This is a genomic window from Aeromonas sp. RU39B (assembly GCF_900156095.1).
Taxonomy (GTDB): Bacteria; Pseudomonadota; Gammaproteobacteria; order Enterobacterales; family Aeromonadaceae; genus Aeromonas.
In genome coordinates this window covers 1-111418 of the sequence record NZ_FTMJ01000011.1, presented here as the reverse complement: position 1 = coordinate 111418, position 111418 = coordinate 1, and the positions used below count along the sequence as shown (strand labels likewise).

Annotated in this window: 121 protein-coding genes and 1 pseudogene (1 of these 122 cut by a window edge); 37 read left to right on the top strand and 85 right to left on the bottom strand. The window is 58.4% G+C overall.

Annotated elements, in window-relative coordinates; genetic code table 11:
• The 6 genes from hutU to rpoH all read right to left on the bottom strand — a co-directional run.
• A protein-coding gene (hutU, locus tag BW958_RS15010; protein WP_076576566.1) for a urocanate hydratase crosses the window boundary here: on the bottom strand, nt 1-801 show its 5' end (the start). Its footprint begins 900 nt before the window's first position; 801 of the gene's 1701 nt are visible here — the first part of the coding sequence; its start codon is at nt 799-801; the stop codon falls past the left edge of the window.
• 34 nt (nt 802-835) lie between these two features.
• Nucleotides 836-1759 carry a formimidoylglutamase gene (gene hutG, locus BW958_RS15005; protein ID WP_076576565.1) on the bottom strand — a complete coding sequence of 308 codons (924 nt, stop codon included), beginning with the start codon at nt 1757-1759 and terminating at the stop codon, nt 836-838.
• Nucleotides 1756-2988 carry an imidazolonepropionase gene (hutI, locus tag BW958_RS15000; protein WP_076576610.1) on the bottom strand — a complete coding sequence of 411 codons (1233 nt, stop codon included), beginning with the start codon at nt 2986-2988 and terminating at the stop codon, nt 1756-1758. Before hutI ends, hutG begins: the two co-directional genes overlap by 4 nt.
• A 150-nt stretch (nt 2989-3138) precedes the next feature.
• Nucleotides 3139-3843, bottom strand: a complete 705-nt coding sequence (gene hutC, locus BW958_RS14995) for a histidine utilization transcriptional repressor HutC (RefSeq protein ID WP_076576564.1) — start codon at nt 3841-3843, stop codon at nt 3139-3141.
• The gene (gene can, locus BW958_RS14990) at nt 3840-4496 is read right to left on the bottom strand and encodes a carbonate dehydratase (protein ID WP_076576563.1); all 657 of its coding nucleotides are present in this window, start codon (nt 4494-4496) and stop codon (nt 3840-3842) included. The genes hutC and can overlap by 4 nt, the downstream gene beginning before the upstream one ends.
• Before the next feature lie 140 nt (nt 4497-4636).
• Nucleotides 4637-5485, bottom strand: a complete 849-nt coding sequence (gene rpoH / locus BW958_RS14985; RefSeq protein ID WP_076576562.1) for an RNA polymerase sigma factor RpoH — start codon at nt 5483-5485, stop codon at nt 4637-4639.
• Here rpoH and BW958_RS20800 point away from each other — a divergent pair.
• A pseudogene (locus BW958_RS20800) lies at nt 5470-5520 on the top strand (hypothetical protein); the annotation flags it as partial. The gene rpoH and the pseudogene BW958_RS20800 overlap by 16 nt on opposite strands.
• Before the next feature lie 214 nt (nt 5521-5734).
• Here BW958_RS20800 and ftsX read toward each other — a convergent pair.
• Genes ftsX through ftsY form a run of 3 tightly spaced genes read right to left on the bottom strand, consistent with a single transcriptional unit; the run spans nt 5735 to nt 9036 of the window.
• Nucleotides 5735-6688 (bottom strand): permease-like cell division protein FtsX, encoded by a 954-nt coding sequence (ftsX, locus tag BW958_RS14980; RefSeq protein ID WP_076576561.1) that lies wholly within the window; start codon nt 6686-6688, stop codon nt 5735-5737.
• A complete protein-coding gene (gene ftsE, locus BW958_RS14975; protein WP_076576560.1) occupies nt 6688-7356 on the bottom strand; it encodes a cell division ATP-binding protein FtsE in 669 nt (222 codons plus the stop codon). The genes ftsX and ftsE overlap by 1 nt, the downstream gene beginning before the upstream one ends.
• A 45-nt stretch (nt 7357-7401) precedes the next feature.
• Complete coding sequence (gene ftsY, locus BW958_RS14970; protein WP_076576559.1) at nt 7402-9036, bottom strand: signal recognition particle-docking protein FtsY; 1635 nt, start codon at nt 9034-9036, stop codon at nt 7402-7404.
• A 111-nt stretch (nt 9037-9147) separates the two neighbouring features.
• Here ftsY and rsmD point away from each other — a divergent pair, with 111 nt between their 5' ends.
• On the top strand, nt 9148-9765 hold the full coding sequence (rsmD, locus tag BW958_RS14965) for a 16S rRNA (guanine(966)-N(2))-methyltransferase RsmD (RefSeq protein WP_076576558.1): 618 nt from the start codon (nt 9148-9150) through the stop codon (nt 9763-9765).
• Nucleotides 9749-10039, top strand: coding sequence for a DUF1145 domain-containing protein (locus BW958_RS14960; RefSeq protein WP_076576557.1), 291 nt, complete (start codon nt 9749-9751; stop codon nt 10037-10039). Before rsmD ends, BW958_RS14960 begins: the two co-directional genes overlap by 17 nt.
• A 31-nt stretch (nt 10040-10070) precedes the next feature.
• Here the strand turns inward: BW958_RS14960 and BW958_RS14955 are convergent, their stop codons facing one another.
• From BW958_RS14955 to BW958_RS14920, 8 genes are all read right to left on the bottom strand, one after another.
• The gene (locus BW958_RS14955; protein ID WP_076576556.1) at nt 10071-10430 is read right to left on the bottom strand and encodes a YijD family membrane protein; all 360 of its coding nucleotides are present in this window, start codon (nt 10428-10430) and stop codon (nt 10071-10073) included.
• Nucleotides 10423-11058 carry an HTH-type transcriptional repressor FabR gene (gene fabR / locus BW958_RS14950; protein ID WP_076576609.1) on the bottom strand — a complete coding sequence of 212 codons (636 nt, stop codon included), beginning with the start codon at nt 11056-11058 and terminating at the stop codon, nt 10423-10425. The genes BW958_RS14955 and fabR overlap by 8 nt, the downstream gene beginning before the upstream one ends.
• A gap of 522 nt (nt 11059-11580) precedes the next feature.
• Nucleotides 11581-12816 (bottom strand): phospholipase D-like domain-containing protein, encoded by a 1236-nt coding sequence (locus tag BW958_RS14945; protein WP_076576608.1) that lies wholly within the window; start codon nt 12814-12816, stop codon nt 11581-11583.
• Nucleotides 12817-12969: 153 nt separating this feature from the next.
• Nucleotides 12970-14394 carry an MltF family protein gene (locus BW958_RS14940; RefSeq protein ID WP_076576555.1) on the bottom strand — a complete coding sequence of 475 codons (1425 nt, stop codon included), beginning with the start codon at nt 14392-14394 and terminating at the stop codon, nt 12970-12972.
• Nucleotides 14395-14513: 119 nt separating this feature from the next.
• Nucleotides 14514-14813, bottom strand: coding sequence for a DUF406 family protein (locus BW958_RS14935; RefSeq protein ID WP_076576554.1), 300 nt, complete (start codon nt 14811-14813; stop codon nt 14514-14516).
• Between the two features lie 14 nt (nt 14814-14827).
• Nucleotides 14828-14986 (bottom strand): twin-arginine translocase TatA/TatE family subunit, encoded by a 159-nt coding sequence (gene tatA / locus BW958_RS14930; RefSeq protein ID WP_076576553.1) that lies wholly within the window; start codon nt 14984-14986, stop codon nt 14828-14830.
• A gap of 263 nt (nt 14987-15249) precedes the next feature.
• Nucleotides 15250-15846, bottom strand: coding sequence for a YhgN family NAAT transporter (locus tag BW958_RS14925; RefSeq protein WP_076576552.1), 597 nt, complete (start codon nt 15844-15846; stop codon nt 15250-15252).
• 91 nt (nt 15847-15937) lie between these two features.
• On the bottom strand, nt 15938-16183 hold the full coding sequence (locus BW958_RS14920) for a YecH family metal-binding protein (protein ID WP_076576551.1): 246 nt from the start codon (nt 16181-16183) through the stop codon (nt 15938-15940).
• 203 nt (nt 16184-16386) lie between these two features.
• On the opposite strand from BW958_RS14920, the gene BW958_RS14915 reads away from it, so the two are divergent.
• Nucleotides 16387-17673, top strand: coding sequence for a dicarboxylate/amino acid:cation symporter (locus BW958_RS14915; RefSeq protein WP_076576550.1), 1287 nt, complete (start codon nt 16387-16389; stop codon nt 17671-17673).
• Nucleotides 17674-17676: 3 nt separating this feature from the next.
• Here the strand turns inward: BW958_RS14915 and BW958_RS14910 are convergent, their stop codons facing one another.
• From BW958_RS14910 to rpsJ, 29 genes are all read right to left on the bottom strand, one after another.
• Complete coding sequence (locus BW958_RS14910; RefSeq protein WP_076576549.1) at nt 17677-17991, bottom strand: putative signal transducing protein; 315 nt, start codon at nt 17989-17991, stop codon at nt 17677-17679.
• A 275-nt stretch (nt 17992-18266) separates the two neighbouring features.
• Nucleotides 18267-18650, bottom strand: coding sequence for a 50S ribosomal protein L17 (rplQ, locus tag BW958_RS14905; protein ID WP_005350112.1), 384 nt, complete (start codon nt 18648-18650; stop codon nt 18267-18269).
• Between the two features lie 43 nt (nt 18651-18693).
• Complete coding sequence (gene rpoA / locus BW958_RS14900) at nt 18694-19683, bottom strand: DNA-directed RNA polymerase subunit alpha (RefSeq protein ID WP_076576548.1); 990 nt, start codon at nt 19681-19683, stop codon at nt 18694-18696.
• A gap of 24 nt (nt 19684-19707) precedes the next feature.
• Entirely contained in the window at nt 19708-20328 is a 621-nt protein-coding gene (gene rpsD / locus BW958_RS14895) for a 30S ribosomal protein S4 (protein ID WP_076576547.1), read from the bottom strand.
• 39 nt (nt 20329-20367) lie between these two features.
• Nucleotides 20368-20757, bottom strand: a complete 390-nt coding sequence (rpsK, locus tag BW958_RS14890; RefSeq protein WP_076576546.1) for a 30S ribosomal protein S11 — start codon at nt 20755-20757, stop codon at nt 20368-20370.
• 14 nt (nt 20758-20771) lie between these two features.
• Nucleotides 20772-21128, bottom strand: coding sequence for a 30S ribosomal protein S13 (gene rpsM / locus BW958_RS14885; protein ID WP_005350121.1), 357 nt, complete (start codon nt 21126-21128; stop codon nt 20772-20774).
• Nucleotides 21129-21268: 140 nt separating this feature from the next.
• Complete coding sequence (rpmJ, locus tag BW958_RS14880) at nt 21269-21382, bottom strand: 50S ribosomal protein L36 (RefSeq protein WP_005319705.1); 114 nt, start codon at nt 21380-21382, stop codon at nt 21269-21271.
• Nucleotides 21383-21409: 27 nt separating this feature from the next.
• Nucleotides 21410-22738: a preprotein translocase subunit SecY gene (secY, locus tag BW958_RS14875; RefSeq protein WP_076576545.1), complete on the bottom strand. Its 1329-nt coding sequence runs from the start codon at nt 22736-22738 to the stop codon at nt 21410-21412.
• Nucleotides 22739-22746: 8 nt separating this feature from the next.
• A complete protein-coding gene (rplO, locus tag BW958_RS14870) occupies nt 22747-23184 on the bottom strand; it encodes a 50S ribosomal protein L15 (protein ID WP_076576544.1) in 438 nt (145 codons plus the stop codon).
• A gap of 2 nt (nt 23185-23186) precedes the next feature.
• Nucleotides 23187-23369 (bottom strand): 50S ribosomal protein L30, encoded by a 183-nt coding sequence (rpmD, locus tag BW958_RS14865; RefSeq protein ID WP_005350132.1) that lies wholly within the window; start codon nt 23367-23369, stop codon nt 23187-23189.
• 6 nt (nt 23370-23375) lie between these two features.
• Nucleotides 23376-23876, bottom strand: coding sequence for a 30S ribosomal protein S5 (rpsE, locus tag BW958_RS14860; protein WP_076576543.1), 501 nt, complete (start codon nt 23874-23876; stop codon nt 23376-23378).
• Nucleotides 23877-23890: 14 nt separating this feature from the next.
• Nucleotides 23891-24244: a 50S ribosomal protein L18 gene (gene rplR, locus BW958_RS14855; protein ID WP_076576542.1), complete on the bottom strand. Its 354-nt coding sequence runs from the start codon at nt 24242-24244 to the stop codon at nt 23891-23893.
• 9 nt (nt 24245-24253) lie between these two features.
• Complete coding sequence (gene rplF, locus BW958_RS14850; protein ID WP_076576541.1) at nt 24254-24787, bottom strand: 50S ribosomal protein L6; 534 nt, start codon at nt 24785-24787, stop codon at nt 24254-24256.
• 11 nt (nt 24788-24798) lie between these two features.
• Nucleotides 24799-25191, bottom strand: coding sequence for a 30S ribosomal protein S8 (gene rpsH / locus BW958_RS14845; RefSeq protein ID WP_076576540.1), 393 nt, complete (start codon nt 25189-25191; stop codon nt 24799-24801).
• Nucleotides 25192-25212: 21 nt separating this feature from the next.
• Nucleotides 25213-25518: a 30S ribosomal protein S14 gene (rpsN, locus tag BW958_RS14840; RefSeq protein WP_076576539.1), complete on the bottom strand. Its 306-nt coding sequence runs from the start codon at nt 25516-25518 to the stop codon at nt 25213-25215.
• Between the two features lie 11 nt (nt 25519-25529).
• The gene (gene rplE, locus BW958_RS14835; protein ID WP_076576538.1) at nt 25530-26069 is read right to left on the bottom strand and encodes a 50S ribosomal protein L5; all 540 of its coding nucleotides are present in this window, start codon (nt 26067-26069) and stop codon (nt 25530-25532) included.
• A gap of 13 nt (nt 26070-26082) precedes the next feature.
• On the bottom strand, nt 26083-26400 hold the full coding sequence (gene rplX, locus BW958_RS14830; protein ID WP_076576537.1) for a 50S ribosomal protein L24: 318 nt from the start codon (nt 26398-26400) through the stop codon (nt 26083-26085).
• 11 nt (nt 26401-26411) lie between these two features.
• Nucleotides 26412-26780, bottom strand: coding sequence for a 50S ribosomal protein L14 (gene rplN / locus BW958_RS14825; RefSeq protein WP_076576536.1), 369 nt, complete (start codon nt 26778-26780; stop codon nt 26412-26414).
• A 149-nt stretch (nt 26781-26929) separates the two neighbouring features.
• Nucleotides 26930-27178, bottom strand: a complete 249-nt coding sequence (gene rpsQ / locus BW958_RS14820) for a 30S ribosomal protein S17 (RefSeq protein ID WP_076576535.1) — start codon at nt 27176-27178, stop codon at nt 26930-26932.
• A complete protein-coding gene (gene rpmC, locus BW958_RS14815; RefSeq protein ID WP_076576534.1) occupies nt 27178-27369 on the bottom strand; it encodes a 50S ribosomal protein L29 in 192 nt (63 codons plus the stop codon). The genes rpsQ and rpmC overlap by 1 nt, the downstream gene beginning before the upstream one ends.
• Nucleotides 27369-27782 (bottom strand): 50S ribosomal protein L16, encoded by a 414-nt coding sequence (gene rplP / locus BW958_RS14810; RefSeq protein ID WP_076576533.1) that lies wholly within the window; start codon nt 27780-27782, stop codon nt 27369-27371. Before rplP ends, rpmC begins: the two co-directional genes overlap by 1 nt.
• Before the next feature lie 13 nt (nt 27783-27795).
• Complete coding sequence (gene rpsC / locus BW958_RS14805) at nt 27796-28509, bottom strand: 30S ribosomal protein S3 (RefSeq protein ID WP_076576532.1); 714 nt, start codon at nt 28507-28509, stop codon at nt 27796-27798.
• Nucleotides 28510-28512: 3 nt separating this feature from the next.
• Nucleotides 28513-28857, bottom strand: a complete 345-nt coding sequence (gene rplV / locus BW958_RS14800; protein ID WP_076576531.1) for a 50S ribosomal protein L22 — start codon at nt 28855-28857, stop codon at nt 28513-28515.
• Between the two features lie 10 nt (nt 28858-28867).
• Nucleotides 28868-29146: a 30S ribosomal protein S19 gene (gene rpsS / locus BW958_RS14795; protein ID WP_005307960.1), complete on the bottom strand. Its 279-nt coding sequence runs from the start codon at nt 29144-29146 to the stop codon at nt 28868-28870.
• A 21-nt stretch (nt 29147-29167) separates the two neighbouring features.
• Nucleotides 29168-29989 carry a 50S ribosomal protein L2 gene (gene rplB, locus BW958_RS14790; RefSeq protein WP_076576530.1) on the bottom strand — a complete coding sequence of 274 codons (822 nt, stop codon included), beginning with the start codon at nt 29987-29989 and terminating at the stop codon, nt 29168-29170.
• Nucleotides 29990-30004: 15 nt separating this feature from the next.
• On the bottom strand, nt 30005-30307 hold the full coding sequence (gene rplW / locus BW958_RS14785) for a 50S ribosomal protein L23 (protein WP_076576529.1): 303 nt from the start codon (nt 30305-30307) through the stop codon (nt 30005-30007).
• A complete protein-coding gene (gene rplD / locus BW958_RS14780; protein WP_042046230.1) occupies nt 30304-30909 on the bottom strand; it encodes a 50S ribosomal protein L4 in 606 nt (201 codons plus the stop codon). Before rplD ends, rplW begins: the two co-directional genes overlap by 4 nt.
• 17 nt (nt 30910-30926) lie before the next feature.
• Entirely contained in the window at nt 30927-31559 is a 633-nt protein-coding gene (gene rplC, locus BW958_RS14775) for a 50S ribosomal protein L3 (RefSeq protein ID WP_076576528.1), read from the bottom strand.
• A 22-nt stretch (nt 31560-31581) separates the two neighbouring features.
• Nucleotides 31582-31893 (bottom strand): 30S ribosomal protein S10, encoded by a 312-nt coding sequence (gene rpsJ / locus BW958_RS14770; protein WP_005307944.1) that lies wholly within the window; start codon nt 31891-31893, stop codon nt 31582-31584.
• Nucleotides 31894-32194: 301 nt separating this feature from the next.
• Between rpsJ and BW958_RS14765 the strand changes: the two genes are divergently transcribed.
• The 3 genes from BW958_RS14765 to BW958_RS14755 all read left to right on the top strand — a co-directional run bounded on the left by BW958_RS14765 (nt 32195) and on the right by BW958_RS14755 (nt 35250).
• Nucleotides 32195-33112, top strand: coding sequence for a DMT family transporter (locus BW958_RS14765; RefSeq protein WP_076576527.1), 918 nt, complete (start codon nt 32195-32197; stop codon nt 33110-33112).
• The gene (locus BW958_RS14760; RefSeq protein WP_076576526.1) at nt 33096-34703 is read left to right on the top strand and encodes a VRR-NUC domain-containing protein; all 1608 of its coding nucleotides are present in this window, start codon (nt 33096-33098) and stop codon (nt 34701-34703) included. Before BW958_RS14765 ends, BW958_RS14760 begins: the two co-directional genes overlap by 17 nt.
• 94 nt (nt 34704-34797) lie before the next feature.
• Complete coding sequence (locus tag BW958_RS14755) at nt 34798-35250, top strand: hypothetical protein (RefSeq protein WP_143233103.1); 453 nt, start codon at nt 34798-34800, stop codon at nt 35248-35250.
• Nucleotides 35251-35307: 57 nt separating this feature from the next.
• On the opposite strand, the gene argH is transcribed toward BW958_RS14755, so the two are convergent.
• The 5 genes from argH to argC form a co-directional block, all read right to left on the bottom strand.
• A complete protein-coding gene (argH, locus tag BW958_RS14750) occupies nt 35308-36690 on the bottom strand; it encodes an argininosuccinate lyase (protein WP_076576525.1) in 1383 nt (460 codons plus the stop codon).
• A gap of 76 nt (nt 36691-36766) precedes the next feature.
• Nucleotides 36767-38002, bottom strand: a complete 1236-nt coding sequence (locus tag BW958_RS14745; RefSeq protein ID WP_076576524.1) for an argininosuccinate synthase — start codon at nt 38000-38002, stop codon at nt 36767-36769.
• Nucleotides 38003-38034: 32 nt separating this feature from the next.
• The gene (locus BW958_RS14740; protein ID WP_076576523.1) at nt 38035-38946 is read right to left on the bottom strand and encodes an ornithine carbamoyltransferase; all 912 of its coding nucleotides are present in this window, start codon (nt 38944-38946) and stop codon (nt 38035-38037) included.
• Between the two features lie 19 nt (nt 38947-38965).
• Nucleotides 38966-39745, bottom strand: coding sequence for an acetylglutamate kinase (gene argB / locus BW958_RS14735; RefSeq protein ID WP_076576522.1), 780 nt, complete (start codon nt 39743-39745; stop codon nt 38966-38968).
• Between the two features lie 11 nt (nt 39746-39756).
• Nucleotides 39757-40764, bottom strand: coding sequence for an N-acetyl-gamma-glutamyl-phosphate reductase (argC, locus tag BW958_RS14730; RefSeq protein ID WP_076576521.1), 1008 nt, complete (start codon nt 40762-40764; stop codon nt 39757-39759).
• A gap of 246 nt (nt 40765-41010) precedes the next feature.
• Between argC and argE the strand changes: the two genes are divergently transcribed.
• A complete protein-coding gene (gene argE / locus BW958_RS14725; protein WP_076576520.1) occupies nt 41011-42156 on the top strand; it encodes an acetylornithine deacetylase in 1146 nt (381 codons plus the stop codon).
• Nucleotides 42157-42352: 196 nt separating this feature from the next.
• Nucleotides 42353-44986 (top strand): phosphoenolpyruvate carboxylase, encoded by a 2634-nt coding sequence (gene ppc, locus BW958_RS14720; protein WP_076576519.1) that lies wholly within the window; start codon nt 42353-42355, stop codon nt 44984-44986.
• Nucleotides 44987-45094: 108 nt separating this feature from the next.
• On the opposite strand, the gene BW958_RS14715 is transcribed toward ppc, so the two are convergent.
• On the bottom strand, nt 45095-46060 hold the full coding sequence (locus BW958_RS14715) for a GGDEF domain-containing protein (protein ID WP_179078862.1): 966 nt from the start codon (nt 46058-46060) through the stop codon (nt 45095-45097).
• A 271-nt stretch (nt 46061-46331) separates the two neighbouring features.
• On the opposite strand from BW958_RS14715, the gene BW958_RS14710 reads away from it, so the two are divergent.
• The 3 genes from BW958_RS14710 (at nt 46332) to BW958_RS14700 (ending at nt 49986) form a co-directional block, all read left to right on the top strand.
• Nucleotides 46332-47252 (top strand): DMT family transporter, encoded by a 921-nt coding sequence (locus tag BW958_RS14710; protein WP_076576517.1) that lies wholly within the window; start codon nt 46332-46334, stop codon nt 47250-47252.
• A gap of 105 nt (nt 47253-47357) precedes the next feature.
• The gene (gene ybaK, locus BW958_RS14705; protein WP_076576516.1) at nt 47358-47819 is read left to right on the top strand and encodes a Cys-tRNA(Pro) deacylase; all 462 of its coding nucleotides are present in this window, start codon (nt 47358-47360) and stop codon (nt 47817-47819) included.
• Nucleotides 47820-47976: 157 nt separating this feature from the next.
• Nucleotides 47977-49986: a methyl-accepting chemotaxis protein gene (locus BW958_RS14700; protein WP_076576515.1), complete on the top strand. Its 2010-nt coding sequence runs from the start codon at nt 47977-47979 to the stop codon at nt 49984-49986.
• Here BW958_RS14700 and BW958_RS14695 read toward each other — a convergent pair.
• A complete protein-coding gene (locus BW958_RS14695) occupies nt 49972-50697 on the bottom strand; it encodes a GNAT family N-acetyltransferase (protein ID WP_076576514.1) in 726 nt (241 codons plus the stop codon). The genes BW958_RS14700 and BW958_RS14695 overlap by 15 nt on opposite strands.
• The gene (locus BW958_RS14690) at nt 50687-51124 is read right to left on the bottom strand and encodes a rhodanese-like domain-containing protein (protein WP_076576513.1); all 438 of its coding nucleotides are present in this window, start codon (nt 51122-51124) and stop codon (nt 50687-50689) included. The genes BW958_RS14695 and BW958_RS14690 overlap by 11 nt, the downstream gene beginning before the upstream one ends.
• A gap of 90 nt (nt 51125-51214) precedes the next feature.
• On the opposite strand from BW958_RS14690, the gene BW958_RS14685 reads away from it, so the two are divergent.
• The 3 genes from BW958_RS14685 to BW958_RS14675 all read left to right on the top strand — a co-directional run bounded on the left by BW958_RS14685 (nt 51215) and on the right by BW958_RS14675 (nt 53838).
• The gene (locus tag BW958_RS14685; protein WP_076576512.1) at nt 51215-52648 is read left to right on the top strand and encodes a MocR-like pyridoxine biosynthesis transcription factor PdxR; all 1434 of its coding nucleotides are present in this window, start codon (nt 51215-51217) and stop codon (nt 52646-52648) included.
• Nucleotides 52649-52757: 109 nt separating this feature from the next.
• Complete coding sequence (locus BW958_RS14680; protein ID WP_076576511.1) at nt 52758-53156, top strand: CidA/LrgA family protein; 399 nt, start codon at nt 52758-52760, stop codon at nt 53154-53156.
• Nucleotides 53149-53838 carry an LrgB family protein gene (locus BW958_RS14675; protein WP_076576510.1) on the top strand — a complete coding sequence of 230 codons (690 nt, stop codon included), beginning with the start codon at nt 53149-53151 and terminating at the stop codon, nt 53836-53838. Before BW958_RS14680 ends, BW958_RS14675 begins: the two co-directional genes overlap by 8 nt.
• Here the strand turns inward: BW958_RS14675 and BW958_RS14670 are convergent, their stop codons facing one another.
• The 3 genes from BW958_RS14670 to metB are packed head-to-tail and all read right to left on the bottom strand — an operon-like array spanning nt 53839 to nt 58394.
• On the bottom strand, nt 53839-54717 hold the full coding sequence (locus tag BW958_RS14670) for a LysR family transcriptional regulator (protein WP_076576509.1): 879 nt from the start codon (nt 54715-54717) through the stop codon (nt 53839-53841).
• Between the two features lie 60 nt (nt 54718-54777).
• The gene (locus tag BW958_RS14665; protein ID WP_076576508.1) at nt 54778-57231 is read right to left on the bottom strand and encodes a bifunctional aspartate kinase/homoserine dehydrogenase II; all 2454 of its coding nucleotides are present in this window, start codon (nt 57229-57231) and stop codon (nt 54778-54780) included.
• Between the two features lie 2 nt (nt 57232-57233).
• On the bottom strand, nt 57234-58394 hold the full coding sequence (metB, locus tag BW958_RS14660; RefSeq protein ID WP_076576507.1) for a cystathionine gamma-synthase: 1161 nt from the start codon (nt 58392-58394) through the stop codon (nt 57234-57236).
• A 179-nt stretch (nt 58395-58573) separates the two neighbouring features.
• Here metB and metJ point away from each other — a divergent pair, with 179 nt between their 5' ends.
• A complete protein-coding gene (gene metJ, locus BW958_RS14655; protein WP_076576506.1) occupies nt 58574-58897 on the top strand; it encodes a met regulon transcriptional regulator MetJ in 324 nt (107 codons plus the stop codon).
• Nucleotides 58898-58962: 65 nt separating this feature from the next.
• Here metJ and BW958_RS14650 read toward each other — a convergent pair whose 3' ends face one another.
• The 3 genes from BW958_RS14650 to BW958_RS14640 form a co-directional block, all read right to left on the bottom strand.
• Nucleotides 58963-61533, bottom strand: coding sequence for a TRAP transporter permease (locus BW958_RS14650; RefSeq protein ID WP_076576505.1), 2571 nt, complete (start codon nt 61531-61533; stop codon nt 58963-58965).
• Between the two features lie 88 nt (nt 61534-61621).
• Entirely contained in the window at nt 61622-62590 is a 969-nt protein-coding gene (locus tag BW958_RS14645; protein ID WP_076576504.1) for a TAXI family TRAP transporter solute-binding subunit, read from the bottom strand.
• Between the two features lie 315 nt (nt 62591-62905).
• On the bottom strand, nt 62906-63559 hold the full coding sequence (locus tag BW958_RS14640) for an OmpA family lipoprotein (protein ID WP_076576606.1): 654 nt from the start codon (nt 63557-63559) through the stop codon (nt 62906-62908).
• 186 nt (nt 63560-63745) lie between these two features.
• On the opposite strand from BW958_RS14640, the gene BW958_RS14635 reads away from it, so the two are divergent.
• Entirely contained in the window at nt 63746-65782 is a 2037-nt protein-coding gene (locus tag BW958_RS14635; RefSeq protein ID WP_076576503.1) for a bacteriohemerythrin, read from the top strand.
• 56 nt (nt 65783-65838) lie between these two features.
• Here the strand turns inward: BW958_RS14635 and BW958_RS14630 are convergent, their stop codons facing one another.
• Nucleotides 65839-66426 (bottom strand): DNA-3-methyladenine glycosylase I, encoded by a 588-nt coding sequence (locus BW958_RS14630; protein ID WP_076576502.1) that lies wholly within the window; start codon nt 66424-66426, stop codon nt 65839-65841.
• An 81-nt stretch (nt 66427-66507) separates the two neighbouring features.
• Here BW958_RS14630 and glyQ point away from each other — a divergent pair, with 81 nt between their 5' ends.
• The 3 genes from glyQ to BW958_RS14615 all read left to right on the top strand — a co-directional run bounded on the left by glyQ (nt 66508) and on the right by BW958_RS14615 (nt 70281).
• Entirely contained in the window at nt 66508-67431 is a 924-nt protein-coding gene (glyQ, locus tag BW958_RS14625; protein WP_076576501.1) for a glycine--tRNA ligase subunit alpha, read from the top strand.
• 9 nt (nt 67432-67440) lie between these two features.
• Entirely contained in the window at nt 67441-69510 is a 2070-nt protein-coding gene (glyS, locus tag BW958_RS14620; protein WP_076576500.1) for a glycine--tRNA ligase subunit beta, read from the top strand.
• Between the two features lie 111 nt (nt 69511-69621).
• Nucleotides 69622-70281, top strand: a complete 660-nt coding sequence (locus BW958_RS14615) for a hypothetical protein (protein ID WP_076576499.1) — start codon at nt 69622-69624, stop codon at nt 70279-70281.
• Nucleotides 70282-71292: 1011 nt separating this feature from the next.
• Here BW958_RS14615 and BW958_RS14605 read toward each other — a convergent pair.
• Nucleotides 71293-72243, bottom strand: coding sequence for a transposase (locus tag BW958_RS14605; RefSeq protein ID WP_083687363.1), 951 nt, complete (start codon nt 72241-72243; stop codon nt 71293-71295).
• Between the two features lie 180 nt (nt 72244-72423).
• Between BW958_RS14605 and BW958_RS14595 the strand changes: the two genes are divergently transcribed.
• Nucleotides 72424-73188 (top strand): EAL domain-containing protein, encoded by a 765-nt coding sequence (locus tag BW958_RS14595; RefSeq protein ID WP_076576495.1) that lies wholly within the window; start codon nt 72424-72426, stop codon nt 73186-73188.
• A 74-nt stretch (nt 73189-73262) separates the two neighbouring features.
• Here BW958_RS14595 and BW958_RS14590 read toward each other — a convergent pair whose 3' ends face one another.
• The 8 genes from BW958_RS14590 to norV form a co-directional block, all read right to left on the bottom strand.
• Nucleotides 73263-73736, bottom strand: coding sequence for a DUF2846 domain-containing protein (locus BW958_RS14590; RefSeq protein WP_076576494.1), 474 nt, complete (start codon nt 73734-73736; stop codon nt 73263-73265).
• A 215-nt stretch (nt 73737-73951) separates the two neighbouring features.
• The gene (locus BW958_RS14585) at nt 73952-75985 is read right to left on the bottom strand and encodes a methyl-accepting chemotaxis protein (RefSeq protein ID WP_083687362.1); all 2034 of its coding nucleotides are present in this window, start codon (nt 75983-75985) and stop codon (nt 73952-73954) included.
• 167 nt (nt 75986-76152) lie between these two features.
• A complete protein-coding gene (locus BW958_RS14580; protein WP_076576493.1) occupies nt 76153-76488 on the bottom strand; it encodes a hypothetical protein in 336 nt (111 codons plus the stop codon).
• 506 nt (nt 76489-76994) lie between these two features.
• On the bottom strand, nt 76995-78206 hold the full coding sequence (locus BW958_RS14575; RefSeq protein ID WP_076576492.1) for a 4Fe-4S binding protein: 1212 nt from the start codon (nt 78204-78206) through the stop codon (nt 76995-76997).
• Between the two features lie 69 nt (nt 78207-78275).
• Complete coding sequence (locus BW958_RS14570) at nt 78276-78827, bottom strand: class I SAM-dependent methyltransferase (RefSeq protein ID WP_076576491.1); 552 nt, start codon at nt 78825-78827, stop codon at nt 78276-78278.
• A 10-nt stretch (nt 78828-78837) separates the two neighbouring features.
• Nucleotides 78838-79176 carry a TehB family protein gene (locus BW958_RS14565; RefSeq protein WP_076576490.1) on the bottom strand — a complete coding sequence of 113 codons (339 nt, stop codon included), beginning with the start codon at nt 79174-79176 and terminating at the stop codon, nt 78838-78840.
• 45 nt (nt 79177-79221) lie between these two features.
• On the bottom strand, nt 79222-80355 hold the full coding sequence (gene norW, locus BW958_RS14560; protein WP_076576489.1) for an NADH:flavorubredoxin reductase NorW: 1134 nt from the start codon (nt 80353-80355) through the stop codon (nt 79222-79224).
• On the bottom strand, nt 80352-81806 hold the full coding sequence (gene norV, locus BW958_RS14555) for an anaerobic nitric oxide reductase flavorubredoxin (protein WP_076576488.1): 1455 nt from the start codon (nt 81804-81806) through the stop codon (nt 80352-80354). Before norV ends, norW begins: the two co-directional genes overlap by 4 nt.
• A gap of 160 nt (nt 81807-81966) precedes the next feature.
• On the opposite strand from norV, the gene norR reads away from it, so the two are divergent.
• Complete coding sequence (gene norR, locus BW958_RS14550) at nt 81967-83484, top strand: nitric oxide reductase transcriptional regulator NorR (RefSeq protein ID WP_076576487.1); 1518 nt, start codon at nt 81967-81969, stop codon at nt 83482-83484.
• 8 nt (nt 83485-83492) lie between these two features.
• Here the strand turns inward: norR and BW958_RS14545 are convergent, their stop codons facing one another.
• From BW958_RS14545 to trmA, 7 genes are all read right to left on the bottom strand, one after another.
• Nucleotides 83493-84215 (bottom strand): amino acid ABC transporter ATP-binding protein, encoded by a 723-nt coding sequence (locus BW958_RS14545; RefSeq protein WP_076576486.1) that lies wholly within the window; start codon nt 84213-84215, stop codon nt 83493-83495.
• Complete coding sequence (locus BW958_RS14540) at nt 84202-84966, bottom strand: amino acid ABC transporter permease (RefSeq protein WP_076576485.1); 765 nt, start codon at nt 84964-84966, stop codon at nt 84202-84204. The genes BW958_RS14545 and BW958_RS14540 overlap by 14 nt, the downstream gene beginning before the upstream one ends.
• Before the next feature lie 74 nt (nt 84967-85040).
• Complete coding sequence (locus BW958_RS14535) at nt 85041-85808, bottom strand: basic amino acid ABC transporter substrate-binding protein (RefSeq protein WP_076576484.1); 768 nt, start codon at nt 85806-85808, stop codon at nt 85041-85043.
• 239 nt (nt 85809-86047) lie between these two features.
• Nucleotides 86048-87259, bottom strand: coding sequence for an aromatic amino acid transporter (locus BW958_RS14530; protein ID WP_076576604.1), 1212 nt, complete (start codon nt 87257-87259; stop codon nt 86048-86050).
• Between the two features lie 78 nt (nt 87260-87337).
• Complete coding sequence (gene tnaA, locus BW958_RS14525) at nt 87338-88795, bottom strand: tryptophanase (RefSeq protein ID WP_076576483.1); 1458 nt, start codon at nt 88793-88795, stop codon at nt 87338-87340.
• Between the two features lie 188 nt (nt 88796-88983).
• Nucleotides 88984-89058: a tryptophanase leader peptide gene (gene tnaC / locus BW958_RS20795; protein ID WP_076576603.1), complete on the bottom strand. Its 75-nt coding sequence runs from the start codon at nt 89056-89058 to the stop codon at nt 88984-88986.
• A gap of 240 nt (nt 89059-89298) precedes the next feature.
• Nucleotides 89299-90393 carry a tRNA (uridine(54)-C5)-methyltransferase TrmA gene (gene trmA / locus BW958_RS14515; RefSeq protein ID WP_076576482.1) on the bottom strand — a complete coding sequence of 365 codons (1095 nt, stop codon included), beginning with the start codon at nt 90391-90393 and terminating at the stop codon, nt 89299-89301.
• Between the two features lie 151 nt (nt 90394-90544).
• On the opposite strand from trmA, the gene BW958_RS14510 reads away from it, so the two are divergent.
• Together BW958_RS14510 and BW958_RS14505 are read left to right on the top strand one after the other, a co-directional pair.
• Nucleotides 90545-91657 carry a DUF5610 domain-containing protein gene (locus BW958_RS14510; protein WP_076576481.1) on the top strand — a complete coding sequence of 371 codons (1113 nt, stop codon included), beginning with the start codon at nt 90545-90547 and terminating at the stop codon, nt 91655-91657.
• A 70-nt stretch (nt 91658-91727) separates the two neighbouring features.
• Nucleotides 91728-92255 (top strand): ATP--cob(I)alamin adenosyltransferase, encoded by a 528-nt coding sequence (locus BW958_RS14505; protein WP_076576480.1) that lies wholly within the window; start codon nt 91728-91730, stop codon nt 92253-92255.
• On the opposite strand, the gene BW958_RS20375 is transcribed toward BW958_RS14505, so the two are convergent.
• Nucleotides 92249-92431, bottom strand: a complete 183-nt coding sequence (locus BW958_RS20375) for a hypothetical protein (RefSeq protein WP_143233101.1) — start codon at nt 92429-92431, stop codon at nt 92249-92251. The genes BW958_RS14505 and BW958_RS20375 overlap by 7 nt on opposite strands.
• Here BW958_RS20375 and BW958_RS14500 point away from each other — a divergent pair.
• From BW958_RS14500 to BW958_RS14490, 3 genes are all read left to right on the top strand, one after another.
• Entirely contained in the window at nt 92430-93440 is a 1011-nt protein-coding gene (locus BW958_RS14500; RefSeq protein WP_076576479.1) for an AraC family transcriptional regulator, read from the top strand. The genes BW958_RS20375 and BW958_RS14500 overlap by 2 nt on opposite strands.
• A 131-nt stretch (nt 93441-93571) precedes the next feature.
• The gene (locus BW958_RS14495; RefSeq protein WP_076576478.1) at nt 93572-94600 is read left to right on the top strand and encodes a histone deacetylase family protein; all 1029 of its coding nucleotides are present in this window, start codon (nt 93572-93574) and stop codon (nt 94598-94600) included.
• 35 nt (nt 94601-94635) lie between these two features.
• Nucleotides 94636-95736 (top strand): polyamine ABC transporter substrate-binding protein, encoded by a 1101-nt coding sequence (locus tag BW958_RS14490; protein ID WP_076576477.1) that lies wholly within the window; start codon nt 94636-94638, stop codon nt 95734-95736.
• A 59-nt stretch (nt 95737-95795) separates the two neighbouring features.
• Here the strand turns inward: BW958_RS14490 and BW958_RS14485 are convergent, their stop codons facing one another.
• Nucleotides 95796-96800, bottom strand: a complete 1005-nt coding sequence (locus BW958_RS14485) for a substrate-binding domain-containing protein (RefSeq protein ID WP_076576476.1) — start codon at nt 96798-96800, stop codon at nt 95796-95798.
• 415 nt (nt 96801-97215) lie between these two features.
• Here BW958_RS14485 and BW958_RS14480 point away from each other — a divergent pair, with 415 nt between their 5' ends.
• The 7 genes from BW958_RS14480 (at nt 97216) to glpG (ending at nt 103360) form a co-directional block, all read left to right on the top strand.
• The gene (locus BW958_RS14480) at nt 97216-98334 is read left to right on the top strand and encodes a branched-chain amino acid ABC transporter substrate-binding protein (protein WP_076576475.1); all 1119 of its coding nucleotides are present in this window, start codon (nt 97216-97218) and stop codon (nt 98332-98334) included.
• 120 nt (nt 98335-98454) lie between these two features.
• Nucleotides 98455-99366, top strand: a complete 912-nt coding sequence (livH, locus tag BW958_RS14475; protein WP_076576474.1) for a high-affinity branched-chain amino acid ABC transporter permease LivH — start codon at nt 98455-98457, stop codon at nt 99364-99366.
• Nucleotides 99363-100613: a high-affinity branched-chain amino acid ABC transporter permease LivM gene (locus tag BW958_RS14470; RefSeq protein WP_076576473.1), complete on the top strand. Its 1251-nt coding sequence runs from the start codon at nt 99363-99365 to the stop codon at nt 100611-100613. Before livH ends, BW958_RS14470 begins: the two co-directional genes overlap by 4 nt.
• Nucleotides 100610-101377: a high-affinity branched-chain amino acid ABC transporter ATP-binding protein LivG gene (gene livG, locus BW958_RS14465; protein WP_076576472.1), complete on the top strand. Its 768-nt coding sequence runs from the start codon at nt 100610-100612 to the stop codon at nt 101375-101377. Before BW958_RS14470 ends, livG begins: the two co-directional genes overlap by 4 nt.
• 10 nt (nt 101378-101387) lie before the next feature.
• Nucleotides 101388-102089, top strand: coding sequence for an ABC transporter ATP-binding protein (locus BW958_RS14460; protein WP_076576471.1), 702 nt, complete (start codon nt 101388-101390; stop codon nt 102087-102089).
• A 120-nt stretch (nt 102090-102209) separates the two neighbouring features.
• Nucleotides 102210-102527: a thiosulfate sulfurtransferase GlpE gene (glpE, locus tag BW958_RS14455; RefSeq protein WP_076576470.1), complete on the top strand. Its 318-nt coding sequence runs from the start codon at nt 102210-102212 to the stop codon at nt 102525-102527.
• A gap of 2 nt (nt 102528-102529) precedes the next feature.
• Nucleotides 102530-103360: a rhomboid family intramembrane serine protease GlpG gene (gene glpG, locus BW958_RS14450; RefSeq protein WP_076576469.1), complete on the top strand. Its 831-nt coding sequence runs from the start codon at nt 102530-102532 to the stop codon at nt 103358-103360.
• A gap of 55 nt (nt 103361-103415) precedes the next feature.
• Here glpG and ubiA read toward each other — a convergent pair whose 3' ends face one another.
• Both ubiA and BW958_RS14440 read right to left on the bottom strand, forming a co-directional pair.
• Entirely contained in the window at nt 103416-104285 is an 870-nt protein-coding gene (ubiA, locus tag BW958_RS14445) for a 4-hydroxybenzoate octaprenyltransferase (RefSeq protein ID WP_143233100.1), read from the bottom strand.
• On the bottom strand, nt 104282-104812 hold the full coding sequence (locus tag BW958_RS14440) for a chorismate--pyruvate lyase family protein (protein WP_076576602.1): 531 nt from the start codon (nt 104810-104812) through the stop codon (nt 104282-104284). The genes ubiA and BW958_RS14440 overlap by 4 nt, the downstream gene beginning before the upstream one ends.
• Nucleotides 104813-104956: 144 nt before the next feature.
• Between BW958_RS14440 and BW958_RS14435 the strand changes: the two genes are divergently transcribed.
• On the top strand, nt 104957-105403 hold the full coding sequence (locus BW958_RS14435) for a flagellar basal body-associated FliL family protein (RefSeq protein WP_076576468.1): 447 nt from the start codon (nt 104957-104959) through the stop codon (nt 105401-105403).
• Nucleotides 105404-105447: 44 nt separating this feature from the next.
• Nucleotides 105448-105612: a hypothetical protein gene (locus tag BW958_RS20370; protein WP_143233099.1), complete on the top strand. Its 165-nt coding sequence runs from the start codon at nt 105448-105450 to the stop codon at nt 105610-105612.
• Between the two features lie 9 nt (nt 105613-105621).
• Here BW958_RS20370 and BW958_RS20530 read toward each other — a convergent pair whose 3' ends face one another.
• The 4 genes from BW958_RS20530 to waaF all read right to left on the bottom strand — a co-directional run bounded on the left by BW958_RS20530 (nt 105622) and on the right by waaF (nt 108565).
• Nucleotides 105622-105939 carry a DUF2799 domain-containing protein gene (locus tag BW958_RS20530; RefSeq protein ID WP_076576467.1) on the bottom strand — a complete coding sequence of 106 codons (318 nt, stop codon included), beginning with the start codon at nt 105937-105939 and terminating at the stop codon, nt 105622-105624.
• Between the two features lie 97 nt (nt 105940-106036).
• Entirely contained in the window at nt 106037-106162 is a 126-nt protein-coding gene (locus tag BW958_RS20680) for a hypothetical protein (protein ID WP_256702031.1), read from the bottom strand.
• A gap of 82 nt (nt 106163-106244) precedes the next feature.
• On the bottom strand, nt 106245-107513 hold the full coding sequence (waaA, locus tag BW958_RS14425; protein WP_076576466.1) for a lipid IV(A) 3-deoxy-D-manno-octulosonic acid transferase: 1269 nt from the start codon (nt 107511-107513) through the stop codon (nt 106245-106247).
• Nucleotides 107510-108565 (bottom strand): lipopolysaccharide heptosyltransferase II, encoded by a 1056-nt coding sequence (waaF, locus tag BW958_RS14420; RefSeq protein ID WP_076576465.1) that lies wholly within the window; start codon nt 108563-108565, stop codon nt 107510-107512. Before waaF ends, waaA begins: the two co-directional genes overlap by 4 nt.
• A gap of 148 nt (nt 108566-108713) precedes the next feature.
• Here waaF and BW958_RS14415 point away from each other — a divergent pair, with 148 nt between their 5' ends.
• The gene (locus BW958_RS14415) at nt 108714-111272 is read left to right on the top strand and encodes a bifunctional acetate--CoA ligase family protein/GNAT family N-acetyltransferase (RefSeq protein ID WP_076576464.1); all 2559 of its coding nucleotides are present in this window, start codon (nt 108714-108716) and stop codon (nt 111270-111272) included.
• Nucleotides 111273-111418: the final 146 nt, after the last annotated feature.

Genomic DNA, 111418 nt, shown 5'->3' with positions numbered 1-111418 from the left:
GTCGGTCACCACATTCGGCGTAATGCCACGCGCCACCAGCTCGGCAAACACATCGGCCGCATTACCCAGCAGGCCGATAGACACCGCCGTGCCGCTGGCCTTGGCCTCGTCCACCAGCGCCAGCGCTTCGTCCAGGCTGTGAGCCTTCTTGTCGAGATAGCGGGTCTTGAGGCGGAAATCGATGCGGCTCTCGTCGCACTCTACGGCAATCATCGAGAAACCGGCCATGGTGGCTGCCAGTGGCTGGGCGCCGCCCATACCACCCAGACCACCAGTCAGGATCCAGCGTCCCTTCGGCTCGCCGCCAAAGTGCTGATTGGCCACCGCAAAGAAGGTTTCATAGGTGCCCTGCACGATCCCTTGGGTACCGATATAGATCCAGGAGCCGGCCGTCATCTGGCCGTACATCATCAACCCTTTGCGATCCAGCTCGTTAAAGTGCTCCCAGTTGGCCCAGTGCGGCACCAGGTTGGAGTTGGCGATCAGCACCCGCGGGGCATCCTTGTGGGTCGGGAACACACCGACCGGCTTGCCCGATTGCACCAGCAGGGTTTCGTCGTCGCCGAGGCGGGTCAGCACCTCGACAATCTTGTCAAAGCAGGCCCAGTTGCGGGCAGCGCGGCCGATGCCGCCATACACCACCAGCGATTCCGGGTGCTCGGCCACTTCCGGGTCGAGGTTGTTCATCAGCATCCGCAGCGGCGCTTCGGTCAGCCAGCTTCGCGCCGTCAGGCCGGTACCGCGCGGCGCACGGATGACACGGCTCGGATCATGACGCGGATCCTGGTGTTGCTTGGACATACACACTCCTTGTTACTTCAACGATGGTGACAGATCACCGGGTTAACAGGTGCACCAGCCGGGCAGCCACACGGGCACCATGCTGGTCGATATCAAATGTCGGGTTGTATTCGGCCAGATCGGCCAGCCGCAGCTTGCCGCTGGCGCGGATATGGGCAATCAGCGCCTCAATGACGCACAGATCCACGCCACGCGCCGCCGGCGCACTGACGCCCGGCATCACGGCAGCAGGCAACACATCGAGATCGATAGTGAGATAGAGGTGGTCGCACTGAGCGATAAAGCGATCCAGCCCGCTGCGCAGGGCCGGCAGGTCGGCCGCGGTCATCGCCTCGTCCAGCACATGCCAGACACCGAGCTCACGAGCGCGGGCAAACAGGGCTGCGGTATTACCGGTTTCGGCGACGCCAAGGCAGGCATAGCGAAAGTCACTGCCTTGTGCGGCGCACTGTTCGGCAATCTGAAAGAAGGGGGTGCCGGAGCTTGCCAGCTCCTGCTTGCGGCGCAGATCGAAGTGGGCATCAAGATTGATGATGCCTACCCGTCCCTGACCAGCAAGATGACGATTCAGGCCGCTCCAACTGCCAAACGCCACTTCGTGACCACCGCCTAGGATCAGTGCAAAGTGCCCCTCATCCAGCGCTGTGGCGACATGGTTGGCCAAGCGATCATGCGCGGCATCCAGATCGCCGTCGTCGCACAGCACATCACCGCCATCGAACACAGCGCGGCTCAGATGCCAGGCGCTGTTGGCCAGCAGTTTGCGAATGGCAACCGGCGCCGCAGCGGCGCCCACCCGCCCCTTGTTACGGCGTACCCCTTCATCGCAGGCAAAGCCGAGCAGCACCACACCGGGCTCACTCCCCGGTTGCCATGCCAACACCTTGTCGTGCCAGCGCAGCGCCAACTCGCCATCTTCCGGGTCACGTCGGCCTTGCCAAATGGACATATCAATCATGCCAGCCCTCCCAGCGTGTCACGCCCATCCACCACCCGCGCCACCAGCTGATCGACGCCCACCTGATAGGCCAGCTCGGCCGGATGGTGGCACTCCCAGATCAGAAAATCGGCCACCATGCCGACAGCCAGCTGACCGCACGTCTCGCCCAGCCCAAGCGCCTGCGCCCCATGGCGGGTCACGCCGAGGAATGCCTCTTGCGGGGTGAGGCGAAACAGAGTGCACGCCATGTTCATGGCCAGACGCAGTGATACCAGCGGCGAGGTACCGGGGTTAATGTCGGAGGCCACGGCGATGGCTACACCGGCATCGCGCAAGGCCTGCACCGGCGGCAATACCGTTTCGCGTAGAAAATAGAAGGCCCCCGGCAGCAGCACGGCGACGGTGCCGGCCTGTGCCAACGCAGCAATACCGGCAGCATCCAGATGCTCGAGGTGATCGACCGAAAGCGCCTGATAACGAGCGGCCAGCTCGCTGCCACCGAGGCTGGAGAGTTGCTCCATGTGGCCTTTGACCGGCAGACCGTGCGCACGGGCGGCGGCAAAGATCCGCTCGCACTGGGCCAGATTGAAGGCAATCCCTTCGCAAAAGACATCCACCGCATCGGCCAACTGCTCGGCAGCAACCTGCGGGATCAGGTCGCGGCAGATCACCTCGACCCAGCCATCGGCATCGCCGGTATATTCGGGCGGCACCGCATGGGCGGCCAGCAGCGTGGTGCGCACCCGCACCGGCAGAGCCTTGCCGAGACGGCGCGCTACCCGCAGCATCTTGAGCTCGCTGGCACAGGTCAGGCCGTAGCCAGATTTGATCTCGACCGTGGTCACCCCTTCGCGCAGCAAGGCGCGCAAACGCGGCAGGGCGAGCGCAAACAGCTCATCCTCGCTAGCCTCACGGGTCGCCTTGACGGTGCTGAGGATACCGCCGCCCTGACGGGCGATCTCGCTATAGGGAACACCGTGCAGCCGCTGCTCAAACTCGGTGGCGCGGCTTCCGGCATAGATAAGATGGGTGTGGCAATCGACCAGCCCCGGCGTGGTGAGTCGCCCGCCCATATCGCGCCAATCGGACGGGAAGGGGCCGGTGAGCTGCGCCATCGGGATCAGGGCGTGGATCCGCCCACCTTTGACGCCAAGCGCATGCAGAGGCAGCAGACCATAGCCGCACTGGGCGGTGGCCGGTTGTACATTGAGCCAGACCTGATCGCAGGCCAACAGTTCCTTGTTCATGGCAAACCCCAAATGTATATACATTAATATATACCGTATACCGATTTACCTGACCACTCTCCTTTTGGCTATTTGAGTGATGTAATACAACTATTTTGCGATAAAAAAGGCCTGTCATATGACAGGCCTGAATTTTAAATGTATATACAATTAGGCAATGCGGGTCTGAGAGCGCAGTTTGTAACGCCCGCCGGGCGACAACAACCGGGCATAGGAGACCAGCCGCCCCTCTGACCAGGTGCGTCGGTGCAGCAGCAGACACGGCGTATCACCACGCACCTGCAGCAGCGCCGCTTCGCTGGCGCTTGGCAACACAGCTTCCACCACATGCTCCATCTCCGACAGGGGGCACTCGCGCATCAAATAGGTGTGCGGCGTCTCCTGACTAAAATCCTGCTCGCCATACTCCGGCAGGCGCTCGGCATCGACAAAGCGCTCCTCCAGCTGCAGCGGCTCTTCATCGGCCTGATGCACGATCAGGCTGTGAAAGATGGGCGCCCCCACCCGCAGCCCAAGCTGAACCGCGACCTGCTCATCAGCAGGCAGACGCTGCAAGCGGATCACCCGGGCCCCATAACGGCTGCCACGCTCGGCAATCTCGTCAGCAATATTGCGAATGGCCAACAGCGGCGACTCGGTGCGCCGATCCGCCACAAAGGTACCGGCCCCGGCGCTACGCACCAGCCAGCCCTCGGCGGTGAGCTCACGCAGCGCCTTGTTAACGGTCATCCGGCTGACCGCAAACTGCTCACACAGCACGGCCTCGGTGGGCAGGCGATCGCCGGCGCGCCACTGTCCCTGACCAATGGCATCAAGGACATGCTGCTTGATCTGCTGGTAGCGGGGGGCGCTCATCGATGGGTACGCGGCTTGCGTTCGATCCAGGTGCGGTAGACGTTCGGGATCTGATCCGGGCTGCTGATGCAGAGATCAAGATCCTGCAGCAGGCCATCCTTGATCCCGTAGATCCAGCCGTGCACGGCCAGCTCCTGACCACGGCGCCAGGCATTCTGAATGATGGTGGTGTGGCAGACATTGGAAACCTGTTCGGCCACGTTGATTTCACACAGGTAATCAAAGCGCTCGTGCTCGTCTTCGACGGCCTCCAGCTCGCTCTGATACTTGAAGTAGACATCCTTGATGTTGCGTAGCCAATTGTCGATCAGGCCCAGCTCCTGATTCTGCATCGCGGCTTTGACACCGCCGCAGCCATAGTGGCCACAGACGATAATGTGCTTCACCTTGAGCACTTCCACGGCGTATTGCAGCACAGACAGGCAGTTAAAGTCGGTGTGGACGACCAGGTTGGCCACGTTGCGGTGCACAAACACGTCACCCGGCAGCAACCCCATCAGCTGGTTGGCCGGGACCCGGCTATCAGAGCAGCCGATCCAGAGGTATTCGGGGGCCTGCTGGGCTGAAAGCTGGGTGAAGAAGTCAGGATCTTCCGCCTTGATCTGCTCAGCCCATTCACGGTTGTTGACGAAAAGTTGATTCAACAGTTTCACGACATTCTCCTTCTCACGCTCTGCTGCGCACCTTATCACAGGAGGACAAGGGCAAAACAACCCTGCATTTTGCAGGTGCGACCTGTTGGCGCCAGATACAAAAACAGGGCCGACCGGCCCTGTTTCTTTGCCTTAACGCCTTATGCGTCCATGGCATCCTTGAGTTTTTTCAGCGCATTCTTCTCGAGCTGACGGACCCGTTCGGCCGACACGCCATAGGCATCAGCCAACTCTTGCAGTGTCGCCTTGTTCTCTTCATCCAGCCAGCGGGCACGGATGATGTGCTGACTGCGCTCATCGAGGGTGGCCAGCGCCGACGACAGGCGCACGGTGGCGTGATCGTCCCAGTTGTCGTTCTCGATGTTGCTGGCAAGATCCGAGGATTTGTCTTCCAGAAAGTGAACCGGAGCGAAACCGTCTTCGTCATCATCCAGCAGATCAAAGGCCTGATCCTGACCGCTCATACGGGCTTCCATCTCGACCACCTCTTCGGGGGAGACGCCGAGATCATCGGCTACCGCACGAACCTCGTCATGGCTGAACCAGCCCAGATGCTTTTTAGCCTTGCGCAGGTTGAAGAAGAGCTTGCGCTGGGCCTTGGTGGTTGCCACCTTGACCATGCGCCAGTTGCGCAGGACATATTCGTGAATTTCGGCCTTGATCCAGTGCACGGCGAAGGAGACCAAGCGGACACCCACCGACGGGTCGAAGCGCTTGACCGCTTTCATCAGACCGATGTTGCCTTCCTGAATCAGGTCAGCCTGAGGCAGACCGTAACCGGCATAGCTCTTGGCAACGTGAACGACAAAACGCAGGTGCGACATAACCAGCTGACGAGCAGCCTCAAGATCGCCATCCTGCTGCAGACGCTCAGCCAGAGCACGCTCTTCCTCTGCGCTCAGCACAGGAATAGTGTTCACCGCCTGGATATAGCTCTCCAGACTGCCTTGCGGAATCAAGGCCATGGTGCGCTGCAATGAAGTTCCCATCGAATACCTCTTTCAATTCAATCCGACCAGTGTAACACCGGACATCGGGGTGTCCACCGACAAGGACCCGTTTTGCGGGCCTGCTCATGCTAGCCAAAGCCGCCACGGGTCGCAAGACAGCTTATTTTGGCGGCATGCCATGAATAATGGATGAATGGGTTGTTGAACAGACCGATGCGGCGCTTTTAAGCGACCCCGCGCCTTGCCAACAGGTTGGACGCTGCGCAGGGTCGAAAAGTTCCCTGCTGATCAGGAAGGTTCGATATCGCGAATATGGCGGTGTACCGAGAACCAGGAGGCAATCAGGCCAAGCAGCGCCCCCAGCAGGATCAGGTTCACCCCATCCACCAGCCCGAGTCCAACCAGCTGGAACTGGCTGTCATACAAGCCGGCCAGTTCACTGACCACCCCTTCACTCCACAGCACCATCACTTCGGTCAGCCACCAGGCGAGCATGCCGCCGATAACCCCAAACCAGATACCGGTGTAAAGGAACGGGCGATGGATAAACGCATCGGTCGCTCCCACCAGCTTGAGCACTTCAATCTCGGAGCGCTGGTTGAGGATGTTCAGCCGCAAGGTGTTGCCGACAATCAACAGCACCGCCGCCAGCAGCAATACCGCGATCCCGGTGATGGTGTGGCGCAGCAGCTTGATGATGCCTTGCAGACGGCCGAGCCACTGCAAGTCGAGCTTGCCCTGTTCAACCCCGTTTTCGGCGTTGAGCTTGCCGAGCAGTTCGCTGGCCGCCTCCGGATTGCGCCACTGGGCATCCGGCACAATGATCAGCACCGCCGGCAGCGGGTTGCCATCGAGATAATCGAGCGCCTCGCCAAAGCCGGATTGTTCGCGAAACTCGCTCAGCGCCTGATCACGGCTGACATAATCGACGCTATCGATCTCGGGATAGAGCTCGATACGCTTGCGCAGCGCGGCGATGCTCTCCTCCGGCAGGTCTTTGCGCAGATAGAGGGTTATTTGGGAGCTATCCTGCCAACCACTCTCCACCTTCTCGGCGTTTTTCAGCAGCACATGGAAGCAGGAAGGCAGCGCCAGACTCACCCCCAGCACCGCCAGCGTCATCATGCTGGCCAGTGGATAACGCCACAGCTCACCGAGGCTGGCCATAGCCTGCCGGGCGTGATCGACCCAATACATGACGAAGCGGCGCAGCGGCGGCTGCTTGTGACGAACCAGTCCCATCAAGCCTCCCGCTCTTGCGAATACATGCGGCCACCCTTGAGGGTCAGGGTGCGATAGCGCATCCGGGCGATCAGTCCGATGTCGTGAGTGGCAATCAGCACCGACACCCCGACCCGGTTGAACTCTTCAAACAGGCGCAGGATATCCATCGACAGTTGCGGATCGAGGTTGCCGGTCGGTTCATCCGCCAGCAACAAGGGCGGCTTGTTGACGATGGCACGCGCGATGCCGACCCGCTGCTGCTCACCGCCGGAGAGCATACGCGGCTGATAGCGCTCTTTGCCGAGCAGGCCGACCTTGTCGAGCGCGGCGGCAACCCGTTTGACCACATCGCTGTGGGGATAACCTTCAATCACCAGAGGCAGGGCCACGTTGTCAAACACGGTACGGTCCATCAGCAGACGGTGATCCTGGAATATCATGCCGATCTGGCGCCGAACATAGGGGATATAGCGCCGTTCCAGACGCGTGACGTCATCGCCATGAAAGAAGATGCGCCCGTCGCTCGGCCGCTCCATGACGCTGATCAGCTTGAGCAGGGTACTCTTGCCGGCACCGGAGTGGCCGGTGAGGAATGCCATCTCCCCCTTGCGCAGGTGAAAGCTCACTTTCTGCAGGGCCTGATGGCCCCCACTGTAAACTTTACTGACCTGGTCAAAACGAATCATGCTGGTGTCCGATAGCTGGACGGGCCCGATGTGGGCCCGTACTGGTTATTCGTCGCGGCTAAAGAGCGCTTCGATGAAGTCGTTGGCCACAAAGGGGCGCAAGTCATCGATCCCTTCGCCGACCCCGATATAGCGGATCGGTATGCGAAACTTGTCGGCCACCGCAAAGATGACACCGCCCTTGGCCGTGCCATCCAGCTTGGTCAGGGTGATACCCGTCAAACCGACCGCATCGTTGAACAGCTTGGCCTGGCTCAGGGCATTCTGGCCGGTGCCGGCATCGACGGTAAGCATGATCTCGTGAGGTGCGGCGTCATCGAGCTTCTTCATCACCCGCACGATCTTCTTCAGCTCTTCCATCAGGTTATTCTTGTTTTGCAGACGGCCGGCCGTGTCAGCAAGCAGCACATCCACACCACGGGCTCGCGCCGCCTCGATGGCATCGAAGATAACCGAAGCCGAGTCGGCGCCGGTGTGCTGGGCAATAACCGGGATCTGGTTACGCTGGCCCCACACCTGCAGCTGTTCAACCGCTGCGGCCCGGAAGGTATCCCCTGCAGCCAGCATCACGCTTTTGCCTTCTGCCTGGAACTGCTTGGCCAGTTTGCCGATGGTGGTGGTCTTGCCCACCCCGTTAACCCCGACCATCAGAATCACATACGGCTTCTTGCTGGTATCGATCACCAGCGGCTGCTCAACCGCGTGGAGCATCTCGCCCATGTCCTGCTTGAGCAGACCATAGAGGGTTTCGGCATCTTTCAGCTGACGACGGCTGGCGTGCTCGGTCAGCCCTTCGATAATGCGGGAGGTGGTCTCAACCCCGAGATCGGCGCTCAGCAGCTGGGTTTCCAGCTCTTCAAACAGCTCATCGTCGATCTTCTTGCCACGGAACAAACCAAAGAAACCGGAGCCGATATTTTCACGAGTGCGCACCAGACTGCGCTTGAGGCGGGCAAAGAAGCCTTCGCGCTGGGGCTTTTCCTGAGTTTCGCTGGCAAGACCGGCTTCTTCAGCAATACGCGCCTCTTCGACCACGCGGGCTTCTTCGGCAATACGCGCCTCTTCGGCCAAACGGGCCGCTTCGGCAACGCGAGCTTCTTCAGCCAAGCGGGCGACTTCGGCAACGCGCGCCTCTTCGGCCAAGCGTGTCGCTTCGGCAACGCGAGCTTCTTCAGCCAGGCGGGCTTCTTCGGCAATACGAGCCTCTTCGGCCAGGCGAGCCGCTTCGGCAACGCGAGCCTCTTCAGCCAGGCGGGCTTCTTCGGCAACACGAGCCTCTTCGGCCAGGCGTGCGGCTTCGGCAACACGCGCCTCTTCGGCCAGACGGGCTTCTTCGGCAATACGAGCCTCTTCAGCCAAGCGCGCGGCTTCGGCAACGCGCGCCTCTTCGGCCAGGCGGGCAGCTTCGGCGTCATCTTCTACCAGCGCATTGACGATAACCGGTTCAATTTCGGAGGCGCACTCCTCCAGGACCAGTGGGCCATCAGCGGAATCGGCCTGCTCAACAGGCGCACTCTCGGGCTCGACCACAACAGCCGTATCGGCGGTGGGAGCAGGTTGGGAAACAGATTCCGGTTCGGCAGAGACTGGCTGGTGTTGTGGTTGCTCGGTGGGGAGTTCGGCCTGCGCCTCATCCTTCTTGCGGCCTAAACCCAGCCAGGAAAAGAAACCTTTTGCCATCTAATCGTTACTCACTTGATCGGCGGACTGCTAAAATGGCCGTTCCCCGGAGGTTCGGCACAAAAATGAACCGCCCTATACTATCACTTTATTTTCTGACGACGAAACGCGATGCCGAGAGCGAAAACCAGCCGCAACAGCCCGTCCCCGCAGGGAAAAAACGGGTTTGTCAGGATCATCAGCGGCCAGTGGCGCGGACGCAAACTGCCGGTACGTGACGTGGAAGGGCTGCGCCCCACCACCGATCGCGTAAAGGAAACCATCTTCAACTGGCTTGCCCCCCACATTCGCGACACCCGTTGTCTCGATCTGTTTGCCGGCAGCGGCGGCCTGGGGCTGGAGGCGCTTTCTCGCTATGCCAGCCAGGTCACCCTGGTCGAGCGCGACCGCGGCGCTGCCGATCAGCTACGCAAGAATCTGGCTCTGCTCGGTTCCCAAGCGGCCGACGTGGTGGAAGCCGATGCAACACTGTGGCTGCAGGGCGCTGCCCGCCCGTATGATCTGGTGTTTCTGGATCCGCCATTTCGCCAGGAGCTGCTGCCCACCGTTTGTCATCTGCTGGAACAAAATGGCTGGTTGGCAGATGGCGCCCTGATCTATCTTGAGCGCGAGAAAGAGGCTGCGCCCCCAGCGCTGCCGGCCAGCTGGCAGCTCATCAAGGACAAGCAGGCCGGTCAGGTCTGCTATCAACTCTACCTACGCGAGGTGATCGATGAAAAAGACGCTTAACCTGATTGCCCGAGGGGTCATGATTATCTTCTGGCTGGGCGTACTGGCGGCCCTGTTCGGCTTGCTGCCGGGCAAACTGCATGCGGTGCTGCCGCCATTTGGCATGATCGTGCTCTTGATGCACTGGGCACAGGTCACCATGATCCGCAAAGGCAGCATGGGCCATTTTGAGGTGACCCGTCAGGAGTTCTGGCAAATCATTATCTTCGGCGTGTTTGCCGCAGACAGCCTGCGCGAGCGGCTCAAAGAGATCACCAACAAACCCCGCGAATAACATCAGGCCCGGTATTGCCGGGCCTGATTGTTTAAGGTTGGCGACCGATCATCCGGCCCAGCTTTATCGATAGCCAGGCGGCCAGCAGCAGCGTCAGGATTAAGGGGATGAAGTTGCTGCCCATCTCCGGGTACTGCACCCGCAAAAAAGCCGAATGGGCGAAGACGCCGATAAAAAAGCTGATCACGGTGCAAGCCGGGATATCACCGGTCATCGGCTCGCTGGCATAGTGGCGATAGAGCTGCTTGGCAGCCAGTACCAGCGCAATGATGGGAAACAGGGAGAACGGCACCCCCGAGTAGGTCAGAACGGCGACACTGGCATGTCCGCACAACCCGACCAGCAGAGCCAGGATCAGAGGCGTTCGGGGGATCAGACTCGTTTCACTCATGCAACTCTCCTAGGGCTGCGTGGCGATGTCGCTTTTGGTAAAGCTCGGCGCCAGCGGCAATGATGCGTAACTGCTGGATGGTGCGTTCACACAAGAGCCGACACTCCTCACGCGTCAAATCGAGAGCATCCGCCCCGGCATTGAATACGATGGTGACCATGGCTTCCGCCTGAATGGAAGCATCGTCCCGACTGCCGTGCGAGGTGGCCTCCAGATAGTCGGTCAGCTCGGCAATGAAGTGCTGAATTTCACGAACGACCGCCTGACGAAAGGCTGGCGAGGTGCCGGAGCGTTCACGCAGCAGCAGGCGAAAGACGTTGGGATTGTTCTCGACAAACTCCATGAAGGTCTGCACAGAGGTACGAATAACGCTGCCACCACCGGCGATACGCTGGCGCGCTTGCCGCATCAGTTGCCGCAGGGTAAGACCACCTTCGTCCACCAGGGTCAGGCCCAGCTCTTCCATGTCGCGAAAGTGGCGATAAAAGGAGGTCGGAGCAATGCCAGCCTCACGGGCCACTTCGCGCAGGCTCAGGTTGGAGAAACTCTGTTCGCTGCTCAGCTGATTGAAAGCTGCCTCGATCAGGCTGCGGCGGGTCTTCTCTTTTTGTTGTGCGCGGATTCCCACAGGCATTCCACCTCATGCTGTTGTGCGGGAATCATAACCCGTCGGGAGCGCAAACTGCATCCTCGGCTACGCAGATTTCCACTGTGACCCGATTTTTGCAGACAAAAAAACGGGGTGATTGCTCATCACCCCTTCGCAAAAGGCATATTCTATTTGATACATAGTCTGCTGCCTCTCCCTGAATGATGACCGGGCAAATCCGCTATTCACCCTGCCACCCGCATCTATCCCTGATGCCCAGTTCCCGGCCAAGCCGTGCTGCAACTCAACTATGCATCACACGCTCCAAAAGGAGACGTGTAGTCCTTGCAATCCCCATCTTAGGGGCTCGATGTGTATAAAAAACCGCTATTAGAGCCTTTTTATGCTGATTAGGTGCATAACAGCCGGAATGTATTTAGATAATTCTTTATAAAACATAGTGATACCACTTATGTGGATAATCCACGCAATGGCTGTCACGGGTCATCGCCTACAATCGTTTGCGAGATCTCGCACAATCGCCTTCTCCGAATGTCCCGCTCACAACCAACGCTGGATCGGCAGACGACCGGAGAGCCAGCGCCAACCGCGCCGCCACAGTGAAACCGGCGACTCATCCGGCATAGCCAGCGGCCAACTCAGCTGCAAACACTCCCCCAGCCAAGCGGACAGCGCATCATGCACGGCGGAGCTGTCTACCTGTAGTGCAATCTCGGTATTGAGATAGAGCGAGCGGGGATCGAGGTTAAAACTCCCCAGCAGCACACCCTGATCGCCAAACAGCACCACCTTGGCGTGCAGGCTGCGCAGCTCATCGGGCTTAAGCTCAAACACCCGCACTGCGTGGCGCCGCAGGGTAGTACGCTGTCGCTCGTAGGTCCCCTGCACCAGCGGCACATCGGTGGTGGCTAACGAGTTAGTCAGCACCGTGATGCGAATACGGCGCCGGGACAGACGCAGCAGACGGCGCATAAAGCGCGGCGGCAATACCAGATAAGGCGATACCAGCACCAGACGCGGAGCGGCCTGCTGCAGAATGTTGCTGATCAGGGCGGCGATACGACTGCCACGGCGCAGCCCTTTACCCGGCTCATCGAACAGGGCGCGCCCATTACCGGGCAAGAAACTGAGTGGCGCCGCCACCAGTGGCGATGGTAACCCGAACAGGATCCGCAACTCCGGCTGCAGATAATCGAGCAAAAACTCGCAGCGGCCACCGTGATTGGCAGGAGTCGGCCAAACCTGACTCCAGCGACTCTGCCAGAAGCGTTGAAAGCCGCGTTCCAGCTGGCGACAAATCTCGCCACGGCAGAGCAGATCGAGATCGACAAAGCGACACTCGTCGCTCAGTCCGAAATAGCGATCCCCGATATTGCGCCCGCCCATGATGGCCACTCGTCCATCAATCAGCAGCAGCTTGTTGTGCATGCGGTGATTGAGACGTCGAAAGCGCAGCAACACCTCAAGCAGCAGGGCCAGCGGCCGCCACACGGTGGAGCGGAATGGATTAAAGCGACGCACCGAGATATTGGGTTCGGCACCCAGCGCAGGGAGAAAACGGGCATCGCCGCTGTGCAGATCATCAACCAATAGCCGCACCTGCACACCCCGGCGGGCCGCAGCCAGCAACTCAGCCAGCAGCAGTTTGCCGCTACTGTCTTCATCCCAGCTGTAATATTGCGCATCGATGGCATGGCGCGCCTCGCGGATCAGCTGGCAACGCCAAGCCAATGCCTGCAGGGGGTCATCCAGTAGAGCAAACTCTCCGGGAGCCATCTCTCTGTCATCTTGCGAGCGCATCATCATCCGGCCATCACACGGGTATGGGAGAGATCATGATGTATCAGCCCGCAGAGCAGCGCCAGCCGCATACCACTGCCGCTAACCTGCCTCTGACCCCTGCATTTCGTCATCCTGACCTACCACCGGCTAGCGACGCAGCGGAGCCGGTAATGCCGCCTGCTTGCCCTCTATCTGCTGCAAGCTATAGCGATAGGCTACGTAATATTTGTAGATGGTCCCCACATAGTTGACCGGCACCTGGCCCACTTCATTGCCAACCAGTTGATCGAGGTTACCAAACCACTGCCTGGTATCGAGTCCCAGGTCACGGGCCTTGTCGCGTAGCCGCTGAATACGATTGGGGCCAGCATTGTAGGCGGCAAACACCAGCAGGTGGCGGTTAAGACGGTCGAGCGTCGGGTCATGCAGATAGTTATCAAGGATCCAGCGTAGATAGCGGCAGGCTGCCTCTACATTCCCTTCCAGCGACGCCAGCCGCTCGCCACGAATATTCACTGCCGCGCCGGTATCGGGCAGCAGTTGCAGCAAGCCGACGGCGCCGCGCTCCGAGCGGGCGGAGGGATCGAGCCCCGACTCCTTGTAGGCCATGGCCGCCAACATCAGCCAGTCGAGGTCGTAGCGGGCAGCGTATTTCTGCAGCACGCGGCGAATCTGGTTGAGCCGGACGACCCGGTGCGGTGCCAGAATATTGCTGAGCGTATCGCCCTGGCGGATATATTGGCGCAGCGCCTGATCGTCATAGAGCAGCCGCTCTGGCGCTTGAGCCAGAAAGCGGTTCACCGCCCCCTGCAATTGCGGTGAATCACTGCGCATGGCCCAGGCAGAGCGACCATCATCACGCAGCGGAATCATTCTGTGCGCCCGCAAGCCATCCAGTGTCTGCAACCAGGGGCGGCCCTTGAAGCTGTCGGTGACGGTGAGCGGAATCATGCCGGCAGCCACCATCTCTAGCAGATCGCCATCTTGTAGAAATTCCGGCGCCGTCTCGATATAGACCGGCGGCAGTCCCAATTCGGCCAGCAAGCGATTGAGGCGTAGCAAACTCTCGTGGTAACTGGAGCTGGCGCGCACCCAGATGCGCCGCCCGGAGAGTTGGGTAATGCGGGTCAGTTCCGGCAACGAATCGGCACTGACCACCCACTCCTCAACCGGCGCAATCACCGGCTGGGAAAACAGCACCCTCTCGGCACGTGCCGGCGTGACCGTCAGATTGGCAACCACCAGATCGCCGTAACCCTGCGCCAGATAATCGAGCAGACGATCGCGCCGCACCGGAATGGTAACAATATGCAGAGGATTTTTGGCGTGAGGCAGATAGGTGCGGTTAAGCCAGCGCTCCAACCCTTTGAGCTGATTAACCAGAATGCCTTTCTGCTGGCCGTGGTCGAGGAAAAAGAAGCCGCGCTCATACACCACAAGTGCCCGCAGGACACGGTGCTTGAGTAAGGCATCGAGATCGCCCTGCTGCTGTGGCAGCGCCGGTGCAAAGGTGTTGGCCAGAGCAGAGCAGGAGAAGAGAAGGAGCCAGCAGGCCCAGACCCATCGTCGCATGTCGTCACCTCGTGTTATCCAGTCGGGACAGGAATCGGCTCCTATCCTTCCTCTTGCCACTCGGTCCCACTGCTGACGGGACGAAGCGGCGGGAGAACCCCGCCGCCGCAGAGAGTGCCTTACGCCAGAGAGCGGGCACGCATTTCAAAGATCAGCTTTTCAGCCGTGCAGCTGAACTGAAGGCTGACATTCAAGGAGACGCCATCGGCGCTCTTGGTCAGGGTCTCACCGATCTGTACGTCGGAATAGACCTCTTTTGCCAAGGCCTGATACTCGGCCAGCTTGGCGCGGGCAGCGGCCTCGTCAACGGCAGCAATATCAAGAGTCAGGACATCGTCGCCCTCGCCAATGATGGTGCCAATCTCGGCAAAGCAACCACAGGCTTCGCAGGTTTCCTGAACTTTTTCTTCAACCGACATGATGTCCACTCCTGTTATTTGGATGCATCGTCATCACGCATTGCTTTACGAAAATCGCGGATCGCAGTACCGAGATCCTCACCGGCACCCGCCAGACGCTTGCTACCAAAAACCAGCACAACAACCAGCAGCAAAATCAGCATGTGCCAAATATGAATACCACCGAGTCCCATGACTCCCCTCCCAACATTGACGAAGTCAGCTCGTTTTACCAGAACGCCATGGCCGGATTGTTGGGCCAAATCAAGCGAAACGTAAATCGGCAACCCGAATACGGTTTATCACGACGACGTGACAGCCTGATGGCAAGTGCCTGCTGCCGGCGTCCACCTTGCGGTGCAACGCACCTTCTCACTCCTTGGCACTGCCGGGCAGTGTAATGCGCACAACCCGGCGATGCAGCACAATCGCTCACAACCTGCCCATCCGGGCGGTGTTATGGCTGTGCCACATCCAGATAGTGGTGCACGCCATCGAGCAGCATCTGCACCGAGATCATCACCAGCAACATACCCATCAACCGCTCCATAGCGGTAAGGCCGCGCTCACCCAGCAGCTTGTGGAACAGCTCATAGAACATCAGGATCACCGAACTGGCCAACCAGGCCAGGAACAGTGCCAGTGACCAGTCCAGCATACGCCCCGGCGCCTGATTAGCCAGCAGCAACAGGGAGGCCAGAATCGACGGGCCGGCAATCATCGGGATCGCCATCGGCACCAGGAAGGGCTCTTCACCTGCCGCCAGTCCGGTCACCCCACCCGGTCCCGGGAAGATCATCTTGATAGCGATCAAAAACAGGATGATACCGCCGGCAATGCTCACCGCTTCCTGACGCAAATTGAGGAAGGTGAGGATCTGCTGACCGGCAAACAGGAACGCCATCATGATGCCCAGCGAGAACAACAGCTCGCGCATCATCACCTTGCGCCGCCGCTTCGGGTCGATATGACGCAGGATGGAGAGGAAGACCGGCAGGTTGCCCAACGGGTCCATGATCAGAAACAGCATGACTGCTGCAGAGAAGGTATCCATGACGGAACTCGCCACTTGAAACAGAGGCGTGGAATATAGCAGAAGCGGGCTGTAGCGGCGAGGGCCGCCCGAAAGCAGCCCCCTGAATCACTCACCCGTGATTACAAATTCGGTCGGCACGGGTCTGGAATCCGTCGGATTCGTCGACAAACTTGCCTTTACGCTCCAGAAACGCGATCAGTTGATCGGCATCCATCCCTTCGGCGCTGCAGGTATGGAAACGAGCCTCGACACCGAATGTGTCGTGGATGGCCTGGCGCAGTCTGTCACGGGTAAAGCTGCCGCCACGGGTAAGCATCATCTGCATCACTTCATGACCATGAATCGAGGTCGACATGGTGAACTCCAAAACAACATATGAGATGACAATTAAACTGTACCTTGGTTGCAGACTCCTTGATGCAGGCCAAGTTTTTGCCCTATTTCGGCACGGGCCACTGGCAGCGAAACCCGCTTTGTCGATAATGTGGTAACCCGCTTGGCAGGCCGCTACACTGGCGACCGTTTGCACTTGCTCACCACATCAAGGACCCCGCGTTGATGCAGTTCCAAGGATTGGCAATGGCCCCGTGGCGGATCTGGACCCGCCGCCCGCTCTGGCTGAAAACCCTGATCGGCATGCTGGCCGGCATTACCCTCGGACTGGGGATGCCAGAGTACGCCCTGCTGCTAAAACCCTTCGGAACCCTGTTCGTCAACACCATCAAGATGTTGATGGTGCCACTTATCTTCTGCTCGGTGATTACCGGGATCTGTAATCTGGGTCGCCGCAACCTGGGTCCGACCGGTATCAAGGCGATCTTCTTCTATCTCGCCTCCACCACGCTGGCTATCTGTATTGGTCTGGTGATGGGTTGGCTGCTGCAGCCGGGCACCGGAGTGACACTGCAACACGCCCTGCCCTTTGCTCCACTGCCGCCGCCATCGCTGGAGCAGTTACTCGGTAATCTGGTGCCTTCCAATCCGCTGCAAGCCATGTCTGATGGCAAGGTGGTGCAGGTGCTGGTGTTTGCGGTGGCGCTCGGTCTGGCCATCAATGCCATCGGCGTTCAGGGTGAGCCAGCGATGCGTCTGTTTGGCTCCCTCGCCGAGGCCATGAACAAGTTGAGTCAGGTGCTGATGATTCTGGCGCCCTACGGGGTATGCGCCCTGATGTCATGGTTGGCCGCGCAATATGGCCTCGACCTGCTACTGCCGCTGCTCAAGGTGATCGGGGTAGTCTATCTGGGCTGCCTGCTACATGTGCTCGGCGCATACAGCAGCCTGCTATTGATCGTGGCCAGGCTGAACCCGTGGCACTACTTTCGCAGTATTCTCGATGCCCAGGCAGTCGCCTTTACCAGCAGCTCCAGTACCGTCACCCAGCCCATCAGCATGGCCTGTGCCCGCCGCCGGCTCGGGGTCTCACAACGCATCACCGATAGCGTGCTGCCGATTGGCGCCACCATCAATATGGACGGTACCGCCCTCTATCAAGGCGTGACCGCTCTGTTCGTGGCGCAAGCGTTCGGGGTCGATCTGCATCTGCTCGACTACCTGACCATCATCATGATCTCGGTGCTGGCCAGTATCGGTACCGCCGGGGTGCCGGGAACCGGCCTGATGACGTTGACGCTGGTTTTGACGTCGGTCGGCCTGCCCATTGAAGGGGTGGCACTGATTGCAGGCATCGACCGCATTCTCGATATGGCGAGAACTGCGGTCAACGTATCGGGCGATATTCTGATCTCTGTGTTGATAGCTCGTCATGAGGACGAACTGGATTTGGCGGTCTTCCATGACCCTGATGCCGGTGACGATCTCGATGTCACCCAGCTGAAAAACTGACAGTCACTCCTCTTCCGGATCGTGCCCACAGCGCCAGCAAATATCAAAGCTGGCGCTGTTCTCTTCACCACAACGACCACACATCCAGCCATTGCCCTGCCGCTTCTGATAACGCTCGATCACTCGTGAAGCGCGACTACGCTCCTCGACGGGGACCATCAGGGTCACCTGCAGCAAATCGACCGGCAGCTCGCCAATCAGGCTCTGCAGCCCTTCTCCATTAAGGCGAACCGCAATCCCTTCCACTTCCAGCGCGCCTTTGATGGCATGGGCTTCCAGCACATGCGAGGCGCGATACAGATTGAACCATTGATCCATTGTCACTCCTTTTGGGGTTCCACAAGTCAGTGATCTGGTGAAGGTGTCACTCCATGAATGCATGCGATCGGAGTGTCGAACAGTGAATCTCACCACCAAGTAGGGAATACCGTCACTGTAAACAAAGGGTCCCCATAGTATTGACCAAAATCGGCAAAGGGGTTCAACCAGCACTGATTTAATCATTGCTGTGATCTGGGCAGGGAAAGCGTGGAGAAATCTTGGGAAGGGATAACCAGAAAAAGAAAAGCCGGGCAAGCCCGGCTTTTTCTATCTTACTCAGCAGCTGCTTCAGCAGCGGCCGGGCGGTCTACCAGCTCGATGTAAGCCATCGGAGCGTTGTCACCGGCACGGAACCCGCACTTCAGAATGCGAGTATAACCACCGGCGCGCTCTTGGTAGCGCTTGCCCAGTTCGTTGAACAGTTTTGCCACGACTTCGTTGTCACGAGTACGGGCGAATGCCAGACGACGGTTAGCAACGCTATCAGTCTTGGCAAGGGTGATCAGCGGTTCAACTACACGACGCAGCTCTTTTGCCTTCGGCAGAGTCGTCTTGATGATCTCATGACGAACCAGGGAGCTGGCCATGTTACGGAACATAGCCTGACGATGGCTGCTGTTCCGGTTCAGTTGACGACCACTCAAACGATGGCGCATGACCTTATCCTTCTAACTAAATCTGTGAAACCCGTAATCTGGATTACTCGTCAGCGATGCTGGCGGGCGGCCAGTTCTCAAGGCGCATGCCCAGAGACAGACCACGGGAGGCCAACACGTCCTTGATCTCAGTCAGGGACTTCTTACCGAGGTTCGGAGTCTTAAGCAACTCGACTTCGGTACGCTGTACCAGATCACCAATATAGTGGATAGCTTCTGCCTTCAGACAGTTCGCAGAACGAACTGTCAGCTCCAAATCATCGACAGGACGCAGCAGAATCGGATCGAACTCGGGCTTCTCTTCCTTCTTCTCGGGCACGCTCACGTCACGCAGATCTACGAAGGCTTCCAGTTGTTCAGCCAGAATAGTGGCAGAACGACGGATAGCTTCTTCCGGATCCAGGGTGCCGTTGGTCTCCATTTCGATGACCAGCTTGTCCAAGTCGGTACGCTGTTCCACACGAGCCGCTTCTACATTGTAGGCGATACGAACGATCGGGCTGAACGCAGCGTCCAGCAGCAGGCGACCAATCGGGCGCTCTTCATCGTCGTTGTGAACACGAGCGGAAGCAGGCACGTAACCACGACCGCGCTGAACCTTCAGGCGCATGCTGATTTCAGCATTAGCATTGGTCAGGTGGCAGATTACGTGCTCCGGGTTTACGATCTCAACTTCATCACCGTGAGTGATATCACCAGCGGTAACGGGGCCTGTTCCAGACTTGGTCAGGGACAGAGTTACCTCGTCCTTGCCTTCCAGCTTCACAGCGATGCCTTTCAGGTTCAGCAGGATTTCAAGAACATCCTCCTGCACCCCTTCCTTGCTGCTGTACTCATGCAGTACGCCATCAATTTCGACTTCGGTAACTGCACAACCGGGCATAGAAGAAAGCAAAATACGACGCAGGGCGTTACCCAGCGTGTGACCAAAACCACGCTCCAGCGGCTCAAGAGTCACCTTTGCGTGAGTCGGGCTAACTTGCTCGATGTCAACTAGCCGCGGCTTGAGAAAATCTGTTACAGAACCCAGCATTGTGTCCTCTCTTAGAAGCTAGCTTTACTTGGAGTAAAGCTCGACGATCAGCTGTTCGTTAATATCGGCAGACAGGTCGGAACGCTCCGGCAGGCGCTTGAAGGCACCTTCCATCTTGGAAGCGTCAACCTCAACCCAAGTCGGCTTTTCGCGCTGAGCAGCGATTTCAAGAGCAGCCTTGATACGGGCTTGCTTCTTGGCCTTCTCACGAACAGAGACCACGTCCTCAGGGGAAACCTGGAAAGAAGGAATGTTCACAACGCGGCCGTTGACCATGATGGACTTGTGGCTAACCAGCTGACGTGCTTCAGCACGAGTGGCGCCGAAGCCCATGCGGTATACGACGTTGTCCAGACGACCTTCCAGCAGCTGCAACAGGTTTTCGCCGGTGTTACCCTTTTGACGGGCAGCGTGACGGTAGTAGTTGCGGAACTGTTTTTCCAAAATGCCGTAAATACGGCGAACTTTTTGCTTCTCGCGCAGTTGCACACCGTAGTCGGACAGACGCGGCTTACGAGCGCCATGCTGACCGGGCGGGGTGTCAATCTTGCACTTAGAATCAATCGCACGAACACCGGACTTCAGGAAGAGGTCGGTGCCCTCACGACGGCTAAGCTTAAGCTTAGGACCGATATATCTTGCCATCTTCTTTCTCCAACAATCCTAGACCAAGTAGCAACTGCGTTACACGCGGCGCTTCTTGGGAGGACGACAACCGTTGTGCGGGATCGGAGTCACATCAGTGATATTCGTGATGCGGAAACCAGCCGCGTTCAGAGCGCGGATGGAAGACTCACGACCGGGACCCGGACCCTTGACCATGACTTCCAGATTCTTCACGCCATATTCTTTGGCGATTTCGCCAGCACGCTCTGCAGCTACCTGGGCAGCAAACGGAGTGGACTTGCGCGAACCACGGAAACCAGAACCACCTGCGGTGGCCCAAGACAGAGCGTTGCCCTGACGGTCAGTGATAGTCACGATTGTGTTGTTGAAAGAGGCATGTACGTGTGCGATACCGTCGCTCACTTGCTTTTTAACGCGCTTGCGAGCACGAGTCGGAGTTTTAGCCATTTTCTACCTTCCCGTTACTTCTTGATAGCCTTGCGCGGACCCTTACGGGTGCGAGCGTTGGTCTTGGTGCGCTGACCACGAACAGGCAGGCTACGACGGTGACGCAAACCACGGTAGCAACCCAGGTCCATCAAACGCTTGATGTTCATAGAAATCTGACGGCGCAGGTCACCTTCAACGGTGTACTTACCTACTTGTTCACGCAGAGATTCTACCTGAGCTTCATCCAGGTCTTTGATTTTTACATTCTCAGCGATACCGGCTGCGGCACAGATGGCCTTGGAGCGGGTACGACCGACGCCATAAATCGCAGTCAAAGCGATGACTGCATGCTTATGGTCAGGAATGTTAATGCCAGCTATACGGGCCACTATTCACTCCTACAAAAGTAGATTACGACCACCACAAAGCCCGTGAGCGGATACGTGGCGGTCAACCAATGCACAACAAAAGTTGGCTGGCTATGATAGCCAGCTCAACTATTTGTTGCAAGTACTAACCGTAACTTAAATTAGCCTTGGCGTTGCTTATGCTTAGGCTCGCTGCAAATCACACGCACCACACCGTGACGCTTGATGATTTTGCAGTTACGGCAGATTGCCTTAACGGAAGCACGAACTTTCATTGCTTAACTCCGTAACTACGCCGACCTTTAGCGGCCGTAGCCCTTCAGGTTGGCCTTCCTCAGGACGTCACCATATTGATGAGACATCATATGGGTCTGAACCTGAGCCATGAAGTCCATGATAACAACCACAATAATCAGCAGCGAGGTGCCGCCGAAGTAGAACTGTACGTTCCAGGCAGTCATCAGGAACTGTGGTACCAGACAGATAAAGGTTATATAGAGCGCGCCAGCCAGAGTCAGGCGGGTCATAACCTTATCGATGTAACGTGCTGTCTGCTCGCCCGGACGAATCCCCGGGATAAAGGCTCCACTCTTCTTCAGGTTATCTGCTGTCTCACGCGGGTTGAACACCAACGCAGTGTAGAAGAAACAGAAGAAGATAATGGCTGCTGCATACAACATCTCATACAGCGGCTGACCCGGCTGCAGGACCATAGAGACCTGCTGCAGGATATCGGCCACTTTCCCTTCCCCTTGACCAAACCAAGAGGTAATGGTCCCCGGGAACAGGATGATGCTGGATGCGAAAATCGCAGGAATCACACCGGCCATGTTGACCTTCAACGGCAGGTGCGTGCTTTGCGCTGCGAATACCTGGCGGCCTTGTTGACGCTTTGCGTAGTTCACGACGATACGACGCTGACCACGCTCCACGAAAACCACAAAGTAAGTCACGGCGAAAACAATCAAGCCCAGCAACAGCAACAGCAGGATGTGCAATTCCCCTTGACGTGCCTGTTCGGCCGTAGCGCCAATGGCATGAGGCAGACCAGCAACGATACCCGAGAAAATAATCAACGAGATACCGTTACCGATCCCACGCTCGGTAATCTGCTCACCCAACCACATCAAAAACATGGTTCCGGTGACCAGACTGACAACCGCTGTGAAATAGAAGCCAAACCCTATGTTAGTCACAAGGCCGTGCATCATGTTCGGCAGACCGGTTGCAATACCAATGGCCTGGAACGTTCCCAAAACCAGCGTGCCCCAGCGAGTATACTGGCTGATCTTGCGGCGACCGGCTTCACCCTCTTTCTTGAGTTCAGCAAGAGCGGGGTGAACCACAGTCAGCAGCTGGATAATGATCGATGCCGAAATGTACGGCATGATCCCCAGCGCAAAGATCGAAGCACGGGCAAGTGCACCACCACTGAACATGTTAAACATCTCAATGATGGTGCCCTTCTGTTGCTGGAACAATTCGGCCAGTACGGCGGCGTCAATACCAGGAATCGGCACATAAGAGCCTGCGCGGAATACGATAATCGCTCCGAGAACGAAGAGCAGACGGCTCTTCAGTTCACTCAGACCACCCTGTGCTTTTGCATCCAACCCTGGTTTCTTAGCCATTGTACTGATTATTCCTCGATTTTACCGCCAGCGGCCTCGATGGCTGCACGTGCACCCTTGGTGACGGGCAGACCACGAACGGTCAGAGCGCGGTCGATGTTGCCAGACAGAACAACCTTTACAAACTCGATGTTCTTAGTAACAACACCGGCTTGCTTCAGGGTGCTCAGATCGACCACATCACCTTCTACCTTGGCGATTTCGTTCAGGCGAACCTCGGCCGAAACCAGAGACTTGCGAGAAGTGAAACCGAACTTCGGCAGACGGATCTTCAGCGGCATCTGGCCACCTTCGTAACCGCGACGGACTTTACCGCCACCGGAACGAGAGGTTTGGCCTTTAACACCGCGACCACCAGTCTTACCCAGACCGGAGCCGATACCACGACCGCGACGAGCCTTTTCAGGCTTGGAGCCAGCAGCCGGAGACAGAGTGTTCAGACGCATGCTTAGCCCTCCACCTTAACCATGTAATATACCTGGTTGATCATACCGCGAACGCAAGGGGTATCCTCGAGCTCAACAGTGTGACCAATGCGACGCAGACCCAGGCCACGCAGAGTCGCCTTGTGCTTGGGCAGGCGGCCGATAGAGCTGCGGGTTTGAGTTACTTTTACAGTCTTGTTAGCCATGTCGCATTACCCCAGAATTTCTTCAACGCGCAGACCACGCTTGGCAGCGATCTGTTCCGGAGATTGACCGTGAACCAGAGCGTCTACAGTAGCGCGAACCACGTTGATCGGGTTGGTGGAACCGTAGGTCTTGGCCAGCACGTTGTGAACACCTGCGACTTCCAGTACCGCACGCATCGCACCACCGGCGATGATACCAGTACCTTCGGAGGCCGGCTTCATGAATACGGTAGAACCAGAGTGGATACCCTTCACCGGGTGGTGCAGAGTGCCATTCTTCAGTTCAACCTTGTTCAGGTTACGCTTAGCCTGTTCCATTGCCTTTTGAATGGCAGCCGGAACTTCACGAGCCTTACCGTAGCCGTAACCTACACGGCCGTTGCCATCACCCACTACAGTCAGTGCGGTGAAGGACATGATACGACCACCCTTTACAGTCTTCGAAACACGGTTTACCGCAATGAGCTTTTCGTGCAGTTCACCGGCTTGAGATTCGATTTTAGCCATCTTCGACTCCTAGCTTAGAACTGCAGACCAGCTTCACGAGCAGCAGTAGCCAGAGCGGCTACACGACCGTGATACTTGAAACCGGAACGGTCAAACGACACGTTCTGTACACCCTTGGCAATGGCACGTTCGGCGATAGCCTTACCTACAACGGCAGCCGCTTCGGCGTTACCGGTGTATTTGATGCTTTCGCTGATTGCCTTCTCTACTGTAGAAGCAGAGGCCAGGACTTCGGAACCGTTGGCTGCGATGATCTGCGCGTAGATGTGACGCGGAGTACGGTGAACAACCAGACGAGTCGAACCCAGTTCCTGCATCTTCTTACGTGCGCGAGTAGCACGACGGAGACGAGCTGCTTTCTTGTCCATAGTGTTACCTTACTTCTTCTTAGCTTCTTTAGTACGCACAACCTCATCGGAGTAGCGTACACCCTTGCCCTTATAGGGCTCCGGAGCGCGGTAAGCACGGATATCAGCGGCGACTTGGCCAACCACTTGCTTGTCAGCGCCACGCAGAACGATTTCGGTCTGGGACGGACATTCAGCAGTTACACCAGCCGGCAGCTCGTGCTCAACCGGGTGGGAGAAACCCAGGGCCAGTGCGACAGCGTTGCCCTTGATGGAGGCACGATAACCTACACCAACCAGTTGCAGCTTGCGCTCAAAGCCTTTGGTAACACCGATGACCATGTTGTTGACCAATGCACGGGCAGTACCCGCTTGCGCATCGGCGCCGGCAAAACCAGCACGCGGAGCGAAAGTCAGTGCATTGTCTTCTTTGGTCACTTCCACACCAGCATTGATGTTACGAACCAGAGTGCCTTTCGCGCCTTTAACGCTCAGCTCTTGGCCGTTCAGAGTCACCTCTACGCCAGCAGGAATCGCGACGGGTGCCTTAGCAACACGAGACATTTCCTACCTCCTTAAGCGACGTAGCAGATGATCTCACCGCCCATGCCAGCCTTACGGGCAGCACGGTCAGTCATCACACCTTTGGAAGTGGACACAACAGCGATACCCAGACCGCCCATAACCTTCGGCAGATCGGTGGTACGCTTGTAAATACGCAGGCCGGGACGGCTCACGCGCTGGATCAGTTCAACTACCGGCTTGCCTTGGAAATACTTCAGTTCGATTTCCAGTTCCGGTTTCACGTCGCCACCTACGGTGTAGCCAGCGATGTAGCCTTCATCCTTCAGCACTTGGGCAATAGCCACTTTCAGCTTGGAGGAGGGCATGGAAACCGCAACCTTGCTAGCCGCCTGACCGTTACGGATGCGGGTCAGCATATCCGCGATCGGATCTTGCATGCTCATAAGTCTAACTCCCGAGATTCTTTACCAAGAGGCCTTTTTCAGGCCCGGAATTTCACCCTTCATGGCATGTTCACGCACCTTGATGCGGCACAGGCCAAACTTGCGCAGGAAACCGTGGGGACGGCCAGTGATGGCACAACGGTTACGCTGACGAATCGGGCTGGAATCACGGGGCAGCTGTTGCAACTTCAGAACAGCATCCCAACGCGCTTCTTCGGAAGCGTTCATGTCAACGATCAGAGCTTTCAGCTCGGCACGCTTGGTGGCGTACTTGGCTGCCAGCTTGGCACGCTTGACTTCACGTGCTTTCATGGAAAGTTTTGCCATAACCCTACACCTTACTTGCGGAACGGGAAGTTAAAGGCAGCCAGCAGAGCACGGCCTTCATCATCGGTTTGCGCGGAAGTGGTGATGGTGATATCCAGACCACGAACGCGATCGACCTTGTCATAGTCGATTTCCGGGAAGATGATCTGCTCGCGCACGCCCATGGAGTAGTTACCACGGCCATCGAACGACTTAGCGTTCAGACCACGGAAGTCACGTACACGGGGTACGGCGATAGAGATCAGGCGCTCCAGGAACTCCCACATACGCTCGCCACGCAGGGTTACTTTGCAACCAATCGGGTAGCCTTCACGAATCTTGAAGCCCGCAACGGATTTACGAGCTTTGGTGATCAGCGGCTTCTGACCGGAAATGGCAGCCAGATCGGCAGCAGCATTTTCGAGCAGTTTTTTATCAGCAATCGCTTCACCAACACCCATGTTCAGGGTGATTTTCTCGATCCGAGGGACTTGCATGATAGTCTTGTAACCGAACTGCGTTGTCAGTTCATTTACTACATTTGCTTTGTAGTAATCATGCAGTTTCGCCATCGTTAAACTCCAATTACTTCACAAGTTCGCCGGTGGATTTGAAGACACGAACTTTCTTGCCGTCTTCAATCCGGAAACCTACGCGGTCAGCTTTGCCAGAGGCAGAGTTGAACAGCGCTACATTAGATACATCGATCGGGGCTTCTTTGGTTACGATGCCACCGGCCTGACCCAGAGCGGGTTGCGGCTTTTGGTGTTTCTTAACCAGATTGATGCCTTCGACTACGACCTTACCTTCATCAGCAAGAACTTGAGTGACTTTGCCACGCTTGCCCTTGTCTTTACCGGTGAGGACGATTACTTCGTCTTCGCGACGGATTTTAGCTGCCATCGTTCGACTCCTTACAGTACTTCGGGTGCCAGGGACACGATCTTCATGAACTTCTCATTACGCAGTTCACGGGTGACCGGCCCAAAAATACGAGTACCGATCGGCTGGTGGTTGTTGTTCAGCAACACAGCCGCGTTGTTGTCGAAACGGATGACAGAGCCGTCCTGACGACGAACGCCTTTACGGGTGCGTACGACCACCGCGTTATACACATCACCTTTCTTCACTTTACCGCGAGGAATGGCTTCTTTAATAGAAACCTTGATGATGTCGCCGATGCCGGCGTAACGGCGGTGCGAACCACCCAGAACCTTAATACACATTACGCTGCGTGCGCCGGAGTTATCGGCAACATCCAGCATACTTTGCATCTGGATCATCTTAGTGCTCCGCTTTGTTTACTTCTTTTATCCCTCTCGGGATCTGGCTGCCTTAGAAAGGCGCGAAACTATAACACAGCTATTTTCGAAAAGGTAGCCTAAAAAACAAACGGCCCCCGCAGGGGCCGTTTGGGCTCAAAGTGCCTGACTTAGGCCTTTTCTACGATAGCAACCAGGGTCCAGGACTTGGTCTTGGACAGCGGACGGCATTCGCGGATTTCCACGAGATCGCCGGCCTTGCACTCGTTGTTCTCGTCGTGCACGTGCAGCTTGGTAGTACGCTTGATGATCTTACCGTAGATCGGGTGCTTTACCTTGCGCTCGATAGCAACAGTGATGGACTTGTCCATCTTGTCACTGATAACACGACCTTGCAGAGTACGGATATTATCGGTCATTACGCACCTGCCTTCTCAGTCAGTACAGTCTTGATACGCGCGATGTCGCGACGCACTTGTTTCAGAGTGTGAGTCTGAGCCAGTTGACCGGTGGAAGCTTGCATGCGCAGGTTGAATTGCTCACGCAGCTTGGCCAGCAGTTCCTGGTTCAGTTCGTCAACGCTCTTTTGACGCAGATCTTGGGCTTTCATCACATCACCGTCTTAATTACGAAAGTGGTCTGAACAGACAGCTTGGCTGCGGCCAGGGCAAACGCTTCGCGTGCCAGAGCCTCAGGAACACCGTCCATCTCGTACAGGACTTTACCCGGCTGGATCTGAGCGACCCAGTATTCCACGTTACCCTTACCTTTACCCATCCGCACTTCGAGGGGCTTTTCAGTGATGGGCTTGTCCGGGAACACACGGATCCAGATCTTACCTTGACGCTTGACGTGACGAGTCATGGCACGACGGGCTGCTTCGATTTGACGAGCAGTCAGTTGACCACGAGTAGTCGCCTTCAGGCCAAAGGTACCGAAGGATACTTCGTTACCAGAGTTGGCCAGACCGCGGTTGCGACCCTTATGGATCTTGCGGAATTTAGTACGCTTAGGTTGCAGCATTTACCGAGTCTCCTTACTTACCGCGGCCTTTGCGCTTCGGCTTGGACGGAGCAGGCTCTTGAGCAGCAGCAGCGGCAGCAGCGTTAACTGCAGCCAGGCCACCCAGAACTTCGCCCTTGAAAATCCAAACCTTAACGCCGATCACACCGTAGGTGGTGTGGGCTTCAGAAGTTGCGTAGTCGATGTCGGCACGCAGGGTGTGCAACGGCACACGACCTTCGCGGTACCATTCGGTACGAGCGATTTCAGCGCCGCCCAGACGACCGGATACTTCCACCTTGATGCCCTTGGCACCCAGACGCATGGCGTTTTGCACGGCGCGCTTCATGGCGCGACGGAACATAACGCGACGTTCCAGTTGGGAAGTGATGCTGTCAGCAACGAGTTTGCCATCCAGCTCCGGCTTGCGGACTTCGGAAATGTTGATCTGAGCAGGGACGCCAGCAATCTTGGCAACGGCCTTGCGCAGTTTTTCAACGTCTTCACCCTTCTTGCCGATCACGACACCCGGACGAGCGGTGTGAATGGTCACACGGATGCTCTTGGCCGGACGTTCGATGGTGATCCGCGACAGAGAGGCGTTCTTCAGCTCCTTGGTCAGGAACTGGCGTACTTGGAAATCGCCGTACAGGTTGTCAGCGAAATCTTTGGTATTCGCGTACCAGGTAGAGTTCCAGGGCTTGGTAATACCCAGGCGAATGCCATTAGGATGAACTTTCTGACCCATTGCTTATCTCCCAGCCTTAGCGTCGGATACCACTACAGTGATGTGAGAGGTACGCTTGAGGATACGATCCGCGCGACCTTTAGCACGAGGACGGATGCGCTTCATGGACGGACCTTCGTCGACCATGATAGTTGCAACACGCAGTGCATCGATGTCGGCACCTTCGTTGTGCTCGGCGTTAGCAATGGCAGATTCCAGCACCTTCTTCACCAGCACAGCAGCCTTTTTCGGGCTGAAAGCCAGGATGTTCAGAGCCTTGTCTACCGGCAGACCACGTACTTGATCAGCGACCAGGCGAGCCTTCTGTGCAGAAGTACGGGCGAAACGGTGTTTAGCGATAGCTTCCATCATTTTCCCCTTAGCGCTTCTTGGCCTTCTTATCAGCGGCATGACCGCGATAAGTACGAGTCGGTGCGAATTCACCCAGCTTGTGACCGATCATTTCTTCGGTAACAAACACAGGTACGTGCTGACGACCATTATGGACAGCGATGGTCAAACCGATCATGTTCGGGATGATCATTGAACGACGGGACCAGGTCTTAACCGGTTTTTTATCCCCGCTTTCCACCGCTTTCTCTACCTTCTTCAGCAAGTGCAGGTCGATAAACGGACCCTTCTTGAGAGAACGTGGCATGGTAATTCCTCTATATAGCGATTACTTGTTGCGACGGCGTACGATGTACTTGTCGGTGCGCTTGTTCTTGCGGGTCTTGAAGCCCTTGGACTTCTGGCCCCACGGGGATACCGGCTGGATACCCTTGTTACGGCCTTCACCACCACCGTGCGGGTGGTCTACCGGGTTCATCGCCATACCGCGAACGGTCGGACGAATACCACGCCAGCGGCTAGCACCAGCTTTACCCAGTTGACGCAGCATGTGCTCGGCATTGCCTACTTCGCCGATGGTGGCGCGGCAGTCAGCCAGAACCTTGCGAACTTCGCCGGAGCGCAGACGCAGAGTCACATAGTTGCCTTCACGAGCCAGAATCTGAACGAAAGCACCAGCAGAACGAGCCAGCTGAGCACCCTTGCCCGGCTTCATCTCAACGGCGTGTACAGTAGTACCAACCGGGATGTTGCGCATCGGCAGAGTGTTGCCCACCTTGATGGCTGCATCAGCGCCGGAGGCGATGGCGTCACCCGCCTTCATGCCCTTCGGAGCCAGGATGTAGCGACGTTCACCGTCTGCGTACAGAACCAGAGCGATGTTAGCGGTACGGTTCGGATCGTATTCCAGACGCTCAACCTTGGCCGGGATCCCGTCCTTGTTGCGCTTGAAGTCAACGATACGATAGTGCTGCTTGTGACCACCACCGATGTGACGAGTGGTGATGCGACCGTTGTTGTTACGACCACCGGTCTTTTCTTTCTTGTCGAGCAGGGCTGCGAAGGGCTTACCCTTGTACAGATCCTGGTTGACGACCTTGACGACGTGGCGGCGGCCCGGAGAAGTAGGCTTGCACTTAACGATTGCCATTTTTCAGAACTCCTCTTACTCGGCTGCGCCCATGAAGTCGATGTCCTGACCAGCTTTCAGGGTCACATAAGCCTTTTTCCAATCGGAACGACGGCCTACGCGTGCACCAGTACGCTTGGTCTTACCCTTCATGTTCAGGGTACGGACGGTCTCAACTTCGACCTCGAACAGTTTCGCAACTGCGGCTTTGATTTCCGCCTTGGTAGCGTCAGAAGCTACTTTGAACACGATAGTGTTCAGCTTCTCGGCAACCATGGTGCTCTTTTCAGAGATGTGCGGAGCCTTCAGAACTTTCAGCAGACGCTCTTCACGGATCATGCCAGCATCTCCTCGATTTGCTTCACTGCGTCAGCAGTCATCAGAACCTTGTCGAAAGCGATCAGGCTAACCGGGTCGATACCGGCAACATCACGCACGTCGACCTTGTACAGGTTGCGAGCAGCCAGGAACAGGTTCTCATCGACTTCAGCAGTCACGATCAGAACGTCAGACAGTTCCATTTCTTTCAGCTTGGCGGTCAGAGCCTTGGTCTTCGGTGCGTCGATAGCGAACTTCTCGACCACGATCAGACGATCCTGACGGACCAGCTCGGAGAGGATGCTGCGGATGGCACCGCGGTACATCTTCTTGTTAACCTTTTGGCTGTGATCTTGCGGCTTGGCTGCGAAGGTCACGCCACCGGAACGCCAAATCGGCGAACGGATAGAGCCAGCACGGGCACGACCAGTACCCTTCTGACGCCACGGCTTCTTGCCGCCACCAGACACTTCGGAGCGAGTCAGCTGCGCACGGGTACCCTGACGAGCACCAGCGGCATAAGCAACGACGACCTGGTGAACCAGGGCTTCGTTGAATTCACGCCCGAAGGTAGTTTCGGAAACTTGAAGAGCGCTCTGGGCGTCTTTCATTACCAATTCCATTACTATCTCCTCAGACGTTACGCTTTGACGGCGGGTTTAACGATCACGTCGCCGTTGGTCGCGCCAGGAACTGCGCCTTTAACCAGCAGCAGGTTGCGCTCAACGTCAACGCGGACCAGTTCCAGGTTCTGAGTGGTTACACGCTCATTACCCAGATGGCCAGCCATCTTCTTGCCCTTGAATACACGGCCCGGGGTCTGGTTTTGACCGATGGAGCCCGGTACACGGTGGGACAGGGAGTTACCGTGGGTCATGTCCTGGGTGCGGAAGTTCCAGCGCTTAACAGTACCGGCGAAGCCCTTACCCTTGGAAGTACCAGTAACGTCTACCAGCTTAACTTCGGAGAAGATATCAACCTTCAGCTCGTTGCCAACAGTGAAAGTCTCACCGTTGTTCAGACGGAATTCCCACAGACCGCGGCCGGCTTCAACGCCTGCTTTGGCAAAGTGGCCAGCTTCCGGCTTGGTCACACGGCTGGCCTTTTTGGCGCCAGTGGTAACCTGGATAGCATTGTAGCCGTCGGTTTCTACAGACTTGACCTGAGTTACACGGTTAGCTTCAACTTCGATAACGGTCACCGGGATAGAAACGCCATCTTCAGTGAAGACGCGGGTCATACCCACTTTGCGACCTACAAGACCGATTGTCATTGTTATCAACCTCTTTCCGTAATTAACCCAGGCTGATCTGCACGTCGACACCAGCTGCCAGATCCAGACGCATCAGAGCGTCAACGGTCTTGTCAGTCGGTTCAACGATATCAACCAGACGCTTGTGAGTACGGATTTCGTACTGGTCACGGGCGTCCTTGTTGACGTGCGGAGAGATCAGCACGGTGAAGCGCTCTTTGCGAGTCGGCAGCGGGATCGGACCGCGTACTTGTGCGCCAGTGCGCTTGGCAGTTTCAACGATTTCCGCAGTGGATTGATCGATCAGACGATGATCAAAAGCCTTCAGGCGGATACGGATTCTTTGGTTCTGCATGGACCAGAGCTCCAATGGATAAAGAACATAAATCAACACCGCCCGACAGAGAGTACTCCCGCCAGAGGTGCGATTTTCAACGTTTCCCCCACAGATCGGGGGGACTGTATGGCCGACAATTGCGGCAACGGACAGATTGTCCGGCTTGCCTCAAGGACAAGCGGACGGAATTATACAGAAATTTGCCCGTCGCGCAACGGTCCGGGACAGATATTGTTCAATTTTCATACCCACTGCGGAGGGCAGTGCAAAGCTGGTAGACTCGCCTGATTCGGCTCCGTTTCCCCGGTTTGCGTTATCCATGAAAGATCAGAAAAAAGCCTATCTGTTTGCCCTCTGCACCGTGGCGATGTGGTCCACGGTGGCGACCGCCTTCAAACTCTCACTGCAGTACTTTCAACCGGTGCAATTGCTGCTGGTTGCCGCCTGCACCTCCGCCCTCACCTTGCTCGCCATCGTCGCTTGGCAAGGCAAGCTGGCACTGCTCGGGCAATATATGAAGGCGCGCCCTTTCTACTATGTGACGCTGGGCACCCTCAACCCCTTCCTTTATTACCTACTGCTGTTCAAAGCTTATGATCTGCTGCCCGCCCAGCAGGCGCAGACCCTCAACTACACCTGGGCCATCACCCTGTCACTGCTGGCGGTGCCGTTTCTGGGCCAGAAGCTGCGTAAGCGTGACGGTGTGGCTATCGTGCTGGGTTACTTTGGGGCACTGGTGATCGCCACCAAGGGGGACGTGCTGGGGCTGCATTTCGACAACCCCCTCGGCGTCGCGCTAGCACTCGCATCGACCCTGATCTGGGCCGGCTCCTGGATTCTCAACACCCGTCATCAGGGCGATCCGGTGGTGAGCCTGCTGCTCGGCTTTCTAATCAGCATTCCGTGGATTGTGGTCGCGACCGCTCTGCTCGCTGACTTCCAGTTAACCGCTTGGCAGGGCTGGGTCGGCGCCATCTATGTCGGTCTGTTCGAGATGGGTTTTGCCTTCGTGCTCTGGCTGCTGGCCCTGCGCCACGCAACCAACACCGCCCCCATCAGTAACCTGATCTTTATCTCGCCATTTGCCTCGCTACTGCTGCTGCGCTTTCTGGTGGGTGAACAGATCCACCCCGCCACCCCGGTGGGTCTGGCACTGATTATCGCGGCGCTGCTGATTCAGCAGCTCAAATACGGCAAACGCTATCGCAAGGTGACGGGCGATGGTCACACCGGTTGAGCTGGCGCCCGACTACTACCTGCACAACTTCCGGCTACTGCTGGCAGATATTGCCAAGCGGCATGCCGATCTGCTGCTCTGCGACGAGCACGCCTGGCTAACCCGCTTTGCGGCTCTCTCCCACCCTGCCGCCTGCCTGCTGGTGCGCCTGCTATCGCGCAAAGGGGAGTGGTTTCGCGCCGACAAGCTGCACTATCCGGAAATTGGTGCGCTGCCACTGGATGAATTGGCACAGACCGGTTTTATCCGGCTGGCGCAGCCTGACTGGCCTGAGCTGGGTGCCCTGCTGACCCGCCCCGAGATTCTGAGTCTGGCACCGCACCTGCCGCGCAGCGCCCGCAAGGAAGCACTGCTCGATGAGCTGGCCAACACGCCGCTTCCCGCGCTTCCCTTTGTATGCCTGCAGGTGCTGGACAAGGCGTTGCTGGCGCGCTTTCTGCTGCTGTTTTTTGGCAATCGCGAGCAGGATTTGACCGAGTTTGTACTGCTCGATCTGGGTCACTATCGCTATGAAAGCTATCCGCTCGATCCGGCCAGCCGACTGTTCCAGAGCCGGCAGCAGCTCGATGCTCGCTGGGCACTCGATGAGTGGCAAACGCAGTGGCTCGTCGAGCGTGCCAATACCGGCCCCGAGGTCGCCGCCAACTGGTGGCCGACATTGCCTGCCCGCTCTGACTGGCCACCTCTGGCGCGGCGCCGTGAGCGGCTGCAACTGGCGCTGGCTCGCGATCTGGAGCGCTGCGGTGATGATGAGCTGGCGCTGCATCTCTACGCCGATTGCCAGATGCCTCCGGCGCGGGAGCGCCAGGTTCGCCTCTGGCTCAAACGCGATGAGCACGCCCAAGCAGCCGCCATGCTGGCCGGGATGACCGCCGCGCCACGCGATGAAGAGGAGCGGGCCGTACTGCGCACGTTGCAAGAAAAGCTGGCCAGAGCGCTGGGCCACAGAGTGCCACGCCATCGTCGCCCGGAATTTCCGGCTCTGGATTTAACCCTTTCCCCCTGGCCCGGTCGGGTGGAAGAGGCCGCACTGACCGCCCTCGCCCAACAGGGTTGGCACGGTGGCTGGTGTGAGAACGCCCTGCTCGGTGGCATCTTTGGCCTACTGTTCTGGGATGCCCTGTTTGCGCCATTGCCGGGCGCCTTCTTTAACCGCTACCAACGCGGGCCGGCTGATCTCTATTCATCGACCTTTGCCGAGCGGCGTCGCCCGCAGATTGCCGCTGCCTGGGCACAATTGGCTGCACCGGATTACCGCGAGCAGCTGTTGCTGCGCTATGAGCGTAAACAGGGGATCGCCAACGACTGGGTGGTGTGGGATCGCCTGCCCCGCTCACTGCTCGAACAAGCACTGGGCGTGATCCCGCGCCATCACTGGCAAGCCATGCTGACCCGACTGCTGTTTGACGTGCGCAGTAACCGCAGCGGGCTGCCCGACTTGGTGCTGTTTCGTGACGGGGAGTATTGCCTGGTCGAGGTCAAAGGCCCCGGCGACGATTTGCAGCCCCACCAGATCCGCTGGCTGCAATTCTTTGCCGCCGAGGGTATCCCCCATGCAGTTTGCCGGGTACGGGTCGCCAGTGATGATTAAGCAAAACAACAGGTTGCAAAAAAGTTAACAACAGCACAAAAAATGGCCCGAAGGATGCAAGTTCTCATTATCTGTTGATGCAAGGATGATGATCATGTCGATTGGCGCGCTGTTACCCCTGGCCTCACTGGCCTTCAATATCGGCAGCAAGATTTTCAGCAGCTCCTCGCAACCGGCGCCAGCCGCCTCGTCTGCGACCACGGCGCAGCCCAACTTGTCGCCCACACTACAAAGCCTCTTCTCCGGGCTCGGAGCCAACAACCCGTCTGGTGATACCGAAAGCTCGGCCATCAATCACTTTATGAGTGACCTGATGCAGGAGCTCAAACGCTCTTCGTCCGGCCAGTCGTTGCCTGATGCGCTGGCCAGCCTGCAACAAAAGCTGTCGAGCGGCACAGCGGGCAGCAGCGGTGATAACTTGCAGCGCTCCCTCTCGGCACTGGAAGAGCAACTTGGCATGCCGCAAGCTGATCTCGGCTCGTTTATCAGCCGTTTTCGCGACAGCCTGCAGCAAGGCAGCGGCCAGCTGCTCAGTGCCCGCGCCTGACGTAGAAACGAAAAACGGCAACCCGAGGGTTGCCGTTACTATTCAATATGTTGCCAATCAGCTGCGCGCAGCCAGCAGGGCTTCGGCGGCAGTCAGGGCCGCATCGATCTGCTGCGGTGCCACACCGCCCTTGGCAACCCGTTTGGCCAAGGTCGCATCCAGTTCAAGGTTCGGATAGACATCCTCACCAATCAGCGGGTTGAAGCGGGCAAACTCGGCCAGCGTCAGCTCTTCTAGCGGCTTTTGTACGCTGATGGCGTAGACCACGGCTTCACCGACGATATGGTGCGCTTCACGGAAGGGAATCCCCTTGGCCACCAGATAGTCGGCCAGCTCGGTAGCATTGGCATAACCGCCTTGCGCCGCCGCCTTGGTCCGCTCGCTGTTAACGTTGAGATCCACCAGCACCAGCGCCGCCATGTCGAGGCAGTCGTGCCAGGTATCCAGCGCGTCGAACAGCCCTTCCTTGTCTTCCTGCATGTCCTTGTTGTAGGCCAGCGGCAGTGCCTTGAGGGTCATCAGCATCCCCATCTGGGCGCCCACGACCCGGCCAGCCTTGCCACGGATCAGCTCAAGAGCATCCGGGTTCTTCTTCTGCGGCATCAGGGAGGAGCCCGAGGTCACCGCATCGGAGAGTTCAAGGAAACCGGCTTCTCCGGTGTTGTAGAAGATCAGATCTTCGGCAAAGCGCGACAGGTGGGTCATGGAGAGGGACGCCACATTCATCAGCTCGACCACATGATCGCGATCCGAGACCGAATCCAGGCTGTTGCGTGTTGCCGCAGCAAAGCCAAGGTCGAGTGCCAGTGCGTCACGGTCGATGGCATAGGCCGTACCGGCCAGCGCGCCGCAACCAAGCGGACTGGTATCGAGCCGCTTGAGCGCATCCTGCAGGCGGCTGTAGTCGCGCTCCAGCATCTCCACATAGGCCAGCGCCCAGTGGCTGAAGGTGACCGGTTGCGCCCGTTGCAGGTGGGTGTAACCGGGCAGCACTGTGGTTTGGTGAGCGCGAGCGCACTCCACCAGCCCCTTTTGCAGGGCATGGACCGAGTGCAGCAGCAGCTCACCTTGCGCCTTGCACCAGAGCTTGAGATCCGTCGCCACCTGATCGTTACGGGAACGACCGGTGTGCAGCTTCTTGCCCAGATCGCCCACGGCGTCGATCAGCTTGCCTTCCACCCAGGAGTGAATGTCTTCGGCATCGGACACCAGGATCTGCTCCGGATCGAGGCGCACGCTCACCAGCAAGGCATCCATGGCCTGCTGCAGCTTGCCCTGCTCCTCGGCAGTCAGCACCCCGACCTTGACCAAGGCGCGTGCCCAAGCCATCGAGCCCTGAATGTCCTGCTCTGCCAGACGATAGTCGAAGCGCAGGGAGTCGTTGAACTGCTTGAATCTGACATCCGCGCCCTGACTAAAGCGCCCGCCCCAAAGTGCCATCTCGATACTCCTGTGAACTGATTATCCCGTCTCTCTTCTTATCAGGGTGACCGCCGGGCGGCCACCCTGTCACACCTTAACCGTGAGTGTGCGCACCGCCAACATCCTGATTCTGCTCTTTCATGGCGCGAATCCGGCTGGCCAGGGTGTAAAGACGGATGAAGCCTTCAGCGTGGCTCTGGTCGTACACTTCGTCGGCACCGAAGGTGGCGAAGTCTTCCGAGTAGAGGCTGTTGGGCGACTTCTTCTGGGTCGCAGTGACTTGGCCCTTGTACATCTTGAGCACCACTTCACCGTTCAGATCTTCGGCGATGGCGTTGGCAGAGGCGACAATGGCCTTGCACAGCGGGGTGAACCAGCGACCGTCATAGACCAGATGGGAGAACTCGGCACCGAGTTTTTCCCGCCAGGCGCGAGTCGGGCGATCCAGCACCAGCTCTTCCACGGCGCGCAGTGCAGCAACCATCACGGTACCGCCCGGGGTTTCGTAGCAACCACGGGACTTCATACCGACCATCCGGTTTTCGGTGATATCGACACGGCCCACGCCATGCTTACCGGCTCGCTCGTTCAGGTGCACCAGAATCTGGTGCGGAGTCATGGTCTTATCATCCACAGCCACCACTTCGCCCTTGGCGACGGTCAGCTTGACGTACTCCGGTTGATCCGGGGCTTGCTCGGCTGGCACGGTCCACTGCCAGACGGCTTCGGACGGTTCGTTCCAGGTGCTCTCCAGCTCGCCACCTTCGGTGGAGATGTGCCAGGCGTTGGCGTCACGGCTGTAGATCTTCTTCAGCGTGGCCTTGCACGGAATGTTGCGGGCTTCCAGATAGGCCAGCAGATCTTCCCGGGAGCGCATGTCCCAGATCCGCCAAGGAGCAATCACCTTCAGATGCGGAGCCAGCGCCGCTACGGCACCTTCGAAACGCACCTGATCGTTACCCTTGCCGGTGCAACCGTGGGAGATGGCATCGGCGCCTTCGGCCAGCGCAGCTTCAACCATGGCCTTGGCGATCACCGGACGAGCCATGGAGGTACCCAGCAGGTAGGTACCTTCATAGATGGCGCCGGTCTTCAGGGTCGGGTAGACATATTCCTTGATGAACTCTTCGCGCAGGTCCTTGATGATGCACTTGGAGGCACCGGAAGCGATCGCCTTCTCCTCGATGCCTTCCAGATCCTCGCGCTCCTGACCTACATCGGCAACAAACGCCACGATTTCAGCGTCATAGTGCTCTTTGAGCCAGGGAATGATGGCCGAGGTATCCAGGCCGCCCGAGTAAGCCAGTACGATCTTGTTGATGGTGCTCATTGTTTTTCTCTCCGTGACGATTCGTTGTCGATTCAGTGTTGGCCGCCCAGCAGGGTAACCAGGATGGCGTTCTGGATGTGCATGCGGTTCTCGGCCTCGTCGAGGATCAGAGAAGCCGGACCGTCCATCACCTCTGAAGTGATCTCCAGATCGCGGTGGGCCGGCTGGCAGTGCAGCACGTGGCGGATACCGGTGCGATCCAGCAGCGCCTGATTAATCTGATAAGGCATGAAGATATCCATGACCTGTTCCATCGGGGTGGTATCGCCCATCGACACCCAGGTATCGGTGTAGGCGACGTCAAACCCTTCAATGGCCTTGATGTCATCGCTCACCACCAAGGTCGCGCCGCTTTGCGCAGCCAGCGCCTGGGCCTGCTGGAAGATCTGCACATCCGGGCCGTGACCCTTGGGGCAGACCAGCGTGACATCGGTGCCGAGGATGGCGCCGGTCAGCAGCAGGGAGTGGCTGACGTTGTTGCCATCGCCCAGATAAGCCAGCTTCACCTTGGACATATCGGAATAGTTTTCTGCGATGGTCATAAAATCGGCGAAGGCCTGGCACGGGTGATAGAGGTTGCACAGGCTGTTAACCACCGGCACGGTGCCATACTCAGCCAGCTCAACCAGTGTTTGATGATCAAACACCCGGGCGACGATCCCTTCGCACCAGCGCGACAGGTTGCCGGCGAAATCCTTCACCGACTCACGCTTACCCAATGCACCGTTCTGCTGGTCCATATAGACGCTGTGACCACCGAGGCGAGCGATGCCGATGTCGAAGGTGACGCGGGTACGCAGGGAGGGCTTCTCGAACAGGGTGACGATGTTCTTGCCTGCCAGCGACTGGCTGTATTTCTTCGGATCGGCCTTGATGGCCTTGCCCAGGTTGATCAGGTCCGTCAGTTGGGCCTGGTCGAATTCGGTTCCGGTCAGAAGGTGCATGGGTCTCTCCTTGTGTCGTTTATGCCGTGACCTTGGTGCCTACCGCGCCGCCCGCGAGCAGCTTGTGCAGCAGATCCGGGTAGCGCCAGCTGGCAACGGCCACCGGCTTGCCGAGGGTCTCGGCAGCGTGCAGGGCAGCTTTCACCTTGACCGCCATCCCGTCGGCAATCACCCCTTTCTCCATCAGGTCGGCGGCTGTGCTCTTGTCGAGTTCCGGCACCAGCTTGCCCTTGCCATCCAGAATGCCGCTCACATCCGACAGCATCACCAGATCGGCGCCCAGCGCCTCAGCAATGGCGGTAGCCGCCTGGTCGGCGTTGACGTTCATCATCTGCCCTTCGGTGGTGATACCGATGGAGCTGATCACCGGCAGGAAACCTTGCGACAGGATGCCCTTGAGCAGTGCCGGGTTGCCCGGTTGGCAGGCACCGACTGCGCCCAGTTCGGGATCAAGCTGGGTCACCTGGCACAGGCCGCCGTCTGCCAGACACAGGCCCACAGCCGGGATGCCGGTCGCGATCGACTTGGCCATCATCTGCTTGTTAGCCGTTCCGGCCAGCGCACCGGCGATAAAGGGAATGTGTTCGAACGGGGTTATGCGCAGGCCGTTTTTCTTGGCCGAGGTCAGGCCCAATCCCTTGAGCAGGTCATCCACCAGGCAGCCACCGCCGTGCACCAGCACCAGCGGACGGTGTTGCTCGTCAAGGAAGCCCTTGAGGGTGGCGAACAGGGCGGTGAGGGCCTCGTCACTTTCGAGCAGCGCGCCGCCCAGCTTGATTACCAGAGTCTGCTTGTCCATCTCTCTCTTCCTTAGAGCAGGCCGGCGCCCGCTGCGAAACCGTACTTGATGTTGATGCATTGAATGGCCTGGGAGGCGGCACCCTTGAGCAGGTTGTCGATGGCGCTGAACACCACCAGCATCTTGCCCTGCTGCTGCCAGGCAATATCACAATAGGGAGTACCCGCCACACCGCGAATCGAGGGGGTGGTCTTGGCCAGCCGCACCAGCGGTTTGCCGGCATAGGCTTGCTGATAGGCTGCAGTCACCTGCTCCGGGGTCACGCCCTCTTTCAGCTCGACATAGAGGGTGGCCAGAATGCCGCGCACAAAGTTGCCCAGATGCGGCTGGAACAGCACCTGACAGCCCAGGTGGTGGCTGATTTCCGGCTGGTGACGGTGAGTAAAGGTACCGTAGGCATTCAGGCTCACTTCGCAGAAGCTGGTGGTCAGCGAGGCCTTGCGACCGGCACCGGAAACACCGGAGACGGCGTTGATGATAGGCAGGCTGCCGTCAGCAATCAGGCCGGCAGCCATCAGCGGCTTGAGGGCGCTGAGGGACGCGGTCGGGTAGCAACCCGGCACCGCAATCAGCTGCGCCTTGGCAATCGCTTCGGCATTCCATTCAGCCAGACCGTAGGCGGCTTGATCCAGCCACTCGGGAGCGGCGTGGGAGAAACCGTAGAACTGTTCGTAGAAACCATCCTGCTGCACCCGGAACGCACCGGAGAGGTCGAACACGGTCACGCCCTTGGCCAGCAGCTGCGGTGCCAGTCCGGCACTCACCTCGTGGGCGGTCGCCAGCAGCACGATATCGGCGTCAATCTGCAGGCGGCTCATCCCCTCTTCATCGAGCGGCAGCAGCGGCAGGTCCACCACGCCAGCGTATTGCGGATGCAGGGTGGAGAAGATCTTGCCTGCGTCCTGGCTGCCTGCCGAGACATACAGACCAGTCAGTTGCAGGTCGGGATGGTTCTGTACCAGTGCGGCCAATTCGGCCCCGGCGTAGCCACTGGCACCGACGATAACGGTGTTGAGCATCTATTCAATCCGATTGTGTTTCACGAATGTACAGCAGAGTGCTGCATAAGGATGTCGGGACGATGACGCGTCCCGATAAGCGGGGCGAGTCAGGCTCTAGTGCGTCGTCGGTTGATTAACAGGTGACAGAACATGGGGTTTCCCTTACAACTAAGCCTCATCGAGAGTAACGCAATGGAATATTCATTCACTCTCACTGCATGAAGATGTTCTACCAAAATCCCGATGGGGGTGCAAGGAGCTTTTATGGCCAATCTGGATTTTTTTTCACTTTATAAGAATATTATTGCGATTCCCTCCATCAGCAGCAGCGACAGCAAATGGGATCAGAGCAACGAGGGCGTGATTCGTCTGCTGGCCGACTGGTTTGCCAGTCTGGGATTCCAGATTGAGGTCACTGAGCTGGCCGAGATGCCCGGCAAGTTCAATCTGGTCGCCACGCTCGGCCAGGGTGAAGGCGGTCTGCTGCTGGCTGGCCACACCGATACCGTGCCGTTTGACGAGGGGCGTTGGAGCAAAAATCCGTTTCAGGTAACGGAAGAGGGCAACCGTCTTTATGGTCTCGGCACCATCGATATGAAGGGCTTTTTTGCCTTTATCGTCGAGGCGTTGCAAGGTCTGGATCTGACGCAGCTAAAAAAACCGCTGCGCATTCTCGCCACCGCCGATGAAGAGACCACCATGGCTGGCGCCCGCACAATCGCCGAGGCCGCCGAGTTCAAGCCGGACTACGCCGTGATTGGCGAGCCAACCGGTCTGGTGCCGGTAGTGGCGCACAAGGGGCACATGTCGGAGCTGATCCGCATCACCGGCAAGAGCGGTCACAGCTCGGATCCGGCTAACGGCGTCAATGCCATGGAGATCATGCATCAGGCGATGGGGCAGGTACTCGGCTTGCAGCGTACCCTCAAGGAAAAATATGCAGATCACCGCTTTGCTGTGCCGCAGCCAACCCTGAACCTCGGCTATATCCACGGCGGCGACAGCCCGAACCGCATCTGCGGTTGCTGCGAACTGCATATCGATATGCGCCCAACCCCGCAGGTGGGGGCCGACGAACTGTTCGGCATGCTCAAAGAGGCGCTCTCCCCCATCGAAATCCACCAGCCGGGCTGCCTACATCTGCAGCACCTGCACGATCCGATTCCGGCTTACGCCTGCCGCGACGATTCCGAGCTGGTTCGCGAGGCAGAAAAGGCCAGTGGCAAACGTGCCGAGAGTGTTAACTACTGCACCGAAGCGCCCTTTATTCAGCAACTTGGCTGCGAAACCATCGTGCTCGGCCCCGGTCATATCGCCCAGGCTCACCAGCCGGATGAGTACCTGGATCTGTCGTTTGTCGAACCGACCAAGGCGGTGTTGCAGCATCTGGTGAAGCGTTTCTGTTTGTAGGAAATTTACACAAATCCTGCAAACTGCAACGCATCGTAAATACATCTTCAAAACGTACGGTGTTATTTGACCTGGCTCACAACTCATGGGTAGATTGTGCTCTGATATGACGGAACGGATGTTGTAATCACACAACGACAACTCTGAGGCAGAACAGCCGGTAACAGGGTGGGAACTTCAGCAATAAGGACGTGTAATGAACGAAAAGTACGCCGCGCTACGCGCCAACGTGAGCCTGCTGGGCCAGTTGCTCGGCAAATCCATCATGGAGCATAAGGGGCAACCCTTCCTCGACAAAATCGAGGCCATTCGCCTGCTGGCCAAATCGGCCCGTCAGGGCAGTGAGACCGATCGCCAGGCGCTGATCGACATGTTGCAAAGCCTCAGTGACGAGGAGCTGTTGCCGGTGGTTCGCGCCTTCAGCCAGTTCCTCAATCTGGCCAACGTGGCAGAGCAGTTCCACACCATCTCCCGCAGCTTCGCCGATCAAACCGGTGCGACGGATCCACTCGAGCAGGTTTTTGCCAAGCTCAAGGGTTCGGACCTGTCGCAAGAGGCGATCGTTCGGGCGGTTAACGAACTGGATATCGATCTGGTGCTCACCGCGCACCCCACCGAGGTCACTCGGCGTACTCTGATTCACAAGCACGTTCAGCTGAACGACTGCCTGGAAGCCCTCGAAATCAGCGATCTGCTGCCGCGTGAGCGCGAACGCATTCTGAATCGGATCGAGCAGCTGATTAACCAAGCCTGGCACACCAACGAAATCCGTATCCAGCGCCCGACGCCGGTCGACGAAGCCAAGTGGGGCTTCGCCATGATCGAAAACAGCCTGTGGCCAGCCATTCCGGAATTCATGCGCAACCTCGACGCCCAGATGCAAAAGCACCCGGGAGTGCGTCTGCCGCTGGATGCCGCTCCGGTGCGCTTTACCTCCTGGATGGGTGGCGACCGTGACGGCAACCCGTTTGTGACTGCCAAGGTCACCGCCGAGGTGCTCGAGCTGGGCCGCTGGATGGCGGTGAGCCTGTTCTATCAGGACATCAAAGAGCTCACCTCCGAACTGTCGATGGGCGATTGCACCGACGAGCTGCGCGCTCTGGTCGGCGATACCCACGAACCCTACCGCGCCCTGATCCGCGAACTGCGTGAACAGCTGCGCGAAACCCGCGAATACCTGACCGCCAAGGTGCAGGGCCAGCACAGCGAAAGCCGTGACCTGATCCGCGCCACCGCCCAGCTGCGCGAGCCGCTTGAGCTCTGCTATCGCTCCCTGCATGCCTGTGGCATGGGCAATATCGCCGATGGCGTGCTGCTCGACGTGCTGCGTAAGGTAGCCTGCTTTGGCGTGCATCTGGTCAAGCTGGACATTCGTCAGGATGGTGAGCGCCACGCGCTGGCTATCTCCGAGCTGACGCGTCACCTCGGCCTGGGTGATTACGCCGAGTGGAGCGAAGAGGACAAGCAGGCGTTCCTGCTCACCGAACTTAACTCGCGTCGTCCGCTGATCCCGACCGACTGGGAGCCGAGCGCCGAAACCCGTGAAGTGCTCGACACCTGCCAGGTGATCGCCGAGAGCGATCCGGATGCCTTCGGGATCTACATCATCTCGATGGCCGGCGCCCCCTCTGACGTACTGTCAGTACAGCTGCTGCTGAAAGCCTCCGGCTGCAAGTTCCATATGCCGGTCGCCCCGCTGTTTGAAACCCAGGAAGACCTGATGGCCGGTACCGCCGTGATGGAGCGTCTGCTCTCCGTCGACTGGTATCGCGGTTATATTCAGGGCCGCCAATATGTGATGATCGGTTACTCCGACTCAGCCAAGGATGCGGGCATGATGGCCGCTGGCTGGGCTCAGTACGCCGCTATGGAATCGCTGGTTGCACTGGCAGAAGCCAATGATCTGCGCCTGACCCTGTTCCACGGCCGTGGTGGTACCGTCGGTCGCGGTGGCGCTCCGGCTCATCAGGCAATTTTGTCCCAACCGCCGGGATCCCTGCGCGGCGGGCTGCGCGTGACCGAGCAGGGCGAGATGATTCGCTTCAAGTTCGGTCTGCCCAAGGTGGCCATCAACAGCCTGGCGCTCTACACCAGCGCCGTGCTGGAAGGCAATCTGCTGCCGCCGCCCAAGCCCAAGGAGTGCTGGCGCGCCGTGATGGAGCAGCTGGCCGACGTCTCCTGCGAGCATTATCGCAGCGTGGTACGCGGTCATGCCGACTTCGTGCCCTACTTCCGTGCTGCGACGCCGGAAATGGAGCTGGGCAAGCTGCCGCTCGGTTCACGCCCCTCCAAGCGCAAGCCGAATGGCGGCGTCGAGAGCCTGCGCGCCATTCCGTGGATCTTCGCCTGGACCCAGAACCGTCTGATGCTGCCGGCCTGGCTCGGCGCCCACAAGGGGCTGGAGAAGGTGATCGCGGATGGCAATCTGGCCGTGCTGGAAGAGATGAGCCGCCAGTGGCCCTTCTTCCGCACCCGCCTCGAAATGCTCGAGATGGTGTTCCTCAAGGCCGATGCCTCGCTGGCTGAATATTATGACAGCCGTTTGGTGCCACCGGCCCTGTGGCCGCTTGGCCAGCAGCTGCGCAAGGAGCTGGCCGACTCGATCGAACTGGTTCTCAAGCTCCGTCCGCAAGGCGGTCTGCTCGACGACCAACCCTGGATTCAGGAGTCGATCAAGCTGCGTAACCCCTACACCGACCCGCTCAACGTGTTGCAGGCCGAGCTGCTCGGCCGTTCACGCCGCGACCCCGAATCGCTGCACCCCGAGCTGGATCAGGCGCTGATGGTCACCATCGCCGGTATCGCTGCCGGGATGCGTAACACGGGCTAGTCGCTTGCCAGCCGACCGATTGCCAAAGGGCGCCGCAAGGTGCCCTTTGTTTTTATTGATATGACTATATATCTCAAAGCGGGATTATCTCGGTCGACATAAAGACCGCTAGTGAAAAGCAAACGTCAGAGTCATATTTTCCAATGTCTCATCGCTGCCTGATGGTTTAGCTTCAAAAATACAATTTCGCCCTGTCCGCTTGGCTTCATAAAGCGCCTGATCGGCGATATGAAAGATAATCTTCGGATCAGAATGAAGTGAGGGGATCATGCAGGCCACCCCTGCGCTGATCGTGGTTTGCAGCGCGTAGTATAAAACTTCATTTTTCAAATCACACACAGCCCGGCGAATCGCCTCTGCGACTTCAATTGCATGCGAAACCTGGGTATCCCCAAGAATAATGGCAAACTCATCACCACCCAAGCGAGCCGCCAAATCGGTGGGCCGCCTAACATGAGTAGAAATAATGGTTGATACACTCTTCAGATATTCATCACCAGCTTCATGGCCATGGTTATCATTTATCACTTTGAAGAAATCCAGATCCAGCATGATGACACTGATGGGTGTCTGGGCACGGATGTTTCTACGCCACTCCACCTCCATAAACTGACTGACCATACGACGGTTTGCCAGACCGGTCAGGGGGTCTACCAGTGCTCGCGCTTCAGCCTCCAACTCAAACAGTTTACGCTGGGTGATGTTGATATGTGAGACCCCGAAATAGGCATCAAGGTGATCGCCAAGCGGCACAATGGTCATCAAAAACCAGCGCTGCTCCGTCGGACTATGGCAGGGATATTCAAAACTGAAACTGCTTTTTCTGCCAGCGATCACATCCCGGATTCCGTCATAAACCAATTCTGCATCGTGATCACCATTGCTGACGGAGCGTTCACAGGCGCCAAGATAATTATATTTCTTCCAGCAAAAGTTCGCTGGCACTCCATTATCCAGACCGAATTGAACCCATGCATTATTAATGTAAACAATGTCGCCCTTGCAGTTAATAACGGCCATTTGATCTTTTAAACTATCCAACAATGCTCTCAGTAAATAATCGATCCTTTTCATAACCGGAACCTCAATTATTCCGATAATCATTTATTATGTAATTCTTATTGGCCTCGTTATTGCCAAAAAAAATCAACCAAAAAAATAATTACATTTTATTTTTTATTGTTCACTAAGCGTAGATGCACTTATAAAAAGGGTCAATTGGCATCCATGCCAAGTCTCCACTCTCGCGATCCGATTCTGTGCAACCATCCACAAGCATTTGTCTGGCGCAGCCGAATCGCGGATAGTACACAACTTTGCTGCCCCTTTGTGACCCGGACGTCCCATGACTTTTCCTCATCTCTCCATTCATCTGCGTTTGCTCGGCATGGCGGCCCTGTGGGGTGCGTCCTGGCCATGGGGTCGCGTGATTGCCCAAGCCTTGCCGCCACTGACCGGCGCCAGTGTGCGTTTTCTGCTGGCAACAGTGATCTTGCTGCCATGGATGTTGCTCGCCCGCCGCGGCAATCCGTGGCAAGGGTGGGATGCCAAACGCTGGGGTGGCATGCTGGCCGCAGCGGCGGCCGGCGTCATGGGCTACTCAACCTTCTTTATGCTGGGACTGAAAGAGGTGGCGGCCGGTCAGGCCTCGCTGGTGGTCGCTCTTAATCCAGCCGCGACCCTGCTGCTGGCAGCCTGGCTATTTCGCGAACCGCTCAACCGCACCATCGGCCTTGGCATGGTACAGGCGGTGCTCGGTGCCCTGATTGTGCTGACTCATGGCGCGCCCTGGTTGCTGCTGGCAGGCGGTATCGGACACGGACAGCTGTTGCTGCTCGGCTGCGTGTCCTGCTGGGTAGCCTACACCCTGCTCGGCAAGAAGGTGCTGGTGGGGGTCGAGGCGCTCACCACTACCGCCACCACGGCACTGCTCGGTGCCATGATGCTGACAGCGTTGAGCCTGCTGCTGGAAGGCTCCAGCGGCTGGCAACAACTGCCGGTCATCTCCGGCCAGGTCTGGTTTGCGCTGGTTGCACTTGCTTTTGGTGCCACGGCGCTGGCTTATGCCTGGTACTTCCATGGCGTAAAGCATCTGGGAGCCAGTGTCGCGGCAGGCTATATCGCGCTGGTGCCCCCTTTTGGCGTGATCTTTTCCGCTCTGTGGCTGGGCGAAGAGCTGGGCCCTTCGCTGCTGATCGGTGCCGCAGTCGCCGTCTGTGGCATGCTGGTGATGCATCTGGGGCGAGCCCGCATGGTGAGCCGCTAGCTATCGGAGTAAAGGCTGGCCGGCCAACCCAGCCCCTCCCCGGCTTGCATCCCCTGCCGGTGGGGAGCAGACTGTTTGGCCTTGTCTTGCCTCACGGAGACGGTCATGACCCCCGCTATCAAGCTGTTAGAAAAGCTCAAGATTTCCTTCACCCTGCACCCTTACGACTGCGAAGCCCATGACGACTTCGGCAAGCACGCGGCCAGCCAGTTGGGGCTGCCTGAAGAGCAGGTGTTCAAGACCCTGATCGCCCATCACGACAAGCAGGCCGTGGTAGCCATCGTCCCCTCTTCCGGTATGTGCAGCCTCAAGCAGCTGGCCAAGGCGACCGGCCTCAAGAAGGTCGAGATGCTCAAGCCTTCCGACGCCGAGAAACTGACCGGCTACAAGGTGGGCGGCATCAGCCCGCTGGCACAGAAAAAAGCCCTGCCTACCGTACTCGACGAGTCGGCCCTATTGTTTGATCGCATTCTGGTCAGTGGCGGCAAGCGCGGCCTGTCCGTCGGTGTGTCGCCGCGCGAAATGCAAGAGAAGATGGGCTGGCTGATCGCCCCGATCGGGGAGTAACTGCAGCCTCATTGGCATCATTTGACGTCTGACCCATAACAGTGCGCAAATCTGGACCATACTTGAACGACAACTGACGCCGGCCAGCGGTTCCGACACCCGGCAGGAGACGCAACCGGCCTGACATCCCAGCAGTTAACGTCGACAAGGATTGCGCATGTTTTCATTCCTCAATGCCAAGAAGCAGGCTCAGCAGGCCACCCAGGCTCAACACGAAATCCAGGTTCTACACACCCGCCAGTCAGCCCTTGATAGCGCCCTACCCGGCTGGTTGGCCGGTTTACACCAGCCACTGCTGATCCTTGCCTACCTAAGCCCTCATCTCGACTTCAACACTCTGACCCGTCAGCTGCAAAGTGCCATCAGCCAGCGCTTTCCCCAGTGCCGGCTGGTTGCGGTGAGCACCGCCGGTGAGCTATGTCAGAAACCGGGTGATAGCAGCAGCCTCTACTGCGCGACCGGCGATCGCTGGGATACGCTGGTACTGCAGTCGTTTGACAGCCACCTGCTCAGCCGGGTCGATATCGTCAGCGTGCCGCTGCCTGCCAGCGACGGCAAGGCGGAAAACCGCACCGCAGCCATCACCCAACAGCTGCAGAGTGCCTCGCTGCCGCAGCCCATCAACTTTGCTGACACCGTCGCTCTGACCTTTATCGATGGCCTCTCTGGCGCCGAGTCGAGCTTTATCGAGGCGATCTACCGCAGCGGGCGCTTCCCCTGCTACGTAATTGGGGGCTCCACTGGCGGCAAGCTCGACTTTAAGGAGACCCACCTCTACGACGGAAAACAGGTGTGTCGCAACCACGCCATCATGATTTTCCTCAAGGTGGCGCCGGCCTACCGCTATGCCGTCTTCACTTCGCACAACTTCAGCAAAGAACCGGCCTCCTTCCTGATTGCCGAAGCCTCGCCCGAGCAGCGCTGGGTGCAAACTGTGCTGACCGACGACTATCAGGTGGTGTCGTTTATCTCGATGCTGAAACAGCATTTCCGGGTCAGTGATAACCGGGCGCTGGAGGAGAAATTACAGGAGTACAGCTTCGCTATCGAGATCGGTGGCCAGCTGTTTATCCGCAGCATCAGCGGCATCGACTTTGCCGCCGACAAGGTGCACTTCTATTGCGACGTCGCGATGGGAGAGCGGCTGCATCTGGTGCGCCGCAAAGAGCTGGCCAAGCAGACCGGCGATGATTTCCGCCAGTTTCTTAACGGTCGCAGCGGGCTGGAGCCGCTCGGCGGCATGCTCAACGACTGCATCCTGCGTCGTCTCTATAACGGACAAAGTCTGGCGCAGCTCGACTGCTTCCGACAGCTGCCGGTGGCAGGCTTCTCAACCTTTGGCGAGCTGTTCGGGGTCAGCATCAACCAGACCCTGACCGCCCTGTTCTTCTTCCGTCTCGGCCGCGCCGATGCCAGCTATCAGGATGAGAGCCTGCTCAACTTCCCGGTCGCCTATGCTCGCTTTCACAGCTACAGCATGCAGCGACGCCTTGGCCAGAGCGAGATGCTGGGCCGCATCCGTCGCAAGATCAATCTGCAGATGGAGGACTACTACGCCCTGATGCCGCAGCTGATGGGACAGGTCGGGGAAATAGAGACCGCCGTGCAGCGTATCGAAGAGCAGTTCACGGCGCTTGGCAGCGGTCTGTCAGATCACTTCGATGAACTGGGCCAGCTGCTGCAGCTCAACGTCCATATCACCCCCAAGACGGTGCAACTGAACGACAACACCCAGAACATCCGCCAGATCCTCGAAGCCATCAACCAGATTGCCGATCAGACCAACCTGCTGGCGCTTAACGCAGCCATTGAGGCAGCCCGCGCCGGCGAACATGGCCGTGGCTTTGCGGTGGTGGCCGACGAAGTGCGTAAACTGGCCCGGGTTACTCAGGAGTCGCTGCAGAAAACCCATGAGTCGATTCAGGGATTGTCACTGAGCGTGACCGACATTTCCGGTCTGATTGAGCAAAACAGCCGCTCGGGGGATTCACTCTCTCGCAGTAGCGCAGGCTTTCACGACCGCATTGAGGAAGCGACCCACAACATCCACCACGCCAGTGATCAGATTGTGCAGACCGTCTCGACCCTGCGCGAGGCGAGCGAGGCGATGTCGCTCATCTCGGCTCAGGTCGAAACGGTCAAACGGTTGGTACTAAATACCGACTGACGCTCGCCACGCCGCCGTCAGGGCCGCCAGTGACAGACGCTGGCGGCCTTTTTCATCGAAGTTTTCATCAGCCAGCCAACGCGCCAGCACCGCCTGCAGCCCCGGCCACTCCCGATCCAGTATCGAAAACCAGGCCGTGTCGCGGCTATGGCCCTTATCGACCCGTGCCTGACGAAACACCCCTTCATGGGCAAAACCGAGGCGCAGCGCCGCTTGCCAAGAGGGGCGATTGAGCGCGTTGCACTTCCACTCATAGCGGCGATAGCCAAGCTCGAACGCCCGCGCCATCATCAGCGCCATGGCCGCCGTGGCGATACGGGTTCGCTGCAGGGCCGGAGCAAAATGCAGCCAACCCACCTCAATGCTACCGGCCTGCGGATCGATACGCAGATAACTCGCCAGCCCGAGCGCCCGACCAGATGCTGCATCGACAATGGCGTAAAACTGCGGGTCGCGCCCCGCCGCCATCCGCGCCAGCCAATCGGTAAAGGCCGCCTGACTGGCAAACGGGCCACTGGTGAGATAGGTCCACATCTGCCCGCTATCTTCGGCAAATGCTTGCCACAAACTCTCCCCATGCGCCGCCGGCTGCAGCGGCTCGACCCGGCAGCCCCAACCCGCCATCACTTGCAGTTCGGGAAATGGCGCCCCCTGCCAGTGTGGCAGCGCCGTACCGAGCGGCTGACCAAAGGGGTTCAACTCAACAGCCACAGGTCACCTCCGCACTCGTCAGCTGCCCCGGCTGCTCGCCCTGGGCCAGCGGATAACCTTCGAGCTGCCACCAGTGCAGGCCGCCGATCAGCTCCTTGACCTTGAATCCAAGCGCCGCCAGCTTGTAGGCGCCCTGCGTCGAGCCGTTGCAGCCGATGCCATCGCAATAGCAGACATAAACCAGCTCCCGATCCAGCCCGGCGGTGCCGGCTGCGGTCATCTCCCGGTGCGGCAGCGAATGGGCGCCCGGAATGTGGCCCTCCTGATAGTTGGCTCGCGAGCGGGTATCGATCACCCGAATCCCCGCGACCCCGGCGGCGAGGTCGCTGGCCAGATCTGCCGCATCCGTACGGCAAGCAAGTTGGGCGGCAAAAAACGCGGCCGCCACCTCGGGGGTAACCAGACCGGTACTCAACACTGCACTCATGACACACTCCTTTTTGCTGCTGTCTTGTGGTCACTGTAACGGCATAATGGACTTGATGACCCGACCAATTTAGAGCCATGGAGCAGACCAATGAGCGCCTTGCCAACCCTGTTCGCCCGTCACGAAGAGCAGGGGTTGCCACTGCATGAGCAGCTGGTGCGCACCTTGCGCGATGCCATCTTGCACGGGCACCTGCCCTGTCACAGCCGCCTGCCGGCCAGTCGGGTGCTGGCTGCGGATCTGGCGGTATCGCGCAGTACGGTCGAGCTGGCCTATGGTCGGCTCGAAGCCGAAGGTTATCTGCAGCGACGGGTCGGCGCCGGCACCTATGTCGCGCTGGCAGCGCCCCCATCACCACCGGCTCCAGCGGCTCGCGCGGTGACGCTGTCCCAGCGCGGACAGCAGTTGCTGGATGCCGCCGGTCAGCACGAAGAGCCGCTGACGCTGGCCAGTTTCGGCAGTGGGCAGGCTGACCCGTTGGCCTTTCCTCATGAGCTGTGGGGGCGTTTGCTGCAGCAGCAGTGGCGCCGCCATGGCGAGGCGCTACGCCGCTATGGTGACCCGGCCGGTCTGCCATCCCTACGACAGGCGATTGCGGCCTATCTGGCCCAGTCGCGCGGCGTGGTGTGCCATCCGGAGCAAGTGGTCATTCTCAATAGCTCGCAGCAAGGGATTTTGCTGACCGCCCAACTGCTGATCGACCCGGGCCAGACCGTATGGCTGGAGGAGCCCGGCTATCCCGGCGCCCGCCACGCCATGCAGGCGGCCGGCGCCCGTCTGCATCCGGTGGCGGTCGATGACGAAGGACTCAACCCGGCGGGAACCCATCCGGCGCCGCGCCTTATCTACACTACCCCGTCGCACCAATATCCCCTCGGCATGACCATGAGCCTGCCGCGCCGGCTGGCACTGCTCGAATTGGCGCAGCAGCACGATGCCTGGATCATTGAGGATGACTATGACGGGGAGTATCAGTACGACGCTCACCCCATGCCCTCACTGCAGGGGCTCGATCGCCACGGGCGGGTCATCTATGTGGGTACCTTCAGCAAGGTGCTGTACGGTTCGCTGCGTCTCGCCTATCTGGTGCTGCCAGCGGCGCTGGTCGCGCCATTTGCCCGCACCCGTTCAGCCTGGGATGGTCACAGCAACCAGCTGCTGCAGGCCGTCACGGCTGAATTTATGAATGGCGGCCACTTTGCCAGCCACCTGCGCCACACCCGGCTGCTCTATCGCAGCCGCCGTGACCTGCTGCTCGATGCGCTGGCGCAGCATTGCCCGTCTCTGGCCATCCCCCACAGTGGTGGCGGTTTACAGTGCGCCGCCCTGCTCACCGAGCCTCGGCACGAGACGCACTTTACCGCCCTGACCGATAGCGCCAATCAGGCCGGACTGGGGCTTAGGCCGCTGCAACACTGCTACCTGCAGACAGCGCAGCAGAGCGGCTGGCTGCTGGGTTTTGCCGGCCTTGAGAACACCCGCTTACGGCAGTTGTGCCGCCAGTTGGGTGAGCTGCTGCAGTGATCCGACCAAATCATGCCAAAAATGCATAATTTCAATAATCCGAATTCATTTTCGGCAATAATTGTCGCTGCCTATACTGTGAAGCAGTTCACAGAACGAGGCCTTTGGCATGTCACGCCCTCTCAACCTGCTGCGTATTCCCTTTCAGGTCGCCCTGCTGGCGGCCATCTGGTGGCTGGCAGATATCGCTGTTCGCACCCTGCATATTCCGCTGCCGGCCAATCTGACCGGTATGCTGATGCTGTTGCTTCTGATCGTACTGGGCGTGGTGCGGCCACACTGGTTCCGCGATGGCGCCAACTGGCTGCTGGCCGAGATGCTGCTGTTTTTCGTGCCAGCGGTTGTGGCCGTAGTCAACTACAAGCAGATGCTGCTGTCGGAAGGGTGGCGGATCGGCGTGGTGGTCGTGGTCAGTACCATTCTGGTGCTCGGTACTACCGCTCTGGTGGTCGATCGCCTCTATCGTTTCGAGCTCTATCTGGCCCGCCGGAGTCGCCGTCATGTCTGATACCTTGCTGGGCCTGCTCTGCTTCGCCCTCACCCTGATCTTCTATTACGCCAGCAAGTGGCTCTACCGGCGCAAGCGTATCCTGCCGCTGATGCCGCTGCTGCTGGCGCCGGCCCTGCTGGTCACCATGGTGGTGCTGTTCCACATCCCCTACACCGATTACATGGCCGAATCGCACTGGCTGCTCTGGCTGCTCGGCCCAGCTACCGTGGCGTTTGCCATTCCGGTCTATGAGCAGCGTCAGATCATTCGTCGTCACTGGCTCTCACTGAGCCTGGGCGTACTGGCGTCAGTGATCGTGGCGGTGGGCAGCACCGTGCTGCTGGCGCGCTGGCTGTCGCTGCCGGAGTTACTGCAGCGCAGTCTGGCCATGCGCTCCATCACCACGCCGTTTGCGGTAGAGGCGACCCGCTCGGTGGGTGGCAACGCCGATCTGACCGCCCTGTTTGTCGTGCTGACCGGGGTGATCGGGATGGCGGTCGGTGAAACCGTACTGACTGTGCTGTCGATCCGCAGCCGGGTCGGCAAAGGCGCCGGCTTTGGCGCCTCATCGCACGGCGCCGGCACCGCCAAGGCCTATCAGATGGGTAATTCGGAAGGGGTGGTATCGAGCATGGTGATGATGATCGCCGGCATGGTCACCGTCCTGCTGGCCCCCCTGCTTGGCCGGGTGCTCTGGTAATCAGGCTCCGCGCCGGCAGAGATCGAGCCAGGCCTGGGCCGAGAGCGACAGATAGCGCTCGGCCGGCCAAATCACCCCCAACTGCCACACCAGATCCGGCGCCAGCGGCCGGATCACCAGTCCATCACCAGTCAGGCGCCGGCACACCGGTTCGGGCAAAAAGGTCACCCCCATGCCGCTGCGCACCATGGCCGCCAGAAAATCCCACTGACTGCTACGGGCGGCAATCTGCGGCGTAAAGCCGGCGGCCGCACAGTACTGCTCCAACCGCTCGCTCAAGGTAAACGACTGGGTATAGAGCAGCAGCGGCTGTTCGCGCAGCGCCGTCATGGCCAGCGGCGCATCACCACGCCACTCGGGACGATCCGGCAGCACCACCCGCATCGGATAGCGCGCCAGCTCGAAACTGCTCAGCGCCTCGTCGCCCGCTTTGGCCGGCAGCATGGTCACCGCCAGATCCACCTCTCCCTGCAGCACAGCCTGTTCAATCAGCCGTCCGCCATATTCGACAATCGAGAGCTCCACCGCCGGCCAGCGCTGACGGTAGGCGTGGATGAGATCGGCCACCACATGGCCGACCATGGGCGGAATGCCGAGGGTGAGCTTGCCGCGCTGCAGCCGCTTGAGGTCATCGAGTTCGGACTCGAGCTGATGCAGCTCGGCCAGAATGGTCTGCGCCCGTTGGTAGAGCACCTGCCCGATATCGGTCAGGGTCAGCTTGCGCCCCTCGCGGATCAATAGCGGGCCGCCCAGCTCCTCTTCCAGAGTGCGTACCATCTTGCTGATGGTGGGCTGGGTGACAAACAGCTGCTCGGAAGCGCGGGTAAAGCTCTGCTGGCGCACCAGTTCAACGAAGTAGCGCAGGGCCCGGATATCCATGGGAACGCTCCACCAAAGACCAAAACGACAAAGGGCGCCCTAAGGCGCCCTGTTTCTGCCTCACAGTGAGGCGCAAATCTGCCACAGATCGTACTGGATGGCGGCGGCCGTCACTTCACGCCCCGCCCCCGGCCCCTGGATCACCAGCGGATTGGTACGGTAACTGTCGCTTTCGATGGCAAAGATGTTGTCGCACGGCAGCAGGTTGGCAAACGGGTGGTGCGGCTCAAGGCTCTCAAGACCCACTCGCGCCTTGCCATCGTGCTCAAAACGCGCCACGTAACGCAGCACCTTGCCAAGGCGTTTGGCACTCTCGAAGGCAGTCTGGATCGGGCCGTCCATCTCGCGCAGACGGTCCATAAACTGATCGCTTTCGACCTTGCGCAGGGTCACTGGCACCAGATTTTCCAGCTCGATGTCGTTGGAGTCGAGCTCATAGCCCGCCTCACGCGCCAAAATCAACAGCTTGCGACGCACATCTTGCCCTGAGAGGTCTTCACGGGGATCGGGCTCGGTCAGGCCGTGCTGCCACGCCTCTTCCACCAGCTCGGAGAAGGGGCGGCTGCCATCGTACTGCTGGAACAGCCAGGAGAGGGTGCCGGAGAAAATGCCCGACACGCCATGAATGCGGTCGCCGCTCTGGCGCAGCATCTGGATGCTGGACTGGATCGGCAGGCCGGCACCCACGGTAGCGTTATAACGCCACTGCACCTGATGGTCGCGGCAGGTCTGCTTCACCTTCTGGTAAAAGTCGCTGTCGGCGGCACCGGCAAACTTGTTGGCGGCGATGATGTGAATCCCCAGCTGGGCCAGCTCGGGATAGTAACGGCTGACGGTTTCGCTGGCGGTCATGTCCACCGCGATCAGGGCATCGAAGCCATGCTGTTCAAGCTGGGCAAGCAGCTCCGGCCAGATCAGCGGCTCGGGGTCCTTGCGCTCCTGAATCTTGAGCGGGTTGAGCCCCTCCTCTTCCAGCCAGCCCCCTTCCGAGCTGAATACGCCATAAAGAGTCAGCGCCAGATTGAGTTCATGCTCGAGGCGACCCTTCTCGCGGCCAAACAGATTGAGCCAGTGGCCGCCGATGTTGCCCTTGCCAAAGGCCACCAGCCCAACCCGGGTCGGGCGGCTGAACAGGGCGCCATGCAGGGCAATCAGCAGCGGCTCAAGCACGATCTGGCGCAGCACGGCCACCAGACTCAGGCCATCTTTGGCAGCCTGCACAAACTCAAGCGGCTGGTCAGCCAGCAGTTGATAGAAACGGTGGCACTGCTCGGCGTTATCGGTCACGCCAGCGCCGACCAACGCAACCAGGCTGTAGCCCTCTTTCTGGATCAGGCCGGTAAAGCCCCCTTCCAGCTGGAAGTCACGCAGCAGGTCATAGGCGCCGCTGGCCACTTCCAGGGTATACGCCAGTCGCAGCATGCCGCGATCCGGCTGACGTTGCAGCGTCAATGGCAGCAGGCGGTGACGGGTCAGATAGGCTTCGATGGCGGCGGTTGCCTGCTCGAACTCATTGCCGGGCAAGACTTTCAGCTCGATCAGTGCAATCTGATCCACCGAAGAGACAATCCGGGCGCCACCGGAGCGCGGCGCGCGGCGCAGAATATGGGTGCACCCCTCGTCCGGGTTGTAACTGCAGCGCAGGGTCAGACGCTGGCGGCTGTCGGCCACCGGCTGCAGGGTGCGCGAGTGCAGTACCGATGAACCGAGGCGAGCCAGCTCGTTGGCTTCGGCCAAGCTGAGCCGTTCGAGCAGGCGTGCCTCTTTCACCCGGCGCGGGTCGGCGCTGTAGACACCGGCCACGTCACTCCAGATGGTGGTCGATTCGCCGTCGGCCAAGGCGGCCAGCAGGCTGGCACTGTAGTCCGAACCGTTACGGCCGAGCAGCAGGGAGCGCCCTTCCAGATCGGCGGCGATAAATCCGGTCACCACAATGCGGCCGGCATGCTCGGCCAGTCGAGCCTTGAGCAGCTCGCTGGAGAGGGCGTGATCAACCGTGATAAGCGGGCCATCTTCGGCACGCAGGAAAGTGCGGGCATCAAGCCACAATGTATGGTTGCCGCGTTGGGTCAGCAGGGCGGCCAGCAGACGGGCCGACCACACTTCACCAAAGGCGAGCAGGCCGTTGCGGGCAAAGCGGTCGAACTGGCGCTCGAGCGTGCGGGCGATGGTACGAAAATCTTCCACCAGCTGGGCCGACAAATTGGCCTGCAGTTCCCCTTCCAGCAAGCCGTCGATCAGGCTCTGCTGATAGGCGTGCAGCGCGGTATGAGCTTCACCGGCGGCCTCATCGCCCGCTTCGGCCAGCTCCACCAGCTGGATCAGCCGGTTGGTGGTCTTGCCGGCAGCGGAGACCACCACCAGCTCATTGCCATAGGGTTGTTGCTCGACGATTGCCGCGACACGGCGGTAGCAAACCGGATCGGCCAGACTGCTGCCACCAAACTTGTGTACATGACGACGCTTTACGCCTGCCTCTGCTGCCACTGCGAACTCTCCCTTCAAAACTGTCATGACTACTCCACTCCTTCGGCGATCGCCAGTGCCTGCGCCAGATCGGCCACCAGATCCGGACCGTGCTCGATGCCCACCGATACCCGCAGCAACTGGGCGCTGATGCCGGCGCGCGCCTGCGCTTCCGGTGTCATGGCCCGGTGGGTCATGCTGGCCGGATGGGCGATCAGGCTCTCGACCCCGCCCAGCGATTCGGCAACCGAGAAGCAGGTGAGCGCACTCAGGAAGGCGCGCATACCTGCCTCATCCAGATCGAGCTCGAAACTTAGCATGGCGCCGAAGCCGGCTTGTTGACGGCGCGCAATCTCATGACCCGGATGGCTAGCCAGACTGGGGTGGAAAATCTGTTTTACTTTGGGCTGCTGCTGTAAAAACTCGAGCAGCAACGCGGTATTCTCGGCATGGCTACGCAGACGCGGCGCCAGAGTGCGCAGGCCGCGCAGGGTCAGATAAGAGTCGAACGCACCGCCGGTCAGCCCCAGACAGTTGGCCCACCAAGTGAGCTGCTCAGCCAGCGCGGCATCGGCCGCAACCACAGCGCCACCGACTACGTCGGAGTGACCATTGATATATTTGGTGGTGGAGTGCACCACCACATCGGCCCCCAGTGCCAGTGGTTGCTGCCACAGCGGGGTCAGGAAGGTGTTATCGACCGCGACCTTGGCGCCTGCGGCATGAGCCGCCTGACAGATGGCCGCTACGTCCACCACCCGCAGCAGCGGGTTGGAGGGGGTTTCAACCCAGACCAGTTTCGGTCCTTCGGCCAGGGCGGCCGCCAGGGCATCCGGGTCGCCTTGATCCACGAATTTGACCCGGTAACAGCCCTTGGCAGCCAAATGCTCAAACAGACGCCAGGTTCCGCCATAACAGTCGTGCGGGGCGATCAACAGATCGCCTGCTGCCAGCAGGGTGGTGCTGACCAGATGCACAGCGCCCATGCCGGTCGAGGTGATCACGGCACCGGCGCCCCCTTCCAGCTTGGCCAGTGCGTCGGCCAGATGGCTGCGGGTCGGATTGCCGGAGCGGGCATAGTCATATTGACGCGGCTCGCCAAAGTCGGCGAAGGTGTAGTTACTGGAGAGGTAGATTGGCGGAACGACCGCACCATGCTGGGTATCGCTCTCGATGCCGGTCCGGACTGCATACGTTCCCTTGTTGCTCATGATCTCCTGCTCCTTAACTTGCCTGTGTGCCGCGCGCGTCGATTGATGCTCCACACTAATCCAAAGGTGGCAAGCCGTCAACACATCTAGACGTCCAAATGGCTTTGCTGTTGGATTGCCATTATTATCCTTAAGGGTTAAAATTCGCCGTCACGGTCAACCGCACATTCAGGTGAATCATGGGTACAGAGTGGAACGGCGATTACATCAGCCCGTATGCTGAACACGGCAAGAAGAGCGAGCAGGTTAAAAAGATTACCGTCTCCATCCCGCTCAAGGTGCTCAAGGTGCTGACTGACGAGCGTACCCGCCGTCAGGTCAATAACCTGCGTCACGCCACCAATAGCGAACTGCTGTGCGAGGCCTTTTTGCACGCATTTACCGGTCAGCCGCTGCCGAGCGATGAAGATCTGCGCAAGGACAAGCCGGACAGCGTCCCGGCTCAGGTACGCGCCATCATGGAAGCGCTTGGCAAAGAGATCGAAGAGTTCGACGCCGAATAACATCGTTGAATTGCAAGGAAAAAGGCAGCCGGTTGGCTGCCTTTTTTGTATTTGCCCATCGCGCGTCAGGCGGCCACCTGCGACAGTCGGCGTCGCTGTAGCCCGACAATCACCAGAAACAGGGCAAAGCCCGGCAGCCACATGAACTCCTTGTGCCAGCGCTCGGTCGGCGCTTTCACCATCAGGATCTCCTGATCCATGGCAAAGCCCAGATCGGCGGCCTGACTGCCGAAGGTCACGCTATCGACCAGCATCTTGCCATCCTGCTCATAAAGATTGAGGCCGAGGGCTGCCAGTCGCGCCTCGCCACTCTCCCCTTCCGGCACCGGAATCAGGGTGCTGTAAGCGCGGGGCTTACCCACTTCATCCTCCCCCATCACCCGCAGCCGCAAGGTGCTGTCGGGCTCCACGTCGCCCATCACCTGCGCCAGTTGCGCCGGCTCAATCTGACGATACGGGTCGTGCAGCATGTCCATCCAGAAACCGGGACGGAACAGGGTAAAGGCTACCAGCAGCAGGAGCAGGCTCTCGTACCAGCGATTTCTCACCAGAAAATAGCCTTGGGTCGCGGCGGCAAAAATCAGCATAGCAATGGTCGCCACGATAAAGATCAGCACGCCGTGGGCGAAGTCCACCTTGATGAGCAGCAGGTCGGTATTGAAGATAAACAGAAACGGCAGCGCGGCGGTGCGCAGGCTGTAGTAGAACGCGGTCAAACCGGTCTTGATGGGATCCCCCTTCGAGACCGCCGCCGCCGCGAATGACGCCAGCCCCACCGGCGGCGTGACATCCGCCATGATGCCGAAATAGAAGACAAACAGATGCACAGCAATCAGCGCTACGATCAGGCCGTTCTGCTGGCCGAGCGTCACCACCACCGGTGCCAGCAGGCTGGAAACCACGATGTAGTTGGCGGTGGTCGGCAGCCCCATACCGAGGATCAGGCTGAGCACGGCGGTCAGCAGCAACATCAGCAGCAGATTGCCCATGGAGAGGTACTCCACCAGATCGGCCAGCACCAGACCGACACCGGTTTGGGACACCGCACCAACAATGATGCCGGCGGTTGCGGTGGCAATGCCGATGCCGATCATGTTACGGGCACCGGCAATCAGCCCTTCACGCAGGTCCACCACCCCGTCGATAAAGCTGCCGTAATCCTGTTTACCATCGGTGCGCAGCCAGTTCAGCAGCGGCCGCTGGGTGAGCAAGATGATGGCCAGCATCACCGATCCCCAGAACGCCGACAGCCCGGGCGAGAGGCGCTCGACCATCAAACACCACACCAGCACCACCACAGGCAACAGGAAGTGCAGGCCGGAAAGCAGCACGGTGCGGGTATCGGGCAAGGAGACGATCGGCTGATCCGGGTCTTCGACCGGCATCGGCTCATTGCTGGCCGCCACCTTGAGCAGCCCCAGATAGACCGCCGCCAGCAGAGCGCCGATCACCGGCAGGGCGTGTTCGCCCAGCGCCGGCTTGAGCCAACCCAATCCGTAGTAAACCGCCATCGACAAGCCGCTGATCAGGGCGGCGCCAAAGGCAAAGCCGGTCAGGCGATGCAGCCAGGGGCGCGGCGCACGATCGCCAATTGGCTGCATATCGAGCTTGAGCGCCTCGAGATGCACGATGTAAAGCAGTGCGATGTAGGAGATGGCGGCTGGCAGGAAGGCGTGCTTGATGATCTCCACATAGGGAATGCCTACATATTCAACCATCAGGAAGGCCGCCGCCCCCATCACTGGCGGCATGATCTGGCCGTTAACCGATGAGGCGACCTCCACCGCGCCGGCCTTCTCTTTGGAAAAGCCGACCCGTTTCATCATGGGGATGGTGAAGGTCCCGGTGGTCACGACGTTGGCAATCGACGAACCGGAGATCACCCCGGTCATGGCTGATGCCACCACCGCCGCCTTGGCCGGGCCGCCACGCAGGTGGCCGAGCAGGCTAAAGGCGAGCTGGATAAAGTAGTGTCCGGCGCCGGCCCGCTCCAGCAGTGCGCCAAACAGCACGAACAGAAATACAAAACTGGTGGAGACTCCGAGAGCAATGCCAAACACCCCTTCGGTGGTGATCCACTGGTGGTTGGCCAGCGCCGGCAGGCTCACCCCGCGGTGCGAAAGTAGCGCCGGCATCCAGGGGCCGGCCAGGCTGTAGCCAAGAAACAGGATGGCAATCACCGCCAGTGCCGGACCGAGCGCACGGCGCGCCGCCTCCAGTAGCAGGGGAATACCGATGCAGGCGACCGCAAAATCCGTCTCGGTCAGACGACCCGGTCGCAGCGCCAGATCGGCATACATAACAAACAGGTAGCCAGCCATAGCGGCGCCGACCAGGCCAAACAGGATATCGCCGTAGGGCACCCGATCCCGTGGCGACGAACGCAGGGCCGGAAATACCAGATAGGCCAGCAAGATGGCAAACGAGAGATGAATTGCGCGGGTCTCGGTGTCATTGAAAACGCCGATGCCGAGCTGAAACGGCAGTGGTGAGGCGATCCAAAGCTGGAACAGGGACCAGGCCAGTGCCAGCACGGCGATAATGTGCCCCATCAACCCGACGGGCAGGCGGGCGCCGACATCCTGGGCGATCAGCTCTTCCGCCGAGGGAGTGTCTTGTTGTGGTGTCTGTTGCATAGAGTGACTCGCTAAATACTGCAAACGCGACTCGCCCCCGGAGGCGGGAGCGAGTCAGGAGGGTGGCGTGCGTAGATCTGACGCAGGCTTACATCCAGCCACGCTCCTTGTAGTAGCGCACAGCGCCCTCATGCAACGGCGCGGAGAGACCGACCTTGATCATGTCGGCCTCTTTGAGGTCGGCAAAGGCTGGGTGCAGACGCTTGAAGCGATCGAGGTTCTCGAACACCGATTTGACCAGCTGATAAACCACTTCCGGATCGGTCTCGGCCGTGGTCGAGAGCACCGCCTTGCCACCGATGGAGGGGGTCGGATTCGGGCTGCCCTTGTAGAGACCACCTGGGATCTCGGCCTTGCTAAAATAGCTCCGCTCGGCCAGCAGCTTGTCGATCTCGGGGCCGGTCACCGGCACCAGCACAGTCTCGGTGGTGGTCGAGGCCTCCTGAATGGCACCGTTCGGATGGCCGACGAAGTAGCTCATGGCATCGATATTGTTGTCGCCCAGCGCCGAAGCCTGCTCGGCCGGCTTGAGCTCCGAGACCAGACTGAAAGTGGACTTGTTCCACCCCTTCACCGCCATGATCTCTTCGAAGGTGTCACGCTGGCCGGAACCGGGGTTGCCGATATTGACCCGCTTGCCCTTGAGGTCATCAAAGCTGGCAATACCGGAATCCTTGCGCGCCAGAATGGTGAACACCTCGCTTTGCAGCGAGAAGACGGCGCGGATGTTCTCCATTGGCCCTTCCGCCTTGAACGGGACAATCCCCTTCATGGCTTTGTACTGGTGATCGGACTGCATGATGCCGAAGTTGAATTCACCACTGCGCAGGCCATTGGCGTTGGCGACACCGCCGCCACTGGCGGGGGCATTGCATTTGATGTGGTGCTGGTCGGTCGCCCGGTTGACGAAGCGGCAGATAGACTGGCCGGCCACATAGTAAACGCCGGTCTGGCCGCCGGTGCCGATGGTGACAAACTGATCGGCAGCCTGCACGGCGCTCGGCAGCAGGCCACTCAATGCGGCCGTCATGGCACAAGCCAGGGTCAATCCCTTCATTCGATAACTCCTTCCTGTCTGGTGTTTTCGGTCTCTCTGGTTCGGGCGGCAGACGATCACAACGCCGCCGCCCTGATGCGGAGAGGCTGGCAACATAGCCAACCAAAAAAATGAGAAAAAAACGCATAAGAAACGAAAATAACCCGATGCAGGCGGAGTGAAGCAAATATTAATCGAGGATTATCGATACAAATGTCCAGAATCTTGAAGTTGATCAAACAAATTAATCAAAATCCATCAGCTGGTCTAACCTGAATCGTCGATAAAACAAGAGGGAGGCCGCGGCCTCCCTCTGCATCATCCCTCGACCGCTTATTACTGCGGAGTCAGGGTAATGGTCACGCGGCGGTTCTGCGCCTTGCCCGCTTCGGTACTGTTGCTGGCAACCGGCTGATCCGGGCCGACACCACGGGTGTCGATACGGCTACCGTCCACGCCGCTGGCGATCAGCTGATTAGCCACAGAATCGGCACGCTGCTGCGAGAGGCGCATGTTGAGATCGCGCGAACCAGTGCTGTCGGTGTGGCCAACCACATCCAGACGAGTCTTGTCAAATTCAGCCACCACCATGGCAACGCCGGAGAGGGTGCGCGCACCGGCTACCTTCAGCTGGGCGCTGTTGCTGTCGAAGGTGACATTGTTGGGCATATTGAGGATCAGTTCGTTGCCGTTACGGGTCACGCTAACGCCGGTTCCCTTGAGCTTGTCACGCAGTTTGGCTTCCTGCACATCCATGTAGTAACCGATGCCGCCCCCGAGCGCTGCACCCGCAGCCACGCCAATCAAGGCACCCTTGCCGCGGTCATGCTTGCTCGAAGAGAGCACGCCCACTGCCGCGCCTGCAGCGGCGCCTGCCAGTGACCCCCAAGCGGCTTTGGAGGTTTGTTGCTCCCCGGTGTAGGGATTGGTGGTACAACCGGAAATACCGATGGTGAGTGCCACAACCGGCACCAAAATCTTGGCTCGCATGAAAAAAACCTCTGAAAACAACGCCTGCACCATGCCTGGCGTGGCGGCGATTGTAACGCATCCTGCGCCACTTTCTGGCGTCATGCGGTTTTGCTGCGACAATTGATGACTTTGCCAGCGAGATCGCATGGATAAGGCCGCTGATGGTCTACGCTTTTTAGACCAGCTCAGGTTTCGGAGTCAGACATGTCCTCGTTTTTGAACAACATTTCTATTCGCCGTCTGCTGCTTATAGCCAGTATTGCCATCATCCTCACGCTATCGCTTGGCAGCATCTGGCGCAGCCAGCTCACCACAGAGTTAGGCCAGATTCCGCAACAGCTGCTAGCGATCTCTGACAAGCAGATAAGCCTGGAGCGGATTAACTATCACAGCACCCAGGTACAGCAGTTCATGACCGATGCCTCCATCACCGGCAATATGGACTCGGTGCAGGATGCCCATGACCACGCCAAAGAAGCCAGCAAGCTGCTGGATCAGTTCCCTGACCTCGCCGCCAAGGTCAATCCGCTGATCGCCCGCCAGCTTGAGGTGGGTGAAAAGATGGTGCACATCTACCAGACCGAGGGCAAAGAGGCTGGCAACCAGCTGATGCAGGCCCCCGATACCGGCTTTGATGCCATCACCGACCAGATCGCCACTCAGGTCACCACGACCCTGAGCGGGCATGACAACCAGCGCCAACAGGTCGAGAAGGAGCTGCTGCTGCGCGGTGCCAGTCTCGATCTACAAGATAAGTGGCTGCTGTGGGGCACCCTGTTTGTCATCATGAGTTTGCTACTGCTTATCTATCTGAAAACTGCGCGCCCGTTGCAGCATCTGATGGCGCAACTGCTGGAGCTGGCCAACCACAGCCACAATGTGTCGTTTCGGTTGCAGTGCCCCGGCAAGGACGAGTTCTCCTATCTGGCCGAGGTGTTCAACCGCTTTATGGGCAGCATCGATACCCTGATTGGCTCGGTGCAGTCGGTATCGCTCACCACTCACGACAAGATGGAAGTGCTGATGCAGCACTCCGCCACCACCCTCACGAGCATGCAGAATGTGCAGCAGAGCACCGATGCGCTGGCAACCGCCATCACCGAGATGAGCAACACGGTGCACCATATTGCCGGCAGCGCCGAGCAAACCCGCAGTGAAACCGGAGTGAGTGAAGAGCAAGCCGATGCCGGCCAGAAACAGGTGGGTAAAACCGTCGCCCTGATCCGTCAGGTGGCCGAGCATATCGAGCAGGCGGCCGACGAGGTCAACCTGCTCGATCAAGAGAGTTCCCAGATCGGCAGCATACTGCAGGTGATCCGGACCATCTCCGAACAGACTAACCTGTTGGCCCTTAACGCCGCCATTGAAGCGGCCCGTGCCGGCGAACAGGGGCGCGGCTTTGCCGTGGTGGCCGACGAGGTGCGTCAACTCGCCTCCCGCACTCAGGAAGCCACCGTGGATATTCAGGATCGTATCGGCGCCCTGCAGGGTAAGACCCGTCACGCGGTCGATGCCATGCACGCCACCCAGCGGGTCAGTGAACAGGCGGTCGAGCAGGCCACCGGCACCGGCCAGACCCTGCAGACCATCGTCGAGTCGATCACCCGCGTCAGCCAGATGAGTGACCAGATTGCCACCGCCGCCGACGAGCAAGCCAAGGTCGCCGAAGAGATCCAGCGCCACGTTGTTTCGGTGGCTGATATTGCTGGTGAGAGCCTGGAGCTGGCGCGCCAGACCCGCAGCTCAACCCGCGACATGAACCAGGCCAATCAGGAGATCAGCCTGATCAGCTGCCAGTTCCAGGTCAGCAAGCAGAACAACACCGCCGATGACGGCGATCTGGTGCACTGGAACGAGTCGTTTATGGTGCAGGTTGGCAGCATCGACAAGCAGCATGAGGGGCTGTTCTCCGCCATGAACCGCTACTACCGCTCGGTAAAAGAAAACCGGCCGAAGGAGACCCGCCAGCAGCGCCTCAACGAGCTGTTGACCCTGGCCAAGCAGCACTTTGATGACGAAGAGCGCGCCATGCAGCAGGCCCGTTACCCCGAGCTGGACCGCCACAAACAGGAACACCAGAAGCTGCTGGGCGAGTTGGGACGGCTTATCAGCAGCACCGACCTCGACACCGAAGAGGGCAATATGGAGCTGATCGTCTTTCTCAAAAACTGGCTGCTTGACCATATCTTCCGGGTCGATAAACGCTACTCGCCGAGCATGCAGCAAGCTGGCATCCCCTAAATACAGCAACCGGGCCATTGGCCCGGTTGTTCATTTCACGCCTTGCTGCTTTGGGATTACCCCTGCCAGTCAGCCTGACACTCTGCGTGGCAGGGGCAGGTCACCAGATGATCGTTCACCATCCCCACTGCCTGCATAAAGGCGTAACAGATGGTGCTGCCCACAAACGAGAAACCGCGCTTTTTCAACGCCTTGGACATGGCATCTGATTCAGGCGAGGTGGCAGGAATATCGCCACCCTGACGCTGGTGGACGATAGGCGCGCCGCCGACAAAGCCCCACAGGAACTCGGCAAAGTCGATCCCTTCCTGCTGCATCGTCAGATAAGCACGGGCATTTTTGATGACCGAATTGACCTTGAGGCGGTTGCGTATAATGCCGGTGTCTTGCATCAGCCGCTCCACATCTTGCTCGTCAAAGGCGGCCACCACCTCGGGAGCAAAGCCGGCAAAGGCACGCTGATAGCCACTGCTGCGCTTTAAGATAGTGATCCATGAAAGACCGGCCTGTTGCCCGTCTAGGCAGAGCTTGGCAAACAATTCGCGCGGGTCGCGCACCGGACGCCCCCACTGCTTGTCGTGGTATTCGATGTATTCGGGATCGCGGGTTGCCCACGCACAGCGCAGGGTGTTCTCGGTGTCCATGTAATTTCGCCTATTATCCGACCATGCCAAACGGTATACTCTTTCGGTTCAATTTCAGCAATTTCGCGCGAAATCCAAGCCATGCAAAAATTCGATGTCAAAACCTTTCAGGGCCTGATCCTGCAGCTGCAGGACTACTGGTCCCGCCAGGGCTGTACCATTATCCAGCCGCTGGACATGGAAGTCGGTGCCGGTACTTCCCACCCGATGACCTGCCTGCGAGCACTCGGGCCCGAGCCGATTGCCTGTGCCTATGTGCAGCCCTCCCGCCGTCCGACCGATGGTCGTTATGGCGAAAACCCCAACCGTCTGCAGCACTACTATCAGTTCCAGGTCATCATCAAGCCGTCCCCGGACAACATTCAGGAGCTCTATCTGGGCTCGCTGAAAGAGCTTGGCATGGACCCGCAGGTGCATGACATCCGCTTCGTCGAAGACAACTGGGAAAACCCGACTCTGGGTGCCTGGGGTCTTGGCTGGGAAGTGTGGCTCAACGGCATGGAAGTGACCCAGTTCACCTACTTCCAGCAAGTGGGCGGCCTCGAGTGCAAGCCGGTCACCGGCGAGATCACCTATGGTCTCGAGCGTCTGGCCATGTATATCCAGGGCGTCGACAGCGTCTACGACCTGACCTGGTCTGACGGCCCGCTGGGCAAGACCACCTATGGCGACGTGTTCCACCAGAACGAAGTGGAGCAATCGACCTACAACTTCGAATATGCCGATGTGGAGTTCCTGTTCCACTGCTTCGAGCAGTACGAGAAGGAAGCCCAGTCCCTGCTGGCACTGGAAAAACCGCTGCCGCTGCCGGCTTACGAGCGCATCCTCAAGGCCGCGCACTCCTTCAACCTGCTGGATGCCCGCAAGGCCATCTCGGTCACCGAGCGTCAGCGCTACATCCTGCGCATTCGCACCCTGACCAAGGCGGTCGCCGAGGCATACTACGCCTCCCGCGAAGCGCTGGGTTTCCCCATGTGCCAGCGCAGTGAGAATCAGCAAGGTTAAGGAACGGACATGGCACAACATACATTTCTGGTAGAGATCGGTACTGCTGAGCTGCCGCCCAAAGCCCTGCGCTCCCTGGCCGAAGCCTTTGCCGACAACCTCAAAAGCGAGCTGACCAAGGCCGATCTGGCCTACGCCGGTGTCGAATGGTTTGCCTCTCCGCGCCGTCTGGCGCTGAAGGTAATCGGTCTGGCCGGCGAACAGCCGAGCAAGAGCGTCGAAAAACGCGGCCCGGCTGTAGCGCAGGCGTTCGATGCCTCCGGCAACCCGACCAAGGCCGCCGAAGGCTGGGCCCGTGGTTGCGGTATCACCGTGGCCGAAGCTGGCCGTCTGGCAACCGACAAGGGCGAATGGCTGGTTTACAACGCCCACGTCGAAGGCCGTCCGGCCAAGGAGCTGCTGGGTGAACTGGTTAGCCAAGCGCTGGCCAAGTTGCCCATTCCCAAGATGATGCGCTGGGGCGACAAGACCATCCAGTTCGTGCGTCCGGTCTTTACCGTGACCCTGCTGCTCGATGGCGATCTGGTGCCAGCCCACATTCTGGGTATCGACTCCGCTCGCACCCTGCGCGGTCACCGCTTTATGGGCGAGCCCGAGCTCACCATCGACCACGCCGACCAATATCCGCAGCTGCTGCTGGATCGTGGCATGGTGATGGCCGACTTTATGGCCCGTAAGGCCAAGGTCAAGGCGGATGTCGAAGCGGCGGCCGCTGCTTTCGGTGGCGTCGCCGATCTGGACGACGATCTGCTTGAAGAAGTCACCGCGCTGGTCGAATGGCCGGTGGTGCTGACCGCCACCTTCGAAGAGAAGTTCCTGGCCGTGCCGGCCGAAGCACTGGTTCACACCATGAAGGGTGACCAGAAGTACTTCCCGGTCTACGACAAGAGCGGCAAGCTGCTGCCCAAGTTCATCTTCGTCAGCAACATCGTGTCGAAAGACCCGAGCCAGATCATCGCCGGTAACGAGAAGGTGGTTCGTCCGCGTCTGTCCGACGCCGAGTTCTTCTTCAAGACCGACCTCAAGCAGAAGCTGGCCGACCGCCTGCCACGCCTCGAAACCGTGCTGTTCCAGCAACAACTCGGTACCGTGCGTGACAAGGCTGCCCGTATCGAAGCCATGGCCGGTTTTATCGCCGCCCGCATCGGTGCCAACGTCGTCGAAGCCCAGCGCGCCGGTCTGCTCTCCAAGTGCGATCTGATGACCAACATGGTCAGCGAGTTCACCGACACCCAGGGTGTGATGGGCATGCACTACGCCCGTCACGATGGCGAAGCCGAAGCGGTCGCCCTCGCCCTCAACGAGCAGTACATGCCGCGCTTTGCCGGTGATGCCCTGCCCGGCGGTCTGGTCTCCTGCGCCGTCGCACTGGCTGACAAGTTCGACACCCTGGCCGGTATCTTCGGCATCGGTATGCTGCCCAAGGGGGACAAGGACCCGTTCGCCCTGCGTCGCGCCGCCATCGGTGCCCTGCGCATCATGACCGAGAAGCAGCTGGATCTGGATCTGGTCGAACTGGTCGAAGAGGCTGTTAGCGTTTACGGCAACAAGCTGACCAACAAAACCGTCGTCACTGACGTGGTCGACTTTATGCTGGGGCGCTTTCGCGCCGCCTATCAGGACGAAGGCATCGGTGCCGACGTGGTGCTGGCCGTCCTGGCCCGCCGCCCGACCCGTCCCCGTGACTTCGACGCCCGCGTGAAGGCCGTTAGCCACTTCCGTACCTTGGACGCTGCTCTGGCGCTGGCTGCGGCCAACAAGCGCGTGAGCAACATCCTGGCTAAGGTCGAAGGCGAGCTGCCGACTGTGGTCAAGGCTGAACTGCTGATCGATGCCGCCGAACAGGCACTGGCCAAGCAGGTTGCCGCGCTGCAAAGCGAACTGGCTCCGCTGTTCGCTGCCGGTGACTATCAGGCTGCCCTCACCCGTCTGGCCGCCCTACGCGAGCCGGTCGATACCTTCTTCAACGAAGTCATGGTGATGGCCGACGACGAGGCCCTCAAGGCCAACCGTCTGGCACTGCTCAACAACCTGCGCAATCTGTTCCTGCAAGTCGCGGATATCTCGCTGCTGCAGTGATCTTGGTTGGGTTGAGTGATATTAAAAACGGCGCCGCGAGGTGCCGTTTTTATAAACGCCATGTTAATAATGATTAAGTTAACATATCAAGAAATTATATAAGAGCTGAAAATGCGTAATTTAAAATTGCTTCAATATTTCATGCTTCTGATGGTTTTCATTGCAGGTTTATCCCTTGGAGCTTTACTCAATCTAGAGTGGAAGATCACTTTTTACAATATCCTGCCTATTGTTATTGCTGGTTTGGCCTTATTCACAACAGTATATCAAACATGGGCCACGCAGAAGCACAATAGACTTCAAGTTAGACCACTTATTACTTTAGAGTTTCAAAGTGATGCTCGTCCATCCTTAGATGGCTTACATTATTTGGGTTTTGCTTTAAATAATACCGGATTAGGCCCAGCTAATATTAGCGCCGTAAATTACTATTTTAATAATGAGAGAGTTGACAGTCATAAACTAGTTGAATTGATTTTCTCAGAGACAGAAATTAATTGGCTACATAATAATGATATTATTGACTGCAATGTTACAATTTTTGACTTATCCAATGGAACATATTTGAAAGAAGACACATCAATCAAGCTAATAAAGATTGAATACTGGCCAGGTAAAAATGCCTCAGAAAGAACACCATCTGACATCACTCCTTTATTCGAGTCACTCAAAAATCTCTTACTGGAAAAATTAAATATCACTTTGAAGTTTTCATCTATTTATGATGATGACATTAAGGAGCTTGATTCAAAAAAACCAATGATCTCGTAGGTTCGATTAACCGCCTGCACAATCATAGCAGAAACAGGACACCCACCTATTGAGAGTAGGCGCAGCACCATCCAGATAGCCTGACGGTCACTCCCGAGAAACATGTATCTCCAGCAGTGACGGGCAGGAAAAGTTAGGCTTTCGACAAATCGACTGTTCTACACAGCCGAACTCGCTGCCGATGATACCGGCAGGGCCCAGACGACAATCAATGAAAGCGGGTCAGTGCTTAGGATAACGACATCGCTGCTGACCGCAGTGGTGGGCGTATTGTTGGCACAGTGCCCCATCCCCCACGGCCCTAATCCCTGAGCGCCGAAATATGCTGACCTGACGCAGCCAACTGCTTTCTGCCAGATTCAAGCGCTGCAATATCGGCGCAAGCCCGGCAGGAATATGGCCGCGCTTGTCATCGCGCATCGCCCGTCCGGTCCAATCGACCAGAACAGAAACAGGACACCCACCTCTTGGGAGAAGGCGCAGCACCGTCCAGATAGCCTGACGGTCACTCCCGAGAAGACAGAAACAGGACACCCATCTATTGAGAGAAGGCGCGGCACCATCCAGATAGCCTGACGGTCACTCCCGAAAAACATGTATCACCAGTCGTAACGGGCAGGAAAAGTTAGGCTTTCGGCAAATCGACGGTTTTACACACAGCCGAACTCGCTGCCGATGATACCGGCAGGGCCCAGACGACAATCAAAAGTAACATAAACAGGACACCCATCTATTGAGAGAATGTAATGACCCAGCCGTTCCTGCACAACTAAGCGGCTTCGGCATAGGCCTGCGCCGGTGTTTTCATCTTTAAACAGAAAAAGGACACCCACCTCTTGGAAGAAGGCGCAGCACCATCCAGATAGCCTGACGGTCACTCCCGAGAAACATGTATCACCAGTCGTAACGGGCAGGAAAAGTTAGGCTTTCGACAAATCGACGGTTTTACACACAACCGAACTCGCTGCCGATGATACCGGCAGGGCTCAGACGACAATCAATGAAAGCGGGTCAGTGTTTAGGATGACGACATCGTTGCTGGCCGCAGTGGTGGGCGTATTGTTGGCACAGTGCCCCATCCCCCACGGCCCGAATCCCTGAGCGCCGAAACACGCTGACCTGGCGCAGCCAGCTGCTTTCTGCCAGATTCAAGCGCTGCAATATCGGCGCAAGTCCAGCCGGAATATGGCCGCGCTTGTCATCGCGCATCGCCCGTCCGGTCCAATCGACCAGCGTCAGATAGTCGGTAAACGCATACGGCAAGGCATGCTCTTGCTCGCGTAGTTTCTCGGAAAACGGCAGCAACAGTGGTGGCAGCTCACCGGTTGCACGTCCCAGCCGCTGGCTGATGCTGGTGTAATCACTCTCCTCTGGCAGCTCCGCCACCTTGGCGCGCACCGGATTGAGCTCGACATAGGTCATGCAGGCCAGCAATGCTGATTCCGTCAGTAGCGCCTGACTTTTGAAGCGCCCTTCCCAGAAGTGCCCTTTGCAGCCATCTTCCTGATTGGCTTGTCGCGCCAAGCTTTCGTTGAGCAGACGCACCAGCCAACTGATGGAATAGAGCCGCTCCCGCCACTGAGTGAGTAATCCTTGTACCACGGCCAACTCCGGCTCGGTCAGCGATTCTTCCAGATACCAACGGCGCACCAGCAATGGCCACTGAAACAGCCCGGCCCAGCGCTCGGCTACCTCGCGCTCGCTCCAGCTGTTTGCCACCTCCGGCTCGACTTTCAGCACCAGATGGTAGTGGTTGTTCATCACCGCATAGGCGCAGATACCAATGGCAAAGACCCGCGACAACTGACCCAGCTTATCAACCACCCACTGGCGTCGGTGCTCGAAGCTTTGACCGGAATGGCTATCTTCCCCGCACAGAAACGCACGGCGCACACAGCGACTGACCACGTGGTAGTAGGGCGTATCCTGCAAACTGATTTGACGTGAACGGGCGATGGTCATGGCAACCTCCCTCGGCGCTAAGCCTTAAGCCAAGCAGCCCGCTACGCCGCTGTCAAAAAGGTGGGTGTCCCAGATTAAAGCCCCAGATTAAAGCCCCACGGAATTGCCCTACCGGCAGCGATGAGCTGTTATGATTTAAATCAGCCCTTTAGCCAATGCCACGTCATCCAGAGGACAGTTATGGGCATTCCTTCCGCGCCTCCCCTTCCGGTCTGCCAGCAGTGTCAGGAGCAGGGAGAACTCGACTTCGATTTCACTATGGCCTTTCAACCCATCGTTGATTGCCAGGCCAGCACTATTTTTGGCTATGAGGCGCTGGTGCGGGGGCTCAATAACGAGTCGGCCCACTCCGTGATTGCCCATGTGACGGACGACAATCGTTATCGCTTTGATCAGTTGTGCCGCATCAAAGCCATCGCGCTGGCAGCCAAGCTGGAGCTGAAAGGCATGCTCAGCATCAACTTTCTGCCCAATGCGGTCTATCGCCCAGAGCGCTGCATCCGCACCACACTGCAAGCCGCCCGTGAGCATCGATTTCCCATCGAGCAGATTATGTTTGAATTTACCGAGGTGGAGCAGGTGCTGGATGGCCAGCATGTACGCAAGATCGTGGACCACTACCGCACACTCGGCTTCAAGACTGCCATCGATGACTTTGGCGCAGGTTACTCCGGCCTGAACCTGCTGACAGATTTTCGACCCGACATTATCAAGCTGGATATGCACCTGCTGCGCGGCATCGATCAGGACACCACCCGCCAGGCCATTGTGCGCCACTGTCTGGCCCTGTTTGCCGAGCTCAACATCACCGCGCTGGCCGAGGGCATCGAGACCCGCAGTGAAATGGCTTGCCTGCGCAAGATGGGGGTGCGATTGATGCAGGGTTATCTGTTTGCCAAACCCGGCTTTGAGTCACTGCCCGACGTGGATTTTGCCAGCCTCTGATCGGGCTCGCAGACCCCCCCCAATGCGGAAAAGGCGCCAAATAGCGCCTTTTTAATCAAGCCAGTGAGTAAGGCTTAGTGGCTGCAGATACCCGACTTGGCCAGTTGCACATCTTCCTTGCCGATGACGCGCTTGCCCTCTTCTTCAGAGACGGTTTCCAGATTGGCACCACCGACAAAGACACCCATCTTGATGTACTGACGGACAAAGTAGTTTTTGCCCGGTTCGGTAAAGATGGAGAGTTTGTTATCGGAGAACTCGGATTCGGTGGAAATCTCATGCTCTTTCCCACCGGAAACCTGCTTATAGAAAAAAACACGATCCGCGGTTTCGCCCAAGCACTCGGAATCAACAAAAACGTCTTTCTTCAGCGCCTTGCCGCCAAAACTATCCCGATAAATATACAGCCCCGCCATGTTGCTTTGCGGTGCCGGAAAGCTCTTTAACTTGGCATTCTCCTGTGCACTTTCCATCGGAACGCTGGCACAACCCGCCAACAGCAGCGCACCCAACACCGAAGCGAGCAGCGCAACCTTCTTCAAATTCATGGGTTATTCTCCGCTTTTTATTTAGCCTGAAATTTATGTAGTTATCAGTATTAAGGCTTTTAAAGCCTTAATACTCAATGAGTTAACCATATAGCCTCAGGCGTAACCAGTCTCATTTCACTCCCGTAACCCAGGAAATAAGTGCGATGTGACCGACCTCATATCAGGACAAACAAAAGGCGCCAAACAGCGCCTTTTTATCTGCATAGCTAAACCTACACCTTAAAACTTTCTACCTGACGACGCAGCTCCTGATACAGCGAGGAGATCTGCTGCGACTGGCTCTGCACCTGATCTGACATGGCGCGCACGCCATCAGTCTGCTCGCGCAGATCAACAAGATTGGCGCTGATATGGTGTGACACCTTGGCCTGCTCGTCGGTCGCCAGTGCGGTATGAGCCGCCATCTCTTGCACCTTGTCAAACGAGGCGCTCAGGGTGTCGAACACACTGCTGACTTCGTTGATATTGGTCACCGTGCTTTCGACGTTGGTGCGGCTATTACGAATAGCGGTCGCCGACTCGGCCACACTGCTCTTAAGCCGCTCAATCATGCTCTCGATCTCGCTGGTGCTCTGCTGAGTACGGTTGGCAAGAGTACGTACCTCATCGGCCACCACGGCAAAGCCGCGCCCCTGCTCACCGGCCCGAGCCGCTTCAATGGCGGCGTTCAGAGCCAGCAAGTTAGTCTGCTCGGCAATCTTGCGAATCACCTCGAGCACCGAGGCGATGGCTGCCGAACTCTGCTCCAGATCGCCAGATCGAGTGAGAGCCAGCTCAATATCCGACTCCAACCGCCCGATAGCCTGGTGGGAGGCGTTGATCGCATTCACCCCCTGATGGGTCAAGCGGCTGGAGTGGTGGGCTTCCTCGGCCGTCCCCTTGGCCAGATCGGCCATCTGCTGGTTGGAGACGTTCATCTGATTACCGGCACTGACGATCGAATCTGATGCGGTCACCAGTCGATGGCTGATCTGACCGGCTTGCTGCGAGACGGTGTTAAGTTCACCGGTCATGCCACCGAGTGTCACCGACTGGGTTTGAATGCTGCTGATAATGCCACGCAGATGCTCGACAAAACCGTCAAACTCGCGGGCCAGATCGCCCAGTTCGTCGCGCGAACGAGATGCTATGCGCTGAGTTAGATCCCCATCGCCTTCCGCTATTTCACGAATACGACGGGTCATGTGTTGTACGTTGCGAGTCAAAACCAAAGGCACGTAATAGCCCACTACAAGGGCCAGCATGAATGCGATGGCAATCACCACCATAGCAATCTGCTGATAACGATCAATCTTCGCTCTGACTGCATCTTTTTGATCGCGAGCGTGGTCTTTGATTGCTTCACCGGCTTTATCCAGCACTTCACGGATAGCGGAAAAACGCTCATCTGCGGTGGCCTTGGCTTGTGGAATCTTGGACTGCGTCTTGGCTGGGGGTGAGTCGAGCAATGCGCGACTCTGCTGCACCCAGTCATTGAACTGAACATCGAACTTCTCATAAGGCTTGATAAGTTCCGGCTCTCGGATCAGGTAACTGCGATAGTTGTGAAAGCGCTGCAGCGCTTGCTGAATATTCTCTTCAAAGAATGCTCGATTGTCCTCAAAACTGCCCGAACCATCCGCAATCTTCTGTAATGCCAGCCGAGCCTGATAGAGATCACGGTCAGCGTTAAGGATCTCGGAAATAGCCTCCACATACTGCTGCAAGTCGTCTCCCGTAGAGGGGTCAGCCTTCTTCTCTGCAGTATGCTTGCGCAGCCGCTCACCAGCATCGTCCAGCATGTTGCGAATCGATTGGAACTTGTTGTCCTGCTCCTGCAAGCTCCCCGACAACGCTTGTCCGGCAGCAAAAGAGGTATTGAGGGAGCGACTCGCATCAAGCCACTCCTGATACAAGACATCGAAATTGGCAAAAGGAGTCAGCACTTCTGGTTCATCCACCAGATAAGCACGAAATTTCTGAAAACGATCAAACACCTGCTGAGCATTTTCATCAAAATCGGCCTGATTTTCCTCTGCCTTGCCCTCACCATTGACTAACCGCTCTTGAGCGATCAGCGCTTGGTAGATATCGCGGTCAGCATTGAGCACCACAGAAACGGCTTCAAAATAGTTCTCAGCCTGTCGCCGCATCGCATCATGCTGAACCCGGGTCATCAGCAGCATGAACATCAGCAAACCGACCAAGATCAACGCCAGAAAAGCCACTGGCAAAATCATTTGCACGCGAATCGAGTGGAGACGCATCGGGAACTCCTTATCCACGTTGTAATGAGAGTCATCCGAAGATGAGTCTAGGAGAGGGATTCAGGACGTGCAAAATGGCGAGGGGTAGAAACAAAAAGGCCCCATAACTAGGAGATATGGGGCAAACAGGCTGACAGACACCCGGACCACGGGTGTAAGGTATGGAATCAGGACTTGTGCAGTTGACCACCGTTGCCGGCGCTATCGTGCCAGCTCATGGCGTTGGTCGAGGTATCAACGGTGATATCGGACCAGCTATACAGATGAGCGTTCACCTTCTTGGCCGCTTCGCCATTGATGAAGGCGCTGCCATCGGTATCGCGGTGGAACTGGATTTTGCCATCATCGCTTTCGGCGTTGAGCAGCATATCTTCACCGGTGTAAGCACCGGCTTGGGCATAAGGATGACGCTCGTGGCTGCTGTGCGCCACGTGATGAGATTTGGCAACGGCGCTGCCGGCGAAAACAACCAGGCAGAGAAGGGCAAGTTTGCTGACTTTCATGAATATTCCTCACTCAACTAGACGGATTCGGTATCGAGCCAGGGAGTTAAGTACCGGTGACGGGAGCCTTTGGCGACACCCGAGCCGTGGGACATCCCGCCACCGGTAAACCTTGTTGTCCGATTCGCCTGCGTTGGCGAACCCGACCGGACCTGTGTTTGCTTACGGCACAACACCGGTCACCCTGTCTCTTGCGCTATATCAGTGTTTGTTAGTGCGTCTTGTCGTGTGTCGATTCATCGACACGCCTACCCAAAGAAGACATCCATGCCACGAATCTGACCTGCAGACCGGTGGAGGCATCAAGGCACCGTTTTACTTCATCACCGCCAACCAGGCCGGGGACAGGACGAACACTACCACCCGATTTGCGGGATGTAGCGTTAAAAAACCTTATTAAAAATTATTAAAAGCCAGCGCTGGCAAGGCTTAGCGAGCAGATAGCCGCTATGGCGCCACATTTCCAGGCTACGGAAAAACGGCGCCAACGGGGCTTGCCAAGCGAGTCAATGAGAGAGGGTGGAGAGGATTTCCAGCAGATGACGACGCATCTGGAGGGGAGTCTGGCTCACCCACAGATGCAAAACACCGTAGGCGAATAGCGGCAACACAAACAAAAACAGGCAGAGCAGGGCCAGCTGGCGGGCAGCGGGAATACGGATCTGGGACGTTCCCAGATGCAAGGCATCGGCCCGCTTGGGACAGGCATCAATGCAACTGCGGCAATCGCTACACGCCAGGGTGCGCACCGCAATCAGCTGATGCACCGGGATCCGTGACGGGCAAGCCCGGCTGCACTTATCGCAGTCGTGCCCTTCACTGCGCAGGCAACGGCCCGAGTCGCGGCGAATGCGTAAGGGTGAGAGCCAGCCCAGCATGCCGAGCCAGGCGCCGTAAGGGCACAAATAACGGCAAAAACCTTGCCGGAAGCTGGCCGTTAACAGCACGACCCAGCCGAGGCAGAGGGCCGCAACCGGCGACAGGGTAAAGAAAAAAGCCCCCATCTTCATATCAGCCGCCTGATGGTAGGCACTGGCCAGATAACCGGGCAAGGCTGCACTGGGCACCGCCAGCAGGATCACAAACAGCAAAAAGCCCAGCACCAGAAATTTCTGGGCTCGCAGCAGCCCGTCCAGCCAGCGCGGCGGCATCCACTCGCCCGGTATCAAGCGACTGCGAAGGCGATGCAGCCCTTCGCCCACCAGCCCGACCGGACACGCCCAACTGCAGAAACTGCGCCCAAGCAGCAGCGCCGACAGGCTGAGCACCAGCACGGTCACCATGGCAGCAGGATGGTGCGGGTCGGTGATACCAAGCTGACTCCAGGCGCGCAGACCCAGTCCACCGGCGATAGGCAGGAAGGCATCGACAATATCGGGGCGGGCCAGTAGTGGCGTGTCACCACGGCCCAGCTGCCAGATATAGAGCAGGTATTGCAGCGTGACGGCGCCCCAGGCGACGAGCAATCCCCAGCGCACGCTTTCACGCAGCACCTTGGCTGACAAACGGGTGGGATGCCAGTCGGGACATCGCCTTAGCCACCAAGCGGTAGGCATCAGCAGAGCACCAAGCGCCAGCCAATGGGCGGTATCGGCCGCCACCAGCCAACCTGCCAGCAGCATGCCGACCACGATCCGTTCCCCGCGTTGCCACGGCCACAGACAGCAGAGCAGCAGCAAAAACCCGGCTGCCAGCGTCAGACTCTCGATCCCGGTCATCCATCCCTCCCCACACGAGGAGGGAAAGATAACAGACATCTGAGTTGACGATTTTGATCTGTGACCAGCTTACGGCTTGCGCGCCTGCAGCAGGTAGTGGGTCGGACAGGTGTGCATGTCCAGCTCTCGCAGCTCAAACCCGACCGCCTTGAGCTCATCCATCACCTGATCCGGCGAAGGAGCAGCGTGGACGGTTGCCAGATCCACCAGCATCAGGCGCGCTCCGGAGGGCATCCCGGCGTAGATCTGCGCTAAAAACGCCCGCCGCTGCGAGATAAAACGATAGACGTTGGCCAGAAAGACCCAGTCCAACTCGGCCGGCAGCGCCGGATGATCGGGCTCGCTCAGACGCACCTCGATATTACCGATCTGCTCATCGGCAAAGCGCCGCCGCATATGCGCCACCATATTGGGCTCACTGTCGATGGCATAAACCCGCCCCTTTGGCAGCAGCGCAGCAAACTGGCGACTGAAATAACCGGTGCCCGCCCCCACATCGGCAATGCGCATGGTCGGCGTCAACCCTAGCCGCGCGATGATCTGGCGGCTCTTTTGCCACTCTTCACGCTGCGGTGAATCGAAGATAACGCTCAGACGTTCCGGATCGGCAAAGCTTACCATGGCACACCTCCTAGCCAGTCCGTCCTTGATAGAGCGGCCCTTGCGCCTGCGCCGGCTCGGCCCAGAAGTGGATATTGAAACGGGCATCAGGCGACAGCTCAACCCGGTGCCAGTATTGCGGCGGGCTGACAGCAAACTGGCCGGCATGCAGGGTGATCACCCGTTCAGGCTCGCTCGACTGCTCGTTGGCAAAGCCGTAGTAAGTGACCGAGCCAGCCATGACGCAGAGCTGACCATATACACCGGCAGCGGTGTTGTGATGACTAAGCAGTGCCTGCGGCACGTTGTCAGGTGTGAAAAACGGGGTTGAGCGACGCACCGCAAACTGGGCAGGAATAAGATGCAGCATGGATAACTCCTCGGGCCGGGCACCCCGGCCAACAGTAAATACACATTAACGGGGCAGTGTGCGCAGCAGCGGGAAGGCCGCGCTCATGCGATTGCCGCCCACCACAAAGCCGCAAGGCTGGCCACTGGCATCGAGTGCCTGCGCCTGCAGTCCGGCACCATCCCATTCGACCTGCCAGCGCAGATCGTCACCACGAGTGCGGCCTGCCAGCTGGATCGGGTAGCGCGGCGTCTTGACCTTGATGAGCATGGGCGGCAGCACCAGCTCGGTTGGCGTGCCCAGCAGCGTGGCGGCCAGGGCATTGGCCCCCAGCACGATAGGCTGCAGAAAGGGCAGGCACTGTCCCTGCCACTCGATACCATCCCCTAGTGCAAAAATGACCGGATCGCTGGTCTGCAACCGGGAATTGACCCGGATGCCACGACCCACCGCCAGCCCGGCCGTGGCGGCCAGCTCGGTGCGTGGGGCCAACCCGACTGCGGCAATTACCTGATCGCAGGCAATCCGCTCACCATGACTCAGCACCACCTGAGCACCGGCTGGATTACGGGTGATGGAGGCAACGGCCTGCCCCAGACACAGCCGCCCCCCCTGCGCCAGCAGAGCCTGATGCAGCGGCTGGGCCAGTGCCGCTGGCAGCAGGGCCGACAACAGACTGGGCGCCAGATCCACCAGCGTCACCTGACGGCCGCTGCTGGCCAGATCCATCGCTAACTCACAACCAATCAAACCACCACCCAGCACCAGCACATGACGGGCCGCCTCCAGCGCCGGCTGCGCCGCCGCATACTCTTGCAGGCTGTTAAGGGTGATCAGCGCGTCGCTGCCAGGAAACGGGGGACGCCGCGCCTTCGCTCCGGTCGCCAGCACCAGTTGGCCGTATGGGATCTCGCCGTCAGTGGTGTGTAGCAGTTGCCGCTCGCGGTCGATACGTTCAACCCGGCAGTGCGGCTGCAAGGCGAGGCTATGCTGCTCGGCAAACGCCGGGCCGCTGACCCGTACCATCTCACTGGCACTCATGCCACGACTCATCACATGGCTGAGATCCGGCTTGTTGTATTCATCTCCCGCATCGGCGGTGACTAGCCTAATGGGCGCCTGTGCGTCGCGCTTTCGCAGCGACTTGACCAGTTGCTGGGCTGCAAAGCCGCCGCCCACGATGACGATTTCGCGACTCATGCCACCACCTCTTGCGCGCAGGGCTCGAACACCTCCTTGCCGATCCCGCAGCCCGGGCAGAGGAAGCTGTCGGGCACTTGGGCCCAAGGCGTGCCTGCTGCGACCTGCTGATCCGGCTCGCCCTGCGCCGGGTCATAAACCCACTGGCAGACGGTGCAGATCATGCTCTCTTCGCTGGTCGTTGCAGCTTGTGGCAGCACGGAGGTGGCAACCATATGTTCAACACGGGGCGCCGCTGTGGCGCAGCCGAGCGGATGCAGCGCCCAGCGGCGGGCAATCTGGCGGCCATATTTGCGGCACTCGGCCAACGCTGCGCCGTCCGGTCGCCAGGTGAGCTTGAGCGATGCCGCGATATCAAAGCCGGCATCCATCAGGCGGGTCTGGATGCGATCTACTGCCCCGCCGGTCCAGCCGTAGCTACCGAAGGCGGCCGCCCGCTTGCCCCGAAAACGCAGACCACTGATCTCTTCCAGCATGCCGGCGACCTTGGGCATCATGACGTTGTTCATGGTCGAAGAGCCCACCAGCACCCCCTTGGAGCAGAATACCTGGGCCAGGATTTCATTCTTGTCATGACGGGCGACGTTGTAGATCTTGACCGCCACACCGGGGTCGGCGTCGTGGATACCCTGCGCAATGGCATCGGCCATCATTCGGGTATTGCCCGACATGGAGTCGTAAAACAGCGTGATGCGGTCTTCCTGATACTGATCAGCCCAAACCAGGTATTGGTGAATGATCTGGGTCGGATTATCGCGCCAGACGATGCCGTGCGACGTGGCAATCATCGCTACCGGCAGGTTGAAACCGAGCACCTCCTTAATCTTGGCGGTCACCAGCGGGCTGAAAGGGGTGAGGATGTTGGCGTAGTAACGCAGGCACTGCTCCATCAGCTCAATCTGATCGACTTCATCGTTGAACAGATGCTCGTCGCAGTAGTGCTGGCCAAAGGCGTCGTTGGAAAACAGCACGGCATCGCCGGTCATGTAGGTCATCATGCTGTCGGGCCAATGCAGCATGGGGGTTTCGATAAACACCAGCTGTTTGCCGTTACCGATATCCAGGCTGTCACCGGTTTTAACTGTGTGGAAATTCCACTCCGGGTGGTGGTGATGACCGTTGATGGAATCGAGCGCATTGTGGGTGCAATAGATGGGCGTGCCGGGAATGCGAGCCATCAGCTCGGTCAGGGCGCCGGCATGGTCCTCTTCAGCGTGGTTGATCACCACCGCATCGATGCTGGCCAGATCGATCTCGGCCGCCAGATTGAGCACAAAGTCACGGCTGAACTTGTGATCCACCGTGTCGATAAGCACGGTTTTCTCTTCACGGATCAGGTAGCTGTTATAGCTGGTGCCACGAGTGGTTTTATATTCGGTACCGTGGAAGTCACGCACCTCCCAATCCCGTTGACCCACCCAGCGAATGTTGTTTTTAACGTGAATAGACATCTTGGTCTCCTTGCTAATCGATAGGAACGTTCTACTCCTACAATCGCAAGGGGCATGCCAACACATAATATATTGTTTTTATTGTATTTTATTTTTTAAATTGTCTTTATGACATTGCCGTTCTATTGTCATTATCACAATCCATTGTCGATCTGACAGCATGCTCTCGACCTATAACCTGGCGCGTATCGCGCTCGATCTGCAGCAGGGGATCTCCCACCGTGACCGCTTTCAGCGCCTGATCCACAGCCTGCGCGAACTGCTGGCCTCCGATGCCTCGGCGCTGCTGCGCTATGAAAACGGCCAGTTCATCCCGCTGGCCATCGACGGGTTGAGCCAGGATGTGCTGGGGCGCCGCTTCAAACTGATTGAGCACCCTCGCCTCGAAGCCATCGCCCGGGCCGGTGACGTGGTGCGTTTCCCGACGGATAGCACGCTACCCGACCCCTATGACGGGCTGATCCCCAACCATGAGGCACTCAAGGTACACGCCTGTATCGGTTTGCCGCTGTTTTCCGACGACGCCCTGATTGGTGCCCTGACCATTGATGGGCTCAATCCCCACCAGTTCGACGAGATCCCCGACCGCGAGTTGCGGCTGGTTAGCGCCCTGGCGGCTGCCGCTCTGGCCAATGCCTTGCTGCTCGAGCGTCTGGCACGGCAAAACCCTGAACCTATCTCGCCGCGCACCCGTCCGGCCAGTGATGAGGTTGAGATGATCGGTGAAGCCCCTGCCATGCGGCAGCTCCGTCACGAGATAAAGGTGGTGGCAGCCTCGGATCTCAATGTGCTGATCCTCGGTGAGACCGGTGTTGGTAAGGAGTTGATTGCCCAAGCCATTCATCGCGGCTCACCCCGCAGTGGCAAACCGCTGGTCTACCTGAACTGCGCTGCGTTGCCCGATGCGGTGGCCGAAAGCGAACTGTTTGGGCATGTGAAGGGGGCGTTTACCGGCGCAATTCACAACCGTGCCGGTAAATTCGAGCTGGCCGATCAAGGCACCCTGTTTTTAGACGAGATTGGTGAACTATCCCTGTCGCTGCAGGCCAAACTGCTGCGAGTGCTGCAATATGGCGACCTGCAGCGAATCGGTGACGATAACCAGTTGAAAGTTAATGTAAGGATTCTGGCCGCCACCAACCGCGACCTCAAACAGGAGGTAGTGGCTGGCCGCTTTCGCTCCGACCTTTACCACCGCCTCAGCGTGTTTCCACTGCAGGCGCCGGCCCTGCGCGATCGACGCGAGGACATTCCCCTGCTGGCCGGGTACTTCGCGGAGCGTTGCCGCAGCGCCATGGGGCTGGAGCGGCTGACCCTGCAGGCCGATGCACTGGCACTGCTGAGTCGCTATGACTGGCCGGGCAATGTGCGCGAGCTGGAGCACGCCATCCACCGCGCCGCCGTGCTGGCCCGCGCCGAACAGGATCAGGCGGTGGCCGTGATCACCCCGCACCATCTGACTCTCAGCCAGTCGGCTCCCACCGGCAGCGACAGTCAGGCCGCAACCCCTGAACCAGCCCAACCAGTCGCACTGAAAGAGGCCACCGAGGCTTTCCAGTGCCAGCTGATCCGCCAGACGCTGGCGGCCCACAATCAGAACTGGGCTGCCACCGCCCGCCAGCTCGGCATCGATCCGGGCAACCTGCACCGACTGGCGCAGCGGCTAGGGCTCAAATGATATAAACGTTAGAGCACCTTGCTCAGGAAACTGGCTGTCCGGGGGTTGGTCGGCGCGGTAAAGATCTGCTCGGGTGACCCCTCTTCCTGAATAATCCCCTGATCGATAAACAGCACCCGATTGGCCACTTCACGGGCAAACCCCATCTCGTGGGTGACAATGACCATGGTCATACCCTCCTGAGCCAGCTGTTTCATAACAGCCAACACTTCGCCCACCAATTCCGGGTCCAGTGCCGAGGTGGGTTCATCAAACAGCATGATAGAGGGGTCCATCATCAGAGCGCGGGCGATCGCCACCCGCTGCTGCTGACCACCCGACAGACTCGACGGCCAGGCATCCAGCTTGTCGAGCAGGCCAATCTTGGTGAGCAACTGCTCAGCCTTGACCAGCGCATCGGCCCGGCTCATGCCACGCAAAGAGCAGGGCGCCATGATCAGGTTCTCCAGCACCGTCATGTGCGGGAAGAGATTGAAGCGCTGGAACACCATCCCTACGGTTTCACGCAGTTTGTTGAGGTTAGTGGCCGGGTCATGCACATCGAAACCGTTGACTGTCACTTCGCCACCGGTCGGGGTCTCCAGCGCATTCAGGCAGCGCAGAAAGGTACTCTTGCCCGAACCGGAAGGACCGATCACACAGACCACCTCCTGCGCAGCGATATGACAGTTGATGCCACGCAGCACATGGCTGTCGCCAAATTGCTTCTGCAGGTTGTTAACGCGAATCACTTTTGCCAAACCTCTTTTCCAGGTGTTCCACCAGCCGTGACAGCAGGAAGGTAAAGGCCCAATAGATCACCGAAATGGCCAGATAGGGCTCCCAATAGGTGGCGTAGGCGCCAGAGACGGTACGCGCCGCATAGGCCAGATCCGCCAGACCAATGGCCGAGGCCAGCGACGAGTCTTTCACAATGGCGATAGCGTTGTTGCCCAAGGGGGGCAGAATGCGGCGAAACGCCTGCGGCAGGATAACCTTACGCATGGTCTTGCCCCACGGCATGCCCAGCGCCCGGGACGCTTCCATCTGGCCGCGGTCGATTGACTGGATGCCCGCCCGGAAGATCTCCGATACATAGGCTCCGGCATTGAGCGTAATCGCCACCACGCACGAGACAAAGGCACCATATTCAGAGCGCAGCATTCGCGCCGTATCGACACTCAGCAGCCCGTGTTCCACCAGCAACCCGCTCGACGGGTTAATAAACAGCGGCATCAGGGCAAAGTGCACCACCATCATCTGCACAAACAGCGGCGTGCCACGCAGGGCACTGACATACACCTTTACCGGCAACTGGATGCCATAGCGCAGCAGCGGCTTCCAGACGCCCTTCTCGGCACTGGCCATGCGCCCCAGCCCCAGCAGCAAGCCCCACAGAGTACCGAGGATCACGCAGATCACCGTGCACTTGAGGGTCATCAGTGCCCCGTCAATAAACAGGGGCTGGTACTCGCGCAGGATTTCCCAACGAAAACCGTTCATAACTTCTTCCGTCACTTAGAGAAACAATGGCCGCTGCAAGCAGCGGCCATTGCGATCAGAACACAGCGTGCCAATTACTGGGCGGGCAGGGTCGGCACCTGCTCATCAAACCAGGTCTTGTAGATCTTGGCGTAGGTACCGTCGGCGATGATGCTGGCCAGACCCTGGTTGATCTTCTCCAGCAGGGCGGTGTTACCCTTGGCCACGGCGATACCGAAATACTGACGCTCAAACTTGGCATCCGACACCAGAGCAAACTTCTTCTCCGGGTGAGTCTTGATGTAGTACTTCACCACACCCACATCGCCCACAGCGGCATCAATACCATCTTCGTGCAGCTCTTGCAGTACCAGCGGTGTGTTATCAAAACGCTTGATGGCGGTGCTATTTTTGCCCAGCACATCGGAGACGACGATGTCACCGGTACTGGAGTTGACGACCCCGACCTTCTTGTCTTTGAGCGAAGCGATCGAATCAATCTTGGAGCCAGCGGCTGTCACGATGGACTGCTCAGCCGGGAAATAGGGGTGGGAGAAATCGACCATCTGCTTGCGCTTGTCGGTGATGGTAATGCCGGAAATGATGATATCGCGATCGCCAGTGCCCAGTGTGGCAAAGATACCTTCCCACGGGGTGTTGATCAGTTTGACGTTGAAATCAGATGCCTTGGCAATGGCCTTGATGATGTCGATATCAAACCCTTCCAGCTCTTTCTTGCTGTTCTCGAACTCGAACGGACGATAAGTACCACCCGCACCCACCACATAGGTCGGCGCATCTGCCCAAGCAGAACCCAAGGAACCCAGCAACAAACATCCGGCAACCGCAATGCGCTTCAACATCTCATTCTCCAGCAAAAATATGCATATTTATTAAATAACCTATCACTCACCATCATATCGATCAACACCCTATTTCTGGTGAAATTATCTGGTTTGACGCCGATTGACGCAGAAACCGACAGGAACACTGTTAACCAAGCAATCAATAATGAAATTGCAGGGAGAAATGTGACCCAAGTGAAGCGCATAAAATGACAACGCGGCACCGAAGCGCCGCGCTGAAGGTCACACAGGAGAAATTAGCCGGTATAGGTGGGCAACATGCCGACCATATTGAGCATATGGAACAGGGCGGTCAGCACGCCAAACAGGATCACCCCCACCACCATCACCTGACCACCGGGCGCGGTGAAGCCGTCGGTTCCGTGGGTGGCGCGCGCCTTGTGCACCAGCAAGGCCGGAATAATGCAGGTCCAGACCGTGGCGGCCGCACCGGCATAGCCGATGGCGATAATGAAACCGAACGGGAACAGTAGCGACAGCACCAGCGGCGGCAGGAAGGTCACCAGCCAGGACTTGGTACGACCGGCGCGGGTGTTGTCGAACTTGAACAGATCCGCCAGATAGTCGAACACCCCGAGCCCCACGCCGATAAACGAAGAGAGGATGGCAGCCATGGAGAAACCGTTGATGGCACTGGCCACCTTCTGCGACTCAATCACCGAACCCAGCGCCTGCAGCAGGACATCCACGTCACCACCCTTGGCAATGACCGGGCCGAAGTGCTCACGCGGCAGATTGCCGAAAATGCTGAACAGCCACAGCATATAGAAGCTCAGAGCAATCACAGTGCCGCCCAAAATGGCATATTTGGCTTTGTTTTCATTGCCATAGTAAGAGCGCATTGAGGCGACTGAATGGTGATAACCAAACGAGGTGAGCGCGACCGGCAGCATAGCCAGCGCATAGGGTGCATGCATGGCCTCTTCGCGCAGCGGGTCGAACAGCTGGGCAACGTTGATCTTCATCGCCAGCCCCGAGACCCCAAACACGAAACTCAGCAGCATAAAGACAATCAGCAGCACCGAGATCCGGTCTACCGCACGGGTGGAGTGCCAGACAAAACCGGAGAAGAGCAGCACGAACAGCACCGAGGCGATCTTGCTGTCGATACCCAGCATCCCCTGCAGGATCAGCCCTGACGAGGTGATGTAGGCATAGAGCAGAATGCCGCCGACGAAATAGACGGTCAGGTTGTTGAAGGCATTCACTTTTGCCCCCAGCAGATCCCGTGTCACCGTGTTGAACGACACCTTCAGGTCATAGCGCTTGAAGGCCTCCAGCAACATCCAGCCAGAGACGGTCATCACCACCATGGTCAAGGTGATGGCCAGTGTGGACCAGGTGGTCCAGGCACCGGCTCCGGCACTGGGCAGCCCCAGCATACCGGCGCCCACGCAGACGCTGGCGATGATACAGGCTCCCCCCACGACGGACGGATTGTTGGTCATGCTCTCTCCCCCTGCTTGTAGCCCCAAATAGAAATCAAAAAAGAGGCACAGAATCATCTGTGCCTCGTGTCATGCCTGTCAGGCTTCAACCAGCTGCCTGGTGCTGCCCTGTGCCGTGGTCTCCACTTCCTTAAAGCGAGCGGTAAAGTGACGCAGTACCGGCGGCTCGTAGGTAAACTCCAGCCCCTTGATATTCTTGGCGTTCTTCTTCACTTCCTGGAAGGCTTCAATGATGAAGTCCATATGAGTTTGGGTATAGGTAGCACGCGGAATAGTCAGGCGTAGCAGCTCGGCCGGGCAGGCCATCTGCTTGCCGGTTGCCGGGTCACGCCCCTGCAGCAGGGAGCCGATCTCGACGGCGCGGATACCGGCCACCTTGTAGAGCTCGCACGCCAGCGCATGAGCCGGGAACTGGCCAGCCGGAATGTGCGGCAGCAGCTTGCCGGCATCAACGAAGGCGGCGTGGCCACCGGCTTGCTGACAGACGATACCGATCGCTTCCAGCCCGTCCACCAGATACTGAACCTGCTGGATACGGTAGGCGAGCCAGTCCTGACGCATGCCGTCATACAAGCCAACCGCCAGACGCTCCATGGCACCACCTTCCAGACCGCCATAGGTCGGGAACCCCTCCTGCACCACGCACAGGGTACGGCACTCGTTGTAAACGTCCAGCATCGATTCGTCTTTGAAGCAGAGCAGGCCGCCCATCGGCACCATGGCATCCTTCTTGGCGGACATGGCCAGACCGTCGGCGTATTTGTAAGCTTCCTTGGTGATCTGCTCGATGGTCCAGTTGCTGTAGCCGGGCTCACGCTGCTGGATAAAGTAGGCGTTCTCGGCAAAGCGGGCGGAGTCCATGATCACCGGGATATCGTGCTGGCGGGCAATCTCGTAGACCGCTTTAAGATTGGCGATCGAGACCGGCTGACCACCGGCCGAGTTGCAGGTGATGGTGCTGACGATATAAGGCACGTTGGCGGCCCCGGCTTCTGCAATCGCGGCTTCCAGCTTGGCGAGGTCGAAGTTGCCCTTGAAGTCGGCCGTCACGCTGGTGTCGAACGCTTCCTTGGTGTAGACGTTGCGAGCCGCGCAGCAGTTGATCTGGGTGTGACCCTGGGTGGTGTCGAAGAAGTAGTTGGAGAGCGCCACCATCTTCTTGCGATCCAGCCCCTTCTCCTTTTCACGCTTTTTGATCAGCACCGGAATATAGATCTGCTCGGCGCCACGGCCCTGGTGGGTCGGGATGGTCAGCGCATAACCAAAGATATCCTGCACGGCGTTGCGCAGGGCATGGAAGCTGCGGCTGCCGCTATAGGCTTCGTCACCGCGCATCATGGCGGCTTGCATGTCCTGAGTCACAGCGCCGGTGCCGCTGTCGGTCAGCAGGTCAATAAACACATCTTCACTGTCGAGCAGGAACGGGTTCATACCGGCGTTCAGAATAGCGGTATTACGATATTCGCGAGTCGTGCGCTTGACCGGCTCAATAACACGAATACGGAACGGTTCGGGAAGATGCTTAAAGTTTTCCATGAGACTAACCCCAATATATTCAGACAATAACGATCCAGCTCGGCGCGATATATTGATTGGCCGAACAGAGAGTAAATTTTAAATATGGTGCGCCGCTGCTACGTTTAGCTGGCAAACAGCCAGGCTATGCAGCAGACCTGCAGAACAGGAGTAAAGGCGCAAGTGGTGCGAGACGCACACATGAGGAATCAGACGAGCGGGAAGAAGAAGGCGATCTTGCGATCAAGATTGAACCACTTACGGCATGTGAGTATGCGATTCATATTGCCACCTATTTGAAATTAGAAACTTCAAACTGTCGCCGGTCATTATGAAGAGACAAGCATAACAGGCAATATGCAAGATGGGCGATTTGCGACGCTGCTAACAATTTATTCCGATCTTTTTTATCGCTTAACGCCTTATTATTTTACTCTCAACTGAAATAACCATTTTCATAATATCAAAGGCACTGAAAACAGTAAGGGGAAGCCGACTGGCCTCCCCTTTTGCTCATCGCTGCATCAGCCCTTGCGGCGCAGCAGCACACCGGATTCCATGTGATGGGTCCAGGGAAACTGGTCAAACAGGGCGAAACGGGCGATTTCATGGGTGTCAGCCAGCACAGCCATGTTCTCCTGTAGAGTATCCGGGTTGCAGGAGATATAGAGGATGTTGTCATACTCCTGCACCAGCTTGACGGTGTCCGCATCGAGACCGGAGCGCGGCGGATCGACAAAAATGGTGTTGCAGCGATAGCTGGTCAGGTCGATCCCCTGCAGGCGGTTGAACTCGCGCTCGCCACGCATCGCCATCGTAAACTCCTCGGCCGACATGCGCAGGATAATCAGGTTCTCGATGCCGTTTGCGGCGATATTGAACTGGGCAGACTCCACGCTCGGCTTGGCAATCTCGGTCGCCAGCACCCGGTCGAAGTTCTCGGCCAATGCGATGGAGAAGTTGCCGTTACCGCAGTACAGCTCAAGCAGATCCCCTTCGCTATGACGGGTCACATCGCGCGCCCAGGTCAGCATCTGGCGGTTAATCTCGGCATTGGGCTGGGTGAAGCTGTTTTCGACTTGGCGGTAGACGTAGCGGCGCCCCTCCACCTCCAGCTCTTCCACCACGAAATCCTGCTCGAGGCAGATCTTCTGTTTGTGAGCACGGCCAATCAGCTGCAGATCAAAACCCTGCTCACGCAGGCTCGCCCGCAAGGCTTCAGCCGCGCTCTGCCACTCGGCATCCAGCTTGCGGTGATAGAGCATGCTGACCACCACCTGGCCGGAACAGGTCGAGAGGTAATCGATCTGGAACAGCTTGCGACGCAGCACCGGCTGAGGACGAATGCCATCGAGCAGATGCGGCATCAGGGTGTTGATCAAACGGCTGGCGGTCGGGAACTGATCGACCCGGACCCGCTGGCGGGTCTCCTGATCAAACATGATGTGGTAGAGGTCATCTCCGTCGTGCCAGATGCGGAACTCGGCACGCATGCGGTAGTGCTCGGCCGGCGAGGCAAACACCTCGAGCGCAGGCGGATTGTAGGCGGCGAACAGGGCGCGCAGGCGCTCGGCCTTGGCGTCGAGTTGCTGCTGGTAAGCAGCCGGGGAGTGACTCATCAAATACCTCATGGACGAAGCCGAAAAACGGGGTCGGCAGACCCGAGGGGGGGATTTTAAGAAGCGAGGTGCGGTTGTCCAGTATTTTATGGTCAAGAATTATCCAGACAGGCCGATAAAGGACGACCGGCCATCCGCGGAGGATACAGACATGCAAATCGACGGTATGGGCAAGACGGTCAGCAAGAGCAGCGATCTGACCTCCAAAGCCCAGCAACAGGCCACTCAGAGTCAGTCTGCCAGCAGTTCGGAGCAGAGTGATCAGGTTTCGCTGCACAACCGCCCCAAATGGGCGCAAGTGCTGATCCAGCAAGCATTACAGTTCAGTCTTGAGCTCAACGGCAATCAGTATCAGGCCCCCAAACAGAGCGAGGAGGTCACCCCCGATACCCTGTTCGACTACGAAGAGGTGGCCAAGAATGTGCTGCAGTTTGTCACCGGACGGCTGGGTGCAGCCCGTGCCGATGGCAAGGACGATGATTCGCTGACCAGCATGATGGAGCAGGCCCGTAAAGGGGTCGATATGGGCTTTGCCGATGCCAAAAAGATGTTGGGCAAGGACGCCACCGACAACGAAGACATCAAAACCGGCATCGATCAGAGCTACAAACTGATTAAGGAAGGGCTCGACCAGTTTGAAAAAGAGTTCTTCGGCAAGGTGTCACCCACCGAGCAGGCTGCCGTCGAGATGGCCAGCCGCCAGCAAGGGTACCTCGAGATTGAGACCCGCGAAGGGGACAAGGTAGTGCTGCGCTTTAACGACAGCTGGCAGTTCAAGAACGATCAGGGCAATCAGGGCAGCCGGGTCAGCTTCCAGAACAGTCAGAATTTCAGCTTCGCCCTGCAAGGGGAGCTCAGCGATGAAGAGATGAGCTCAATCGGCGATCTGGTCAAGGGCATCGACGATCTGGGGGAGTCCTTCTTCTCCGGCGATCTCGACAAGGTGGCCGACAAAGCCAACGGACTCGGGCTGGATAATAGCCAGCTGGCCAGTTTCAGCCTGTCGCTCAAGCAGCAGAACCGCATCAGCCAGACCTATCAGGGCAACAAGAACAACACCTTGCAGGAGACCCTCAAACCGCTTGCCAGTTATCTGCCCAAGCTGGAACAGGTGCAAAATCAGGCCGATCAGACGCTGACCCCTGACTCGCAGACCGCCCTCACCCAGTCGGTGCTGGCCGCGCAGGGACAGAGCAGTGACCAGACCAGCCGTTTTCTCGGCTTCAACCAGAGAATGCTCGAAGCCCTGCGCCAGCTCGGTTAAAGCTCGGGTTTGCCAGCCCGGATCGGTGCTGGCAAACTCCTTTTAACTCGTCCACCAGCCCACGCCTGCCATGAATCCGAAACGCCCCAGTGACAAGCGGGAGCTCTGCTACCCCTTTATCTTTGAAACTCGTTATCAGTGCGACTATGAAATAGCGACCGACGAGCTCTGCTGTCAGGTGGGCGCCGTGATGGCCCAACTACCGCCCGGTTTTGACGAGGTGAATGATGATCTCGACCAACTGCAGCGGCTGATTTACAACCTGAATGGCTCGGTGCGCGGCAAGCTTGGCATCTTTGACGATGATCTGAACTGGCTGAAAACCCGCTATGACCACTACAACGACCTGACTCGCGGCCGGGTCACCGGTTTTGTCCTGCCACGCGGTCCGATGCCGGTGCCCACGTTGCATCTGTGTCGCTGCGGCGCCAAGAAAGTCGTGCGACTGCTGGTGCGACTGGAAGAGAGTGGTGTGCGCTTCGATCCCATCCTGTATCGCTTTGCCAACCTGCTGGCCAATTTCTTCTTCGTGCTGACCGTTCGGCTCAAAGCCGGCATGGGGGTCGCAGAGGTCGAATACATCAGTATCAACTACTGACGCACTGCCGCTGGGCCCTCTGTCAGGGCAATGCGCTCACAACAGGGAGCCGGTTTATCCCGCAGGCGGCGTTGCCGCCGCTCCAGCACCACCTTCATCAAGCTGGCACGCTTGCTGCCTGACTCGTTCAGGTGGCCTCGTAGCCACCTCCATTCACGGATGAAGGAGTCTGCCATGCTGGAATCACAGCTTACGACCCTGCACGTCGTCTCGCTGGCGCTCGACTACCTGTGCCGAGATGTCTCGCCCGAACAGCAGGAGTGGCTCACCACCGAGCTCCTGGCCCACAGTGGTATTGAGGTCGCCGATATTCACAACAACGACGCCCGCATCACCCGCCAACAGGAGCTCACCGTCTGTGCCAATGGCCTGGCTCATTGCAGTGACCTCGGTCTGGTGCTGGGACAGCGTATGCACATCTCGGCCTATGGCCTGCTCGGCTATGCCGCTATCTCTAGCGCCACGCTGGGCGATGCGCTGCAGTTGATGTTTACCTACCCTTCCCTGCTCGGCACCTATTTCCATCTGCAACTGCGCATTGATGGCGATCTGGCCTGGATTTGCGCCAGCCACTATCGCCAGCGTGACGATCTGCGCCGCTTCAATATCGAGATGTGCCTCGCGTCGCTGCGCCAAATCTGTAGCGATCTGGTTGGTCACCCGTTGCCGGTGCGCGCAGCCGAGTTCAGCCAATCCGACACGAGCTACAGCGAGAGTTATCGCCACAGCTTTGGCCCGCACATTCGCTTTAACGGCGAGCAGGATGCGTTTGCCATCGATACCCGCGCCCTGATCGAACGATTGCCACTGGCCAACCCGGTCACCCACAACGAGATGCTGGTGCGCTGCCGCAAACTCAATGCCGAGTTCAACACGCGCCAACGCTGGCTGGATAAGGTGCGTGATCTGCTCGGTGCCCAACTCTGCGCACCACCGCGTCTGGAGGTGCTGGCCGGCCAGATGCACTGCTCGGCGCGGACCCTGCGCCGCCACCTCAAAGAGATGGGCACCAACTATCAGGAGCTGCTCGATGATCTGCGCTTCGAGCGCGCCAAGTTACTGCTGGCCGAAAAGCGTCACGCCATCTATCAGATTGCCGAAGAGCTGGGGTTTAGCGAAAGTGCCAGCTTCCGCCATGCCTTCCAGCGCTGGAGTGGCGTCGCCCCCAGTCAGTTTCGCTATTGAGTTGTACATAAAAGGGACAATCGGGCCGCCATGATTGGCCTGATTTATCCCCTTTTGGCCGCTGCCAGCATTCACAGGATTGCAACAACACCCAACAATGGCGCTGTTACCTCAGAGAAAGGAGAGCCGGGATGCTCACCATCTACAGCGATGATCACCACCTGCACCATGGACGGTGCGAACTGATCGACGGCCAGTTAATGCCCTGTTTTGAAAAACCGGAGCGGGCCGATTTTATCCGCGAACGTCTACTGACTCGCGAGCTCGGGCCGATCCTGCCAGCGCGCGATGGGGGGCTGGCACCGATTGCCCGGGTGCACGATCAGGGGATGCTGGATTTCTTGCAAGGCGCGTGGGAGCGCTGGGCTGCGCTCGGTCAAGCGGGCGATCTGTTGCCCTACACCTGGCCGACCCGCACCTTGCGCCAGCAGAAACCGGACAGCGTGCACGGCCAGTTTGGCTATTACAGCTTCGATGCCGGTGTGCCGATTACTGCCGGCACCTGGCAGGCGGCCTACAGCTCGGCGCAAGTGGCGCTGACCGCCCAGCAGCATATCGTCGCCGGGGCCTCCTGCGCCTTTGCCCTCTGCCGTCCGCCCGGCCACCATGCCGCGGCGGATCTGATGGGAGGCTATTGCTACCTCAACAACGCCGCCATCGCAGCCCAGGCCTTTATCGATCAGGGCTATCACAAGGTGGCCATCCTCGATGTGGACTACCACCACGGCAACGGCACCCAGTCGATCTTCTATGAGCGCAGCGACGTGCTATTTGTCTCCATCCATGGTGATCCGGCCGTCGAATTTCCCTTCTTTCTCGGCTATGCCGACGAAACCGGCAGCGCAGCCGGTGCAGGCTACAACCTCAACCTGCCACTACCGGCCGGCAGCGACTGGCCGGTGTGGAGTGCCGCGCTCGAACAGGGTTGCCAAGCCATCAGCGACTATCAGCCAGATGTGCTGATCGTTTCACTCGGCGTCGACACCTTTGAACAAGACCCGATTTCCCGCTTCAAGCTGACCAGCCCGGACTATCTCAAGATGGGCAAGCGGATTCAGGCGCTGAGTCTTCCGACCCTGTTTGTGATGGAGGGGGGCTATGCGGTGGAGGCGATCGGCATCAATGCCGTGAATGTACTGGAAGGATTTGAACAGCGCTGATTGGCGACCTTTTTTGCAACATGGAGATTACTGTCATGAAGACACTCACCCGCCTGTTTGCCAGCAGCCTGCTGGCCGGAACACTGCTCTCTCCTGCCGTGCAGGCCAAGACCGCAGAGCTGCATGTCTATAACTGGTCTGACTATATCACCGACCAGGCACTGACCGATTTTAAGGCCGAGACCAAGATCAAGCTGACCTATGACGTGTTCGATACCAACGAGGCGCTCGAGGCCAAACTGCTGGCTGGCCACTCCGGCTACGATGTGGTGGTGCCATCCAATATGTTCCTGGCCAAACAGGTGCAGGCGGGAGTATTTCTCACGCTCGACCGCAGCAAGTTGCCCAACTGGCAACACCTCGATCCCAAGCTGATGCAGCTGCTGCAAGAGAACGATCCGGGCAATGAGCATGCCGTGCCTTATATGTATGGCACCGTCATCATGGGTTATAACGTCGACCAGGTGAAACTGGCGCTCGGCGACAAGGCGCCGGTCGATAGCTGGGATCTGATCTTCAAGAAGGAGTACGCCAGCAAGTTGGCCAAGTGCGGCATCACTCTGCTCGACTCGCCGGCCGAGATCATCCCGATTGCCCTCAACTATCTGGGACTGCCGCCCAACAGCACCAATCCGGCCGATTATGAGAAGGCAAAAGAGCTGCTGCTATCAGTGCGCCCCTATATCCGCTACTTCCACTCATCCAAATACATGAATGACATCGCCAACGGCAACATCTGCGTGGCAGTCGGCTACTCCGGCAGCTTCTATCAGTTTGGCAATATCGCCAAAGATGCCGGCAACGGCGTGAAGGTGGCGATGCGCCAACCCAAGGAAGGTGCCCCGATCTGGTTTGATATGCTGGCCATCCCCAAGGATGCACCCAATGTCGACGAGGCCTACCTGTTCATCAACTTCTTGCTGCAACCCAAGGTGATCGCGCCGATCAGCGACAAGACCGGTTATCCCAACCCTAACAAGGATGGCATTGGACTGGTGAAAGCCGAGATCCGCGACAATCCGGATCTGGTGCCCACCGCAGCAGGAATGGCGCACCTGTTCCCGCTCAAGCCGCTACCGGCCAAAGCAGAGCGGGCCCGCACCCGCATCTGGACCACCATCAAGTCGGGCGTCTGAACCGGCCAAAAACAGAAGGGGCCACCAGGGCCCCTTCGTCTTATGGCGTGATGCCATGATCAGTTCAGCTTCTTCACCGAATGGCGGATGATCAGCTCCGGCTGCACCGTAACCGATTCAACCGACTGCTCCTTGTTACGGATGCGGCCGACCAACTGCTGCACAGCCATCTGGCCGAGCTCCGCCTTCGGGTGGCGGATGGTGGTGAGCGGCGGACTGGCAAAGCGAGCCATCTCCACATCGTCATAACCGATGATCGAGATATCGTCCGGCACCTTGACCCCGGCTTCCCAAGCGGCGCAGATGGCGCCAATGGCCATCGGGTCGTCAAAGGCAAACACGGCGCTCGGGCGCGGAGTCAGCGCCAGAATCTGCTTCATCTGGTCAAACCCACTCTGGCTTTCGAAGTCACCTTCAAAAATCCGCTGCTCCGGCAAGGTCAATCCACGCTCAGAGAGCGCATCACGGACACCGTCGATCCGCTGCTGGGTGGTCTGCTTGTCGAGCTGGCCGGTAATGCAGGCGATATCGGTGTGACCCTGATCGAGCAGATAGCGGGCGGCCATGCGGGCACCAGCGCGCGCGTTATCATTGATAACGTTGGCAAAATCGCATTCGGTACCCCAATCGAGCATCACCAGCGGCACACTCTGGTGGCTGCGCAACATATCCCGCAGTGTGCTGTCGATATCGGTCCCCAGCACCAGCAGGCCATCGACCCGCTTCTCCATCAGCATCTTCAAGTAGTGACGCTGACGCTGCGGCTGGTTCTCGGTGTTGCACAGGATCAGGCTATAGCCCTGCTCGAAGCAGTACGCCTCAACCCCGCGCACCACTTCGGCAAAGAAGGGGTTGGCACTGGTGGTCACCAGCATGCCGATGGTCTTGGTCGAATTAACCTTGAGGCTACGCGCTACCGAATTGGGCGCGTAATTGAGCTCTGCCACCGCCTCAACCACCTTCTGGGTTGCCTCTTCGCTGACCCGACGAGTGTGATTGAGTACATGCGAAACGGTGGAGATGGAGACGCCGGCACGTGCCGCGACATCCTTGATGGTGGCCATCTTTTTCTCCTGACTGTCAAAGGCGAAACTTTAGCAGATTTCCTGCTGGAAGGCTTGAAGTGCGCGGAAATCGTCGTTGTTTTTTGCAAACCGCCAATCTAGACCGGCGTTAGGTTTTGCGCAAACAGATTTTAGGCAAAATGGGATAAAAATCAGACTGATATTTCGCCTTTTTTTATATCGCTACGACAGCCCCAGGCAACACAAGCGTTCATGATAATTTAAAAACTGGAATATAAAACCAACCCAAGAAATCAAAAAAGCACAAATAACCATTTTAGAGGTGAGACAGACTGTCCTTTCAGCATCTTAAACCACTTGTTCCTCTCCCTAAAGGGATGATAAAAAACAGGTATGTCCGACACCTGTCACATCGTCGGACCAGGAAATAATCCACTGATTAAGGGACGAATCGATGAATAAATGGAGTAAATCTGTTGTTCGCGCCGCTGTTTCTTTGGCTTTGTTTGGCGCCTCTTCTATGGCCATGGCTGAAGATACCATCAAGATCGGCATCGCCGGTCCGCTGACTGGCCCGGTTGCACAATATGGTGACATGGAATTTACCGGCGGCATGATTGCCGTTGAGCAGATCAACGCGGCTGGCGGTATCAAGGGCAAGAAGCTGGAAGCCATCAAGTATGACGACGCTTGCGATCCGAAGCAGGCCGTGGCTGTAGCCAACAAGGTCGTCAACGATGGCGTTAAGTACGTCATCGGTCACCTCTGCTCCGACAGCACCCTGCCGACCTCTGACATCTATGAAGATGAAGGCGTGCTGATGATCACTCCGGCAGCGACTGCGCCGAAGATCACCGAGCGCGGCTACAAGCTGGTTCTGCGTACCACCGGTCTGGACAGCGACCAGGGCCCGACTGCCGCCAACTACATCACTTCCGTTGTGAAGCCGAAGAACATCGCAGTCATCCACGACAAGAAGCAATATGGTGAAGGTATCGCCACCGTGGTCAACGAGACCCTGAAGAAGAACGGTGCGCATGTGGTGGCCTTTGAAGGTATCACCGCCGGTGACAAGGACTTCTCCGCCCTCATCGCCAAACTGAAGAAAGAGAACGTAGACTTCGTTTACTACGGCGGCTACCACCCGGAACTCGGTCTGATCATGCGTCAGGCAGCCGAGAAGGGCTTCAAGGCTCAGTTCATGGGTCCGGAAGGCGTGGGTAACAAGGACATCTCTGCCATCGCCGGTAAAGCCTCTGAAGGCATGCTGGTCACCATGCTGAAGAAGTACGACCAGGATCCGGCCAACGCCAAGATCGTGGAAGCACTGAAGGCCAAGAAGCAGGACTCTTCCGGTCCGTTTGTATGGACGACCTATGCAGCCATTCAGGCGCTGAGTGCCGGTATCGAGAACGCAGGTGATGAGCCGGAAGCGATCGCCGACTATCTGCGCAGTCACAAAGTGGATACCGTTATGGGTCCGCTCGAGTGGTCCAGTACGGGTGATCTGAAGAACTTCAGCTTCGGCATCTACAAGTGGCATGCCGACGGCTCCTCTTCTTCACTGCAGTAATTGATCTGAAATGAATGAAAAGCGGGAGTGTGAAAGCAGTCCTGCTTTTTTAATTTATTCGAGTGCTGTCAATTCCGCGCTGATCCGTGTCTCGCGGATCACTCAGGAACTATAAAATATATGTCTGAACAGTTTTTTTACTTTATTCAGCAGCTACTTAACGGCCTGACCATAGGCAGTACGTATGCGCTGATCGCAATTGGCTACACCATGGTTTACGGCATCATCGGCATGATCAACTTCGCCCACGGCGAGGTGTACATGATCGGTTCCTACATCGGCTTCATGGTTATCTCTGCCCTGATGCTGATGGGCATCGATGCTCCCGTGGTGCTTATTAGCGCCGCATTTGTCATCTCCATCCTGATTACCAGTTGTTATGGCTGGAGCATCGAACGGGTTGCCTATCGTCCGCTGCGTGGCAGCAACCGTCTGATCCCGCTCATCTCCGCCATCGGTATGTCGATATTCCTGCAAAACCTGGTTCGTTTTGCCCAAGGTTCCCGTGATATCGCCATGCCCTCTCTGGTTCAGGGTGGTATCAGCTTCGGTAGCGCCACCCTCTCCTACATGCAGATCATCATCTTCGTGGTGACCTTCATCTCCATGTTCGGGTTGACCAAGTTCATCGCTTACTCCCGTATGGGCCGCGCCTGCCGTGCCTGTGCCGAAGATATCAAGATGGCCAACCTGCTCGGTATCGACACCAACACCGTCATCGCCCTGACCTTCGTCATCGGTGCCGCACTGGCGGCGGTGGCCGGCATCCTGCTGGGCCTCTACTACGGCATGATTAACCCATCGGTCGGCTTTATGGCGGGTCTGAAGGCCTTTACGGCTGCAGTTCTCGGCGGTATCGGCTCGATTCCGGGCGCCATGATCGGCGGCCTGATCCTCGGTGTGACCGAGGCCATGACCTCCGCCTATCTCAGCTCCGAATACAAGGACGTAGTCGCCTTTGGCCTGCTGATTGTCATCCTGCTGGTGATGCCCACCGGGATCCTCGGTCGTCCGGAGGTGGAAAAAGTATGAAGAATTTCAAACAGGCCATCGTGGCCGCGCTGGTTACCGTGGTGCTCGGTTTCTGGCTGTTTTGCTACCAGTTGCAGATGGAGGGCGTTGGCCTGACCGTTGCCAGCCGCCTGCAGGAAAACGGCCCCATGCTGGCGCTCGGTGCCATCGTGGTATTCCTGTTCCAGCTGTTTCGCACCCCGATTGCAGCAGGTGTAGGCAGTGTGCGCAGTGCGCTGCCGAGCTTCTCGCTGCCTACCGCCCAATCTAACCCTGGCCTGCATCGCCTGGGTCAGCTGGTGCTGCTGGTCGCCGTGGTGGCATTTGCCTTTATGGCCTCGCGTAACGTGCTCGACCTGGCCACGCTGGTCATGATTTATGTCATGCTGGGGCTGGGGCTTAACATTCAGGTAGGTCTGGCCGGTCTGCTCGACCTGGGTTATGTCGGCTTCTATGCCATCGGCGCCTACACCTACGCTCTGCTCAATCAGGCCTTTGGTCTGGGCTTCTGGCAGTGCCTGCCGATCGCTGGCGGAATTGCGGCGCTGGCCGGCTTCCTGCTCGGCTTCCCGGTACTGCGTCTGCGTGGTGACTATCTGGCCATCGTGACGCTGGGTTTTGGTGAAATCATCCGGATCCTGCTCAACAACCTGACCACCGTCACCGGCGGCCCCAACGGGATTTCCGGCATTCCCAAGCCGACTCTGTTTGGTCTGGAGTTTTCCCGCCGTCCAGAAGCCGATGGCGGCCAAACCTTCCACCAGTTTTTTGGCATCAGCTATGACGCCAACTACAAGGTGATCTTCCTCTATCTGATGGCGGTGCTGCTGGTGGTGTTCACCCTGCTGGTGATCAAGCGCCTGCTCAACATGCCGCTTGGCCGCGCTTGGGAAGCCTTGCGTGAAGACGAGATTGCCTGCCGCTCTCTGGGCCTCAATCCAACCATCATCAAGCTGTCAGCTTTTGCCATCGGCGCCGCCTTTGCCGGGTTTGCCGGTAGCTTCTTTGCGGCACGTCAGGGCTTTATCAGCCCGGAGTCATTCACCTTTATCGAGTCGGCCATCATTCTGGCTATCGTGGTACTGGGTGGTATGGGCTCGCTGGCCGGTGTGGTGCTCGCCGCCATCATCATGACCGTGTTGCCAGAACTGCGTGCCTTTAATGAATACCGTATGTTGATGTTTGGCCTGCTGATGGTCCTTATGATGCTCTGGCGTCCGCAGGGCCTGATCCCGATGACCCGTCAGCATGTGGAGTTGCCGAAATGAGTCAAAAGTTGTTAGAAGTCTCCGATCTCTCCATGCGTTTCGGCGGCCTGCTGGCCGTCAACGGGGTAGCACTCGAACTCAAAGAGAAACAGATCGTCTCGATCATCGGTCCCAACGGCGCCGGCAAGACGACCGTGTTTAACTGCCTGACCGGTTTTTATCGCCCCACCAGCGGCACCATTCGCTTCAAAGGCGAAGAGATTCAGGGCCTGCCGGGTCATGAGATTGCCCGTAAAGGTGTGGTTCGTACCTTCCAGCACGTGCGTCTGTTCAAGGAGATGACCGTACTGGAGAACCTGCTGGTCGCCCAGCATCAGCACCTCAATCAGGGTTTCATCTCGGGTCTGCTGAAGACGCCCGCGTTTCGCGCCGCCGAACGCGATGCGCTGGAGCGGGCCAAATTCTGGCTCGACACCATCGGTCTTACCGCGCTGGCCAACCGCTCTGCCGGTAACCTGGCCTATGGCCAACAGCGTCGCCTCGAGATCGTGCGTTGTATGTGCACCCGTCCGACCATCCTGATGCTCGACGAACCGGCAGCCGGTCTCAACCCGAAAGAGACCGAGGAGCTGGATCAGCTGATCGCCAAGTTGCGTGACGAATTTGATGTCTCGGTTCTGCTTATCGAGCACGACATGAAGCTGGTGATGGGCATCTCCGACCACATCTACGTGGTCAATCAGGGGACTCCGCTGGCCGATGGCACGCCGCAACAGGTGCGTGACAATCCCGCGGTCATCAAGGCCTATCTGGGCGAATCATAAGGAAGGCACGATGTTAGAACTTCGCAACGTATCGACCCACTACGGCAAAATTCAGGCGCTGCACGATGTGAGCGTCAAGGTTGACCAGGGCGAGATCGTCACCCTGATCGGCGCCAACGGCGCCGGCAAGACCACCCTGCTGATGACCCTGTGCGGTGACCCGGTTGCCTCCAGCGGTAGCGTCTGGTTTGAAGGTGAGAACATTACCGGTCTGGGCGCCTCGCGCATTATGCGTAAAGACATCGCCATCGTGCCGGAAGGCCGCCGCATCTTCGCCCGTCTGACCGTCGAAGAGAACCTGCTGATGGGTGCCTTCTTCGTCGACAAGAGCGAGCACGACGCCCTGCTGCAAAAGGTGTTCACCTTGTTCCCGCGCCTGCACGAACGTATCAACCAGCGCGCCGGCACCATGTCCGGTGGTGAGCAGCAGATGCTGGCCATCGGCCGTGCCCTGATGAGCAAGCCGCGCCTGCTGCTGCTCGATGAACCGTCGCTCGGTCTGGCCCCGATCATCATCCAGCAGATCTTCGACACCATCGAACAGCTGCGTAAGGAAGGCATGACCATCTTCTTAGTCGAGCAGAACGCCAACCAGGCGCTGAAGCTGGCCGACCGCGGCTATGTGCTGGAAAACGGCCGAGTGGTGCTGGAAGATACCGGTGAGGCACTGTTGGCCAACCCGGCGGTTCGCCAGGCCTACCTCGGCGGTTAAGCCTTCTAATCCAACTGCTTATACAGGGAGAGCTGCGGCTCTCCCTGCTTTTTGTAGGGTTAGCAGGCACGGATCCATGGGTTACACTGGCAAGTGTATCGACACGAACAGGAACCTCGTATGGATCAGTTTGCCCACATCACCCCGCAAGATGCCTTCGACAAACTCAGTCAGGGCCAAGCCCGTCTGGTCGATATTCGCGACCCGCAATCCTTCGCGACCGGGCATGCGCCGGGCGCCTTCCACCTGACCAATGCCAGTCTGGTGCAATTTATGAATCAGACTGACTTCGACACGCCGGTACTGGTGATGTGCTATCACGGCGTCAGTAGCCAAGGCGCAGCACAATATCTGGTTCAGCAAGGCTATGAAGAGGTTTACAGTGTAGATGGTGGCTTCGAGTCGTGGCGCCACCATTTCCCGGTGGAGGTGGCTTGAACATGATCCAACTGCTGGTGCTCGACAACGCCCGCATGGCCCAGGCGCTGGTCGATTATCTGGCCAGCCTGGGTATCAACTGCGAGTTGACCCAGTCTGAACTTGGAGTGACCGTCTGGCTGGTCGATGAAAAGCGCTTGCCACAGGCACAACTGGAAGTGAAACGCTTCCTGGCCGAGCCGCAGCACCCGCGTTATATGGAAGCCTCGTGGAAGCATGGCAGCGCTAATGCCCGTATCGATTACAGCCGTGGCATCGCCGACCCCATCACCGATTTCCTGCATCATGCCGGCCCGCTGACCCTGCTGATCCTGATTGCCTGCGTCGCGACATTTGCCCTCGACGAGATCGGTCTGCCTTTTTACGACCTGCTCGCCTTCCATGCCGATCTGACCCAGTTCCTCGACTGGCAGGTGTGGCGCTTCTTTACCCCGAGCCTGATCCACTTCTCCATCATGCACCTGGTGTTCAACCTGCTGTGGTGGTGGTATCTGGGCGGTCAGATTGAGATGCGGATCGGCAGCGGCAAGTTGCTGATACTGGCTCTTGCTGCAGGGGCCATCTCCAACACGGCCGAATTCATGCTTAGTGGTCCGGCGTTTGGTGGACTTTCCGGTGTGGTCTATGCCCTGCTGGGTTATTGCTGGTTACGCGGACGCTCGCAGCCAGAGTGCGGTATTGCCCTGCCGCCGGCACTGATGGGATTTATGCTGCTGTGGCTGGCGCTTGGCTTTACCGGGCTGCTGGGTCCGGTCGGCAATATGGCTCATCTGGCCGGCCTGCTGGTCGGGCTGCTACAAGCCTGGCTGGATCGACGCGGTCACCACGCCTGATCCTGAAAACGACAACGGCACCGCAAAGGTGCCGTTGCCTTTCATATCAACTGAGTTAGCGCGTCAGATAATCGAGGGCCAGCGCAGCAAACAGCACCATCCCCACCTGATTGTTTGCCAGGAAGGCCTGGAAACAGGGCTCACGCTCACGCAGGTAGATCATTCGCTGCTGCTGGATAAACAGCAGACCGGCCACCAGCAAGCCACCGTAATAGGCAATACCCAGCCCGGCCAGCAGACCAACAGCCAGCAACAGCAGCAGCGTCGCAATCTGCAGCAGGCCAATGATGTGACGATCCCAGACTCCAAACCAGATAGCACTCGACTTGAGCCCGAGCTTAAGGTCATCGTCCCGGTCCACCATGGCATACTCAGTGTCGTAGGCGATGGTCCAGGTCAGATTGGCCAGAAACAGCAGCCAAGCCACCGGCGGCAGCGCCTCAGCCTGCGCAGCATAGGCCATGGGGATCGACCACGAGAAGGCCAGCCCCAGCACAAACTGTGGAATTGGAATAAATCGCTTCATGAAGGGGTAGCAGACTGCCAGCACAATACCGGCAAACGACATGCTGATGGTAAGCGGGTTAAGCGTCAGCACCAGCATAAAGGCAACCAGCGCCAACCCAAAAAACAGTACCAGCGCTTCACGGCTGGTCACCCGCCCGGTTGCCAATGGTCGTCCAGCAGTCCGTTTTACGTGACCGTCAAAATCCCGATCGGCATAGTCATTGATGACGCACCCTGCCGAGCGCATCAAAAAGACGCCAGACACGAACACCAGCAACACCCACAAATTGGGGCGGCCGTCACCAGCCAGCCACAGCGCCCACAACGTCGGCCAGAGCAACAGCAACGAACCAATCGGTCTGTCGATACGCGCCAGTTGGCTATAAGCGACCCAGCGCTCCTTGGTCATCAGATTCACATAGACTCCTTGTCATCCACCAGACCGGGCAGAAACAGTTCGTGTACCAACAGGGGAATGCCTTGCCACTCCAGCAACGAGCGACGTCCCCACACAATTGCCGCACGGCACCAGCGGCTCTGTTCCACGGCAAATGTAGCAACTTGTAGCTCCCGGCGCTGCGCTGCACCGCTAGTAAAGACTAACTCACCTAACGGGGTCTGCCCCTGTCCCGCCAGGGCCGCACAGCGCATGCCACGCTGTGGCACCAGTGTCCAGCCATAGACGCACGCAGTGCCAGCCAGCGATAACACCACCTCGCGGCAGCGGGCTTGCGGTTCACCCAGCCAGCGGGCCTCATCTTCTGCCAGCATCACGTCATGATAGCCCAGCAGTTCCAGCGCAAATCCCTCACCGTGGTCACGCAGACGCTGCGTCAGCGATCCCGACTCAAGCAACCAGGGTGCCAGCACAGCCGGTAACGTTCGACCAGATGGCTCACACCAGGACTGCAACGGGCTGCGGGAAAGATACAACTCGGATTTCACCACACCCCCAACCATTATTTTGCGCTTTTGGTTAACAACTGGATCATTATCCGTAAAACAATGGAAAAATGTAAGAACATCAGCCCTTGACGCCCTCGGGGACCCGCACAAGAATGTGTGCAAACAGTCCGATGGAATTTGACCATGCCACTTGCCAGACTCTTGCTCATTACCCTGCTTACCCTGTTCAGCGCCGTTGCACTCGCCAACGAGGGCGGTGAAGGGGGTGAGGGAGGAGAAGGCGCCGAAGCCGCCAAACCAGCCGGGCCCGTCATCTCTTACTACGCTCTTGAGCCTGATATCATTACCAACTATCTGAGTGACAGCAAGACTCTTGGCTACGTTCGGCTCACTGTTGACCTGATGGCCGCCAGTGAAGAGGACAAAAACCTGCTGAAACTGCACGACCCGCTGATCCGCGATGTCATCATCCGCATTCTGGGTAGCAAGAATTCCGCTCAGATAAAATCGCTGGCCTCCCGTGAAGAGCTACGTAAAGAGTGCGAAACACGGGTCAATGATCTGTTGGAAAAAGAAGCCGGCAAGCGCGCAGTCAAAGAGCTGCTTTTTACCAAATTCCTCTATCAGTAACAGGCGCGGCCGGCCACGCCGGCTGCCCACGGAGTTCCCGCTGTATGGGCAACAAAACCTTGTGTGAGTGGCGCCGTCACGATATCCCGGAGCATTTGGGCGTCTTGCGCAAGATCATCCGCAAACCCAAGTTCATCTGCGGTAAGTGCGCACGCAGCGCCAACGATGCTGACTATCTCTGCCAGCCACTCAAACTCAAGAAGGAGTGATGCAGCGCGTTATTGCGCTCCTACAGCCGGAGGGCTGGCTAACACCCGCGGACGGCCGTCCTGACACATGGCAGCGACCTTGGCTTTGTCCCGTCCCGGCAGCTCCGGACTGCAATAGCGGGCAATACCCTGCTGATAGCCCTTGTTCCACGCCTGAACATCCACCTTGCCCGGACACTGCTCCAGATACTTATCGAGCTGCAGCTCGCTGACCCCGAGTCGCCCGTCGGCATCACCGACACTCTCCCAAGCCAGCTGACAGGGATCTTTTTGTTCGCCACAGCCTGCCAACAGTAATACCAACCCGAACCACACCACTCTCTTCATCTTGGCTCTACCCCTTGCAACAAGATGCCTATCATCGCAGGTGACACGCCACATAACAAACAGGCGGGCCAGAGGCCCGCCTGTACATTCAGGGGAATCAACGTTCATCAGGAAGATCGTCGTCCTGCCAACTGTCATCCTCTTCCCAGTTGTCGAGCTCTTCATCGAGCGATTCAGATTCCCACTCATCATCGAGATCATAATCGGACTTGTATCCACCCATGGCCATCATCTCCCTTACAGTTTGGGTGCGATCAAAGTCTAAAACGATTTTGTGCAGATGCCAGTAACCAGATGCACAAGCCCTAATCCCTCGTCAGGGCAGCCATCCCCAGCGACAGTGTGCGAGCTAGCGCCCCTTGATTACGCAGCACCACGGCGCGGGCCTGCTCACCCATTCGTGCGCGCTGGCTGTCATCACTAAGCAGCGCACTCACGGTACGGCCCAACGCCTCAGCACTCTCCACCACGCTGGCACCACCGTTTTCCAGTAACTGGCGCGTGATATCACTGAAATTAAAGTAGGCCGGACCGGTCAGACAAGGCTTACCCAGCGCAGCCGGCTCCAACAGGTTGTGACCACCAATACCCACCAGGCTGCCACCAACGAAGGCCACGTCTGCCGCTGCCAGCATGACAGGTAGCTCCCCCATGGTATCGCCAAGATAGACAGGACCGCCGCCATCAGGCAGCTCATTGCGGGAGCGGCGTACACAGGGTAAACCCTGCGCATGGCATAGCTCGGCTACCTGATCGAAGCGCTGCGGATGGCGCGGCACCAGAATCAGCAATGCGTCAGGATGAACGGCCAGCACCGCCCGATGAGCGGCGAGCACCTGCTCGTCCTCGCCTTGATGGGTACTCGCAGCAACCCAGACCGGGCGCTGGCTCAATCCCTCACGCAGACGAGCACCGGCCTGCCGCACGTCATCACCAAACTGCATGTCGAACTTGATTGAGCCAGTGACCGCCAGCCGCTCACGCTCGATACCAAGACGAGCGAAGCGATCGGCGTCATCTTGGTGCTGGCAGTAAAGGTGGGTCAATGGGCGGCTGAGCACATCAAAAGCGCCACGAAAACGCGCATAGCGTCGGCAAGAGCGCTCCGACAGACGGGCATTGATAATGGTGACCGGTAAATGGCGGCGGGCGCAGGCGGCTAACCAGTTCGGCCACAGCTCGGTCTCCATCACCCACAAGGCGCGCGGCTGAACAGCCCGCAGAAAAGCGGCTACAGCCCAGGGATAATCCAGTGGCGCGTAGCGATGTTCGACCAAATCGCCCAAGCGCGCCGCCTGATCGGCGCCAGTGCGGGTGGTGGTGGTCAGAACGATGGGCAGATCCGGATATTGCGCCTTGAGCGCCCGAATAAGCGGGGTAATGGCCAGCGTCTCTCCGACACTGACCGCGTGGATCCACAGTGGTGCCGTTTGCCCGGTGCTGCTCACCCGCCCCAGATGCTCGGCCCAGCGAGCACCAAACCCCGGCTTGCCTTTGCGCGGCTTGTAGAGCATCAGTAGCACCAGCGGCAACGCCAGATGCACCAGCAGGTTATAGACCCCGCGCCACATCATGCATCGGCTCCGGATTCGTCCTGCGGCTGGTCCAGCTTGCGCCCTGCGGCAATCACCTGCTCGGGTTGCAGCTCGAGCAGACACTTCAGGTGGCCATATTTACAGGTGCGCTTAAAGCAGGGCCGGCAGGCAATATCGGTATGCACAATCTCCACCCTATCCGCCAGCGGTGGGGTGTAGAGCGGCGAGGTCGAGCCATAGACCCCGATTAACGGGCGATTGAGCGCCGCAGCGATGTGCATCAAGCCGGAATCGTTGGAAATGACCCGGCTACCGAGAGCCATCAGGTCGATCGCCTCATGCAGGTTGGTCTTGCCAGCCAGCACATGGCAGTTACCTTTGGTTAGCGGGTTGATCCGCTCACGGATGGTGTTGGCAACCGGCACATCCTTGGCCGAACCAAAGATCCAGACCTGCCAACCCTCATCCAGATGTTGTTGCGCCACCACGGCGTAGTGCCCTTCCGGCCAGCGTTTGGCCGGGCCAAACTCGGCCCCCGGGCACAGCACCAGCACCGGCCGTGCCGTATCCAGCCCATGCTTGGACAATGCGGCCTGCTGGTTGATCAGATCAACCGACAACGCCGGATGCGGGATCTCGGGAATGTCCGCCCGACTCTTCATCTGCGCCTTGGGGTAAGCCAGCGCCACATAGCGCTCGACCATCAGCGGAAATGCACTTTTGTTACTGCGCATGTCGTTGAGCAGACCATAGCGGTGCTCACCCTTCCAGCCGGTACGCTGCGGAATCCGGGCAAAGAAAGGGATGAACGCCGACTTCATCGAGTTGGGCTGAATGATCGCCTGGTCATAACCGGCACTGCGGAACTGCTTGCCCAACCGACGGCGCTCAAACAGCTTGAAATCGCCATGCCCAAGCGGCATCGGCAGCGCCTGATCAACCTCGGGCATACGCTCGAGCAGCGGGCGGCACCAGGCAGGTGCCATGACATGCAATTCACATCCGGGATGATTGGCCTTCAGGGCCTTGTAGAGGCTTTGGGACATCACCATATCGCCGACCCAGGACGGGCCGATCACCAGTATCTTCATCTGCCGACTCTTGGACTCTCACTTTGCTGGGGCGTGATTATGCCCCAATCCCGGCGATCAGGCGTAACAGAAGTTCCACCCATTCGCTCACAGATTGCACTTTGCTTTCGATCTAGACTGGTAGCTCTTCCCCCGAGCGAGGAATCCGATGAAGCCCCACAGTCTGGATCGTCTGTTGCGCCCTGCTTCTATCGCGGTGGTGGGCGCATCCCTGAACCCGGAAAAAGCCGGCTACGTCATCATGCGCCACCTGCTGGAGGGGCAATTTCGTGGCCCCATACTTCCGATCACCCCTAAGCATGCCGCCGTCTGCGGGGTCATGAGCTATCCCTCGGTGCAGGCGCTACCACTGGTGCCAGATCTGGCCATCATCTGCACGGCCGCCCACCGGGTCATTCCATTGCTTGATGAACTGGGTCGCCGCGGCGTGGGCGCAGCTATTTTGCTAGCAACCGGGTTTGATGCCGAGCAACGTGACGCTCTGCAAGCGATTCGCCAACGTGATGGAATTCGTCTGCTTGGTCCAAACAGTATGGGGCTGTTGATGCCGCACCTTGGCATCAATGCCAGCTTCTCACCGATTGCAGCTCGCCCCGGTCAGGTGGCGTTTCTCTCTCAATCAGCAGCCGTCAGCACCACCATTCTGGACTGGGCCAAACTGCACGATGTCGGCTTCTCCACCTTCGTATCGCTCGGGGAGGATTGCGACATCTCGACCGGAGAGTTACTCGACTATCTCTCGCGCGATGGCACGACCCGCGCCATCTTGCTTTACATGGATCGGGTGCGCGATGCTCGCCATTTCATGTCAGCAGCCCGGGCAGCAGCACGCAACAAACCGATTCTGGTCCTCAAAAGCGGCCGACACGCCCACAGCGGCACCCCTGACAACATCTATGATGCGGCCATCCGCCGTGCCGGTATGCTGCGGGTGCGTGACACCCATGAGCTGTTTGCCGCAGTAGAAACCTTGAGTCATGGTCCACGCCTGATGGGAGAGCGACTGGCGATCATCGCCAATGGCCGCGGGCTGGCCAATATGGCACTCGATACCTTGCAAGAGCGTGGCGGCAAGCCGGCCTGTGCACCACGCGATATTGGTAGCGATGCCAATATCGCCGATTACCTGGCCGCACTGGAGGCAATTTTTACAGAGGATCAAGCCAACGCCATCCTGATTATTCACGCTCCTTCGCTAACCTCGGGTAGCGAGGCGCTGGCCAAAGCACTGATAGAGGCAATTAACCAGCACCCACGCGCTCGCCGCTTCAATATCCTGACCAACTGGGCCGGGGAATACACGGCGCAGGAAGGAAGAAAGTTGTTCAATGAGGCGGGCATTCCGACCTACCGCACGCCAGAGAGCGCAGTGGTCGCGTTTATGCACATGGTGGAATATGGGCGTAACCAGCGCCAGTTGATGGAAACGCCGGCCACTCTGGAAGGGGCACTCGATCAGGAAGCCTGCGCCCGGTTGTTGCAGCAGGCTCGTGAACGCCAACAACACCGGCTGGATACTCACCTTGCTCGCCCCCTGCTCGCCGCAGCCGGTTTGACCACACTCGATACCTGGATCGTGGGCGATGCAATTGAAGCAACGCTCACTGCGGATCAACTTGGGTATCCGGTAGCACTGAAACTGCGCTCGCCCGATATCGCCCATAAATCTGATGTGCATGGGGTAGTGCTAAATCTGCGCACCTCCACTGAGGTGGCGCAAGCAGCCGATGCCATTCTGGACCGGGTTCATCGCACCCAACCGGGCGCACGTATCGATGGGTTGTTGGTACAAAAGATGGCTCCCAAGACCGGCGGTATGGAGCTGCGCATCCGTATTCAGCGTGACCCCCTGTTCGGGCCGGTTATCCTGCTGGGCGAGTCTGGCAGCCATCCGCATCAGATGGTCGCCTCGTTGCCACCACTCAACCAGACCCTGGCTCGCTACCAGATCCTTGGCGCGCTCAGTAGCGGCTGTATCCGCGATCGGGGCGGTCCTGCGCCGCTCAATATCGCGGCGCTGGCCCAGGTGCTCTATCAGCTCTCGGAACTGCTGATTACCTTTCCGGTGATCAGCGAGCTGGATCTGCATCCACTGCTAGCCATTGATAATGAGATGACGGTGCTAGATGCCGCAGTGACGCTGGATTTCTCCACCAGTGCGCCACATCTGGCTATCAGCGCCTACCCCACCGAATTGGAAGAGGGCAGCTGGATGCGCAATGGCAGCCATCTGCTGCTGCGCCCAATCCGCCCGGAGGATGAACCGGCTCATAAGCAGTTTGTGTCATTGGTATCAGACGAAGATCGTTATCGCCGTTTCTTTGCCGATGTGGGTGAACTTGGCCATGAGGAGCTGGCCCGCATGACCCAGATCGATTACGAACGCGAGATGGCATTTGTCGCAGTGGGGCAGGAAGAACCCTATCAAGATCAGATCCTTGCTGTTGTCCGTGCCATTTCGACACCGGATCGACACGACGCCGAGTTCGCCGTACTGGTTCGTTCCGACCTCAAGGGGCAAGGATTGGGCAGAGTGATGATGGAGAAGATGATCCGCTATGCCAGGGATCAGGGGATTGGGCAGCTGTCCGGCATTACCATGCCCAGTAATCGAGGAATGATCACACTGGCTCGTAAGGTCGGTTTCCAGGTCGATGTCTCGCTTGAAGACAACCTGGTAACCATGCTGCTGCCGTTAAAAAATTAAAGGGAACCGGTAAATACAAAAAGCCCATCTCATACGAGATGGGCTTTTTAGTTCAATTGGGTGCCTGGCAGTGTCCTACTCTCACATGGCATCTGCCACACTACCATCGGCGCTACGGCGTTTCACTTCTGTGTTCGGCAAGGATA

Excerpts from the sequence above, each read along its gene's own strand:
- BW958_RS14605 (WP_083687363.1), bottom strand. The coding sequence starts at position 72,243 with ATGACCATCGCCCGTTCACGTCAAATCAGTTTGCAGGATACGCCCTAC.
- BW958_RS14505 (WP_076576480.1), top strand. The coding sequence starts at position 91,728 with ATGAATCCGAAACGCCCCAGTGACAAGCGGGAGCTCTGCTACCCCTTT.
- metJ (WP_076576506.1), top strand. The coding sequence starts at position 58,574 with ATGGGTACAGAGTGGAACGGCGATTACATCAGCCCGTATGCTGAACAC.
- BW958_RS14945 (WP_076576608.1), bottom strand. The coding sequence starts at position 12,816 with ATGGCTCCCGGAGAGTTTGCTCTACTGGATGACCCCCTGCAGGCATTG.
- BW958_RS14715 (WP_179078862.1), bottom strand. The coding sequence starts at position 46,060 with ATGAAAAGGATCGATTATTTACTGAGAGCATTGTTGGATAGTTTAAAA.
- rpmD (WP_005350132.1), bottom strand. The coding sequence starts at position 23,369 with ATGGCTAACAAGACTGTAAAAGTAACTCAAACCCGCAGCTCTATCGGC.
- BW958_RS14665 (WP_076576508.1), bottom strand. The coding sequence starts at position 57,231 with ATGACAGTTTTGAAGGGAGAGTTCGCAGTGGCAGCAGAGGCAGGCGTA.
- glyS (WP_076576500.1), top strand. The coding sequence starts at position 67,441 with ATGGCACAACATACATTTCTGGTAGAGATCGGTACTGCTGAGCTGCCG.
- BW958_RS14460 (WP_076576471.1), top strand. The coding sequence starts at position 101,388 with ATGTTAGAACTTCGCAACGTATCGACCCACTACGGCAAAATTCAGGCG.
- rpsH (WP_076576540.1), bottom strand. The coding sequence starts at position 25,191 with ATGAGCATGCAAGATCCGATCGCGGATATGCTGACCCGCATCCGTAAC.
- rplO (WP_076576544.1), bottom strand. The coding sequence starts at position 23,184 with ATGCGTCTGAACACTCTGTCTCCGGCTGCTGGCTCCAAGCCTGAAAAG.
- rpoA (WP_076576548.1), bottom strand. The coding sequence starts at position 19,683 with ATGCTGGGTTCTGTAACAGATTTTCTCAAGCCGCGGCTAGTTGACATC.
- BW958_RS14535 (WP_076576484.1), bottom strand. The coding sequence starts at position 85,808 with ATGTTGAAGCGCATTGCGGTTGCCGGATGTTTGTTGCTGGGTTCCTTG.
- rpmC (WP_076576534.1), bottom strand. The coding sequence starts at position 27,369 with ATGAAAGCCCAAGATCTGCGTCAAAAGAGCGTTGACGAACTGAACCAG.
- BW958_RS14580 (WP_076576493.1), bottom strand. The coding sequence starts at position 76,488 with ATGAAAGTCAGCAAACTTGCCCTTCTCTGCCTGGTTGTTTTCGCCGGC.
- BW958_RS14490 (WP_076576477.1), top strand. The coding sequence starts at position 94,636 with ATGAAGACACTCACCCGCCTGTTTGCCAGCAGCCTGCTGGCCGGAACA.
- BW958_RS14910 (WP_076576549.1), bottom strand. The coding sequence starts at position 17,991 with ATGGATCAATGGTTCAATCTGTATCGCGCCTCGCATGTGCTGGAAGCC.
- rplN (WP_076576536.1), bottom strand. The coding sequence starts at position 26,780 with ATGATCCAGATGCAAAGTATGCTGGATGTTGCCGATAACTCCGGCGCA.
- glyQ (WP_076576501.1), top strand. The coding sequence starts at position 66,508 with ATGCAAAAATTCGATGTCAAAACCTTTCAGGGCCTGATCCTGCAGCTG.
- rpsQ (WP_076576535.1), bottom strand. The coding sequence starts at position 27,178 with ATGACCGATAATATCCGTACTCTGCAAGGTCGTGTTATCAGTGACAAG.
- BW958_RS14925 (WP_076576552.1), bottom strand. The coding sequence starts at position 15,846 with ATGGATACCTTCTCTGCAGCAGTCATGCTGTTTCTGATCATGGACCCG.
- BW958_RS14575 (WP_076576492.1), bottom strand. The coding sequence starts at position 78,206 with ATGACCGGGATCGAGAGTCTGACGCTGGCAGCCGGGTTTTTGCTGCTG.
- rpsK (WP_076576546.1), bottom strand. The coding sequence starts at position 20,757 with ATGGCTAAAACTCCGACTCGTGCTCGCAAGCGCGTTAAAAAGCAAGTG.
- rpsC (WP_076576532.1), bottom strand. The coding sequence starts at position 28,509 with ATGGGTCAGAAAGTTCATCCTAATGGCATTCGCCTGGGTATTACCAAG.
- BW958_RS14435 (WP_076576468.1), top strand. The coding sequence starts at position 104,957 with ATGCCACTTGCCAGACTCTTGCTCATTACCCTGCTTACCCTGTTCAGC.
- rplD (WP_042046230.1), bottom strand. The coding sequence starts at position 30,909 with ATGGAATTGGTAATGAAAGACGCCCAGAGCGCTCTTCAAGTTTCCGAA.
- hutC (WP_076576564.1), bottom strand. The coding sequence starts at position 3,843 with ATGAGCGCCCCCCGCTACCAGCAGATCAAGCAGCATGTCCTTGATGCC.
- BW958_RS14700 (WP_076576515.1), top strand. The coding sequence starts at position 47,977 with ATGTTTTCATTCCTCAATGCCAAGAAGCAGGCTCAGCAGGCCACCCAG.
- BW958_RS20680 (WP_256702031.1), bottom strand. The coding sequence starts at position 106,162 with ATGGGTGGATACAAGTCCGATTATGATCTCGATGATGAGTGGGAATCT.
- BW958_RS14470 (WP_076576473.1), top strand. The coding sequence starts at position 99,363 with ATGAAGAATTTCAAACAGGCCATCGTGGCCGCGCTGGTTACCGTGGTG.
- rplC (WP_076576528.1), bottom strand. The coding sequence starts at position 31,559 with ATGACAATCGGTCTTGTAGGTCGCAAAGTGGGTATGACCCGCGTCTTC.
- BW958_RS14630 (WP_076576502.1), bottom strand. The coding sequence starts at position 66,426 with ATGGACACCGAGAACACCCTGCGCTGTGCGTGGGCAACCCGCGATCCC.
- BW958_RS14500 (WP_076576479.1), top strand. The coding sequence starts at position 92,430 with ATGCTGGAATCACAGCTTACGACCCTGCACGTCGTCTCGCTGGCGCTC.
- tatA (WP_076576553.1), bottom strand. The coding sequence starts at position 14,986 with ATGGGACTCGGTGGTATTCATATTTGGCACATGCTGATTTTGCTGCTG.
- rplP (WP_076576533.1), bottom strand. The coding sequence starts at position 27,782 with ATGCTGCAACCTAAGCGTACTAAATTCCGCAAGATCCATAAGGGTCGC.
- rpmJ (WP_005319705.1), bottom strand. The coding sequence starts at position 21,382 with ATGAAAGTTCGTGCTTCCGTTAAGGCAATCTGCCGTAACTGCAAAATC.
- BW958_RS14540 (WP_076576485.1), bottom strand. The coding sequence starts at position 84,966 with ATGAACGGTTTTCGTTGGGAAATCCTGCGCGAGTACCAGCCCCTGTTT.
- BW958_RS14765 (WP_076576527.1), top strand. The coding sequence starts at position 32,195 with ATGAAAGATCAGAAAAAAGCCTATCTGTTTGCCCTCTGCACCGTGGCG.
- BW958_RS14595 (WP_076576495.1), top strand. The coding sequence starts at position 72,424 with ATGGGCATTCCTTCCGCGCCTCCCCTTCCGGTCTGCCAGCAGTGTCAG.
- rsmD (WP_076576558.1), top strand. The coding sequence starts at position 9,148 with ATGCCGAGAGCGAAAACCAGCCGCAACAGCCCGTCCCCGCAGGGAAAA.
- ybaK (WP_076576516.1), top strand. The coding sequence starts at position 47,358 with ATGACCCCCGCTATCAAGCTGTTAGAAAAGCTCAAGATTTCCTTCACC.
- norR (WP_076576487.1), top strand. The coding sequence starts at position 81,967 with ATGCTCTCGACCTATAACCTGGCGCGTATCGCGCTCGATCTGCAGCAG.
- rplX (WP_076576537.1), bottom strand. The coding sequence starts at position 26,400 with ATGGCAGCTAAAATCCGTCGCGAAGACGAAGTAATCGTCCTCACCGGT.
- BW958_RS14585 (WP_083687362.1), bottom strand. The coding sequence starts at position 75,985 with ATGCGTCTCCACTCGATTCGCGTGCAAATGATTTTGCCAGTGGCTTTT.
- rplB (WP_076576530.1), bottom strand. The coding sequence starts at position 29,989 with ATGGCAATCGTTAAGTGCAAGCCTACTTCTCCGGGCCGCCGCCACGTC.
- rpoH (WP_076576562.1), bottom strand. The coding sequence starts at position 5,485 with ATGGGAACTTCATTGCAGCGCACCATGGCCTTGATTCCGCAAGGCAGT.
- argH (WP_076576525.1), bottom strand. The coding sequence starts at position 36,690 with ATGGCACTTTGGGGCGGGCGCTTTAGTCAGGGCGCGGATGTCAGATTC.
- BW958_RS14680 (WP_076576511.1), top strand. The coding sequence starts at position 52,758 with ATGTCACGCCCTCTCAACCTGCTGCGTATTCCCTTTCAGGTCGCCCTG.
- BW958_RS14745 (WP_076576524.1), bottom strand. The coding sequence starts at position 38,002 with ATGAGCACCATCAACAAGATCGTACTGGCTTACTCGGGCGGCCTGGAT.
- BW958_RS14485 (WP_076576476.1), bottom strand. The coding sequence starts at position 96,800 with ATGGCCACCATCAAGGATGTCGCGGCACGTGCCGGCGTCTCCATCTCC.
- argE (WP_076576520.1), top strand. The coding sequence starts at position 41,011 with ATGGCCAATCTGGATTTTTTTTCACTTTATAAGAATATTATTGCGATT.
- hutI (WP_076576610.1), bottom strand. The coding sequence starts at position 2,988 with ATGAACAAGGAACTGTTGGCCTGCGATCAGGTCTGGCTCAATGTACAA.
- rplV (WP_076576531.1), bottom strand. The coding sequence starts at position 28,857 with ATGGAAGCTATCGCTAAACACCGTTTCGCCCGTACTTCTGCACAGAAG.
- BW958_RS14685 (WP_076576512.1), top strand. The coding sequence starts at position 51,215 with ATGAGCGCCTTGCCAACCCTGTTCGCCCGTCACGAAGAGCAGGGGTTG.
- rpsN (WP_076576539.1), bottom strand. The coding sequence starts at position 25,518 with ATGGCAAAACTTTCCATGAAAGCACGTGAAGTCAAGCGTGCCAAGCTG.
- trmA (WP_076576482.1), bottom strand. The coding sequence starts at position 90,393 with ATGAGTCACTCCCCGGCTGCTTACCAGCAGCAACTCGACGCCAAGGCC.
- BW958_RS14755 (WP_143233103.1), top strand. The coding sequence starts at position 34,798 with ATGTCGATTGGCGCGCTGTTACCCCTGGCCTCACTGGCCTTCAATATC.
- glpG (WP_076576469.1), top strand. The coding sequence starts at position 102,530 with ATGATCCAACTGCTGGTGCTCGACAACGCCCGCATGGCCCAGGCGCTG.
- BW958_RS14740 (WP_076576523.1), bottom strand. The coding sequence starts at position 38,946 with ATGCACCTTCTGACCGGAACCGAATTCGACCAGGCCCAACTGACGGAC.
- secY (WP_076576545.1), bottom strand. The coding sequence starts at position 22,738 with ATGGCTAAGAAACCAGGGTTGGATGCAAAAGCACAGGGTGGTCTGAGT.
- rplR (WP_076576542.1), bottom strand. The coding sequence starts at position 24,244 with ATGGACAAGAAAGCAGCTCGTCTCCGTCGTGCTACTCGCGCACGTAAG.
- argC (WP_076576521.1), bottom strand. The coding sequence starts at position 40,764 with ATGCTCAACACCGTTATCGTCGGTGCCAGTGGCTACGCCGGGGCCGAA.
- BW958_RS14915 (WP_076576550.1), top strand. The coding sequence starts at position 16,387 with ATGCAGTTCCAAGGATTGGCAATGGCCCCGTGGCGGATCTGGACCCGC.
- rpsE (WP_076576543.1), bottom strand. The coding sequence starts at position 23,876 with ATGGCTAAAATCGAATCTCAAGCCGGTGAACTGCACGAAAAGCTCATT.
- BW958_RS14635 (WP_076576503.1), top strand. The coding sequence starts at position 63,746 with ATGTCCTCGTTTTTGAACAACATTTCTATTCGCCGTCTGCTGCTTATA.
- BW958_RS14510 (WP_076576481.1), top strand. The coding sequence starts at position 90,545 with ATGCAAATCGACGGTATGGGCAAGACGGTCAGCAAGAGCAGCGATCTG.
- rpsD (WP_076576547.1), bottom strand. The coding sequence starts at position 20,328 with ATGGCAAGATATATCGGTCCTAAGCTTAAGCTTAGCCGTCGTGAGGGC.
- BW958_RS20375 (WP_143233101.1), bottom strand. The coding sequence starts at position 92,431 with ATGGCAGACTCCTTCATCCGTGAATGGAGGTGGCTACGAGGCCACCTG.
- BW958_RS14640 (WP_076576606.1), bottom strand. The coding sequence starts at position 63,559 with ATGCGAGCCAAGATTTTGGTGCCGGTTGTGGCACTCACCATCGGTATT.
- tnaA (WP_076576483.1), bottom strand. The coding sequence starts at position 88,795 with ATGGAAAACTTTAAGCATCTTCCCGAACCGTTCCGTATTCGTGTTATT.
- BW958_RS20530 (WP_076576467.1), bottom strand. The coding sequence starts at position 105,939 with ATGAAGAGAGTGGTGTGGTTCGGGTTGGTATTACTGTTGGCAGGCTGT.
- BW958_RS14570 (WP_076576491.1), bottom strand. The coding sequence starts at position 78,827 with ATGGTAAGCTTTGCCGATCCGGAACGTCTGAGCGTTATCTTCGATTCA.
- rplE (WP_076576538.1), bottom strand. The coding sequence starts at position 26,069 with ATGGCGAAACTGCATGATTACTACAAAGCAAATGTAGTAAATGAACTG.
- argB (WP_076576522.1), bottom strand. The coding sequence starts at position 39,745 with ATGGACAAGCAGACTCTGGTAATCAAGCTGGGCGGCGCGCTGCTCGAA.
- livH (WP_076576474.1), top strand. The coding sequence starts at position 98,455 with ATGTCTGAACAGTTTTTTTACTTTATTCAGCAGCTACTTAACGGCCTG.
- ppc (WP_076576519.1), top strand. The coding sequence starts at position 42,353 with ATGAACGAAAAGTACGCCGCGCTACGCGCCAACGTGAGCCTGCTGGGC.
- rpsJ (WP_005307944.1), bottom strand. The coding sequence starts at position 31,893 with ATGCAGAACCAAAGAATCCGTATCCGCCTGAAGGCTTTTGATCATCGT.
- BW958_RS14670 (WP_076576509.1), bottom strand. The coding sequence starts at position 54,717 with ATGGATATCCGGGCCCTGCGCTACTTCGTTGAACTGGTGCGCCAGCAG.
- BW958_RS14615 (WP_076576499.1), top strand. The coding sequence starts at position 69,622 with ATGCGTAATTTAAAATTGCTTCAATATTTCATGCTTCTGATGGTTTTC.
- waaF (WP_076576465.1), bottom strand. The coding sequence starts at position 108,565 with ATGAAGATACTGGTGATCGGCCCGTCCTGGGTCGGCGATATGGTGATG.
- BW958_RS14920 (WP_076576551.1), bottom strand. The coding sequence starts at position 16,183 with ATGTCGACCTCGATTCATGGTCATGAAGTGATGCAGATGATGCTTACC.
- BW958_RS14690 (WP_076576513.1), bottom strand. The coding sequence starts at position 51,124 with ATGAGTGCAGTGTTGAGTACCGGTCTGGTTACCCCCGAGGTGGCGGCC.
- rplQ (WP_005350112.1), bottom strand. The coding sequence starts at position 18,650 with ATGCGCCATCGTTTGAGTGGTCGTCAACTGAACCGGAACAGCAGCCAT.
- rplF (WP_076576541.1), bottom strand. The coding sequence starts at position 24,787 with ATGTCTCGTGTTGCTAAGGCACCCGTCGCGATTCCTGCTGGCGTAGAG.
- BW958_RS14495 (WP_076576478.1), top strand. The coding sequence starts at position 93,572 with ATGCTCACCATCTACAGCGATGATCACCACCTGCACCATGGACGGTGC.
- BW958_RS14710 (WP_076576517.1), top strand. The coding sequence starts at position 46,332 with ATGACTTTTCCTCATCTCTCCATTCATCTGCGTTTGCTCGGCATGGCG.
- BW958_RS14415 (WP_076576464.1), top strand. The coding sequence starts at position 108,714 with ATGAAGCCCCACAGTCTGGATCGTCTGTTGCGCCCTGCTTCTATCGCG.
- BW958_RS14960 (WP_076576557.1), top strand. The coding sequence starts at position 9,749 with ATGAAAAAGACGCTTAACCTGATTGCCCGAGGGGTCATGATTATCTTC.
- BW958_RS14590 (WP_076576494.1), bottom strand. The coding sequence starts at position 73,736 with ATGAATTTGAAGAAGGTTGCGCTGCTCGCTTCGGTGTTGGGTGCGCTG.
- BW958_RS14940 (WP_076576555.1), bottom strand. The coding sequence starts at position 14,394 with ATGCGACGATGGGTCTGGGCCTGCTGGCTCCTTCTCTTCTCCTGCTCT.
- ftsY (WP_076576559.1), bottom strand. The coding sequence starts at position 9,036 with ATGGCAAAAGGTTTCTTTTCCTGGCTGGGTTTAGGCCGCAAGAAGGAT.
- BW958_RS14565 (WP_076576490.1), bottom strand. The coding sequence starts at position 79,176 with ATGCTGCATCTTATTCCTGCCCAGTTTGCGGTGCGTCGCTCAACCCCG.
- BW958_RS14675 (WP_076576510.1), top strand. The coding sequence starts at position 53,149 with ATGTCTGATACCTTGCTGGGCCTGCTCTGCTTCGCCCTCACCCTGATC.
- rplW (WP_076576529.1), bottom strand. The coding sequence starts at position 30,307 with ATGATCCGTGAAGAGCGTCTGCTGAAAGTTCTGAAGGCTCCGCACATC.
- livG (WP_076576472.1), top strand. The coding sequence starts at position 100,610 with ATGAGTCAAAAGTTGTTAGAAGTCTCCGATCTCTCCATGCGTTTCGGC.
- BW958_RS14645 (WP_076576504.1), bottom strand. The coding sequence starts at position 62,590 with ATGAAGGGATTGACCCTGGCTTGTGCCATGACGGCCGCATTGAGTGGC.
- hutG (WP_076576565.1), bottom strand. The coding sequence starts at position 1,759 with ATGATTGATATGTCCATTTGGCAAGGCCGACGTGACCCGGAAGATGGC.
- rpsS (WP_005307960.1), bottom strand. The coding sequence starts at position 29,146 with ATGCCACGTTCTCTCAAGAAGGGTCCGTTTATCGACCTGCACTTGCTG.
- norV (WP_076576488.1), bottom strand. The coding sequence starts at position 81,806 with ATGTCTATTCACGTTAAAAACAACATTCGCTGGGTGGGTCAACGGGAT.
- BW958_RS14935 (WP_076576554.1), bottom strand. The coding sequence starts at position 14,813 with ATGTCGGTTGAAGAAAAAGTTCAGGAAACCTGCGAAGCCTGTGGTTGC.
- BW958_RS14760 (WP_076576526.1), top strand. The coding sequence starts at position 33,096 with ATGGTCACACCGGTTGAGCTGGCGCCCGACTACTACCTGCACAACTTC.
- ftsE (WP_076576560.1), bottom strand. The coding sequence starts at position 7,356 with ATGATTCGTTTTGACCAGGTCAGTAAAGTTTACAGTGGGGGCCATCAG.
- ftsX (WP_076576561.1), bottom strand. The coding sequence starts at position 6,688 with ATGGGACTGGTTCGTCACAAGCAGCCGCCGCTGCGCCGCTTCGTCATG.
- BW958_RS14955 (WP_076576556.1), bottom strand. The coding sequence starts at position 10,430 with ATGAGTGAAACGAGTCTGATCCCCCGAACGCCTCTGATCCTGGCTCTG.
- BW958_RS14530 (WP_076576604.1), bottom strand. The coding sequence starts at position 87,259 with ATGACCAACAATCCGTCCGTCGTGGGGGGAGCCTGTATCATCGCCAGC.
- glpE (WP_076576470.1), top strand. The coding sequence starts at position 102,210 with ATGGATCAGTTTGCCCACATCACCCCGCAAGATGCCTTCGACAAACTC.
- norW (WP_076576489.1), bottom strand. The coding sequence starts at position 80,355 with ATGAGTCGCGAAATCGTCATCGTGGGCGGCGGCTTTGCAGCCCAGCAA.
- BW958_RS14480 (WP_076576475.1), top strand. The coding sequence starts at position 97,216 with ATGAATAAATGGAGTAAATCTGTTGTTCGCGCCGCTGTTTCTTTGGCT.
- waaA (WP_076576466.1), bottom strand. The coding sequence starts at position 107,513 with ATGATGTGGCGCGGGGTCTATAACCTGCTGGTGCATCTGGCGTTGCCG.
- BW958_RS20370 (WP_143233099.1), top strand. The coding sequence starts at position 105,448 with ATGGGCAACAAAACCTTGTGTGAGTGGCGCCGTCACGATATCCCGGAG.
- BW958_RS14650 (WP_076576505.1), bottom strand. The coding sequence starts at position 61,533 with ATGCAACAGACACCACAACAAGACACTCCCTCGGCGGAAGAGCTGATC.
- metB (WP_076576507.1), bottom strand. The coding sequence starts at position 58,394 with ATGAGCAACAAGGGAACGTATGCAGTCCGGACCGGCATCGAGAGCGAT.